Annotated in this window: 101 protein-coding genes (2 of these 101 cut by a window edge); 52 read left to right on the top strand and 49 right to left on the bottom strand. The window is 47.1% G+C overall.

Going from position 1 to position 115,343, the window contains the following annotated elements; translation table 11 throughout:
* Nucleotides 1-952: the end of an efflux RND transporter permease subunit gene (locus AC5YBX_RS16215; RefSeq protein ID WP_494520680.1), read on the top strand. 2,195 nt of this gene lie to the left of the window's left edge; 952 of the gene's 3,147 nt are visible here — the last part of the coding sequence; the start codon falls outside the window, past its left edge; its stop codon occupies nt 950-952.
* A gap of 82 nt (nt 953-1,034) precedes the next feature.
* Here AC5YBX_RS16215 and mtr read toward each other — a convergent pair whose 3' ends face one another.
* The 3 genes from mtr to AC5YBX_RS16200 all read right to left on the bottom strand — a co-directional run bounded on the left by mtr (nt 1,035) and on the right by AC5YBX_RS16200 (nt 6,364).
* Complete coding sequence (gene mtr / locus AC5YBX_RS16210; RefSeq protein WP_494520681.1) at nt 1,035-2,294, bottom strand: tryptophan permease; 1,260 nt, start codon at nt 2,292-2,294, stop codon at nt 1,035-1,037.
* Nucleotides 2,294-4,717, bottom strand: coding sequence for a glycerol-3-phosphate 1-O-acyltransferase PlsB (plsB, locus tag AC5YBX_RS16205; RefSeq protein ID WP_494524055.1), 2,424 nt, complete (start codon nt 4,715-4,717; stop codon nt 2,294-2,296). Before plsB ends, mtr begins: the two co-directional genes overlap by 1 nt.
* A gap of 273 nt (nt 4,718-4,990) precedes the next feature.
* A complete protein-coding gene (locus AC5YBX_RS16200; protein ID WP_494524054.1) occupies nt 4,991-6,364 on the bottom strand; it encodes a DUF4397 domain-containing protein in 1,374 nt (457 codons plus the stop codon).
* Nucleotides 6,365-6,658: 294 nt separating this feature from the next.
* Here AC5YBX_RS16200 and AC5YBX_RS16195 point away from each other — a divergent pair, with 294 nt between their 5' ends.
* Nucleotides 6,659-7,252, top strand: coding sequence for an FMN-dependent NADH-azoreductase (locus AC5YBX_RS16195; RefSeq protein WP_494520684.1), 594 nt, complete (start codon nt 6,659-6,661; stop codon nt 7,250-7,252).
* 121 nt (nt 7,253-7,373) lie between these two features.
* Here AC5YBX_RS16195 and AC5YBX_RS16190 read toward each other — a convergent pair whose 3' ends face one another.
* The 27 genes from AC5YBX_RS16190 to gmk all read right to left on the bottom strand — a co-directional run bounded on the left by AC5YBX_RS16190 (nt 7,374) and on the right by gmk (nt 34,965).
* The gene (locus tag AC5YBX_RS16190) at nt 7,374-8,615 is read right to left on the bottom strand and encodes a beta-ketoacyl-ACP synthase (RefSeq protein ID WP_494524053.1); all 1,242 of its coding nucleotides are present in this window, start codon (nt 8,613-8,615) and stop codon (nt 7,374-7,376) included.
* Nucleotides 8,615-9,340: a 3-ketoacyl-ACP reductase FabG2 gene (locus AC5YBX_RS16185; protein ID WP_110457615.1), complete on the bottom strand. Its 726-nt coding sequence runs from the start codon at nt 9,338-9,340 to the stop codon at nt 8,615-8,617. The genes AC5YBX_RS16190 and AC5YBX_RS16185 overlap by 1 nt, the downstream gene beginning before the upstream one ends.
* A complete protein-coding gene (locus AC5YBX_RS16180; RefSeq protein WP_475515112.1) occupies nt 9,337-9,852 on the bottom strand; it encodes a hotdog family protein in 516 nt (171 codons plus the stop codon). Before AC5YBX_RS16180 ends, AC5YBX_RS16185 begins: the two co-directional genes overlap by 4 nt.
* A 4-nt stretch (nt 9,853-9,856) precedes the next feature.
* On the bottom strand, nt 9,857-11,059 hold the full coding sequence (locus tag AC5YBX_RS16175) for a beta-ketoacyl-[acyl-carrier-protein] synthase family protein (RefSeq protein WP_494524052.1): 1,203 nt from the start codon (nt 11,057-11,059) through the stop codon (nt 9,857-9,859).
* 34 nt (nt 11,060-11,093) lie between these two features.
* Nucleotides 11,094-11,681 (bottom strand): DUF3261 domain-containing protein, encoded by a 588-nt coding sequence (locus tag AC5YBX_RS16170; protein WP_494524051.1) that lies wholly within the window; start codon nt 11,679-11,681, stop codon nt 11,094-11,096.
* Entirely contained in the window at nt 11,678-12,943 is a 1,266-nt protein-coding gene (locus tag AC5YBX_RS16165) for an NAD(P)/FAD-dependent oxidoreductase (protein WP_494524050.1), read from the bottom strand. The genes AC5YBX_RS16170 and AC5YBX_RS16165 overlap by 4 nt, the downstream gene beginning before the upstream one ends.
* A complete protein-coding gene (locus AC5YBX_RS16160) occupies nt 12,940-15,327 on the bottom strand; it encodes an MMPL family transporter (protein WP_494524049.1) in 2,388 nt (795 codons plus the stop codon). Before AC5YBX_RS16160 ends, AC5YBX_RS16165 begins: the two co-directional genes overlap by 4 nt.
* A complete protein-coding gene (locus AC5YBX_RS16155) occupies nt 15,324-16,061 on the bottom strand; it encodes an outer membrane lipoprotein carrier protein LolA (protein WP_494524048.1) in 738 nt (245 codons plus the stop codon). Before AC5YBX_RS16155 ends, AC5YBX_RS16160 begins: the two co-directional genes overlap by 4 nt.
* A 2-nt stretch (nt 16,062-16,063) precedes the next feature.
* Entirely contained in the window at nt 16,064-16,495 is a 432-nt protein-coding gene (locus tag AC5YBX_RS16150; RefSeq protein ID WP_494520691.1) for an acyl-CoA thioesterase, read from the bottom strand.
* Between the two features lie 12 nt (nt 16,496-16,507).
* Nucleotides 16,508-18,055 carry an HAL/PAL/TAL family ammonia-lyase gene (locus tag AC5YBX_RS16145; RefSeq protein WP_494524047.1) on the bottom strand — a complete coding sequence of 516 codons (1,548 nt, stop codon included), beginning with the start codon at nt 18,053-18,055 and terminating at the stop codon, nt 16,508-16,510.
* Nucleotides 18,056-19,780, bottom strand: coding sequence for a glycosyltransferase family 2 protein (locus tag AC5YBX_RS16140; RefSeq protein ID WP_494524046.1), 1,725 nt, complete (start codon nt 19,778-19,780; stop codon nt 18,056-18,058).
* Nucleotides 19,780-20,151 carry an ApeI family dehydratase gene (locus AC5YBX_RS16135; protein WP_494520694.1) on the bottom strand — a complete coding sequence of 124 codons (372 nt, stop codon included), beginning with the start codon at nt 20,149-20,151 and terminating at the stop codon, nt 19,780-19,782. Before AC5YBX_RS16135 ends, AC5YBX_RS16140 begins: the two co-directional genes overlap by 1 nt.
* Nucleotides 20,144-21,517, bottom strand: a complete 1,374-nt coding sequence (locus tag AC5YBX_RS16130) for an AMP-binding protein (protein ID WP_494524045.1) — start codon at nt 21,515-21,517, stop codon at nt 20,144-20,146. The genes AC5YBX_RS16135 and AC5YBX_RS16130 overlap by 8 nt, the downstream gene beginning before the upstream one ends.
* The gene (locus AC5YBX_RS16125) at nt 21,514-22,062 is read right to left on the bottom strand and encodes a COG4648 family protein (RefSeq protein WP_494520695.1); all 549 of its coding nucleotides are present in this window, start codon (nt 22,060-22,062) and stop codon (nt 21,514-21,516) included. Before AC5YBX_RS16125 ends, AC5YBX_RS16130 begins: the two co-directional genes overlap by 4 nt.
* Nucleotides 22,062-22,310: an acyl carrier protein gene (locus tag AC5YBX_RS16120; RefSeq protein WP_494520696.1), complete on the bottom strand. Its 249-nt coding sequence runs from the start codon at nt 22,308-22,310 to the stop codon at nt 22,062-22,064. Before AC5YBX_RS16120 ends, AC5YBX_RS16125 begins: the two co-directional genes overlap by 1 nt.
* 8 nt (nt 22,311-22,318) lie before the next feature.
* The gene (locus AC5YBX_RS16115) at nt 22,319-22,573 is read right to left on the bottom strand and encodes a phosphopantetheine-binding protein (protein ID WP_110457601.1); all 255 of its coding nucleotides are present in this window, start codon (nt 22,571-22,573) and stop codon (nt 22,319-22,321) included.
* Nucleotides 22,551-23,369 carry a lysophospholipid acyltransferase family protein gene (locus AC5YBX_RS16110; protein ID WP_494520697.1) on the bottom strand — a complete coding sequence of 273 codons (819 nt, stop codon included), beginning with the start codon at nt 23,367-23,369 and terminating at the stop codon, nt 22,551-22,553. Before AC5YBX_RS16110 ends, AC5YBX_RS16115 begins: the two co-directional genes overlap by 23 nt.
* Nucleotides 23,362-24,096 carry a beta-ketoacyl synthase chain length factor gene (locus tag AC5YBX_RS16105; RefSeq protein ID WP_494524044.1) on the bottom strand — a complete coding sequence of 245 codons (735 nt, stop codon included), beginning with the start codon at nt 24,094-24,096 and terminating at the stop codon, nt 23,362-23,364. The genes AC5YBX_RS16110 and AC5YBX_RS16105 overlap by 8 nt, the downstream gene beginning before the upstream one ends.
* A 234-nt stretch (nt 24,097-24,330) precedes the next feature.
* Nucleotides 24,331-25,203, bottom strand: coding sequence for a DUF3014 domain-containing protein (locus AC5YBX_RS16100; RefSeq protein WP_494520699.1), 873 nt, complete (start codon nt 25,201-25,203; stop codon nt 24,331-24,333).
* 149 nt (nt 25,204-25,352) lie between these two features.
* Nucleotides 25,353-27,428, bottom strand: coding sequence for an ATP-dependent DNA helicase RecG (gene recG / locus AC5YBX_RS16095; RefSeq protein ID WP_494520700.1), 2,076 nt, complete (start codon nt 27,426-27,428; stop codon nt 25,353-25,355).
* A gap of 268 nt (nt 27,429-27,696) precedes the next feature.
* On the bottom strand, nt 27,697-28,629 hold the full coding sequence (locus tag AC5YBX_RS16090; protein ID WP_494524043.1) for a calcium/sodium antiporter: 933 nt from the start codon (nt 28,627-28,629) through the stop codon (nt 27,697-27,699).
* Nucleotides 28,630-28,804: 175 nt separating this feature from the next.
* On the bottom strand, nt 28,805-30,460 hold the full coding sequence (locus AC5YBX_RS16085) for an AMP-binding protein (RefSeq protein ID WP_494524042.1): 1,656 nt from the start codon (nt 30,458-30,460) through the stop codon (nt 28,805-28,807).
* 189 nt (nt 30,461-30,649) lie between these two features.
* A complete protein-coding gene (gene trmH / locus AC5YBX_RS16080) occupies nt 30,650-31,348 on the bottom strand; it encodes a tRNA (guanosine(18)-2'-O)-methyltransferase TrmH (RefSeq protein WP_494524041.1) in 699 nt (232 codons plus the stop codon).
* A gap of 69 nt (nt 31,349-31,417) precedes the next feature.
* The gene (locus AC5YBX_RS16075; protein ID WP_494520704.1) at nt 31,418-31,801 is read right to left on the bottom strand and encodes a RidA family protein; all 384 of its coding nucleotides are present in this window, start codon (nt 31,799-31,801) and stop codon (nt 31,418-31,420) included.
* 80 nt (nt 31,802-31,881) lie between these two features.
* Nucleotides 31,882-33,987 carry a bifunctional GTP diphosphokinase/guanosine-3',5'-bis pyrophosphate 3'-pyrophosphohydrolase gene (gene spoT / locus AC5YBX_RS16070; protein WP_494520705.1) on the bottom strand — a complete coding sequence of 702 codons (2,106 nt, stop codon included), beginning with the start codon at nt 33,985-33,987 and terminating at the stop codon, nt 31,882-31,884.
* A 13-nt stretch (nt 33,988-34,000) separates the two neighbouring features.
* Nucleotides 34,001-34,282: a DNA-directed RNA polymerase subunit omega gene (gene rpoZ / locus AC5YBX_RS16065; RefSeq protein WP_012275521.1), complete on the bottom strand. Its 282-nt coding sequence runs from the start codon at nt 34,280-34,282 to the stop codon at nt 34,001-34,003.
* A gap of 59 nt (nt 34,283-34,341) precedes the next feature.
* A complete protein-coding gene (gene gmk, locus AC5YBX_RS16060; protein ID WP_475515091.1) occupies nt 34,342-34,965 on the bottom strand; it encodes a guanylate kinase in 624 nt (207 codons plus the stop codon).
* A gap of 207 nt (nt 34,966-35,172) precedes the next feature.
* Between gmk and AC5YBX_RS16055 the strand changes: the two genes are divergently transcribed.
* From AC5YBX_RS16055 to AC5YBX_RS16040, 4 genes are all read left to right on the top strand, one after another.
* Entirely contained in the window at nt 35,173-36,315 is a 1,143-nt protein-coding gene (locus tag AC5YBX_RS16055; protein ID WP_494520706.1) for a hypothetical protein, read from the top strand.
* A 184-nt stretch (nt 36,316-36,499) separates the two neighbouring features.
* Nucleotides 36,500-37,438 (top strand): NTP transferase domain-containing protein, encoded by a 939-nt coding sequence (locus AC5YBX_RS16050; protein ID WP_494524040.1) that lies wholly within the window; start codon nt 36,500-36,502, stop codon nt 37,436-37,438.
* Complete coding sequence (locus AC5YBX_RS16045; protein ID WP_494520707.1) at nt 37,431-38,495, top strand: phosphotransferase enzyme family protein; 1,065 nt, start codon at nt 37,431-37,433, stop codon at nt 38,493-38,495. The genes AC5YBX_RS16050 and AC5YBX_RS16045 overlap by 8 nt, the downstream gene beginning before the upstream one ends.
* Nucleotides 38,496-38,693: 198 nt before the next feature.
* Nucleotides 38,694-39,980, top strand: a complete 1,287-nt coding sequence (locus AC5YBX_RS16040) for an acetyl-CoA hydrolase/transferase family protein (protein ID WP_494520708.1) — start codon at nt 38,694-38,696, stop codon at nt 39,978-39,980.
* 274 nt (nt 39,981-40,254) lie between these two features.
* Here the strand turns inward: AC5YBX_RS16040 and AC5YBX_RS16035 are convergent, their stop codons facing one another.
* Both AC5YBX_RS16035 and AC5YBX_RS16030 read right to left on the bottom strand, forming a co-directional pair.
* Nucleotides 40,255-40,866 (bottom strand): paraquat-inducible protein A, encoded by a 612-nt coding sequence (locus AC5YBX_RS16035; RefSeq protein WP_475515086.1) that lies wholly within the window; start codon nt 40,864-40,866, stop codon nt 40,255-40,257.
* Between the two features lie 533 nt (nt 40,867-41,399).
* Nucleotides 41,400-42,296: a hypothetical protein gene (locus tag AC5YBX_RS16030; protein ID WP_494524039.1), complete on the bottom strand. Its 897-nt coding sequence runs from the start codon at nt 42,294-42,296 to the stop codon at nt 41,400-41,402.
* A gap of 189 nt (nt 42,297-42,485) precedes the next feature.
* Here AC5YBX_RS16030 and hsdR point away from each other — a divergent pair, with 189 nt between their 5' ends.
* The 20 genes from hsdR to AC5YBX_RS15930 all read left to right on the top strand — a co-directional run bounded on the left by hsdR (nt 42,486) and on the right by AC5YBX_RS15930 (nt 70,282).
* Complete coding sequence (gene hsdR, locus AC5YBX_RS16025) at nt 42,486-46,031, top strand: type I restriction-modification system endonuclease (protein WP_494524838.1); 3,546 nt, start codon at nt 42,486-42,488, stop codon at nt 46,029-46,031.
* 232 nt (nt 46,032-46,263) lie between these two features.
* Entirely contained in the window at nt 46,264-47,394 is a 1,131-nt protein-coding gene (gene fic / locus AC5YBX_RS16020) for a protein adenylyltransferase Fic (RefSeq protein WP_494524038.1), read from the top strand.
* A 77-nt stretch (nt 47,395-47,471) separates the two neighbouring features.
* On the top strand, nt 47,472-49,094 hold the full coding sequence (locus AC5YBX_RS16015; protein WP_494524037.1) for a class I SAM-dependent DNA methyltransferase: 1,623 nt from the start codon (nt 47,472-47,474) through the stop codon (nt 49,092-49,094).
* Nucleotides 49,091-50,458, top strand: a complete 1,368-nt coding sequence (locus AC5YBX_RS16010) for a restriction endonuclease subunit S (RefSeq protein ID WP_494524036.1) — start codon at nt 49,091-49,093, stop codon at nt 50,456-50,458. The genes AC5YBX_RS16015 and AC5YBX_RS16010 overlap by 4 nt, the downstream gene beginning before the upstream one ends.
* Nucleotides 50,455-50,859 (top strand): hypothetical protein, encoded by a 405-nt coding sequence (locus tag AC5YBX_RS16005; RefSeq protein ID WP_494524035.1) that lies wholly within the window; start codon nt 50,455-50,457, stop codon nt 50,857-50,859. Before AC5YBX_RS16010 ends, AC5YBX_RS16005 begins: the two co-directional genes overlap by 4 nt.
* A gap of 721 nt (nt 50,860-51,580) precedes the next feature.
* Nucleotides 51,581-52,507, top strand: coding sequence for an ATP-binding protein (locus AC5YBX_RS16000; RefSeq protein WP_119978570.1), 927 nt, complete (start codon nt 51,581-51,583; stop codon nt 52,505-52,507).
* Between the two features lie 26 nt (nt 52,508-52,533).
* Complete coding sequence (locus AC5YBX_RS15995) at nt 52,534-53,865, top strand: hypothetical protein (RefSeq protein ID WP_494524034.1); 1,332 nt, start codon at nt 52,534-52,536, stop codon at nt 53,863-53,865.
* Nucleotides 53,862-55,877, top strand: coding sequence for a hypothetical protein (locus AC5YBX_RS15990; RefSeq protein WP_494524033.1), 2,016 nt, complete (start codon nt 53,862-53,864; stop codon nt 55,875-55,877). Before AC5YBX_RS15995 ends, AC5YBX_RS15990 begins: the two co-directional genes overlap by 4 nt.
* Before the next feature lie 23 nt (nt 55,878-55,900).
* Nucleotides 55,901-56,536, top strand: coding sequence for an OmpA/MotB family protein (locus AC5YBX_RS15985; RefSeq protein ID WP_119978573.1), 636 nt, complete (start codon nt 55,901-55,903; stop codon nt 56,534-56,536).
* Between the two features lie 347 nt (nt 56,537-56,883).
* On the top strand, nt 56,884-58,596 hold the full coding sequence (gene zorA, locus AC5YBX_RS15980; RefSeq protein ID WP_162924189.1) for an anti-phage ZorAB system protein ZorA: 1,713 nt from the start codon (nt 56,884-56,886) through the stop codon (nt 58,594-58,596).
* An 8-nt stretch (nt 58,597-58,604) separates the two neighbouring features.
* Complete coding sequence (locus AC5YBX_RS15975) at nt 58,605-59,426, top strand: OmpA/MotB family protein (protein ID WP_119978575.1); 822 nt, start codon at nt 58,605-58,607, stop codon at nt 59,424-59,426.
* A gap of 3 nt (nt 59,427-59,429) precedes the next feature.
* Nucleotides 59,430-60,845, top strand: a complete 1,416-nt coding sequence (locus AC5YBX_RS15970) for an EH signature domain-containing protein (RefSeq protein WP_119978576.1) — start codon at nt 59,430-59,432, stop codon at nt 60,843-60,845.
* Between the two features lie 2 nt (nt 60,846-60,847).
* Nucleotides 60,848-63,694 carry a DEAD/DEAH box helicase gene (locus tag AC5YBX_RS15965; protein ID WP_494524032.1) on the top strand — a complete coding sequence of 949 codons (2,847 nt, stop codon included), beginning with the start codon at nt 60,848-60,850 and terminating at the stop codon, nt 63,692-63,694.
* Between the two features lie 144 nt (nt 63,695-63,838).
* The gene (locus AC5YBX_RS15960) at nt 63,839-66,841 is read left to right on the top strand and encodes a UvrD-helicase domain-containing protein (RefSeq protein WP_494524031.1); all 3,003 of its coding nucleotides are present in this window, start codon (nt 63,839-63,841) and stop codon (nt 66,839-66,841) included.
* A 161-nt stretch (nt 66,842-67,002) separates the two neighbouring features.
* Nucleotides 67,003-67,644 (top strand): hypothetical protein, encoded by a 642-nt coding sequence (locus tag AC5YBX_RS15955; protein WP_119978579.1) that lies wholly within the window; start codon nt 67,003-67,005, stop codon nt 67,642-67,644.
* Nucleotides 67,641-68,024: a hypothetical protein gene (locus tag AC5YBX_RS15950; protein WP_119978580.1), complete on the top strand. Its 384-nt coding sequence runs from the start codon at nt 67,641-67,643 to the stop codon at nt 68,022-68,024. Before AC5YBX_RS15955 ends, AC5YBX_RS15950 begins: the two co-directional genes overlap by 4 nt.
* The gene (locus tag AC5YBX_RS15945; protein ID WP_494524030.1) at nt 68,017-68,682 is read left to right on the top strand and encodes a hypothetical protein; all 666 of its coding nucleotides are present in this window, start codon (nt 68,017-68,019) and stop codon (nt 68,680-68,682) included. The genes AC5YBX_RS15950 and AC5YBX_RS15945 overlap by 8 nt, the downstream gene beginning before the upstream one ends.
* A gap of 76 nt (nt 68,683-68,758) precedes the next feature.
* Nucleotides 68,759-69,664: a viperin family antiviral radical SAM protein gene (locus AC5YBX_RS15940; protein ID WP_494524029.1), complete on the top strand. Its 906-nt coding sequence runs from the start codon at nt 68,759-68,761 to the stop codon at nt 69,662-69,664.
* A 329-nt stretch (nt 69,665-69,993) separates the two neighbouring features.
* On the top strand, nt 69,994-70,134 hold the full coding sequence (locus AC5YBX_RS15935) for an alpha-amylase (RefSeq protein WP_119978584.1): 141 nt from the start codon (nt 69,994-69,996) through the stop codon (nt 70,132-70,134).
* Nucleotides 70,135-70,144: 10 nt separating this feature from the next.
* Nucleotides 70,145-70,282: a hypothetical protein gene (locus tag AC5YBX_RS15930; protein WP_162924190.1), complete on the top strand. Its 138-nt coding sequence runs from the start codon at nt 70,145-70,147 to the stop codon at nt 70,280-70,282.
* Between the two features lie 120 nt (nt 70,283-70,402).
* Here the strand turns inward: AC5YBX_RS15930 and AC5YBX_RS15925 are convergent, their stop codons facing one another.
* The 7 genes from AC5YBX_RS15925 to AC5YBX_RS15895 form a co-directional block, all read right to left on the bottom strand.
* A complete protein-coding gene (locus AC5YBX_RS15925) occupies nt 70,403-71,044 on the bottom strand; it encodes an HGGxSTG domain-containing protein (RefSeq protein WP_494524028.1) in 642 nt (213 codons plus the stop codon).
* Between the two features lie 312 nt (nt 71,045-71,356).
* Nucleotides 71,357-72,238: a YagK/YfjJ domain-containing protein gene (locus tag AC5YBX_RS15920; RefSeq protein WP_494524027.1), complete on the bottom strand. Its 882-nt coding sequence runs from the start codon at nt 72,236-72,238 to the stop codon at nt 71,357-71,359.
* A 205-nt stretch (nt 72,239-72,443) separates the two neighbouring features.
* Complete coding sequence (locus AC5YBX_RS15915; protein WP_494524026.1) at nt 72,444-72,653, bottom strand: helix-turn-helix transcriptional regulator; 210 nt, start codon at nt 72,651-72,653, stop codon at nt 72,444-72,446.
* Nucleotides 72,654-72,665: 12 nt separating this feature from the next.
* Complete coding sequence (locus AC5YBX_RS15910) at nt 72,666-72,887, bottom strand: helix-turn-helix transcriptional regulator (protein WP_119978588.1); 222 nt, start codon at nt 72,885-72,887, stop codon at nt 72,666-72,668.
* 117 nt (nt 72,888-73,004) lie between these two features.
* A complete protein-coding gene (locus AC5YBX_RS15905; protein WP_494524025.1) occupies nt 73,005-73,838 on the bottom strand; it encodes a hypothetical protein in 834 nt (277 codons plus the stop codon).
* Nucleotides 73,839-73,859: 21 nt separating this feature from the next.
* Nucleotides 73,860-75,125, bottom strand: coding sequence for a tyrosine-type recombinase/integrase (locus AC5YBX_RS15900; RefSeq protein WP_475515073.1), 1,266 nt, complete (start codon nt 75,123-75,125; stop codon nt 73,860-73,862).
* Nucleotides 75,126-75,305: 180 nt separating this feature from the next.
* Nucleotides 75,306-76,169 carry a YicC/YloC family endoribonuclease gene (locus AC5YBX_RS15895; RefSeq protein ID WP_494524024.1) on the bottom strand — a complete coding sequence of 288 codons (864 nt, stop codon included), beginning with the start codon at nt 76,167-76,169 and terminating at the stop codon, nt 75,306-75,308.
* A 179-nt stretch (nt 76,170-76,348) separates the two neighbouring features.
* Between AC5YBX_RS15895 and rph the strand changes: the two genes are divergently transcribed.
* Nucleotides 76,349-77,062, top strand: a complete 714-nt coding sequence (gene rph / locus AC5YBX_RS15890) for a ribonuclease PH (protein ID WP_028763040.1) — start codon at nt 76,349-76,351, stop codon at nt 77,060-77,062.
* A gap of 92 nt (nt 77,063-77,154) precedes the next feature.
* Nucleotides 77,155-77,796 (top strand): orotate phosphoribosyltransferase, encoded by a 642-nt coding sequence (pyrE, locus tag AC5YBX_RS15885; RefSeq protein ID WP_119978592.1) that lies wholly within the window; start codon nt 77,155-77,157, stop codon nt 77,794-77,796.
* Between the two features lie 169 nt (nt 77,797-77,965).
* Here pyrE and AC5YBX_RS15880 read toward each other — a convergent pair whose 3' ends face one another.
* The 5 genes from AC5YBX_RS15880 to coaBC all read right to left on the bottom strand — a co-directional run bounded on the left by AC5YBX_RS15880 (nt 77,966) and on the right by coaBC (nt 82,316).
* Complete coding sequence (locus AC5YBX_RS15880) at nt 77,966-78,856, bottom strand: hypothetical protein (protein ID WP_494524023.1); 891 nt, start codon at nt 78,854-78,856, stop codon at nt 77,966-77,968.
* 166 nt (nt 78,857-79,022) lie between these two features.
* The gene (gene folE / locus AC5YBX_RS15875) at nt 79,023-79,667 is read right to left on the bottom strand and encodes a GTP cyclohydrolase I FolE (RefSeq protein ID WP_110457582.1); all 645 of its coding nucleotides are present in this window, start codon (nt 79,665-79,667) and stop codon (nt 79,023-79,025) included.
* A 314-nt stretch (nt 79,668-79,981) separates the two neighbouring features.
* Nucleotides 79,982-80,575 (bottom strand): nucleoid occlusion factor SlmA, encoded by a 594-nt coding sequence (slmA, locus tag AC5YBX_RS15870; RefSeq protein WP_110457581.1) that lies wholly within the window; start codon nt 80,573-80,575, stop codon nt 79,982-79,984.
* An 89-nt stretch (nt 80,576-80,664) separates the two neighbouring features.
* Nucleotides 80,665-81,123, bottom strand: coding sequence for a dUTP diphosphatase (gene dut, locus AC5YBX_RS15865; protein WP_494520721.1), 459 nt, complete (start codon nt 81,121-81,123; stop codon nt 80,665-80,667).
* Entirely contained in the window at nt 81,120-82,316 is a 1,197-nt protein-coding gene (coaBC, locus tag AC5YBX_RS15860) for a bifunctional phosphopantothenoylcysteine decarboxylase/phosphopantothenate--cysteine ligase CoaBC (RefSeq protein WP_494524022.1), read from the bottom strand. Before coaBC ends, dut begins: the two co-directional genes overlap by 4 nt.
* Nucleotides 82,317-82,483: 167 nt before the next feature.
* Between coaBC and radC the strand changes: the two genes are divergently transcribed.
* The 5 genes from radC to AC5YBX_RS15835 all read left to right on the top strand — a co-directional run bounded on the left by radC (nt 82,484) and on the right by AC5YBX_RS15835 (nt 86,151).
* Nucleotides 82,484-83,161 (top strand): RadC family protein, encoded by a 678-nt coding sequence (gene radC, locus AC5YBX_RS15855; RefSeq protein ID WP_110457578.1) that lies wholly within the window; start codon nt 82,484-82,486, stop codon nt 83,159-83,161.
* A gap of 123 nt (nt 83,162-83,284) precedes the next feature.
* Nucleotides 83,285-83,521: a 50S ribosomal protein L28 gene (gene rpmB / locus AC5YBX_RS15850; protein ID WP_110457577.1), complete on the top strand. Its 237-nt coding sequence runs from the start codon at nt 83,285-83,287 to the stop codon at nt 83,519-83,521.
* A gap of 6 nt (nt 83,522-83,527) precedes the next feature.
* A complete protein-coding gene (rpmG, locus tag AC5YBX_RS15845) occupies nt 83,528-83,701 on the top strand; it encodes a 50S ribosomal protein L33 (RefSeq protein ID WP_028773492.1) in 174 nt (57 codons plus the stop codon).
* Nucleotides 83,702-84,102: 401 nt separating this feature from the next.
* Nucleotides 84,103-85,422, top strand: coding sequence for an amino-acid N-acetyltransferase (gene argA, locus AC5YBX_RS15840; RefSeq protein ID WP_494524021.1), 1,320 nt, complete (start codon nt 84,103-84,105; stop codon nt 85,420-85,422).
* A 189-nt stretch (nt 85,423-85,611) separates the two neighbouring features.
* Entirely contained in the window at nt 85,612-86,151 is a 540-nt protein-coding gene (locus AC5YBX_RS15835) for a PH domain-containing protein (RefSeq protein ID WP_494524020.1), read from the top strand.
* Here AC5YBX_RS15835 and rarD read toward each other — a convergent pair.
* Nucleotides 86,122-87,015 (bottom strand): EamA family transporter RarD, encoded by an 894-nt coding sequence (rarD, locus tag AC5YBX_RS15830; RefSeq protein ID WP_494520724.1) that lies wholly within the window; start codon nt 87,013-87,015, stop codon nt 86,122-86,124. The genes AC5YBX_RS15835 and rarD overlap by 30 nt on opposite strands.
* A gap of 157 nt (nt 87,016-87,172) precedes the next feature.
* Nucleotides 87,173-87,637: a thioesterase family protein gene (locus tag AC5YBX_RS15825; RefSeq protein WP_494520725.1), complete on the bottom strand. Its 465-nt coding sequence runs from the start codon at nt 87,635-87,637 to the stop codon at nt 87,173-87,175.
* 213 nt (nt 87,638-87,850) lie between these two features.
* Here AC5YBX_RS15825 and recQ point away from each other — a divergent pair, with 213 nt between their 5' ends.
* On the top strand, nt 87,851-89,683 hold the full coding sequence (gene recQ / locus AC5YBX_RS15820; protein WP_494520726.1) for a DNA helicase RecQ: 1,833 nt from the start codon (nt 87,851-87,853) through the stop codon (nt 89,681-89,683).
* Between the two features lie 10 nt (nt 89,684-89,693).
* Here recQ and AC5YBX_RS15815 read toward each other — a convergent pair whose 3' ends face one another.
* A complete protein-coding gene (locus AC5YBX_RS15815) occupies nt 89,694-91,430 on the bottom strand; it encodes a tetratricopeptide repeat protein (protein WP_494524019.1) in 1,737 nt (578 codons plus the stop codon).
* Between the two features lie 513 nt (nt 91,431-91,943).
* On the opposite strand from AC5YBX_RS15815, the gene leuA reads away from it, so the two are divergent.
* The 5 genes from leuA to AC5YBX_RS15790 all read left to right on the top strand — a co-directional run bounded on the left by leuA (nt 91,944) and on the right by AC5YBX_RS15790 (nt 98,504).
* On the top strand, nt 91,944-93,515 hold the full coding sequence (gene leuA, locus AC5YBX_RS15810; RefSeq protein ID WP_475515062.1) for a 2-isopropylmalate synthase: 1,572 nt from the start codon (nt 91,944-91,946) through the stop codon (nt 93,513-93,515).
* A 61-nt stretch (nt 93,516-93,576) separates the two neighbouring features.
* Complete coding sequence (gene leuB / locus AC5YBX_RS15805) at nt 93,577-94,671, top strand: 3-isopropylmalate dehydrogenase (RefSeq protein WP_494524018.1); 1,095 nt, start codon at nt 93,577-93,579, stop codon at nt 94,669-94,671.
* A complete protein-coding gene (gene leuC, locus AC5YBX_RS15800) occupies nt 94,671-96,071 on the top strand; it encodes a 3-isopropylmalate dehydratase large subunit (protein WP_494524017.1) in 1,401 nt (466 codons plus the stop codon). The genes leuB and leuC overlap by 1 nt, the downstream gene beginning before the upstream one ends.
* A 9-nt stretch (nt 96,072-96,080) precedes the next feature.
* Nucleotides 96,081-96,686, top strand: a complete 606-nt coding sequence (gene leuD, locus AC5YBX_RS15795) for a 3-isopropylmalate dehydratase small subunit (protein WP_494524016.1) — start codon at nt 96,081-96,083, stop codon at nt 96,684-96,686.
* Nucleotides 96,687-97,190: 504 nt separating this feature from the next.
* Nucleotides 97,191-98,504 (top strand): outer membrane protein transport protein, encoded by a 1,314-nt coding sequence (locus AC5YBX_RS15790; RefSeq protein WP_494524015.1) that lies wholly within the window; start codon nt 97,191-97,193, stop codon nt 98,502-98,504.
* Between the two features lie 95 nt (nt 98,505-98,599).
* Here the strand turns inward: AC5YBX_RS15790 and AC5YBX_RS15785 are convergent, their stop codons facing one another.
* Nucleotides 98,600-99,721 carry an ISAs1 family transposase gene (locus tag AC5YBX_RS15785; RefSeq protein ID WP_494523788.1) on the bottom strand — a complete coding sequence of 374 codons (1,122 nt, stop codon included), beginning with the start codon at nt 99,719-99,721 and terminating at the stop codon, nt 98,600-98,602.
* A gap of 284 nt (nt 99,722-100,005) precedes the next feature.
* Between AC5YBX_RS15785 and AC5YBX_RS15780 the strand changes: the two genes are divergently transcribed.
* Both AC5YBX_RS15780 and glpK read left to right on the top strand, forming a co-directional pair.
* The gene (locus tag AC5YBX_RS15780; RefSeq protein ID WP_494524014.1) at nt 100,006-100,464 is read left to right on the top strand and encodes a nuclear transport factor 2 family protein; all 459 of its coding nucleotides are present in this window, start codon (nt 100,006-100,008) and stop codon (nt 100,462-100,464) included.
* Between the two features lie 30 nt (nt 100,465-100,494).
* Nucleotides 100,495-101,982 carry a glycerol kinase GlpK gene (gene glpK, locus AC5YBX_RS15775; RefSeq protein WP_494524013.1) on the top strand — a complete coding sequence of 496 codons (1,488 nt, stop codon included), beginning with the start codon at nt 100,495-100,497 and terminating at the stop codon, nt 101,980-101,982.
* Between the two features lie 34 nt (nt 101,983-102,016).
* Here glpK and AC5YBX_RS15770 read toward each other — a convergent pair whose 3' ends face one another.
* A complete protein-coding gene (locus AC5YBX_RS15770; RefSeq protein WP_494520734.1) occupies nt 102,017-102,304 on the bottom strand; it encodes a hypothetical protein in 288 nt (95 codons plus the stop codon).
* A gap of 580 nt (nt 102,305-102,884) precedes the next feature.
* Between AC5YBX_RS15770 and mraZ the strand changes: the two genes are divergently transcribed.
* The 11 genes in view from mraZ to murC are tightly spaced (at most 33 nt apart) and all read left to right on the top strand, a layout consistent with a single transcriptional unit that may run on beyond the window.
* On the top strand, nt 102,885-103,343 hold the full coding sequence (gene mraZ / locus AC5YBX_RS15765; RefSeq protein ID WP_494520735.1) for a division/cell wall cluster transcriptional repressor MraZ: 459 nt from the start codon (nt 102,885-102,887) through the stop codon (nt 103,341-103,343).
* A gap of 33 nt (nt 103,344-103,376) precedes the next feature.
* The gene (rsmH, locus tag AC5YBX_RS15760; protein WP_494520736.1) at nt 103,377-104,318 is read left to right on the top strand and encodes a 16S rRNA (cytosine(1402)-N(4))-methyltransferase RsmH; all 942 of its coding nucleotides are present in this window, start codon (nt 103,377-103,379) and stop codon (nt 104,316-104,318) included.
* Nucleotides 104,319-104,350: 32 nt separating this feature from the next.
* On the top strand, nt 104,351-104,665 hold the full coding sequence (gene ftsL, locus AC5YBX_RS15755) for a cell division protein FtsL (RefSeq protein WP_494520737.1): 315 nt from the start codon (nt 104,351-104,353) through the stop codon (nt 104,663-104,665).
* Entirely contained in the window at nt 104,662-106,398 is a 1,737-nt protein-coding gene (locus tag AC5YBX_RS15750; protein ID WP_494524012.1) for a peptidoglycan D,D-transpeptidase FtsI family protein, read from the top strand. The genes ftsL and AC5YBX_RS15750 overlap by 4 nt, the downstream gene beginning before the upstream one ends.
* Nucleotides 106,395-107,864 carry a UDP-N-acetylmuramoyl-L-alanyl-D-glutamate--2,6-diaminopimelate ligase gene (gene murE, locus AC5YBX_RS15745; RefSeq protein WP_494524837.1) on the top strand — a complete coding sequence of 490 codons (1,470 nt, stop codon included), beginning with the start codon at nt 106,395-106,397 and terminating at the stop codon, nt 107,862-107,864. The genes AC5YBX_RS15750 and murE overlap by 4 nt, the downstream gene beginning before the upstream one ends.
* The gene (locus AC5YBX_RS15740) at nt 107,861-109,258 is read left to right on the top strand and encodes a UDP-N-acetylmuramoyl-tripeptide--D-alanyl-D-alanine ligase (RefSeq protein WP_494524011.1); all 1,398 of its coding nucleotides are present in this window, start codon (nt 107,861-107,863) and stop codon (nt 109,256-109,258) included. Before murE ends, AC5YBX_RS15740 begins: the two co-directional genes overlap by 4 nt.
* On the top strand, nt 109,258-110,340 hold the full coding sequence (gene mraY / locus AC5YBX_RS15735) for a phospho-N-acetylmuramoyl-pentapeptide-transferase (protein ID WP_494520740.1): 1,083 nt from the start codon (nt 109,258-109,260) through the stop codon (nt 110,338-110,340). Before AC5YBX_RS15740 ends, mraY begins: the two co-directional genes overlap by 1 nt.
* A gap of 6 nt (nt 110,341-110,346) precedes the next feature.
* Nucleotides 110,347-111,678: a UDP-N-acetylmuramoyl-L-alanine--D-glutamate ligase gene (murD, locus tag AC5YBX_RS15730; protein ID WP_494524010.1), complete on the top strand. Its 1,332-nt coding sequence runs from the start codon at nt 110,347-110,349 to the stop codon at nt 111,676-111,678.
* Nucleotides 111,671-112,885, top strand: coding sequence for a cell division protein FtsW (gene ftsW, locus AC5YBX_RS15725; protein WP_475515048.1), 1,215 nt, complete (start codon nt 111,671-111,673; stop codon nt 112,883-112,885). Before murD ends, ftsW begins: the two co-directional genes overlap by 8 nt.
* Nucleotides 112,885-113,976, top strand: a complete 1,092-nt coding sequence (murG, locus tag AC5YBX_RS15720) for an undecaprenyldiphospho-muramoylpentapeptide beta-N-acetylglucosaminyltransferase (RefSeq protein ID WP_494520743.1) — start codon at nt 112,885-112,887, stop codon at nt 113,974-113,976. The genes ftsW and murG overlap by 1 nt, the downstream gene beginning before the upstream one ends.
* Nucleotides 113,969-115,343, top strand: partial view of a UDP-N-acetylmuramate--L-alanine ligase gene (murC, locus tag AC5YBX_RS15715; protein WP_494524009.1) — the 5' portion only. It continues 80 nt past the right edge of the window; only the first 1,375 of its 1,455 coding nucleotides appear in the window; it begins with the start codon at nt 113,969-113,971; its stop codon lies off the right edge, out of view. The genes murG and murC overlap by 8 nt, the downstream gene beginning before the upstream one ends.

Raw genomic sequence — 115,343 nt, 5'->3', positions numbered from 1 at the left:
GGCTTCCCGTTACGGCATGTCGCTGAGTGATATTCAAGATGTGGTGCGTTATGCCATCGGAGGGATGAAGATAGGTGAGTCGGTGCAGGGCGCCGAGCGTTACCCTATCAACCTGCGCTATCCTCGCGCGCTACGTGACAATATCGACAAGCTTAGAGAGCTTCCGGTGATCACTAAGTCAGGGCATTACCTGCCGCTACGCAACTTGGCCGACATCAGCATTAGCGATGGCGCGCCTATGTTAAAGAGTGAAAATGGTCGCCTGATCTCGTGGGTATTTGTCGATATTGCGGGCACCTCAATTGGTGAGTACATCACCCAAGCGCAAGCCGCGCTCGATGAACAGTTGGTGGTGCCGCCGCGTTACAGTTACAGCTTTGCCGGGCAGTATGAATATATGCAGCGGGTGGACGCTAAATTGAAAAAGGTGATCCCCATGGCGCTGGCAGTGATCTTTATTCTGCTGATGATGACTTTTGGCTCAACCATGCAGGCTTCTATCATCATGCTCAGCTTGCCCTTCGCCTTGGTGGGCAGCACTTGGTTGCTCTACCTGCTCGACTTTAATATGTCGGTAGCGGTGGCCGTTGGGATGATCGCGTTAGCGGGTGTGGCCGCCGAGTTTGGGGTGGTGATGTTGGTCTACCTTAATAATGCCATTAAGCATCGTAAAGAGACCGGCAGCTATGTGGTCATTGACGATCTTAAAGCGGCGCTTATCGAGGGGGCAGTGATGCGTATTCGACCTAAGGCGATGACGGTCGCGACTATCTTCTTTGGCCTGTTGCCTATCATGTGGGGCTCAGGAGCGGGTAATGATGTGATGCAAAAGATTGCTGCGCCTATGGTGGGCGGCATGATCACCGCACCGTTGCTGTCGCTGTTTGTGTTACCCGCGCTGTATTTACTGATTTACGGCCGCACGCTGAGCAAGGATGAGGCTAATACCTAGTTGCTTATCTTGTAAATGACAACAGTAAACAAAAAAGGCGCTCTATAGAGCGCCTTTTTTTATTGGGTAACAGTGAGGTGAATTACGAGCCGTATACGGGCAGTAAATCAGCCATGGCAAGCAGATGACAGGCCGCCGTCAGGACGCCATAACCAATGACGATAGCGATCACTGCAGTGCCGCCCGGCACTTTAAAGCTCTGACTATCAGGAAACATCTGCCGTGCACGATACGCCATTAAGGCTGGTACAATCGCCGCCCAAACGGTGGCGGCGATGGCCGCAAAGCCAATGGCAATTAAAAAGCCATTGGGAAACAGCAGTCCAAGTAGGGTTGGCGGTACAAAGGTGACGGTAGCGGTTTTTAAACGGCCAGTGCGAGTTTCTTCAAAGCCGAATAGATCCGCAAGGTAGTCAAACAGCCCTAAAGTCACCCCTAAAAACGACGAGGCTACCGCCAAGTTAGCAAACAGGGTTAGCATGGTATTAAGCCAACTGCTGGCCATCACATCCGATAGCGCCGCCACTAACACGCCCATATTGCCGCCTTGGGCGATAATATCGATAAACTCGATACGCGAGATATTGCCCATGGTGGCCATGAGCCAGCAAACATAGATGATAAACGCGATTAAGGTGCCCAAGGTGATGGCTTTCACTATGGTATTGGCATCTTTACCATAATACTTCACTAAGCTTGGCACATTGCCGTGGTAACCAAAGCTGACTAAACCAAACGGGATCGCCGCCAACATATAGGGTAAATAGCGGGTCTCACCATTGGGATGGAATAACTTAGTGGGTTCAATTTCGATCAGCAAGTTACCTATGGCCAAAAAGAAGGTGATTATCATCCCGCCCAGCATGATGGTGGTGATGCGATCGACCGCCTTAGTGCTGATAAACACCACGATGGCTAAGCCAACGGCGAAGATGAGTCCGGCTAAGCCTTGGGGTAATTCAATTCCTAATCCCGCTAGGCTATGGTTGACGATGGAGCCGCCGCCACTGATGTAAGCATAGGCCAGAATATACAACACAAAGGCGATGGACAGACCGTTTACGATACGCCAAAAGTTACCTAAGGTGTCGCGGGTCAAGGTGTCAAAACTGGCGCCGGGTTCAAAGTGTAAATTGGTTTCGAGCAGCAATAGCCCTGATACCAACATGCAAAACCACACGCCTAACATCATCAATAGCGAGTAACTAAACCACATACCCGCACCGACGACAGGCAGAGAGAACATTCCGGCACCGACGGCGGTACCTGCGATGATCATTGCGCCACCCAATAATGATTTGCCAGAGGCTTTATGCTTGGCGGCATTCATATGGTTGGCCATTACGCGTGGTGCTCCGCAGCGACACTGTCGACAATGGTTTGTTTCACTGAGGCACGCAGCAGATGGTTCGCCCGTGAGCGAATACGCTGCACATCGGCTTGCTTAGCATCACCGGCCAGATAACCTAACTCTTTTAGCTTAACGCTTAGGGTACCGTAGAGTTTCTTATCATAAAACTCAGGTGCAGTAATGCCATGCAATGCGCCAAGGCGCTGAGCTAACTGATGGCTGTCGCTCTCAAGTTCCGAGCGTTCAATGTTAGGTGCTGCGGCCAAGATATTGAAGATAATGGCGTAGCGCTGCATAGTTTCACTGATGGTGCCTGCCAAATGCAGTAGCTGATTAAGGTGCTCTAGATTGACGCTAAAGCTAGCGGCTTCAATGATAAGCCCTTGTTCAAGTAGCAGATCTAATAACTGAGACACATACTCAGGTATATCGTCTATCCCCATAAACAGTTCGGCTTGTAGCAGAGGATAAAAGTCTTCGACAGTATCGATAATCGTTTGACGAGTGCAGTTATCGTGCTGGGTTAGGCAACTGGCGATTAACGACGGAATAACCATTAAATGAATAATATTATTTCGATAATAGGTCATGGAGACCGCTTGGCTCTCATCGATAGAGATGATGTCACCCAGTGGGTCGCTGTCGAGCTTGAACTTTTTCAGCTCAAGACCCTGTTCTATCAATTTGGCGCCGTCGCCTTCAACGACCGAGGCAAACTCGGTGTAAGGCAGCTTTTTGAGCAACGTCAGATACAGATCTAGCTGTTTTTCCAGCTGTGAGCGTTCCAGTGCATGTTGCTCTGAGGCCAGTAACACTAAACTGGTTAAGGTCACCGAGCTGACAGCGGCGGCATCGTTAATGCGTGTCATCACCCGATTAGCCAAAGTGTTGACCACAGGGGTGAGCCAAGTGGGTTTTTGCTCTCGGTCTTGGGCCAGCTCTTCACGCCAGTTTGGCACTTGCTCGTTGAGGAAGTTGTGTAGCGTGATTGGCTGACCAAAGTTAACGTAACCTTGACCGAAATTGCCTAATTTACGGATGGCACCAAACACCTGCCATAGTGACTCTTTTTTCTTTTTCTTGCCGCTGAGCTCTTTATGGTAAGTGGCCACTTCCATCACATGATCATAACCCAAATACACAGGCACTAAGGTCACCGGGCGCTCGACTCCGCGCAGCACACTGTTAAGTGTCATGGCGATCATGCCAGTTTTGGGCGCCAGCAAGCGGCCTGTGCGTGAACGTCCACCTTCGGTGAAATACTCAACCGAATAGCCTTTGGCAAACAGCTGGTCTAAGTATTCACGAAATACTGCGGTGTATAACTTATTGCCGCGGAAGCTGCGGCGAATAAAGAAGGCGCCGCCACGGCGGAACATGGGGCCTGCTGGCCAGAAGTTAAGGTTAATCCCGGCGGCAATATGCGGTGGCACCATGCCTTGGTAATAGAGGATATAAGAGAGCAGCAGGTAGTCCATATGGCTACGGTGACAAGGGACATAGACAATTTCATGGCCATCATGGTGTAGCTGACGAACTTGCTCGGCGCCTTTGATATTGATGCCTTTATACAGTTTATTCCATAGCCAAGTGAGGAAGCGCTCGGCAATACGCACTAGGCTGTCGGAGTAATCCGCCGCGATCTCATCTAGGTATTCGAGTGCGGTTTCACGGGCTTTGGCTTCGGAGATTTTTTTGCTATGAGCTTCTTCTTGAATCGCTTTTTTCATCGACTCAGATTTGAGCAGCGAGTGGAATAAATTTTGGCGATTAGGCAAGACAGGCCCAGTCATGACCTTGCGTTGACGACGAAAATGCACCCGTGCCACTCGCGCCAGTTTTTGCGCTATACGTTTATCTGTACCGTGTTCATCGGCCATATATCGTAGCGACATCGCATTAGAAAACTGCACAAAGTTGTGTCTGCCTAAGAATAAAATCATCAGGCATTTACGCAGCCAAGTCGGGTTCTCCCGCTCTAAAACCGCCGCCTTCATGGTGTCATCTTCTTTGCCTGGAGTACGCCCCCAGTACAGGCTGACTGGCACAAGTTGAATGTCGAGCTCAGGATGTTGTTTGTGCGCACTTAACAGGCGAGTGAAGCTGTCGAGGTAATACTCGTTGCTCTCGCGCTCACCAAACAAGGGTTTGGCCCCTTCGAGGCAAACCACGCGCGACACTTTTTCGCCGCACACATCGAGTGCTTCATAGGGACTCGGTAAGCCGAGTTTAGCGGTTATCTCGCTCAATGCGGCGATATCGCTGATGGATTTCGTCTTCATTACGTAGACTAGAGGTCTATCTGAATCTAGATTAAGGTCATCAAAAGGATGCTGGGGGACCACTATGGTATGAACCAGCTTCTTTTGTATCCAACGTAATGATTTAAACCAGAAAGAGTCTTGTTTGGACATGATTATGTATGCATTCAGGTCATTTTTAATAATGCAGAGAATACCAGAAAATGGCAGTGACACCCTAATTTGTCTCATCTAGTCAGGCAAAAAGGGGTTGAGATAGAGACACTTTGATATTGATAAAAAACAGCGCCTATATTAGGCGCTGTGGTGATTAACCTCATCAATCATGATTGCGGCGGTGAAATACTAGGGTTAGCGCAACGCTTTGATTTAACCTGCTATACCCAAAGCGTGGCAATTTAAATGGCTGTCACTTAGGCGCTGTTACTAAAGCGCTGGCACAAAGTCATCCATCAAAATTACCCCAAGTGGAGCGACACCACCAACGGCATCTACCGCGGCTACGCCGTAGAGGTTACCCGCCGCAAGCGTAACATCGAGTGGCCCAATGGCCGCCGTTTTACTGCCAGTACCTGTTACTGTGACCACATAGTCGCCAGCAGGCACGGACAAACTGCCAGATGTGGCTTTAAATGGCACATTGCTTAGCGCTGGCGTGGCAGCGGTAATGTCACTGTCTGGAGTGAGGTAGATATCCACATTACCCGCCGAAAAGGAGGCGTGAATAATATTGAGTTTGGCCTCAGTTGCGACTCGGCGACGATCTTCCATCACCACTAATGGCGCAATATCACTACCGCTTAACGAGCCTACCGCCAGTACGCTATAGCTAGCCCCTTGTGTTAGCGTCACTGGCGCGGCATCAATCACCACCACGCTGTTGTCTGCATCGGCAGCCACGGTAACGGTATGGTCGCCCTCAGGCACATTAAGGTAGTTGGTCAATTCGCTGAAGCTAAGCATATCAACCGCAGGGGTGGCCGCGCCGTCGAGAAAGATATCGACCGCAGGGGCATCAGCTACTGCATGAATGGCTCGCACATCACTGCCCGTCATGGTGTCTTGTAGCACCACCTGTGCATCATCTAACGCGACCAGTAGTGCTACAGGTGAATCACCCGTGGCGGCATTAGGGATGGCGCTGATTAGGTAATCATTACCGGCTTGCAATGGGACTGTGCCCGAATCAAACACCGGCGTTTTTTGCCCAGAAGCGGTGATGCGGATCTGATAATCGCTAGCTAAGATCTCAAGTTGATCGCTGGCATCGAGGAAGTTGGCCGACAAGGTGGGCGCCTGAGTTGTGATATCGGCCCCCGGTGCGGTGACATAAATATCCACTAAACCGACATCTGATGCACCATGCAATACTTGCACGCGAGCGTAATCGGTGGCGATGTCACTGACCGCATTGGCGATAAGCTTGAGCTGCAGCGTGTCGTCAGCCACCTTACCTACGGCGACGGCGGTGTATTGCATCTCTGCCATGGCATCGAGCTCGGCGGTTAATACCTCAAGCACTGATCCATCGGCCAATTGGGCATCGACACCTATGGCATAGGTATTAACAGGCACCGTAATAAAACCACTAGAGACGGCATAATCGACGTCAGTGAGTAACGCGGCGCCGTTGGCATTGACGTTCACCTTGGGAGCATCGACGCCAGCATGGATCACGCGAACCTGTGTTTCAAGTACGGGCTCAGGTAACTTGATAATATCGTCATCATCGTCATTACATGCGCTTAGACCAAATATGACGCTTGTACTGAGTAGTATCGCAGGGTATATCCGTTTCATGCATCCATCCTCTATAACAGTTGATTAACATCAGCTATCTACGGCTGGGGATCATCACAAGATCACAACAAGATGCATAAAAAAATGCCGCATTGCGTTGTTTATTTATTAATCAAATAAAATCAATGCGATATTGTTTAGCTTTTGCTGATTTAATATGGCGTCGCTGATCTGGGACTGGCAAAGCTGTTAGATTATTCGATTTTATCGATTGTTGTGTCGCATTTTATGCGCTTTAGTTTCGATTAATTGAAATTTATAATGCTCCATCTTTAGTCCGTGTTGGAGTGATTTATGGCGAGTGTATTGGTGTTAAAGTCGAGTATTTTAGGTGAGTATTCTCAGTCAGCTAAGTTAGTTGATGAGTTGCTGCAACAGTTGCAGGCACAGAGCTCTCAGGTCACGGTGCGTGATTTAACCGAGCAAACATTACCTGTGCTTGACGGTGACATTGCACTCGCGCTAAGAGGTGCTGACAATCTGTCAGACAAGCAGCAGCACGCGGTTGCACTGTCTGATGAACTGATTGCCGAGCTTAAGGCACATGATACGCTGATCATCGCTGCGCCCATGTACAACTTTAGCATTCCGACACAGCTGAAAAACTGGATCGATCTGATCGCCCGCGCTGGGATCACCTTTACCTATACCGATACCGGGCCTCAAGGCTTGCTCCAAGGCAAACGGGCCATACTCGTCACCACCCGTGGTGGGGTGCATAAAGCCGGAGGGACTGACCATGTGGTACCTTACCTTAAGACGGTATTAGGCTTTATTGGTATTGAAAATGTCGATACCGTTTACGCCGAAGCGCTCAATATGGGTCCTGATGCTGCAGAGCAAGGAATACAGCAGGCGCAGCAAGAGATTAAGCAGCTGGTCGCTTAATTCGCTTAATTCGCTCAGATAAGCTCGCAGGCTGTGTGGCTGCCTTGCCCGTATATGAAAATGGCGTAACCTAGGTTACGCCATTTTCATTACGGCACTGTTCTTTACGGCATTACTGTCGTTAGCCTAGCCAGCGCTTAAAGATCAGTGAAGTATTGATCCCGCCGAAGGCAAAGTTATTACTCATTACATAATCTGTTTCTAGGTGGCGAACGCCATCTTTAATATAATCGAGTTTGCCGCAGGCCGGATCCACATGCTGCAAGTTTAGCGTCGGCGCAAACCACCCCGCATTCATCATCTCAATCGTTAACCAAGCCTCTAGCGAGCCGCACGCCCCGAGCGTGTGGCCAGTGTAGCTTTTGAGCGACGAGATAGGCATCTGCTGACCAAATACTGCTTCAGTTGCTTGGGTTTCGGCAATATCACCGCGATCGGTGGCCGTGCCGTGAGCGTTAACATAGCCTATGGCAGCGGGCGCGAGCTGAGCATCTTTTAATGCCAAGCGGATAGCCACTTCCATGGTGTCGGCATTGGGCTGAGTCACATGTAACCCATCGGCATTGGTGCCAAAGCCCACCAGTTCGGCGTAAATTTTCGCGCCGCGTGCCTTAGCGTGTTCAAGCTCTTCTAGCACTAAGGTACAGGCACCTTCACCGATAACCAGCCCGTCGCGATCGCTATCAAAAGGGCGCGGCGTCATGCTGGGCTGATCGTTTTGAGTGCTGGTGGCAAACAGGGTATCAAACACCACAGCTTCGGTTGGACAAAGCTCTTCGGCGCCGCCAGCTAACATCAGATCTTGCAGACCAAATTTGATCGCTTCATAAGCATAACCTATACCTTGGCTGCCCGACGTACAGGCACTGCTGGTGGTGTGCACTCGGCCTTTTAAACCAAAAAACACCCCCACATTGACCGCGGTAGTATGGGCCATCATGCGTATATAACTGGTGGCGGTGACGCCAGACATATCGCCAGTTTTCAGCATGTCACCAAAGGCGATGAGTGGATCGGTACTGCCCGTCGATGAGCCGTAGGCGATGCCCATGGCGCCAGAACTCACCACAGGATCGTCCAGTAGATTGGCATCGATCAAGGCTTTTTCGCTAGCCCATGTCGCCATGATAGCGACGCGTCCCATGGCGCGGATCTTTTTACGTGAATAGTGAGCAGGGTTATCGAAGTCGCTGACGGGGGCGGCGAGGCGCGTATTTAAACCGTCATATTTGTCCCACTCATCCATGCGCTGCACACAATTTTGTTGTGCCTGCAACCGTTTGGCAATGGTTGGCCAGTCGTGGCCCAATGCACTCACACCACCGACTCCGGTGATCACTACGCGTCTTGTCGAGCTTGTCATTAAATCATGCCACCATTAACTGAAATAACCTGACGGGTGATATAGGCGGCGTCTTCAGACATTAAGAAGTTCGCCAGCCCAGCGATTTCTGCCGGCGTGCCCATGCGGCGCATCGGCACCAGCTGTTTAACCATATCGCTTGGAATATCGGTCACCATGTCGGTTTCGATAAGACCCGGCGCGATACAGTTAACGGTAATTTTACGTTTCGCCAGCTCTAAACTAAGCGCCTTGGTTGCACCAATAATCCCCGCTTTAGAGGCGCTGTAATTGACCTGGCCGCGATTACCCGCAATGCCAGATACAGACGCCATGGTGATAATGCGCCCGCCTTGACGGGTTTGGATCATCGGCATGGTGCAGGGATGGATCACATTATAGAAGCCGTCGAGATTGGTGTGCACCACGCTGTCCCACTCTTGCTCGCTCATGGCGGGAAAGGCGGTGTCGCAATTAATGCCGGCATTTAACACCACGCCATAATAGGCGCCGTGCTGCGCGATATCGGCCTCAATGGCCGCCTTGACGCCAGCGCGATCGGCCACATCAAATTGCAGGCAACTGACCTGTGCGCCCAAGGCTTGCAACTGCGCTTGGGTGGCGTTAGCGGCATCTTGATTGCGGTGAAAATGTAGCGCAATATCAAAACCATTGGCCGCCAGTTTGAGGGCGATGGCTTTACCTATTCCGCGGCTAGAGCCGGTGACTAATACGCGTTTGTTCATGAGTTATCTTCCCTGTTGTCTTGGCTGCTTTGAGCGATATAGGCTTGTGTGTCTTGCGGCTGAAATACATTGACATTGGCCGTCGCCACAAGGGTATCTTGCTGCAGAATTTGGCAGTCAAACACCGCCAGTCCGCTCTCCTCTTGGTATAGGCGGCTGACCCTGATCTGGTAACGCTGCCCCAGTTGGTACGCCTTAATGTGCAGCTGGAGTTTACGGGTGCCCAGTAGAAATCCGACGCGGATAGGTTGCTGCTTGGCGGCGGCTTCAATTCCCGCAAGCGCGGCGATGCTTTGCGCCATATATTCTATTCCCACATAGTTGGGCACCGATTGGGTATTGTCATCAAAATAGGGACTGCCAGGTTGAATAAATACTTCGCTTAGCAAGGTGTCTGGCTGATGCTCAAGCAGCCGGTCGATCAAGATCATGGGCGCGCGATGGGGCAGATAATCGGCCACATCGAGCAACGCTAATGGGTAGTTTGGGTTGTGGGTGTTGCTCTGGTTCATTGGGTTACATCTCGGGGCGGCAAAAAATAACGCTGGCGTTACTGCCACCAAAAGCAAAAGAATTACTCATTACATAGTGTAGCGTGCGCGCATGGGCATTATCGCTGTGAGCGGGGACAAAGCGCAGTGGCGGATTGCTATCGTCCCACTGCTGATCGCCCAACTGCGGCGGTAAGCGTCCACTTGGGTTACTGGCTGATAAGAGTAAATAACAAAAGGCCGCCTCGATGGCACCCGCTGCGCCAAGGGCGTGGCCTGTTAAAGGTTTAGTGGAGCTGACCCAAGGTAAGTCATCGGCAAACACTTGGGTTAATGCTCGGCTTTCCATGGCATCATTTTTGATAGTCGCGGTGCCGTGCAGATTAATATAGTCGATCTGTTTGGCGCTAATATTGGCTTGGTTAAGCGCCATTTCGATAGCGGCGATGGCGCCAAGTCCCTCAGGGTGAGGCGCCGACATATGATGTGCGTCGCTCGACTCTCCCACACCGGCAAGCATCACATCGGCGCGGCCTCTGATCAGGGTAAACAGCGCCGCCCCTTCGCCAATATTGATGCCGTCGCGGTTGGCGCTAAAGGGTTGGCAGTGACCTTTAGAGATAGATTCTAACGAATAGAAGCCATTTAACGTCAATTTACACAGGCTATCGGCGCCGCCAACAATCACCATATCGCACAGGTTAGCGGCCAATAAGCGCTTGGCACTGGCAAACACCTTGGCGCTGGATGAACAAGCCGTCGATACCGTATAGCATGGCCCTTTAAGGTCAAAATAGTGTTGTAAAAAGTCGCAGCTATTGCCCAGTTCTTGTTTGGAATAGAGGTAATCATCGGGCAGTACTCCGTGCGCCGCGCGATAAGCCAGTGCCTTTTCGCCTTTGGCGATACCCGAGGTGCTAGTGCCTAAAATAATGCCAATGCGATCGGCGCCATACAGGGCTTTAGCTTGTGCCACTTGTGCCTCAATCTGCATGGCGGCCACCAAGAGTAATTGATTGTTACGACAGTCGAAGCGCTGATAAACCTCTGGGATGGCCGGCAAGGGCTCTGCGATGGTGCCGACTAATACCCGCTGCTGGGGGATCAGATCTTCCCGCCACTGCATCCCTTGGGTATCACCATCGAGCAGGCGTTGTAATACCTGCTCTTGAGTCTGGCCCAGTGGGGTACATAAGCCTAAATGGGTGATTGCTATCTCTGTCATCATGTTGGTTCTTATGGTTTGTGAGAGTGGCATTAGGTTACTCAACCGGCGTTATGTGCAGTGTTAGTTGCGCTGGGATAACCGCCAGCTCCACCTGAGCTTGCCATGGTTGTGGCTGACTATAGCGAATATCAATAATGTTGACCTCGTTATCGTTAGCATAAAGCCTGCGGCACAGCGGCGCATCACATTTAACTGTAGTCATTGTCGCGCCTTGTAAATGGCGATTAACCGTGTCGGTGGGCCAATAGATAAGTTGCAGTAACCCCAGCAGGTATTCGGCTTTAAACTGCTCGCCGAGTATGCGGCTTTGTTGGCTGTCGAGTCGCTGACCATCGAAGGTTAAGGTAAATAGCGCTTGCCCCAGTGGCGCGAGCCCGACCAAGGTCAGCTGCTGCGGGCTGAGTTCGAGTTGGCTCAATAATTGGTGCCGATTGCCTGTGATGCTTAAGTTAACCTGCTGGCTTTGGCTGCGGGGTGGCTCATTGAGCAGCGGCGCTAAACAGTAGCTGACCTCACTGGCTAGCGGCATACAGGTTTGCCGCTGCAGATGTTGGCTACATCCGCTAAGGGCAAACACGATAAATACGCTTAGCGTAAAACCTAGGCGCTTAACTGCGGTCATTGGCATAGCTCGACAATCATATTGAGTCGCCGCTCAGACTCTGTCACAAAGGGGTTGTTTTCATCCCAAGCGTAACCAGCCAAAATCGCGCTAATCATCTGTTTGATTTTGGGGTTGGGCGACTCATAAAAAATCACGTCCTGAAAACGGCCGTCATACCATGCCTGCACATAGGTGCGAAAGGTATCGACGCCGCGCATGAGTGGCGTGGCATACTCGGCTTGCCAGTCAACGCTTTCCCCCTCTAGCTGCCTGACAATGCAGCGCGTTGCCATTGACGCCGATTGCATGGCGATGGTGACCCCAGAGGAAAACACCGGGTCGAGAAACTCCCCCGCGTTGCCTAATAGAGCAAACTTGTCGGTTGCCAGCGTGCTGACGTTGGCCGAATAGCCCGCTAGGCGGCCACATTCTCTGACAATCTTGGCCTTGGCCAGTAGCTGTTTTAAGTACGGCTCTTGGTTCACCAAGCGCATCAATATGCTGCTAGCATCGGTCTCTAAGTCGCCCAATAGGTGAGGCTCTGCCACTACGCCCAGTGAGCAGCGGCCATTACTAAAGGGGATCAGCCAGTACCAGATATCTCGATTATCAGGATGCACGCTAATTAAGATTTTATTGCGATTGAATGGGCGATCGCTCAGCTCAACCTTATCGATATTGTCTTCGATATGGGTAAAAATGGCGGTGCGGCTAGGTAAGCTCGAGGGGCGCTCTAACTGTAATAGGCGCGCTAACACTCGGCCGTAGCCACTGGCATCGAGCAGGTACTCGGCGCTGATTTTATAGGTGTGTTGGGCGCTATCGACAATGGTGAGCGTCGGCGTCGCCGATAAGTCAACGGCAGTTACCGTGTCGCCATAGCGGATCTCAACCCCTTGCTTAGCGGCAGTGTCGGCCAATAATTTGTCGAAATGGCCGCGCTCGACTTGATAAGTGGTGCCGGGACCTGGGGTGAATTTGTTGGTAAAATCAAACATGGTCGAGCGGCCTTGCCAATTAAAGGCGGCGCCATTTTTAAATTGGTAACCCGCCTGATTAACCGCCGCTAGCATGTTGGCTTCTTCTAACACCTGCATACAACAAGGCAGTAAACTTTCACCAATAGAAAAGCGCGGAAAATGCTGCTTTTCAATCACCAAGACTCGCTTGCCTTGCTGATGCAGTAGGCTGGCTGCGACGCTTCCCGAAGGGCCTGCACCTATGATGACAACATCATAATGGCCTGTGAGTGGTGCGTTAGCATGGGTTGAGTCGGTCACTTGTCTATCCTTGTGAAAGTGTAAATGAGGGGCGCAAGCACGAAGGTGAATGCGATACCCAATAATAGGGTTAAGCCGAAATAGTGTATTGCTGGCGTGTGGCTAAATGCCAATAAGCCAAAGGCCATTAAGGTGGAGCAGGCCGACATAAACACCGCCATCATCACCCCTTCACCCTGTTGGGTTTCGGCGAAAAATAGGCTGTAGTCGACCCCGATCCCGAATACCAAAATCAGTGCCAAGGCATGAAATAAGGTCAGTGGTGACCCTAGCAGCCCAAGCGTTGCTAGGGTCAATAACGCCGCCAATGCAGGCACCGCGGTGATCCATAACGCCAGCTTGATGCCAAATCGCCGCGAGAAAATCAACGCGGCCAGCACCAGCGCCAGTGCCAACAAGGCTAAGGTGAGGCCGCGGTATTTGGCCATCACGCTGGAGATATCGGCAACTTTATCCACCAGCTCTACCTGAGTGAACGGTGCAATACTCGCTTGCAGCGCCACCAGATCGGTAATGCCGCCGAGCAATACGATGGCGCCATATTGCGGCGTAGGATCGGTACCGCTTGGGCTTAACCAGAGCGGGGCGAGCGATATGCCAGCGGGTGACGCCAAAAAGGCGTCGGGTTCAATCAGTAAACTGGCACTGTCTCGGTATTGTTGGCGCAGGCTTGGGGCTAAGCCTAGGTCGAGCCCTAGTCTGCCCAGAACTGTTTCAATATCTTGATAAATAAAGCCTTGTAGTTGATACGCCTGTTGCTGTTTTTGATGGCTAGGAATATAGCTGGCCAAATTAATCGCATTGCCAATCACGCCTTGCTGCTGCAGTTGCTTGAGCGGCTCATCAAGTTGCTCGAGTTGTTGTAATAACGGCTGCGCGCCTTGGGCCCTGACCAAGATAAATTGATTATCGGTGCCGCCACTGAGCAACTGACGCAGGCGCTGCTCCTGCTGCACGACCTCAAGCGGGCTCAGTTGTAGGTTACGAATATCATCATCTGTGGTCAGTTGCAGCAGCCCCCACAGACAGAGTAGCGACATCATTAGCGCCAGTGGCGCTGCCCCTTTGCTGCGCAGGCGGCGGTGCAGCAAGGCTAATCGCGTTAAGTAACTCTGAGCCAATGCCAAGGTGCTCGGCCTGGGTTTAAGTGGGCTATTGGCTAATTTGGGATAGGCCAGCAGTAATGTCAGGTAGGCGCCGATTAATCCAGCCGCGCAGAAGATGGCGACCTGTTGCATGCCCGGAAATGGCGTTAAACCAATGCCAAGGTACGCTAGCACTGTGGTCATTATGGCCAAAGATGCCGCTGGAAACACCGCATTGACTGCAGGCGTTGCCGCCTGTTGTTGGCTGAGGCGCTCACAATAAAAATGAAAGCTGTAGTCGATGGCGATCCCAATCAGGCTGGTGCCAAACACTAAGGTGAGTAGGTGTAGCTCGCCAAACACACTCAAGGTGGTCACGCAGGCAAACAGCAAGCTGGTGGCGATCGTTAGGCTGGCTATCACTAATGGGAAAATCGAGCGAAACGCCAACCACACGAGTGCAATTACCCCGATAAGTGAGGCGGCTCCTAAGGTTGAGATCTCCTGTTTGGCTTGGGTTGTTGCGGCGCTGGCATGCAACAGAGCCCCCGCTTTGAGCACCTCGATGTCGCCAGTCATGCTTAACTGGCTGAGGGAGGCATCTAAGGCGGTTATCTGTTGTTGCTGGGCGTTAGGATTAAAAACGCTGCCTACGCCTTTAGCCATCACTATGGCCCCGTAGCGAGTCTTCCCTGACGCCTCTTGTTGGGTACTAAGCAAGATCCCTTGCGCGCTTTGCAGTTGTTGGCTTGGCGCTAAGGCTTGTAGGTTAGCGGGATACAGCAGCAGTGGATCTTGGCTCAGCAGCGCACTATTGGCATAACCAAAGGCGTTGTAGAGTTGGGCGAGTGCTTGCTGCTCTAATTTGTCTAGCTGACCTTGGCTGAGCAAGTTACGCTGCAGCTCGGTGAGTAGCTTAAACCTATGGGCAAAGTAAAAGTGATTAAACGCGTTGGCGCTATCGCTATTAGCGCTGCTGATGTCGGTAAAACTGTTTGGATGTTGCGCCAGTGCCTGCATGAGCCGCTTTGCGGCGCTGATAGCTTGAATCTGAGTGTCAGCCACTAATCCGATATAGATACGGTCGCTGAGTTGCTGCTCAACCCGGTCGATGGCCGCTTGTGTGAGCGCATCTTGCTGTAATGTTGGCAGCATGGCCAAAATATCGCTTTGCAGCTTAGCGCCTTGTTGCAGCTGCACTGCGCCTAAGACGAACATCGTCCCCAGTAGCAGCAACCACATACACAGCTTACTGTTGGCCGATAGACGGTCGAGTTGACGTGCGAGAAGGGCGATCATCGGCGCGCGTCAGGCCGGTTGTCGGCATCATTGTCGGTGCCAAAATTGTCGGTGCCAAATAGCGCCCGTTGTTGGGGTGATAATGGTTGCTCACTTATCTGCTCAAACTCAATGAGGCTACGATCGCCATTGCTATTAAGTAAGGTGAGTGACTTTATTTGGGTTTGCCCCTGCATCACCATTTTGGGCAGCGCTTGCGCTAGCATGGGATCTTTGGGGATCAAACCGAGTTGCCAGCCACTGGCCTCTTGGATGAGATGCAGGCTAAATTGCTGGCTGAGCGGCGCTATGTCGCCACGCAGCAAGGCACTCATCAATAGGGGAATCGTGCGTGCTAAGGCTTGTGCTTGGGGATTGTCATCGGCTCGATTGACCTGACGCTGACCGTCACTGTCGATCTGCACCAAGGTGTTTTGGCTCAGCACTAAGGTGCTGGCAAACGGGCGCAGCTGCACCCAAGCCAAACCTAAGTCACTTTGAAATACAAATTCGCCATGGCTGACAAGCGGGCGTTGCAGCACGGTTAAGTAGCGATATTGAGTAAATTGCCCTTGAGCCGTGTCGCCACTGCTGAGCTGCTCGGCCAGTTGCTGCAGGGCGAGCTTATCCGCTGGCGTGGCAAACAGGCTGATAAAGGTGCTATCGGCAGCAGGACTCACCTGCTCGGCATAGCTTGGTGTGCTGAGGATTAAGCCCAGCAAGAGGGCGCAAAGGTAGCGGCTTGAGGTGGCCATGGCTAGTCTCCGCAGCTGTCGAGCAGATGTGCAATCTTGTCGCGAAAACACTCTGGGGTCACAAAGCACAGCTGCTGGTCACGCATGTCGACCGCCGCTTGAATGGTATAGCCTTTGGTCAAACGCTTGTTGCTGGCGAGGTCGCGGACTTCATAGGTGATTTTAATGCGGTTTTCCCACTCGACCAGTGACGCGGTGAGCTTCACCTTTTGATCGAAGGTGCTGGGCTGCACGTATTTGATCTGCAGATCCACAATGGGCCAACCATAGCCTGACTCTTGCATCTTGCGATAGCCATAATCAATTTTATCCAGCAGCTGACAGCGGATCACCTCAAAATAGCGCAGGTAGTTACCGTGCCAAGTGATCCCCATGGAGTCGACATCATGGAAGGGGATCAGCATGTCCATTTCGGTTGTCAATATGGCTTTCATCGGCATCATTCCTTAGTGGCACACTTCCCATAACCCTTGCTGTATTTTATCGACCGTTTGGCGTAATACCTGCTCTAGCGGTCGGTCTTCGCTTAAAAAGTCGAAGTCAGCGCTCACCTGTTGCAGGGTTTTCGCCACCGATGGGGTCAAGGATGCTTGGCATAACTCTTGTTGGCTTATCCGCAAATGAATGCCTTGAGTCATGGCGAGCAAGGCGGCGGCCGCGACTTGTTCGGTTAACTGTAATACCCGCATGCAGTCACGTGCGGCAATGGTGCCCATGCTGACTTTATCTTGGTTGTGACACTCGGTCGAGCGTGAAAAGACGCTGGCGGGCATGGTGTTTTTTAGCGCTTCGGCCGTCCAGGCTGACACGCCAATTTGCACCGCTTTAAAGCCATGGTTAATGGCGCGGCGATGGCCGGTGGCCCCCGACAGGTTAGCCGGTAAGCCATTGTTAAATTTGGGGTCCATCACCAAGGCCATCTGGCGATCGATAAGGTCAGCAAGGTTCGCCACTGTGTTTTTCATCGAGTCCATGGCGAAGGCGATATGGCCGCCATAGAAGTGGCCGCCATGGAGAATATGCTCACCTTCGGCGTCGACAATGGGGTTGTCGTTGGCACTGTTGAGTTCGGTCTCAATAAACTGGCGCATAAACGGCAGGGCATCTTGCAATACGCCAATAATGTGAGGCGCACAGCGGATAGAGTATCTATCTTGTAAGCGAGCAGAGTTGCGTGGATGTTCATGGTGATTCAAATCGGCGCGGATCCAAGTGGCAATTTGGTTTTGCCCTGGGTGTGGCTTGGCGGCAAACAGTATCTCATCGAAGTGGTTCGCGTTGCCCTTAAGCGTTAACGAGGCCATGGCGGTAATGCGGCTGGTCAGGCGGGCTAAATACTGGGCTCTGTCGTATGCAAGGCAAGCCAGCGCCGTCATTACCGCGGTGCCGTTCATCAGCGCGAGCCCTTCTTTGGGGCGTAAGGTGAGCGGCGTGATGGATAGCTGGGCGTACACCTGGGCTGTCGCTTGGCGCTTGCCTTGATAAAACACCTCGCGCTCGCCGACCAATACCGCCGCTAAATAGGAGAGCGGGGTAAGATCGCCACTGGCGCCGACCGAACCTTCTTGGGGGATAACGGGAATAATATTAAGATTGAGCAAGGTTTCGATGCGCTGCAACAGCTCATAACTCACCCCAGACTTACCCAGTGCCAACGAGTTGAGCCGGCACGCCATTACCGCGCGGGCCTGCATTTCACTGAAAGTGTCGCCGAGTCCGCAGCCATGAAAGCGTGACAAGTGCAGCGGCAGCTCATGGACCAAGTCCAGCCCCACGGCAACAGTGCAGGAGTCGCCATACCCTGTGGTGACACCATAAACCACGCCCTCTTCGGCCAGTAGGCTGTCGATAAAGCGGGCGCCTTTTTGAATCGACTCTTGGTAATCTGGGTGGCGGTTGAGTTTGGCCTGAGCGCCTTTGGCAATGGCCACCACCTCTTCTAGCGTCAATGAGCGTTGGCCGAACTCAATGAGGTTTACTGCGGGTTGCGTCATCTATTTATCTGTCCTGTTAGCGGTTGAGGGGCGAGTTACACTCGCCGCGCGCAGGTGCTCGTCATCCTTGCGCCAAAAATCGAAAAAGTTAAACCACTGCAGTGGCTCGCGCCGTGCGTAGTATTCAAGCCTTGCGCTGTAGCGGCCAATGGCTTGCTCTAGGCGTTGCATGCGTCCGGCGCGTGGCCCTTTAAGGGTGTCGCTAAAGTGTTCTAAATAGACGCGATAGCGGCCCTGCTCTCGCAAGCAAAACATTAAATATACGGGGCAGTCGAGTAACCCTGCCAAAATAAAGGGCCCCTGAGGAAATGGCGCAGGTTTACCCATAAAGGGGGCGTAAACGACTCGGCCTTCGCTGCGCGATGAGGTGCGATCGCCTGCGATAACCACTAACTCTCCTTGGGCGACTTTTTCGTGCAGCAGCATGGAGGTGGTGGGGCCCAGTTCGCTCACTTGGATAAGGTTTAGTGCGCTGTCCGGGTTGAGTTGTTTAAGTACCCGATTGAAGTTTTCGGCGTTCTCGGTTAACACCATCACATTGACTTTAATCTTGTGCTGGTGGCTGGATATCGCTCGGCACAGCTCTATGTTACCTAAGTGTGAGGCCAGCAATACCGCGCCTTTCCCCTGTTCAATTTGTTGGTTGAGCAGCTCGCGGTTCGCGAAGTCTACTTGGCTTATTTGCAGCCGATTGCACCAGGCATCGATACGGTCTAAGGCGGCATTACCAAAGCTGATGAAGTGTTTTAAGCTATGGCGCCACCCTATCTTGCCCTTGAGTTGGGGGTGTTGGGGTTCAACGCTTTTAACTTGCTGTAAAAATTGCAAAGAGGCGGCTCGTGCGCTGCTGCCAGTGAGAAAGAAATAGCCGATCACCGGATACATAATGGCGCGGCATAACCAGTGGCCGCCAATCTTATAGCTACTTGCGAGCAGCTTGATGCCCCAATAACTGCCGCGTTCGCTGATGCGCGACCAGTGTCTGGCTTGTTGTGGCTCGGGCTGGCGCTGCAGTCGCTTAGGTAGGCGTTTGAGCATGGTGAAACACAGTTTGGTATGCAGGGCTGAGATGCGTAGGTTATCCCGTACCGCTTGGAAGTGGCTGCTACCATCTTCTGGATAAATCACCTTGGTGGGCAGGTGCACGATACGTGTGCCTTGCCAATAGAGTTTGACTAAGATCTCGATGTCAAAGTCCATGCGCTCGCCTAGCGCCTCGGTTAAAAATAGTCGCTCTGTCGCCGTCAGCGGATAGACGCGAAAGCCACACATGGCATCTTTTATCTCAAAACTTAAGGTCTCGACCCAAACCCAAAAGTGGGTGATATAGCGGCCATAGAGACGGCCTTTAGGCACAGAGTCATCGTATTGCGGCTGGCCGGAAATCACCGCCTCTGGTTGGGCTTTGGCGTGCTCGATAAAGGCCGGAATATCGTCCAAATCATGCTGACCATCGGCATCGACTTGCAAGGCGTGGCTAAAACCATCGGCGTAAGCCGCCCTGAGTCCCGTGGTGACCGCGGCTCCCTTGCCCCGATTATAAGGGTGATGCAATAGGGTAACCCAATCATATTGCTCGGCTAATTGGCTTAAGAGGTAGCGGGTCTCATCGTTACTACCATCATTAACTAGATAGCAGGGCAGAGCCAGCGGCGCTAAGCGATCAAGGGTCTGCTTAATCGCCTGTTGATGGTTGTAATTAGGAATGACTAACGCTAATTGCATCAGGCGCTCTCCTCGAGTTTAGCGCCGCTCAGGGCGATACGACCCGAGCCAAAACGTTTGTCGCCATCGTAATAGGCAAAGGTGAGCTTATGTTTGCTGGCATTGAGGCTGATTTTGAGAAACACTTGGCTGCTAGGCAATATAAGTTGCTGAAATTTTAGTACTTCAAGGCTGTCGACTTGTGCTTCATAGCCAAATTCGTGCGCGCCGAGTTGCACCGCCCAATCTAACTGAGTCACCCCGGGTAACACGGCTTGCTGTGGAAAATGGCCGTCGAAATAGGGCAGGGTTGCCGTAATATCGAGGTGCCATTCGACGCCATCGGCGAGTGTGGTCTTACCGATAATGGGCGGTAAACTGGACTTAATCATGGCTAAATAACTCGATTAATCGTTGATTATCACGCTTGCCCTGCGGGGTCAGCTCAAGCACTTCAGGATAGCGCCAGCGCTTGGGCAGAGTGACCCGCTCAAACTGGGTTAACAGGTGGGCTTTGAGTTGGTTATTCACCGCCAACTTACCTTCATTATTAAGCATCTTTTTCCCCTGAGCCGATAGTACGATGGCCGCGCCAAGCTGCATGCGTGGCTGCTCCAATACCATTAACATGGCCTGAGACACCATGGGGTGGCGTTCTAGTAACTGCTCCATCTGCACCAAGCAGATACGCTTCTCTTCAATTTTGACGATACGGTCGAGTCGACCCAGCAGGTGAAACTCGCTGTCGCTGACAAGATTGACTTTATCGTCACATTTTAGCCAGTCGCCATTGTCCAGATAAGGTGATTTGAGCAGCAGCGCGCCATCGATTGCATCTTGCTTAATCTGGTGTGAGGCAAAAATGCGCCAAGGTTGATTGTCGGCGCTTTGACGGCGATAAGCGATGCCACCGGTTTCAGTGCTGCCGTACACCTCAATCGGCGGTTTGCCATAGCAGTGGGCTATTTCTGCTGCCGCTTGGAAATTGAGCGGCCCGCCAGAGCTAAAGACTAAGCTGGGCGAATGCAGCTGTGGCTGATGCTCGAGTGCTTCGGGAAGTCGCGACAGTTGCGCCGGGCTACTGATCAAACATAAGTTAGGAAATAAGCTAGTGTAATAGGTTAAGGTTTCTGGGTACTCCACCAGATCGCTCAGGAAAGGGCGACTGGCGGCGAGTGGCCAGAGAATTTTAAACAAGAGCCCGTAAATATGTTGGTGTGACACTGTCGATATCACGCTGCAATGGGGCAGGTGCGCCGCAAATGTTTGTTCCAGTACGCTGACTTCGGCATCGAGCTGGGCTAGGGTCTTGGTGATGGCTTTGGGTTGGCCGCTGCTGCCTGAGGTAAAGAGCACCAGTTCACCCACGACAGCGTTATCTGCAAGGGACGGCCAGTGAGATTCGGCGCCAGAGTGCTCTTTTTTGAGCGTCAACATCAACTTTCCTTCACACAGGCAACTGTCGGACAAGATGCCGTCAAACTCGTGGGTCAGTTCACTCAAGGTGCCTGCTTGGGTATTGCTAGGTAAGATCAATTGTTTACCCGCAAGCAACCCCGCGCACAACCCTATGGCGAAGAGATCGCTACTGTCGCTTGCCAGTAACCAGCGCTTGGCGGGTTGCTCACTTAAGCTAGCATACAGGGCGGCCACTTGGGCGGTAAATGCGCTACCCGTGACGATGTCGTGGTGATTGAAGCTGATAAGTTGCTGGCTCGAGGGGCCTTGAGACAGCCAAGTTTTTAATAGCTCTGTCATGACTTTGTTAACCACAGTGTTCGATATAGCCATTCCCCACCGAGTAGCAGCCCAATAAGCAGATACGCGATGAGACCGTTGTACAGGGTCCAGGTTGCTAAGCTGGTGTAGTGAGCGGTATAGCAGGCCACTACGCCGTTAACAATAAATAGCCCGCACCAGAGTTTGGTGACGTTGGCCAAATAGGGGATCGCCGCGTCAGGCAACTTAGGCTCTTTCAACCTCGCCAGACGCTCTATCATGCTGGGGCCGTGTTTAAGCGAATAAGCAAACAACCCCAACATAGTTAGATTGATCACCACAGGATAGTAGAGTAGCCAGTCGTTACGCTTGGCAATAAAGCTGCCAGCGGTCAAGCCTATACCAGCCAGTAGCGGCAGGGCCATCGCCTTGACGCGCTGTTGTTGAATGGCTAAGCGCGCCACCAGCAGCAGGCATAGGCTTAACGCAATCACGCCCGGTGGCAAGTAATGCAGCCCAAAATATACGGCTATGGGGTAGCCCAATAACAGTAGGGTGCTAATTACTTGTATTATCAGGCGCATTACTGCTTAACGAGTCCTTCGATGGCAGATACGACATCATCGACCGTGCGCACCGCTTTAAACTCATCGGGTTTAATCTTCTTGCCCGTAAGTTGTTGCAGTTTAATCACCAAATCGACCGCATCTATGCTGTCGAGATCGAGCTCGTCATATAATGAGGCCTCAGGGGTAATATCTTGTGCTTCAATTTCGAACTCTTCGACCAAAATGTTTGTCAGCATGTCGAGGATCTGTTGACGATTTTGCATGTAACCCCCTACGCGCGCTGTGATTCAATAAAGTCGGCTAAGCTGGCCACACTGAAAAAGTGTGCCTTGGTCGCTTCGGAGTTGGCTTCAATTTTTACATCGAACTGTTTCTTTATCGCTAAGCCCAGTTCTAGTGCATCTATCGAGTCTAAGCCTAAGCCCTCACCAAAAAGGGGAGCGTCGGTGTCGATATCGTCGATGCTGACGTCTTCAAGATCGAGGCAATCAATGATCAGTTGTTTAATTTCGTTTTGTAAGCTCATAATTATTATCAAATTGTTGTTTATAATAGTTTTCAAGATCTCGAGTCAGTTGACGCGCCATCTTGGCTTCGCCGCCTGGGCCAGCATCATACCCGATATGGGCAATGGTTTCGCCTACTTCCACATGCATGCCTATGGTTTGGCGAGGTATTTCATACCAAGGCTGCTGTTTGGTGAGGCCAACGGCATTGGTGCGCAATACAATTGGGATCAGGTCTGTTTTTGTCCGCAGGGCGATATTGGCCGCCCCGCGCGCAAATGGGTTGATGATGGCTCCTTGTTGAGTACGGGTGCCTTCGGGGAAGATGATTAGGCAAGTGCCCTGACGCAACATCGCTTGGCAATCTTTTAAGAGTAGATCAGCACCGCGATTAGGGATATAGCCGGCGCTAGAAAGCACGACCCGTATAAGCGGGTTACGCCACAAGCTTTGCTTAACGATACAGCCCACATTGGGCATCAGGCTAATAAGCACCACCACATCCACCAGTGTGGGATGGTTGGCGATAATCACTTTGCCCTTAGCGCCATTTAGGCGATGCAGATCTTGGCAGGTCACTTTGATTACCCCAGCCCAAGTGAGCAAGGTGACAAAGCCGCCAAACATCCTATGAACTGTGCGCTGCACGCGCGCGGCACGTTGCTGTGGATTGCTTGAGCATATCCTTAGCACAGGGATCACAGTCAAAGAGAGCAATAAACCACCGAGGCCGAAAGCCACATAACAACTGACGCCTGCTAACCAGCGCGGAATATAGGCCAGTGAGTGTAAACCTGTGCCTGTTGTGCTAGCCATGGGAGAGTTGCCAGATGAAGCGGTTTAAACGCCCATATAGGGGGTGTTTGCAGGCGATAGCATGGAGCAGCTGGCCATAACTTAAGGGTGGCGCATCGAGATACTGTTGGGCGCTGGGTTGGGTGTGTAATTGCAGTAACATGGCCGGTGGCGAGTCAGGCGTTGGCAGCGACAATTGCAGCGCGATAGCGATAGGCAGCTCAGGTTCATGGGTGAACTCTTTATACACATCAGAGACTGGCTCATCGCCAAACACCAGCAGCAGATCGCTATTATCTTCACAAAGCTGGCCATAAGCCTCAATAAGAGCTTGTTCCAGCGTAGTTTCGCTGGCGGCGATAGAGGTTGAGGGGGCGCGGTTATGGGTCAAAATACTAAAGATACCGCTAGCAGTATTATGTACCGATTGGCTAAAGCCCATGGGGGAAATGGGCTGTTCTTGCACAATATCTTCGAGGAGTTCGACGGTGCGGTTAAGCTCGCCATGACGCGAAGCGAAAATAGTGCGGCATTGATCAGGGGCATCACATTGAAATGCCGCATCGAGCAGCATTTTGGTCAGCTTGCTAAAGCGTCGACGCTGCATCGCAGGTATTTGAGACAGTTTGGGTGTACTCGCCAGATCATTTTCATCGCCGAGCGACTGAGGCCATTGTTGCCAATCGGCTATCTGTTGGTAGCGAGGTGACCAAGCACCTGACGACTGGATCCTATAGGTTAACTGCACTGCTTTGCCTCAATCTGCAGCATACGGCTGCGTTTTCCATAACAGGGGAATGGGCTTTACGCCGCATCAATTGTGCCATTGTACACCGATATGTAGAGAAAAAGCACGATTTGCGCTATGTCGATGTTGCCCTGTTATGGTGATGATTATGGTGCGTACAGCTAGATAACATGCTGTGCTAGTTACAGTAAAAAAACCGCCAAATGAGGCGGTTTTTTTAGGTGTTGGCTGTGACTACTCTTGCAGTTGTTTTTTCAGCTTACGCAACGCCATTTTGACTTTTTTGCTGTTTTCGGGGCCCATGCGGATCATCAATTTTTGTGCATTGGGTAACGATTCTAGCTGTGGATCGACAAACTTATAGTTAACGCTAACGCTATTGAGCTCAATCGCTTGTTCAATAATGGGTGCAGCAAGCATCACGTTGATGGCGTCGATCATGCGTTCGTTAAAGCTGCCATTACTGTAACCGAGCTCCTCAAACGCTTGGTTAAGTAGTGGCGTTAACTGTTCATAGGTGGTGACGAGTTGCTGCTCATCAAGATTGCTAATAAAGTCGGCGTAGAGATCGTATCTGTGGTAACTATCTGGGTTTAGGTATGTTTTATTACTCACATCTGAAACCGTAAACTGGCTCTTGGGCGCCTTAAGTGGACTGACTTTGCGGGCTAACTCCCCTTGGGCGATATTATCGACGAACACCACAAAGTGTCTGATGATATCTTTTTCAACTAAAATAGGGTCGATTTTCATGCCGTTAGCGACGTCGAGTGTTTTAGCGGTCACATAACTATCACTGTCAGCGAGCGTGGGGATGGGCTCAACTTGTGGCGTTGTGACTTCCGCTACAGGCGGCTCAACAACGGGCTCAGGCTCAGCTTCGGGCTCTGGCAGATTGGCATCGGTGGGTAACGGCTGCTCGGGGACGATTTCGGGCAAGGTCACAGCCGTTGGTTGCTCTGGCTCAGATTGGGTTTCTTTGCTGTCAAAGAAATAATAAGCGCCAGCGGCCACGATCAGCAAAATCACCACAACAGCAATCGTTAGCGCGCTGGCACCACCACGTTTTTCTTGCGGGGCAATTCTATCTTCTTGACTGACTTGCATGTGAGTTCCTTGAAAAATAGCTCGTGTGTAGGAGCGGCCAACACAGCCTCTCTTCATTCTGCAAAATTCAGTCGACTTGTCTAGTGAAGTTGACTGAAATAAAAAATATTTAACTTCAACAGAGGGTATAACCCAAGTTATAGCACTGATTAGGCTTGTACATATTGCTGCCTGTTCCCGAGCCAGCGCGTGATGATGGCATCGACATTATCGGGAGCCTGCTGCATCACGTGTTGCGCCAGTTTTTGGATATTGGGGATCAAGGCTTGATCGCGGATAAGATCGGCGATTTTCATGTCGACAAGACCAGTTTGTTTAGTGCCTAGGACCTCACCCGGCCCGCGTATTTCGAGATCTTTCTGCGCGATAACAAAACCATCATTACTGTCACGCAGTACGCCTAAGCGCTTAGTCGCAGTTGCCGACAGCGGCGCCTTATACATGAGGACACAGTGACTGGCAATGGCGCCACGGCCAACACGTCCCCTGAGCTGATGCAACTGTGCTAGACCTAAGCGTTCGGGATTTTCGATGATCATTAAGCTGGCATTGGGCACATCGACGCCCACTTCAATCACAGTCGTGGCAACCAATAATTGAATTATCCCTGCTTTGAAGTCGGCCATAATGGCTTGTTTTTCTGCGGGCTTCATCCGCCCATGTACCAGGCCTATCGCCAACTCTGGTAGTTGCTGCTTGAGTTCCTCTGCGGTGTCTTCGGCCGCTTGGCACTCTAACACTTCCGACTCTTCAATTAGGGTGCAGACCCAATAGGCTTGGCGATTATGTTGCAGCGCGGCTTGGCGCACTCGCTCAATCACTTCGGCTCGCCTGCTATCGGATACCGCCACCGTGGTCACAGGGGTTCTGCCGGGCGGTAGTTCGTCGATAATAGAGGTGTCTAAATCGGCGTAGGCGGTCATGGCTAATGTGCGCGGGATAGGCGTGGCTGTCATGATTAATTGATGTGGATGAAAGCCCTGACTGATCCCCTTTTCACGTAGCCCCAGTCGCTGGTGCACGCCGAACCTGTGCTGCTCATCAATAATGATCAGGGCTAGGTTATTAAATTCGACCTTGTCTTGAAAAATCGCGTGGGTACCGATAACGATATGGGCCTCACCGCTTTTTATCATGTCCAAAGATTGGCTGCGCGCCTTACCTTTGAGCTTGCCCGCTAACCAACCCACGGTTAATCCCAGTGGCTCAAACCAAGTGGCAAAGTTATTGGCATGTTGCTCTGCCAGTAGTTCGGTGGGCGCCATCATGGCGACTTGATAGCCGCTCTCAATCGCTTGTAGCGCTGCCAATGCGGCAACTAAGGTTTTTCCCGATCCCACATCGCCTTGCACTAAGCGCATCATTGGATGTTGCTGGCGTAAATCACTCTTGATCTCTGCCACCACACGTTGCTGGGCTCCAGTTGGACTAAAGGGTAGTGTGGTTAAAAACGGATTGATCAGTTGGCCGCTCCCCGCGAGCGATACGGCCGTATCGCGATGACTACGTTGTCTTAGCCGTAACATACTCAAATTGTGGGCCAGTAGTTCTTCTTGGATCAAGCGCTGCTGCGCCGGGTGTGTGCCTTGTTCGAGCGTAAAAGGATCGGTGCCTGTGGGTGGCCGATGCAGTAATTTGAGGGCCTCGATGAGCGACATTTGATTAGGTCGCAGTGCTGGCGGTAATAACTCGGCGAGTGCACCACTGTCGAGTAGTGACAAGGCTTGGTCGGTCAATTTTATCCAGCTGGCTTGCTTTAGCCCTTCGGTCGTGGGGTAGATAGGGGTAAGTGTTTCACTGAGCCCTGCATCGCTGGCGCCATGAATGAGCTTATATTCAGGGTGGATGATCTCTACCGAATGTTTAGCGCGGCGCACTTCGCCATAGGCGCGAATAGTGGCCCCATTTTCTAAACCGTTACGCTGGGCGACGGAAAAATTAAAGAAGCGTAAGGTCATCATGCCGCTGTCATCGCGTACGGTGCAGGTGAGCATACGTTTGCGGCCTTGAATAATTTGCGATGACTGAATTACGGCTTCGATGGTGCCATAGCTACCGGGGTAAAGCGCGGCAATCGGGTATATCTGGGTGCGGTCTTCGTAGCGCAGTGGCAGATGAAATAGGAGATCTTGGACTGTTTTTATGCCGAGCTTCTCTAGCCGCTGCGCCATTTTAATCGCAACGCCTTTTAGCTCTGTAACAGCCATAAGATCGAGTCTATCCACGCTTTATACCCATTTGATTCATTGAGTCATTTAAACCACTATTGGCTCAATCACTGTAAATATATACATATATTATCAGAGTTTACTCTGAACGCAATCTTAGTCAAATTGGCGTGCAGTGGGCTGGTGACAGTCCGAGGGAAAAGGAATGCGTGGTGAAGCGTGAGAGGGGTGAGGCAAATGCAAATAGACCTAGGACTCTTGCCTAGGTCTATTTGTTGAGCTATTGGGTTTGGTTGCCTTGTTTAAGGCAGCTCCTTTAGCCGCTTTATCCCATGGCGCTATTAATGAGATAACCCATGTAGGCAAGGTAAGCCACTAGCAGTAAAGCGCCTTCGCGGCGGCCAATACGCAAGCCTGTCCACGCCACGGGCAGTAAGATCAGCGCCAGCGCCAGCATCACGCTCATATCGATAACCTGTAAGCCACCTGAGGTGATAGGGTGTACAAGTGCGGTAACACCTAAAATACCCAATATATTAAAAAGGTTAGAGCCAACAACATTACCGATGGCGATATCGCTTTCGCCTTTACGGGCCGCAACCACCGATGTCACCAGTTCTGGCATGCTGGTGCCTATCGCGACTATGGTCAGGCCGATGATGAGTTCGCTAACCCCAAATTGCTGCGCCAGTGTCACCGCGCCATCGACAAACAGCATACCACCGCCAACCAGCATGCTGATGCCTATGGCGATGAGCAGAGTCGCTAATAGCGGATGCACTGATCTCGAACCTGGAATATCGTCGGCTCCTTCCCCTTTACTGCTGATATAGCTAAAGCCTAAATAGGCCACCAGCAGTGCAGTGAGCAGTGCACCATCGAGCAGGCTGACATCGCCATCGCTAATTAACCCCCAAAACAGTAGGCTGGCACCGATCATGATAGGGATATCCCGTTTGATCATTTGCGTCTGTACCTGTATTGGCCGAATAAGGGCAGTGATACCTAAGATCAAGCCAATATTGGCGATGTTAGAGCCGATAACATTACCAATGGCGATACCTGGGTTGCCAGCTAATGCAGATTTAAGGCTTACAGCCAGTTCAGGTGCACTAGTACCGAATGCAACAATAGTTAATCCTATGATTAAAGGTGCAATTCCTAACTTTAATGCCACCGAGCTAGCACCGCGTACCAAGGCTTCTGCCCCTGCGGTTAGGATAATAAAACCACCGATAATGGCTAATAAAGTCAACATGGTTACCTCCAATAAACGTTAGGCGGCAAGGATAGGCTTTAACACTCGGAAGGCAACTAAAATTTTGCACTGCCAAGATTAAATTTTATTTAAGATAAGCGGTTAAATTAATAGTAAAAAAGCACGTCTTAGACGTGCTTTTAGCTGTTACACCGATTAATTTCTGTCTAAGGGCTTAAAGCTCATCTTCCCAGCGGATTTTACCGCCGCGCAGCCCATCGACTTTGGCGCTAAATCGCTCCTCAAGTACATGACGTTTGATCTTGAGTGTCGGCGTGAGCACATCGTTGTCGATATCCCAAGGCTCACTGACGACCACTATGGCATCGACGGTTTCGTGAGACTCTAGATGCGGATTCACACTGTCGAGTGTGGCTTTGAGAGAAGTGCGGATCTCCTCTTTAGGCTGCATGGCAGCACCCTCAGACAGTTGCACTAAGGCGATAGGATGCGGTAAGCCCGAGCCTATGATGCAGATCAGCTCAACATGAGGATCTTGGGCCAACTTACGCTCAATGGGGACTGGAGCCACATATTTGCCTTTAGAGGTTTTGAAATTGTCCTTAACTCGCCCGGTGATGGTCACATAACCCTCGGCATCGATAGCGCATAAGTCTCCGGTGTGGAAATAGCCATCGGCATCGAAACTACTGGCACTGGTTTCGGGCTGTTTATAATAGCCACTCATTAGGCCTGGGCTTTTAACTAACAGCTCACCATTGTCGGCTTGTTTTATGCTGCAGCCTTCTACGGCGCGGCCGACAGAACCAATTTTACTCGCATTGAAAGGGTGGTTAATGATGGAGTAAGCGCTATTTTCAGTCATGCCCCACGCTTCGCAAATATCGAGGCCTATCTTGTGATACCAAGTGATCAGTGAAGGTGGAATTGGCGCCGAACCCGATCCCAGTAGATTACAGTGTTCAAGCCCTAATCCTTGGCGAATTTTTCGCTTAACGATACTGCTGATAATAGGGATTTTTAGTAAAAAATTCAGTTTGCTATAGCCAATTTTATCGATAATGTTTTTCTGAAATAGGCTCCAAAGTCTTGGCACGGAGAAAAATACCGTGGGTCTGGCACGCTTAACATCGTCGACAAAACTGTCGAGGCTTTCTACGAAGGCCACACAACTGCCAGAATAAAATGAGGAGCCTTCCATCGCCACTCGTTCGGTAATGTGTGCCAGTGGCAGGTACGACAGCAGTCGGTCTTCTACATCGGTTTTAAGATCGCGCACCACAGCTTTACAGGTCCATTCAAAACTGGCGAATGTTTGTATCGCCCCTTTAGGCTTACCGGTAGAGCCGGAGGTGTAGATGATGGTCATTATCTTATCTGGGGTGATAACCGGTGCGTCGATTAATGGCTGGCCCAATTTGAGTAGACTGTTCCATTGGTATTGCGCGGGCATGGTGTCATAGGGCATCGCCATGCGGAGGATATCACCACCGACGCCAGCTTCTTGATCGGCCCAGTAATCGAGTTTACCAATGAAAATAGCTTTGGCTTCGCTGTGTTCTAGCACATAGCGAATAGTATCGGCGTTTGCCGTTGGGTAAATGGGGACGCTGATATAGCCGCCATGCATTAATGCCAGATCGGTAATAAACCATTCGGCGCAGTTTTTCGATAAGACGGCAATCTTTTCACCTGGCTGCAGGCCGAGGTGACGCAGCGCTCCAGCAATTTGCTGCATTTTTTGCTGTACTTCTCGCCAGCTAAAGTCGACGTATTGGCCGTTGATGGGTTGTCTTAGGTAGGTGCTGTCGCCATAAAGATCGACCCAATGCTGCAACATGTCGACCGGAGATTTAAAGTGTGAGTCCATCTGCAATTCCATAGTTATCCGTAAGTGAAAGTAAGCGCATCGAGTTGTTCTGTTTATGTGTGCGCGCTTGTTGAGTATGGCGAAAAATGTGATCTATGACAATTGTTTTGCTTGAATAATAAACGAATTGTCATAGATTTAGGCGTAGGGATAACCTGAGGAGGGGGGTCACATTATGACTAGGCGACTTTATTGCTCTGCGTCGGGATCGGGGGCGCGCATCCGTTGCCACCAGGTGTCATCGGCCACAATTTTTCCCTGATCATCGATGCGTGGGTAGGGGATATTTTTGCGTCGACAAGCCTTGGCGTAAATAGGGTGCCCCTGTTCAAATAGCATGGTTTGGCAGTAAGCATCATCTAAGGTGCGCGTGCCATACATGCCAGCGTGTTCGCGTTGACGCTGAGCCTCGTACATGATTAATGCCGATGCGACCGACACATTGAGTGATTGCACCATGCCCACCATAGGAATAATGATGTGCTGGTCGGCAATCGCAAGGCCTGCGTCACTGACTCCATCGCGCTCGTTACCCATGATCACTACCGTAGGTTTAGTGTAATCAATCTCGCGAAAATCCACCGCGCTGGGGGAAAAGTTGGTCGCTAACACCTGCATGCCTTGTTGAGCAAATTGGGCCGCAGCTTCATCCATATGATAGTGCTTGATGGTGTTTACCCATTGCTGACTGCCCGAAGCAGTATTACCCGATACTCGCATCTCAATGTCAGGCCACACGGCATGGATTTGATGGATACCTACGGCATCAGCTGTGCGAATAACCGCAGCAATATTATTGGTTTTATGGACTTTATCGAGGCAAACAGTAAGGTCGGTTTGGCGATTGTCTAGCATCTGATTGATGCGGGCGAAGCGTTCTGGGCTCATGGCGATAGGGATTACTTGTAGATCAAAAGTATAAAGGGCGCCGCGGCGCCCTCAAGGGTAATGGCTAAATTAAAGCTCCATCACTCCGTCCATTTCAACTAGCGAATCTTTCGGTAGCTGTTTAACGCCAATGGCGGCGCGGGCAGGATAAGGTTGCTCAAAGTAGCGCCCCATTATCTCATTGACGGTTGCAAAGTTGCTCAGGTCGGTCATATAGATATTGAGTTTAACGATATCTTGTAGTGAACCACCAGCGGCTGCGCAAACGGCGGTTAAATTATCAAATACCTGAACTACTTGGGCTGCAAACTCATCACTGACCATCTGCATAGTTTCAGGATTTAACGGGATCTGGCCAGAAAGGTACACTGTGCTGCCCACTTTAACTGCTTGAGAATACGTACCGATAGCCTGTGGGGCTTTGTCGGTTGCGATAATAATCTTCTCTGCCATAAACTTTTTCCTACTTGTCGTTATTAATAGTTGTCGTTATGCCGACGGGGTTAATAAATGCAGGTTAAGCGCCGCGCAACTTAACGATTGCGCGAGGTACGCAATACTTCGGGTAGCACTCGAATACGACGCATCACATTGGCTAAATGGACTCGGTCGGTCACCGAGATCCGTAAGTTAATCAAAAAGACTCTGCCATCGCGCTCTTCGGTACTCAAGTTATGAATATTGGAGCCTTCGGCGGCCACGATAGAGGTGATTTTTGCCAGTGCGCCTTGATGGTTGACAATTTCGATACGCAAATTAGCTTGAAATTCAACCCCTTCGGCGTTATCCCAATGCACGGGGATATATTTATCGGGCTCACCTTGGTAGCCACGAATATTGGCGCAGCTTTCCATGTGCACCACCAACCCTTTACCTGGGCTAACATGAGCAATAACAGCGTCGCCAGGAATGGGGCGACAACAGTTAGCAAAGGAAACCAGCATCCCTTCGGCGCCGCGAATGGGCATCATATTGGCTTCTTTATGTTCTTGCACCTCTATTCTGTCACCTTTAAGGCGCTGTGCAATAACAATGCTCATGGCATTGCCTAGACCGATATCGGCGAGTAATGACTCTAGACTCTTATGTTTGGTTTCACGCACCACTTTGTCAATCTGTTCAGGGGCAATGTCTTTAAGTTTGACATCACCTAATGCATGATTGAGTAGACGTTTACCTAAAACCACCGCCTCATCTTCCTTGAGACTCTTGAGTAGTTGTCTTATCTTGGCGCGTGCCTTACCTGTGACGACAAAGTTAAGCCAGGCTGCGTTGGGTCTGGCACCTTTAGCGGTAATGATTTCGACGGTTTGCCCCGAAATCAATGGCTGACTCAAGGGATACGCTTGGCGATTGACGCGCGCGCCGACACAAGTGTTACCCACATCGGTATGCACTTCATAGGCAAAATCCACCGGCGTCGCCCCCACAGGAAGCTCCAAGATACGCCCTTCTGGGGTGAAGACATAAATCTCTTCAGGGAACAGTTCAGTCTTAAAGTTTTCTACAAATTCAAAGGAGGTGCTGGCGCTTTGTTGCAGCTCCAATAGGCTTTGCATCCACTTGCGTGCTCGCACTTGGGTGGTGGTGCCTTGCTGTTGCGTGCCGGCGCCTTTATAGAGCCAGTGAGCCGCGACCCCTTTGTCTGCCATCTGATCCATATCTTCGGTACGAATTTGTACTTCAACAGGGACCGCATGGGGGCCAAACAGCGAGGTGTGCAGCGATTGGTAGCCGTTCGCTTTAGGAATGGCAATATAATCTTTAAACCGCCCAGGACGTGGTTTGTATAAGCTATGCATCGCGCCCACCACTCGATAACAGGTATCTATGGTGTCGACTATGATGCGGAAGGCATAGATATCCATGACTTCTTGAAATTGGAGTTCTTTATTACGCATCTTGTTATAGATGGAATAAAGGTTTTTTTCTCGCCCCTTTACCGTGCCTTTGATGCCCGCATCTTCTAAGCGGGTTTTTATCGCCACTTCAATGCGCTGGATCAGCTCTTTACGGTTACCGCGAGCCGCCTTGACTACCTCTTTGAGTACGCGATAGCGCATCGGGTAGTAAGCCTGAAAACCTAAATCTTCGAGCTCGGTCTTAATGTTGTGGATACCTAAGCGGTTGGCGATCGGCGCGTAAATTTCTAAGGTTTCACGGGCGATACGACGGCGTTTGTCGGGACGCAGTGCACCTAAGGTACGCATATTGTGGGTGCGGTCGGCAAGTTTGATTAAGATGACGCGAATATCTTGGGTCATCGCCATCATCATCTTGCGAAAGTTTTCTGCTTGGGCTTCTTTTTTATCGCGAAACTTGAGTTTGTCTAGCTTAGAGACGCCCTCAACCAGCTCACCAATGGCGGGTCCAAAAAGTTCGGACAGCTCTTCTTTGGTGACGGGGGTATCTTCGATAGTGTCGTGCAGCAGAGCGGCCATTAGCGTCTCATGATCGAGACGCATATCGGCCAGGATGCGAGCAACCGCAACCGGATGGGTAATATAAGGTTCGCCACTGGTACGCATTTGCCCTTCATGAGCATCGCGCGCAACCTGATAGGCCTGCTTGAGTAATTCTACTTGCGTCGGTTCTAAATAAGCTGACGCAGACTCCTTGAGACCTTCAAACAGATACAAGTGGCAGCACTCCTTATATAGCGTTGCGGCCTTCAGCGATAGCAGCAACAGCAGCAATTTCTGCCGCTTCACGTTCGCGCACAGTTTGACGCTCATCGGCATCAAGTGTGTCAGCGGTGACTAAACCAAGTTCGATTTCGCGCAGGGCGATAACCGTTGGCTTGTCGTTCTCTTCTTCAACCATAGGGTCTTTACCCTGCACGGCGATTTGGCGAGCACGACGCGCTGCAACCAGGATCATATCAAAACGGTTGCCGATTTGGTTTACGGCGTCTTCTACAGTTACGCGAGCCATGTGTTGAAACTCCAGTGATTATGGGTGAAAAAATGACGCAAAATTATACATTATGACAGTTAGTCTGCCAACAGATCGTTAAGCATATCATTTAGAGTATGAATTTGACCAGCGCGAGTAAGGCGTTGGCTACGAATAATTGCTTTTAAATCGACCTGAGCTTGCTCAAAGTCGTCATTGACTATGATGAAGTCGTATTCACCATAGTGTGAAATCTCAGAAGTGGCTTGTGCCATGCGGCCAGCAATCACTTCGCTACTGTCTTGACCTCGGCCAGTAAGACGGCGCTCAAGTTCAGCTTTTGACGGCGGTAAGATGAATACCCCTATGGCCTCTGGCATCATCTGTTTCACCTGTTGCGCGCCTTGCCAGTCAATATCGAGAAACACGTCGATCCCTTGGGCGAGCATCACTTCAATCGCTTCGCGAGAGGTGCCGTAGTAGTTACCAAACACTTCAGCCCACTCAAAAAAAGCTTGTTTTTCAATAAGCGCTTTAAATTCATCAACCGAGACAAAGTGATAATGTTGGCCGTCGACTTCCCCCACACGTGGCTGGCGCGTAGTATGCGATACAGACACTTTCATATCGGCAGGATTATCCTGCAAAATAGCGCTAAGAAGAGAAGACTTACCGGCACCACTAGGCGCTGAAATAATAAACAGGTTTCCGCGAGCGGTCATGAGCGTGCTATCCAAAAGCTGATTGATTTAGGTAGCCAGACATTATACAGCCTAGCGGTAAAATTAGGCTAGTGATTTAGCCTATTAGTGTCACTGTTTGTCCGCCAAAGTGGGTAATTTATGGTAGTTTTTAAGTTCTAGCTCAGAGTCGATAGCGTAGACTCTTGGCTGAACCTGTGAACCGATAGCCAATGTAGTAGGATTTTTATGCAGTTTAATACCTTTTTTTGTCGTCAAGGCGTGGATAGCAGTGTGCGTTTTGCGCTGATCAATCTCGCCGCATTCTTTGCCGTATTGATTTTCTATGTGCTACTAAACGGCCATGTATCGCTATTGTTAGTTGGGCTGGCTGCGGCATTGTTTGCTAGCTTAAGTGCTAAGCGTCGGTTGCAAGGTCGGCCCATCATATGGGCTTTTTTGCCTGTGCCTGGGCTGATATTGTTGAGTGTTGGCCTGATTAATGAAGCTAATACCATAGTTATTGGTTGTGGTGTGTTACTGGAGTTGGCAGCCTGCGTGTTTGTGGTGCTGCAAGCGCCAGCTAAAAGCCAATTTACGGCAAGCTGTTACGGCTATCAGGGGCCATTATCACCGGCGAATCGCCGCGTAAGGCGTGTCGAGCCTGTGATTGCTGGCGATGCGCGCGACGCTGTTATGCCCCTTGAGCTTGATGATGACCCCAATGAGCGCCCCTATCGATATCAGGGGCATCAAGCTAATGACCAACAATCTTATGAGCATGCTATCGGCTCTAGTACTCACAGCGCGAGTACACATAATAGTGAAGCCCTCGCAAGTATCATAAAGGTGATAGGTCAAGGTGCTTTGCGTGCCATTAAGGTGATTAAAGCCCGGCCCCGAGCCAGTTTGCTTGGCGCTGGCAGCTTGATGTTAGTGAGCGCATTAGTGTTAATGTGGTCGGATGAACCTAGCTCTACCCAGAGTGTGCAGCAGAACAGCGCCGAAGCATCAGGTAGCATAAACCAAACGGCCTCTTATCAAGAGGCAATAATGCCCGACGGTTTTAGCATACTACTCGATGAAGATGTGCTGATGATCAGTTGGTTGGGTGAGCGCGGCGAGCCAGGATTATTGTGGTCATTAGCCACTGGTAAAGGGGATAGTAGCTGCCAAGAGTTAACCTTTAATAATGGTGCTCAATATCGCCCGATGGAGGTGAGTTTATTGCCTGACTCATCGACGTTAGCCCGATTTTCGCCGCTCGATACCCGAGCCATTCTTAACGATGTCGCCATGCGCGGCAGCCTTAAGTTGTGTGGGTATCAGTTTAGTCTCAAAGGCAGTCAGGCGGCATTGGCGAAACAAGCGGCGTTTCGTCCCTATCTTTAGGCTAATGTTCAACACTATGAACGGGTGATTAATCGGCGAGATCTATTACAGCTAGCTTTATACAATAGGGGGGAATGGCGGCTATTGGCGCTGGTGTTCATCGTCATAACTGATTAAACTCGTCGGTTACATTTTTAATGGTCGGTGGCCAGCGCGCCGCCCCTAGTCCAGTTGGTTGTAGACAATGGTTGCGACGCACTCTTCTAGTACACCCGATAATGAGTTCAATAATGTCACGCTGGTGATCATGGCAGCTGGTTTAGGTAGTCGTTTCGGCGGCGATAAACAACTGGCAAACCTAGGGCCGCATGGCGAAACCATGCTTGAGCTCTCGCTGGCGAGTGCGATAAAGGCAGGATGTTCGGCGGCGGTGATTATCACCCGCGCCGAGCTTATCGAACCGCTGCAGCAGCGGTTAACCGCCTTGCCAGACGGTTTTGCACTGCATTTTTGTGTGCAACAAACCGATGACTTACCAGCCGAGTGTTTGCCTTTGCAAGGTGAAGCTAAGCGGCGGAGCAAGCCCTGGGGGACTGCCCACGCACTTTGGTGCGCCAGGCATTGGGTTAATGGCCCTATGATAGTGATTAACGCCGATGATTATTATGGTGATAATGCCTTTAAATTGCTGGTCGATGGCTTTAAACACGCTAGCGAACGGTGGCAAATGGTGGCTTATTGCCTCAATGAAACCTTGTCACAACATGGTGGCGTTAATCGGGGGATTTGCCAAACACAAGGGGACTATTTAAGCAGTGTTCAGGAGTGGCTCGATATTGCATGGCAAGGTGATAAACTGCTGGGACACAATGGTCAGCACCAAGCTGAGCTCGATCCACAAAGCCTAGTGTCGATGACATGCTGGGGGTTTTCGGTCGATATTTTTAGGGTGTTAGAGCAGGCCTTGATTCACTTCATCAAAGATAGTGGTCATCTTGCTGGCAGTGAATGTTACTTGCCCGCTGTGGTGCAGACTTGCCTACCGTCACAGCATCAGCAAGACCATAATATCAGCGTCAAACCGGTTTACGTTAATATTAGCGCCGACACCTGGATGGGCGTGACATATCCGCAAGATGCCCTCTGGGTCAAACAAAAATTAATGGAGTTATTGGGTGATTGAGCTTATTCGGCAGCAGGTGCTGCCCCACTTTGGCATAACCGATTGCGCTAAAGTGTCGCCCCTTGGCAATGGTCATATCAATGACACATTTTTAGTGCGCTCAGCGCAGGGCGAGTTAGTCTTACAGCGGATTAACACTCAAGTCTTCAAGAGGCCAGAAGCCTTGGTGAACAACGCAAAAAAGATAGCCAGCCACTTGCAAGTGAAAGCGGCGTGCGGTGATTATCATTTAAGTGTGGTGGCACCTGTATTGACCATGGATAACGCCTTATATGTTGATTTAGCCGACAATGGTTTTTGGCGCGCGATTAATTACTTACCCCACAGTCATAGCATCGAAGTGGTATCTAATGAGCAAGAGGCTGAGTCAGCCGCTAAAGCCTTTGGCCATTTTTCACGCGCCTTGAGTGATCTAGATGCGACCGACTTGGAAGATGTGATCCCGCAATTTCATCATCTTCCCGGACGAATAGCGCTGCTTAACCAGGCCGCCACCCAAGACATGGTGGGTCGATTAGTACACTGCCAACACTGGGTTGATTTTGCACTGGCGCAGACTCATCTACTTGATGAATTGGCTCTGTTGGCTGAGACATTACCGCTGCGAACCTGCCATAACGACACAAAAATCAATAACATGCTTTACGATAAGCGCGACATGAGCAGTTTAGCCATCATAGACTTAGATACCTGCATGAAAGGGCATTTAATGTATGATTTTGGCGATATGGTGCGCACCTTTACCTCGCCCGAGGAGGAGGATTCCACCAACCTTGATAAGGTTGAGGTTCGCGAGTCGATATTTGCCGCTATCTGCCGTGGCTACTTAGCTGAGCTAGGTGATGTGTTAACTGTGGATGAAAAGCGTAGCCTATGGCTGGGCGCGCGAGTGATCTGCCTAATGATTGGGGTCCGCTTTTTGACCGACTATCTCAATGGCGATAGCTACTTCCATGTGCAGCATGACACCCATAATCTCGATCGAGCGGCCAATCAGTTTACCTTGTATCAAAGCCTATTGAACCAACAAGCGACGTTGAAAAAGTATTTTCAATAGCCTGTGCACAATAGCGATTAATCAAGTAAAAGAGCGCAAAATAATGCGCTCTTTTGGTTTATGCCCGTTGAGGCTCCCGGCAATATTTGGCCAGGTTGCTCAAGATCAACTAAGGTGCAACTCATCCTCGCAATCACTATTAAAGTGTTGCATAAGCCCTTACACTGCTTACAGATTAATAACATTGGATAACCATTGATGGCCCCCATTATCTGTAACTCTGCCCTAGAAGCTGTGTCTTTAATCGAAAGCGGTGAAACCCTGTGGACACACTCTATGGGGGCGACGCCTAAGGTGCTACTCGATGCGCTAGCGCAGCATGCGTTAACGATTCAAGACTTAACCCTATTACAGCTGCATACCGAATGTGCCGAGTCGCTTAGCTCACCCAATCTGAAAGGGCATTTGCGACACCGCTGTTTTTTTGGTGGCCTGCCAACGCGTCAATTGTTACAGCGTGGCGATGCCGACTATGTACCTATTTTCCTCTCGGAAGTCCCCAAACTGTTTCGCTCGGGCGAGCAACCCATCGACACCGCTATCATTCAAGTGTCGCCACCAGATAAACACGGTATCTGCTCTTTAGGTATCTCGGTAGAAGCCACCTTGGCCGCTTGCCAAGTAGCTAAAAAAATCATCGCTCACATCAACCCTATGATGCCGCGCACTCACGGTGATGGATTTATTCATTATCAAAAATTTGCCGCTGTGTATGAGCAGAGTATGCCTTTACCACAACACCCACTCGCTGCCAGCGATGTCACCAGTTTGGCGATAGGTCAAAATGTGGCAAAACTAGTGCGTGATGGTGATTGCTTACAAATGGGTATAGGCGCGATCCCCGACGCCGTGCTTGCCTGCTTAACCGAACATCAAGACTTAGGTGTGCACACTGAGCTATTTTCCGATGGCGTGCTTAATCTGGTCGAACTTGGGGTGATCAACAATAGCCGCAAAAAAGTGCATCCTGGTAAATTGGTCACGGGTTTTGCCCTCGGTAGCCAGCGACTCTATGACTATGTTGACGACAACCCATCGGTGATCTTTATGGATATTGAGCAGGTCAATGACACCTCGATTATCCGTAAAAATCCCAATGTGATGGCAATAAACTCGGCGCTGCAAGTGGATATTTCGGGACAAATTTGCGCCGACTCATTAGGCACGCGTATCTATTCTGGCGTAGGTGGGCAGATGGACTTTATTCGCGGTGCGGGCCTATCAGAAGGCGGCCGCTCGGTGATCGCACTGCCAAGCACTGCAGCGCATGGAAGTGTGTCACGTATCAGCACCGTACTCTCACCTGGTGCAGGCGTGGTCACCACCAGGGCTCATGTACATTACATCGTCACCGAATATGGCATCGCCAATTTGCGAGGTAAATCACTGCGAGAGCGAGCCCGCGCCTTAATCGACATCGCTCACCCAGATTTTAGAGAACAGCTTTGCCAAGAAACCTTCGATATGTGGGGACTCACGGTTTAGTTCCATCTTGTAATAAACATATAGCCTCTGCGAAGGGGCTTATTACCTCTTGAGCCGCACTACTTTGACTCGTTCTCTGGGAGCATTCTTTGCCAACCAGGCCGAAGCGTCAGCCCTAATAGACAAGCCAGGATACCGATAAGGTTATCCTGGTGTTTACTGTTATGTCATTGGTTATGTTGAGGTCTTTTGGCTGGTCGCGCATCAGCCCCTTTTCCTCAAACCTGTCACTCCTGTTTCGATGAGCTGGGACAGAAAGAAGCAAAGGGCAGCATTAGTATGACGTATATTTAGGTCTACTCATCAATAAGTTAGAAGCGATAGCAAATAGGCAATAGCCGGTGAAAAACCAGAAGCCGATTTCTAGTTGGGCGTGCATCACTATCAATTCGCCCATCTGATCTTTGGCGTTACCGGCGAGATAACTGACAATGATGGCGACCACAAATACATCGGCCATGCTCCATTTACCTATGGCGTCGATAACGCGTGTAAGTATTATCGCCGTGCTGCCCTGAGTGAAAAGCAGAACGGCTTGCGCCAGTAGTTTGAGGGTAGGAATAATTACCGAGAAGGTGACAATCAAGAGCCCGACCAACAGGTTACCACTTTGTATCAGGTCTTGTACCGTCCCCAGTATACTACGGTGCTTGCTATAAATTTCCACCTGGCCCTCCAGCTGGTTAAAACCGAGGAATGCTGATACCGAGCCGAGCAAACCGCGTGTTTCACTGTCTTGAGTCATTAACTCTATGGTGGTCTGGGCAAATTGGGATTTATCAGCGTGGCCATCTAGGCTTAACATTGGCAGGCTGAGACCGGGTATAAGTAGGGCTAGGGCGATGAGAATCACTAATAACTGTAGCCATTTACTCCGTTTTGACATGATTGCTCCATTTTTCTATGTTGCCTGTGGGTTGGCACCTGAGGATCGATTATACCCTATTTGGAGTGAACGCTAGCTGAATGTCGCCGCTCACGCTGGAGATATTTTTTATCATGCCAAGCGTCACCTTTAAAGTCTGGTTGCAGCCACAGGGTGATGCATTTTCATCATCTGGCTGAGACTCTTGTCGATATTGTCTATCTTAATTTTAGAGAGCAGCTCCGCCAAAAGACCTTCTATCATGTGAGGACGTACATTTTGGCTTTACAGCATCTCAAAACGAAAAAAGCCTCATATTGAGGCTTTTTGCTAAGAGCGAGGTATTTATTCTACGTTTTGGATCTGAATGTTGAACTTGAAATTTAAATCTTTAAAATTCAGTATCTTGTGTTTTTATTGGTGTGGTTAACTCTATTTTAGTCACCAATTTAGTCACCACATCTACTTTGTTAAGCAGCTTTGCCGAAGTCAGCTTCTACTACTCATTTTTTGTCTTGAAAGAGCAAGTGTTGCGGTTTGGACTAAGTGATAAATTAATACAAGATACCATATTGGCTGGATGCGCAGGAATGGCAGGTATCGTCATCGAACATATTGCCAATATTAGTCATTTCCTTGCAGTATATGCATTTTATTCTGTAGGAGTCACTTTCATGAATAGCTTTAGCGGCTGACTTTACTTGACGAGGTGTGGAGTTTAGGCTCATTTTTTGTTGTGTCACCCACTCAAGATGGGAGCTATATGGACCATGCCATCCAACGATAGCCGTTGAAATGGTGATTCCATCCTCCAGTATGTCTATGCGCATATCCTGGTTATATGCCTGATTAGTTACTTTTGCAGATGATACGTCGAAATGTTGCTTAGCCATATTGTTGCAAGCGTTATCGTCACAAGTGACCGGCTGGCCTTTGGATTTAAAATCGGCGTCAATTAATTGATTACATGTGCTACAGATAAAAAAGGCATTTGATTGGTCAATTGCTCTAGCTAATGCTTTCAGGCTGTGTATTAGGCGGTGCGGATTTACATTAATTTTTTGATGGATAAGCTTATCAAAGTTGCCACTGTTGCTGTTAACGTGGGCGATAACAGTAAAATCTTTATCAATATTAACAGTGTAAAGTGGTCTCACTTGCTTGTGTATTTTCCTTATTGATTGATATTGATTGAGCTCTTCAGTTGTTAAAAACCGCTTTTCATCAGTATTTAAATCAATAAGTGGTGTATTGGCGCATAGGTCAATCGGGTCAAGGGTCTTAAAAGGAGAATCAAACCTTGTGGCAGGTGAACCATATATGAAATGCGTTAATACGCCGTAAGGTGTGATTAAATCAATAAAACGATTAATCCACTCCGCATTCCCAGTAAAGTGAATGGCATCTTGCTCTAAAAGTGATTCAATCGTTGGAATGGAGTCGAGATCCATGTCGTGTTCCCTATGACAAACTAAAGCTGTTGATTAAGAAAGTATTGTAGCTAAATTGCCTCAACGCTGTAACTAGGAGTTTGCGATTCGTCCGCTTAATGAGCGGGCTACAAATTCTGAACTTAAATCGTGATTATCAATTTTTAAAAAGCTATGATTAGATTAGAAAAATACCGCTGCGAGGGAATGATGGCATTGAATACACTGGGTCAAAATTTAGAAAACAAATCTACAAACTTTAGTTTTCTGTCATCATACGATCCCATCTTTTTAGATTTAGCCTATAGCGCAGAGCGTGCCTTTACCTCAGACCCCAACACCACCTTAATTAAGCTGCGTCAGTTAGGTGAAGCAATGGCGCAAGATATCGCCGCTAGGTGTGGTATCGAGTTTGACGATAAAACGACGCAAGCGGATCTGCTTTATAAAATTCACCGAGAGTTAAACCTAGAACCTGTCGTTCGTCAGCTATTTCATTCTTTAAGAATTGAAGGCAATAAAGCGACTCATCAGTTTAGAACCCAGCATAAAGAAGCATTAGAAGGGCTAAAGCTGGCTCGAAGCTTAGCTATTTGGTTTCATCATGCCTTTGGCGAACTCAAGTCTCCCTTTAAAGCAGGCCCATTTGTCTCTCCTGAAGATCCAAGTAAGCAGCTACAAGATTTACAAACACAGATCGAGCAGCTGCGCAGCGAACTTAATGATAACCACCAGCAGCTAGCAGATAGCCAGCAGTTAACTGAGTTAATCGCGCGGGAAAAAGAAGAATATGTGGTGCTTGCTGAACAAATGGATGCTGAGGCCCGAGCTTTATCTCAGCAAGCGGCTGAACATGAGCAAGCACTCGCCGAGCAAAAGCAGCAATTCGAATCACGTATCAAAGCACTACAAACTGAATTAGCACAACTTGCTGAAGCTGATAGCCAAGCTGCGACAAAAAATAAGAAGCAAATTAGCAAGCAAGCGAACAAAGCAGGCAGTCATATTGAGCTCAGTGAAGAGCTAACGCGGGTACTTATCGATCAACAGTTAAGAGATGCAGGATGGATTGCTGACTCTGAAAGATTAGATTTTCGCAAAGGCACTCGGCCTAAAAATGGCAAAAATATCGCCATTGCAGAATGGCCTACCCAGCATAAGGGCCTACAAGGCCGAGCTGATTATCTACTATTCTGTGGCTTAACCCCTGTGGCAGTCGTCGAGGCTAAAAAAGAGAACACCAACGTCGCGGGTAAGATAACTCAAGCGGAACGTTACTCTAAAGGATACAAACTTACTTCCCCTCAACAAGGCGCATGGGAATTAGAAGGTCGCACGGTAGCATGGGCTGATGAGGAAGATGGTCATTACCATATCCCCTTTATTTATTCATCTAATGGCCGAGAGTTTAATAAGCAACTGGCAGAGTTATCAGGCACTTGGTTTCGAGATGTCCGTAAACCCAGCAATGCAAAGAAGGCGCTACAGCAGTTTCATTCGCCTGATGGCTTACTCGATAAATTAAAACGTAGTCGTGAAGATGCAGAGAAGTTACTGCAGCAAGAGGGCTTTGATTACCTTGGCCTACGCGATTACCAACAAAAAGCCATTGCTGCTGTTGAGTCAGAATTAGCGCAAGATAAAACCCAATGTCTGCTGGCTATGGCAACGGGCACAGGTAAAACCCGTACCATTATCGGTTTAATGTACCGATTTTTAAAAGCCGAACGTTTTAGACGTATTTTATTTCTCGTTGATAGAACCGCATTGGGCGAGCAGGCTTGTGATTCATTTGATGAAGCGAAGCTTGAACAAAATAAAGTGCTGTCGTCGATCTACAATATTGCCGAATTAGGCGATATGGCCAGTGAAGCCGAAACCCGTATTCAAGTCGCTACCGTGCAAGCCATGGTAAAGCGCATTTTTATGTCTGACACACCGCCGCCACTTGATGAATTTGACTGTATTATTGTTGACGAAGCCCACCGTGGTTATGCGCTTGACCAGCAAATGACAGAAGGTGAATTGGCAACACGAGACGCTAGCCAATACCTGTCTAGTTACCGTCGTGTGCTCGATTATTTCGATGCAGTGCGTATTGGCTTAACCGCAACTCCGGCTAAGCATACCAGCGAGATCTTTGGTAAGCCCGTATACACCTATAGCTACCGTGAAGCGGTGGCAGATGATTGGCTAATCGACCATGAACCACCCATTCGATATGAAACCTTATTAAACAAAAATGGCATCAAGTTCGAAAAAGGGGAAACCATCAGTGCTATTAATACGCAAACAGGTGAAATCGAGACTGCCGATTTAGAAGATGAGTTAAAGTTCGAAGTTGAATCATTTAATAAGCGGGTGATAACCGAGTCATTTAATGAGGTTATTTGCCAAGAGTTAACTAAAGAATTAGATCCATTAGGCGATGAAAAAACCTTAATTTTCTGCGCCACAGACGTTCATGCTGACATGGTGAAGCGTCTGTTAGATACAGCATTCATTGGTATATATGGTGATGACTACAATCAAGCTGCAGTGGCTAAAATAACAGGTCAAAGTGACAAAGTAAGCCAGCTTATTCGCCAGTATAAAAATGAGCGATATCCTAATATCGCCATTACCGTTGACCTATTATCAACGGGTATCGATGTCCCTAAGATTTGTCATTTGGTGTTTTTGCGCCGTGTTAAATCGCGCATCCTGTATGAACAAATGATGGGCCGTGCGACCCGTCGTTGTGATGACATTGGTAAAACTGCATTTAAGATTTATGACCCTGTAGATATTTATAGTGCGCTCGAAGCCGTCAACACCATGAAGCCGATCGTCAAAGACCCTAGCATCACCCTTGAACAGCTGGTGGAAGAATTAAGCGATGATAACCAGTTAACACAAGCATTAGATGCTCCAGGTGAACAGGCTGGCACTAGCCACGCCGATGATGTACTTAATCAGCTTGGCCAAAAAGTCATGCGAGTCATGCGTACAGCAGTTAAAAAGGCGGAGAATAAGCCAGAGTTAAAAGCCAAACTCGATCAACTTGAGGGTCTATGGGGCGTTGCGCCTGATAAGCTCCACCAGCATTTACATCAAATTGGCCCTAAAGCGGCTGCGCAGTTTTTTAAGCAGCATCAAGGCCTGCTTAATCAGTTAGCCGAAGTTCGTTATCTTGTTGGTAGCGATAAGATGCCGATTATCTATGAAGGCCGCGATGAATTCATAAGTCGTCAGCAAAACTATGGCGTACATGAAAAACCGGCTGACTATCTTGAAAGCTTTAACCATTTTATTAAGCAGAATATTAACCAATCGGCAGCCTTGTCCGTGGTGGTTAATCGCCCTAAAGACCTAACCCGAGAACAACTTAAAGAAGTTAAACTTTTACTTGATGCAGCAGGTTATAGTGAGGCCCATCTGCAAAGCGCATGGCGTAAAAATACCAACCAAGATATTGCAGCCAGTATTATCGGTTATATTCGTCAGGCAGCGCTTGATGAAGCCCTCATCCCCTTTGAGCAACGAGTCACCAAAGCGATGCAACGTATATACAGCGAGCATGAGTGGAACCCTAACCAACGTAAGTGGCTTCAGCGCTTAGCAAAACAATTAGTGCATGAAGCTGTGATTGATAAGGCATTTGTCAACCAACGTTTTGCCGATCAAGGTGGTGCTAAACGCTTTAACAATGTACTTGATGATCAGCTCGATACCATTATCGACGAGCTGAACAAATACCTTTGGCAGGTCGGTTAGCGCTTAATTTTCAGGGCATATTTTTAGGGGGTAGCCACTGAGATATGTATAGATATTCGTATTTTCTATACATGTTACCAGTAATGTTGATGCAATCGACATAACAACTCAAAACACGTAACACATGTCGATAAAGTAAGCTTTTATAAACATGTTTGCTTTACATGTCGATTGAATCGACATAAGCTCACTGCACTATTTGTTTATGTCGAAAAAAGAAGGTTTTTTAAACATGGAATGGCAAGCTGACCAAGCATATAACCATTTGCCGCCCTTACCCCTAGATAGCAAGCTAGGGGAAATGGCTGAAACCTTACCCATTCTTAAAGCTTGTATTCCTGCCCGTGCCGCGCTTGCTGAATTAAAGCAAGCGGGTGAGCTATTGCCTAACCAAGGCTTGCTGATCAACTTATTACCATTACTGGAAGCCCAAGGCAGTAGCGAGATTGAAAACATTGTCACCACTACCGACAAGCTATTTCAGTACGCCCAAGAAGACAGCCAAGCCGACCCGATGACCAAAGAGGCGCTTCGCTATCGCACCGCCCTTTACCAAGGCTTTACCGAGCTCACTAGCAGGCCATTGTGTGTCACCACCGCATTAGAGATTTGCAGTACCATTAAATCGGTGCAAATGGATGTGCGTAAAGTGCCAGGTACTAGCTTAACCAATCAGGCCACAGGTCAAGTTATCTATACCCCACCAGCTGGCGAAGGTGTCATTCGTGACTTGCTAAGCAACTGGGAAGCCTTTCTACATAATTCAGATGATGTAGATCCACTGATTAAGATGGCCATTGCCCACTATCAGTTTGAAGCGATTCACCCTTTTATCGATGGTAATGGCCGTACAGGGCGTGTGCTGAATATTCTTTACCTGATTGACCAACAACTGCTGAGCGCACCTATCTTGTATTTAAGCCGTTATATCGTCGCTAACAAGCAAGATTACTATCGCTTGCTACTTAACGTGACCACCAAGCAAGAATGGCAACCTTGGATTATCTTCATGCTTAATGCTGTCGAGCAAACGGCTAAATGGACCACCCATAAAATCGCCGCTGCCCGTGAACTAATCGAACACACCACTGAATATGTGCGTCAGCAGTTACCTAAAATTTATAGCCATGAGCTAGTACAAGTGATTTTTGAGCAGCCTTATTGTCGCATTCAAAACTTAGTCGAAAATGGCTTAGCTAAACGTCAAACCGCCTCAGTTTACTTAAAACAGCTGTGTGATATTGGCGTATTGCAAGAAGTACAATCAGGTAAAGAAAAGCTATTCGTTCACCCTAAATTTGTTACCTTAATGACCCAAGACAGCAATCAATTCAGTCGCTATGTCGGTGTGAGCAATCAATAGCCCTGAATCGATAAACAATCCAAATATAAAGCTAATGCAGCAACCATTAGCCGAATTTAATTAATTGAGAACATCAAATGAGCACTTCAAATAATAGCGATATCGTCCAAAAACTGTGGAATCTGTGTGACGTATTGCGTGACGACGGCATTAACTATTCTGACTACGTCACCGAGCTCGTCTTATTGCTGTTTATTAAAATGGTGCACGAGAACACCGAGGCAGGCTTACTCAATAAACATACCCTGCCAACAGGTTGCCGCTGGACAGATTTAAGTGACAAAGACGGCCTAAACCTGCTTGATGACTATAAGCGTATGCTACTGACCCTATCGACAGGTAAAGACAGCGAGGGTAACACCCTACACGCTGACCCATTAATTTTAGCCATTTATGCCGATGCCCAAACCCGCTTGCGTGAGCCACGTCATTTAAAGCAATTAATTAAGTCATTAGACTCAATTGACTGGTTTAGCGCCCAAAAAGATGGCCTAGGCGATTTGTACGAAGGTTTGTTAGAAAAGAACGCCAACGAGACCAAATCAGGCGCAGGCCAATACTTTACCCCGCGTGCATTAATTGACTCAATGGTGCGGGTGATTAACCCGCAAGCAGGTGAAGTCATTCAAGATCCCGCCGCAGGTACCGCAGGCTTTTTAATTGCCGCCGATACTTACATTAAAGCGCAAACCGATGACCACTTTGACCTCGATGCCAAGCAAGTGGCATTTCAAAAGAACAACGCCTTTGTCGGTGTTGAGCTAGTACCATCAACCCGCCGCTTAGCCCTGATGAACTGCCTACTGCATGGCATGGAAGGCGACGATGAAGGCGTAGTGCATCTAGGTAATTCCTTAGGCCAAGTGGGTGCAGCATTACCTAAAGCCGATATTATCTTAGCTAACCCACCGTTTGGTACCAGTAAAGGTGGTGATGCCTCTATTACTCGTGACGATTTAACCTATCCCACCAGCAACAAGCAGCTAGCCTTCTTGCAGCACATCTACCGTAACTTAAAGGCGGGTGGCCGCGCCGCTGTGGTATTGCCAGATAACGTGTTATTTGAAGCGGGCGTCGGTACTGATGTGCGTCGCGACTTAATGCACAAGTGTAACCTGCACACTATCTTGCGTTTGCCGACAGGCATCTTCTACGCCGCAGGCGTGAAGACTAACGTGCTGTTCTTCACTAAAGGTTCTGAGGGCGACAAGCTACAAGAAGAAAACTGCACCACTAATACCTGGGTGTACGACCTACGTACCAACATGCCTAACTTTGGTAAACGCACCCCGTTTGGTCAGCAACACTTAAGCCCATTTGAAGAATGCTATTTTGGCAAGAATAAGAAGGCGACCGCCATGGATGGCGGAAGTGTCGAAAATGCAGGAGCAATTTTCGACCGAATGGAAGGCGACTATAGCTTCAATGCCGAAGAGGTGGAAGTTGAAACCGCTGAAGTTAATAAGGGCATAGACCCACGCTTAGCACACAGCCGATGGCGCGTATTTAGCCGTGATTACATTCGTGACACCAAAGGCGACTCACTGGATATCTCATGGCTTAAAGACGCCAACAGCGTCGATGCTGCTGATTTAGGCACACCAGAAGAGCTAGCAGGCGAAGCCATGACAGAGCTTAAAGGCGCATTGGCGGATCTTGAGGCTTTGGTGGCGTCATTAGCTGGTGGGGTGAAAGGATGAGCCAAGTGATTCCTGAAGGTTGGCTAGAGCAACCTATTGGCAATATAGCAAATGTGGTTGCTGGTGGGACCCCTAAAGCTGGGAACCCAAATAACTTTGCAATGCCAGGTAGCGGGATTGCTTGGCTTACACCTGCAGATCTAAGCAAATACAACAGTAAATCTATTTCTCATGGTGCTAGGGATTTAAGTCAAGAAGGTTACGATTCAAGTTCAGCGAAATTAATGCCTAAAGGAGCGTTGCTATTTAGTAGCCGTGCTCCAATAGGCTATGTTGTTATTGCTGAAAATCCAATCTGTACCAATCAAGGTTTTAAGAACTTTGTATTTACCGAGCAAGTCGATTCTACTTATGCGTTCTATTACCTAAAAAGTATACGTGATTTAGCTGAGAGCCTAGGTTCTGGCACAACATTTAAAGAGCTTTCTGGTGCTACAGCTAAGACGATACCATTTAGTTTAGCCCCGCTAGCCGAACAAAAAGTCATAGCCGACAAGCTTGATGAACTGCTGGCACAGGTGGAAAGCACCAAAGCCCGCCTCGATGCCATCCCCGCCATCTTAAAATCATTCCGCCAATCCGTCCTCGCCGCCGCCGTCAGTGGCAAGCTAATACCTTCAGAGGGCTCTAGGGTGGCAACCGTTGGTAAAGTTGCACAAGATATCCGGTATGGTACGTCTAAAAAGTGTGATTATAACGGTGGGGCAACACCAGTTATACGAATTCCAAATATAGGAAACCGTAAGTTAGATATTTCTGATTTAAAGTCGGCTAATTTTACTGATAATGAATTAGATAAATTAGCACTACAAGAAGGTGATTTACTTGTTATCCGATCAAATGGGAGCGTTGAACTTGTTGCTAAGCCAGCTTTAGTAGAAAAACAGTATGCAGGTTTTCTTTTTGCAGGTTACCTAATCCGTATTCGTTGTGACAAAGAACTGGTGCTACCGAGTTTTCTTTTGAATGTTCTATGCTCTCGAGTTGTAAGAGATGTTGTAGAAATTGGTGCTCGTTCAACAAGTGGGGTGAACAATATTAACTCAAAAGAGCTAGCCTCTTTAGAGTTTGTGCTACCTAAGTTAAGCGAACAAACCGAGATCGTCCGCCGTGTCGAAGAGCTGTTCGCCTTCGCCGATAAAGTCGAAGCGCAGGTCAATGCAGCGCAAACACGAGTTAACAACCTCACCCAATCGATACTCGCTAAAGCCTTCAGAGGCGAACTCACCGCCGACTGGCGTGCCGCTAACCCTGAACTCATTAGCGGCGAAAACAGCGCACAGGCCTTGCTTGAGCGTATAAAAGCTGAAAGAGAAAAGCTCAAGCCAGCTAAGAAAACGCGAGCTAAAAAGGCTAAGGTATGATGAGTGCTATCTATTGTTTGAATTTAGCTGGTGGTGCAGAACAAACCGAAATTGCAAACTACTTCCCTGTAGTTTGCCCTTCGGGCCAACCTACGGTCGTCCAAAATCGTTCCCGACGATTTTGTGTCCGCCGTGTCGAAGAGCTGTTCGCTTTCGCCGATAAAGTCGAAGCGCAGGTCAATGCAGCGCAAACACGAGTTAACAACCTCACCCAGTCGATACTCGCTAAAGCCTTCAGAGGTGAACTCACCGCCGACTGGCGCGCCGCTAACCCTGAACTCATTAGCGGCGAAAACAGCGCACAGGCCTTGCTTGAGCGCATTAAAGCCGAACGGGAAGCGCTTGCATTAGCAGCCAAAGCCGCTAAGAAAAAGCCCAGAGCGAAAAAGGCAAAAGCATAATGGGTGTAATTTATAGTGTGAGTTTAGCTGGTGGCGCAGAACAAACCACTCTTTCACATAATCAGGCTCGTATCATCCGGCCGCCAAGGAAGGCGGGAGTAGAGAATAGGCAAGGAGCATTCGTGTTGAAGAACTATTCGCCTTCGCAGGTTAAAGTTGAAGCGCAGGTCAATATTGCACAAATAGTGGTTAACAAGCTCACCCACAAAATGTCAGGAGCATTTTGCTCCGCTTTAGCGCCTGTATAGGGAGAAAATCGATATTCGCTAAAGCTTTCAGAAGTGAACTTACCTTGCGAGGTGTGATTTATTACATTGTTTCATATAAATCAATAGATTAATATTGCCTGTGATTTTGGTATTAGTAAAAGTGTTGAATACCGTTACTAATGCTGACAGACAGTTGGCCAGTAAGCATCGTGTGTTTAAGCAGTAGATACTAGCGCTTTAATTATGTATTGGATAAAAAGCGTGAGCAGTACTAACCATTCACAAGTCAAACTAAAACGTTTGGTCAGCACAAAAATAATAAGGAACGTTATGAATATATTAGGGATAGCCTTTTCTGGTGATTTGTACTCTCCAATCACTTACAAACGTCAATCTGTTTTACATTCGAATCCTGTATAAGTCATTACCAATCAGATGTTTATTATTCATCGGGAATAGTTGGAAAGACTATATCATCGGTCATCCGAAGAGCATTAGGGAACAATTAGTTAATGGACGAGCAACCAAGAAAAAGTGGCGATACCTCATCTAGTTACGAATTACGTACTCCACGGATTCGTTTAGAGGAGGATGTCGTTCTTGCACCAGAGACGCGCAGAATGTTTGAAGAGGCTATTGGTGCTATGCGTCATCATAAAACAATCTATACAGATTGGGGTTTTGAAGCGGTTGACCCTATGGGCCGTAATATGATCCTCAATTTATATGGTCCACCGGGAACAGGTAAAACTCTTGCTGCCGAAGCCCTCGCAGGAACTTTAGAGCGCCAGTATTTTCACATCGGTATATCTGAACTTGAAAGTAAATATGTTGGAGAGACGGCCAAAAATATAGCTGCAACATTTAAAACGGCAGCGTTGGAAGGTGCGGTCATTTTTTTTGATGAAGCAGATACATTACTTGGGGCTCGACTCTCTTCGGTTACTCAAGGCATCGATAATGAAATTAATGCTATGCGGTCAACATTATTAATGGAATTAGAGCGCTTTGATGGCATCGTAATTTTTGCAACCAATTTTGCTAAAAATTACGATAGCGCTTTTGTCAGCAGGATTCGCTATCACATTGAGTTTAAACTCCCTGATATAGAAGGACGTAAACAATTGTGGCAGCGAATGCTGGTTCCTGGCGTCCCGTTAGACGAAGAGCGCGATATGATAATTGAACGTTGTGCTGTTGCATCTGATGGTTTATCAGGTCGTGAAATAAGAACTGTTTTACGTACAGCTTTTCCTCGTGCATTAGTCGAATGTGATAAAGACCCAAGGGTTAAGTGGCATCACTTTGAAACAGCAATAGAAGATGTTTGTTCTGCAAATAGGAATGTGGGTAAAAGTAGAAAAGATGTAATAACAAAAGCAGCCAATAATGTGACTAATACCGAGGTTAGTCGGCGGTTACTCGGAATTATGGAATAAGCGTTTAATTTTAAAGGGGAAATAAAATGGGTTGGTTCAGTAATGCTTGTAGTTCAGTGGGTAACTTTGTTAGCTCTGCAGTTAGCACAGTAAAAAGTGCAGCTAGTTCTGCATATGAAACAGTTAAAAGTGTTGCAAGCAAAGCAATCGGTTGGATGGCAGAGAAAGCAGACGTTTTTGTGGGTAGCGTAAAAAAAGCCTGGAAGGCCGTTAAACCTTATGTTGAACAAATACGTGGAGTACTACGTTCAGCCGCACAATCAGTGTCGCATCATTGGTTAAAAACGGCATTACTGTCGTTAGAAAAAGGCTTGGGGGCATTAACCGCATTTGAAAAATCCCCAATTGCAAAGAAAATAGATGCTGCAATTAAATGGTCAATTAAACTTGCTCAACGATGGCACAAGGCCCAAACGGTTGATGCAGATAAAAATGAACGGAGCGAATCAACTAACCAACAAAATGATGTACTCAACGCTGAAGAATTGAAAGAAGCTAAAACACATCAACAAGAGTTTCGTTTTGCAGAGGACGAGGTGATACCCGAGGAACAAAGACACAACCTTGAATTAGCTTCTGCAATCAATGACTTTGAAATTGCAAAAGCGGAATTATCGTTAGCAATCGATGCCGAACCCACAGATTTCGAACATTATTTACGCCTACGTGCAACACAAAAATTGCTGACTATTGCGGATAAAAAGCTTCGTACATCAATGACTGTTGATGATCTGAACTCTGATGATTTATTTTTAATTAGAATAGCTTCAGATCTCATCAAGGCTAATCCAGAGTTAAATAAAAATGCTGCAGAGCGCTTAGACCGTGTATTGACAAGGCAGCATGGTAAAAAACTTGCTCCTTTTGTTTTTGAAGAGCTCATTGTGTCTTGGGCGAAAAATGCAGAGGTTCTTGAGGAAGAGTGGAATATTGCTAACAGAGCTTATGCGAAAGACAAAATGCTATTACAGCGTTTGACTCTGGCATGTAAAATTCAAGATGAACTTTCTAGTGAAGAGGCAAGTGAGTTAGCGCTACTAGAGATAAATGTACCTAAAAATAAGTTATCACTTGATAAATTATCTGAAGAACAATTAGATATTGAACGTTATGTTGGAGCTGCAGAGGGGTTCCTACAATTACTCGAGAAAACAGAAGAGCAGATTGAATTAGAAGATCGTAGTTATTTACTTGAGGACGGTCATAAAATAGGTGTATTGCTGATAGATTGTGCCGAGCATAGTAAGTCATTCAATGAGTTAACTCCTGATGAGCAATCGCTTTTAAACGACTATGCCAATATATTCAAACAAGAATCAAAAGTGCGCATGGATACTATTCTTAAGGTTGCTGTATGAATTTAGATGCAATATTAGACTTTTTAATACCGGATATTAGTGACCCACTGCAAGCGTTTTTTTTGTCCATCATTCTTTTTATGATGCTTTGTACCATTGTGAGTGCCCACCTAATCGCTAAACCTAAATCTTGGGAGAAAAAGTGGCATAGAGGTACACCGAATGATACGACTGATGATTTAGATATTGAGCATGGTAGCGTGACGGATCTGTGGCATGCCGTTGCTACAGCTCCTGAAAAACTGGTCGAACTCATGCCAGGGTTACTATTAATCATTGGTTTACTCGGTACATTTCTAGGACTGGGCATGGCACTTAATCATGCTTCTAATATTCTTAGTCAGCCTAATGCGCTAGATGCGAGTAGTGCTGCAGATAGTATGCAGCATCTGCTTGGACTTCTTAATGGTCTCGGCACTAAATTTAAAACATCAACATGGGGAATAAGTGGTTTTATTCTGCTTAAAATTTGGAGTGAATTTGCTCGTTTCGATGAGAAACGTCTTACTTGGGTCATTGATAAAGTTAAAAATGAGATAGAGCATCGCAAGAGTATTCAACTTGCCATGGAAGATGAAAAGCAAGCCGCATTGTTTTCTCAAATAAGTAGTGTCTCTGTAAATATGGCTAGCGCTTTTTCCAACAAGTTAGATCAATTGCTTGAGCAAAATAAACAAAATAACAGTCAAAATAGCCAACTATTGAGTGATAATTTTGATTCATTAGAGCAATGTATTAACCAAGCTCATTTATCAACACAGAATGAATCAAAGAATAATAGCTTACAGTTGCAAGAGGTATTGAAAAATACTAATGACCAGACGCGCACATGCATAGAAACTGGTATTTTAACTCTAGTGAACAAATCGACTGAAGTGCAAAAGCATACAAGCGAAACACTTAGAGCTGGCCTTAACGATATAAAAAATAGACTGACTCAGGTTCATCAACAAACTCAAAAATCTATAAATAATAGTATCAATGGTCTACAAGAAACAATTGAGTCTGTACGCATTGAAACGCAAGCGACTAAAGAAGCAATGCAGTCTTTTACTGATAATAGCCAATCAGTTATTGAAAACATGGCTGGTGCCGCTCAAAGGATGGCTCAAGGAGCAGATAAAGTAGGACTTGCTGCAAGTGACTTAGTGAATGCTATTGATTCATTCAATAGTCAATTTACTGAAGTGCTCGATAATGTCCGTAGTGATCTGTCTTCTGCTATTAAGGATATGAGCAGTGAAGCGTCGTTAACTCTTGAGCGCGGTAGTACACAATTGGGCAAAGCTACACTTGAAATATCAACTGCACTTGGTGTGTTATCAACAGATGTAAAAGAAACAATGGGAGATGTGAAAACATCGATTGATGAAGCGCTTCATATCCAGAAAAAAGCCGCTGTTGAATTTACGCTATCAAGTAACGTGCTTAATGAAAGCATTGCAATGTCGACAGAGATTGTAAGTAAACTTGGTAAGCCTATTGAAGCAGGGTTAAGTGCTATTTCAACCTCTGGGCAACAAATGCGGAGTATAGGCGAGTCACTTAAAAGAAATGAAACTGCTTTAGAGCAGGTCATCGGCAACTTGGCTAATTTACCGGCAGCATTAGAACCATTGCAGTTACTGAGTAGTCATCAAAGTCATTTACTCTCTAGTCTGAAACCTTTGGATACATTATTGGTGCAACAACATGAGTTTATTAATGAGGTTAAATTATTAAGGCAAGATGCTGCAGAGCATAGTGCGAGTGTAAAAGCTAACCAGTTAATCTTAAGTGATACGCTGGATATGTCTGTTCAACGGGCAGATCAGATCGTTAGTTATGTTTCCGAGTTATCATCCTTATTAGCATATTTGAAAGAATACCCAGATTCACAGCAACAGCTTCTGTCCATATTGAGCCCAATTTCTGAAATACCGATAAATCAACAGTTATTACTAGGTGCGCTGGAAGATCTAAAGCTTGATCTTTTTACGAAAGATCCTGGAATTAATTCAGAAGTTGCATGATTAACCTAACATGATGAGCTGACATGAAAGAAAAACCAAGTGAATGGATTGCCATTTCTGATCTGATGGCAGGGGTTATGGCGGTAGTCATGCTACTGCTGGTCGTTGCAGTGTTACAAAAGAGTGTGAGTGATCTTCGTTATCAAGAAGAATTAGCTAAGGCACTTGAACAAAAAGACGATCCAGTACTTAAGGTGACCAAGCTATTAGGTGAAATGTTGAAAAACACAGATACTTCAAATTTAATTGCTTTGGATAAATATACCAACAGACTGACACTACGAGATGGTGTGTTTGAAAGAGGGAGTGCATGTTTAAACCCTGAAGCAGCTGCTGCAGTACATGCTATCCAAAGTGAATTAGTGAGATTCTTAATCGATAATCCTAAGGCTATGATTTTAGTTGAAGGTTATACGGATAATATCCCTGTAAGTAGACCTGTGACGGACTATAAACGGTTCTGTACTGTGTATGATGATAATTTTACGCTATCAGCAGCTAGAGCAAGAGAGGCCAGACGTGAACTTATTGGAACATTAGATGTTGATACTTCAAAGCGAATTATCGTCGCTGGGTATGGAGAGTCTAAACCCCTCTCAGGAATGGAACCTTCAGATCCAAGAAATCGTCGAGTAGAAGTTCAACTGCTTATTCAATAAGTAAGTGATGGCTTAAGCCTTTTAATAATAAAGATTATTTTAAATAAAGTGCTGTATTTTTATCTGTACTGTTTTAATGAACTTTGATGTATTAACTGTTTCAAGGCTAAGGGCTGTATGACCTGAAATTAGACAAGCAATGATGGACTATCACCAGTACAGAACGAAATTTGTCCATAATAGTTGGTGAAGTTCTACCAAACAATGTAATGAGGTTACCAACTCTATGTTTGAGTTGGTAACCACTGGGATCATTTGCTAAAGCATCGAGTCATGTTGGTGACTAATAACCATAAATAATGTAATAGTACTATCCAGCTCCACGGAAGGATTAAACGAGTGAAAAAATGAATAATACTCTAAATATGTTTGCCTTACTGTTTACATCAGGAATTGGTATTTCCATTCAAATATTGATCATCATTGCCCTTGCTGCAACTAATTGGCATCAGTTTAGGCAAAAATGTCGTGTCCTGACAAAGCAGCTGCAACCTGCTATTGATCATTTAAGCCGTATAGAAAATGCTGACGCAATGCCTGCCGAGTTTTATGAGCTTGAAGAGACTATTACAGAGTCTCCAGTGATGAGAAATCCTTGGCGTGAATTCAATGAAGTCTTACTTTTACCTGGAGAACACCACCTTACAGAAAGAGATGTCATAGTTAATACTCGTAGACCGCAGCAATTTTTTTCAGACCAGACAATTATTCGCCCACATCTCGATGTCCGTTACTTCAATTCAGTACCAAATAAATTAACAGGTTTAGGTATTTTAGGTACCTTTTTAGGACTGGTCGCGGGTATTTACTTAGCCTCGTCAGGCATTGGTTCCAACGATATAGATGAAGCCAAGGAAGCACTCTCGCATCTATTAGATGGCGCTTCGCTAGCCTTTTTAACTTCAATTGCTGGTTTGATCACCTCAATGATTTTCTCTTGGCGTGAGAAAAAAAATAGCCATAAGCTGAAGGGCTTGTTAAACCAGTGGAATGATTTATTGGAAGAGCGGTTAGAGTTTGTAAGTAGTGAGCGTATAAATACTGAGATATTAAAAGAGTCTCGTAGCCAGACTCAAGCTCTAAACAGTTTTTCGACTGATTTAGCCGTTAGTTTGGGGCAAGTACTTAACGAGCAAGTATCGCAACCTTTAAACGAAACGCTTGGTAATATTCAATTAGCATTAGAACAACTCAATCAAAACCAATCTAAAGCTGCCGATGAGACCATTGAACGTCTGATTTCTGAATTTAGCCAAAGTATTTCTGGTGCAGCAGGTAAAGAGATGGAAGCGTTTGCGACTACCATGCAGTCGTTATCTGGTGATCTACGTGAGCAAATGAAGGCGATGAATGAGAACCATGAAAATATGCAGCGGAGTACCAAAGATACGATTGGAGATTTAAGCAAAGCATTCACTGAAGGTTCCAATCAGATGCGAGAGGAAATTAGCTCTGGAGTAGCAAGCATGGTAAATGGCGTCACGCAATCAGTAGGTGAAATGACAACCATGTTAAAAGAAGCCACACAAGAGTCTGCAGCTAATATGAGGAAAATAGCAACAGAGTTCGATTCTTCTATAGCCAAACTTCGTGATAGTACAAACGATATCGCTGACATTACATCAAATAATAAGGCCTTGGCCGAAGAAATTCGCCTTGTTGTTGTATCTCTTTCTGATGTCCACCAGCGTATTGCCTCTGTCGTACAGCCGATAGCTGATCTTGCTGAGGATTTAAATGGTAGTAGTGAGTCACTGAATACCGGGATAAATACTCTTTCAGATTCAGCTAAAGCTAATCAACAAGCAGTTACCCAAATAAAAGAGATGCAAGATGAATTACGAAGCTACTGGGAAAGTTATCATAATCGATTTGTGGACGTTGATGAGTCATTAGGGAAAACTCTTGAAAGCCTTAATCAGGGTTATGCAACCTTCGCAGAGTCGACAACAAGTTACTTAACGGGGTTAGATAGTAATGCTGCACAAATAGTGGAGAAGTTATCTGGTGCAGTAAGAGAACTTGCAGATGTTGTCGAAGAATGGCCTGCTACGGCATAGGGTGACTTATGAGTATTGATAATGAACTAGAGCTTGATGAAGGCTCAGGTTACCTTGTATCTGTGAGTGACTTAATGTCCGGATTGGTATTCATATTTATCATCACGTTGGTGGCATTTATTCTTAATTTCCAAGATGCAGCACAAAGAACTGCTCGTGTTCAGGAAAAGATGGAAACTGAAATTGAACGGCTTAATACTGTTAAAAAGCGCATGGAAAGTAATGATTATATCCGTGCTAAATTGCTTCAAGAATTGCAACGAAGATTAGAAGAAGAACATGGCATTATCGTTAATGTAGACGAGGCTCATGGTGTACTTCGGTTAACGGAAAATGCTATCACTTTTGCATCAGGATCCGCACAGTTAAACGACGATAATTTGATAAAATTAAAAGCCATCCGTAATGTTTTAGAAGATGTTTTACCTTGTTTTGCAATAAATCTAGCGGCATCACTTTCTTCCTGTGAAGGTGAAAAAAAAGATCACGCTTATTTAGAGGCTATCTTCATTGAGGGACACACTGATAATACTCGTTATAGAGGTGATGATACGGGCAAACTCAACTGGCAGCTATCCGTTAATAGAGCAATTAAAACTTATATGGAATTAGTTAGTGCTTCCGAACTATTGAAGTCAATGGATAATGATAACAATGAAGCTATTTTTAGTGTGTCTGGTTATGGTGAAGAGCGTCCTATATCGGGGCATCGTCATCATGTGCCTACTGATGATCAAGCAAACCGCCGCATAGATTTAAGGTTCATAATGACACCGCCAGAGTTTACTGATGCAGAGAAGGAGCTATTAATTAAAGGTTTTAAGGGATAAATTATGTCGCTTAAGGCCAAGCTTAACCAACTCCCGATTGTTTTTAATCTCAAACGCCTAGAGCTAGAACATAGTCGACTCCATATAGCCACACAAAGAGCCTTAATTACCCTTGGGGAATTTGATGCTGTAGAGCCATCTGAATTTGAACTACAAAGTGAATATCGGAAGGCTATAGCCGCTATCACTGAACCTTCACTGTGGCCAAAACTAAGTAAGCGTAGCTTACGCACATTTGCGTGGATGTTGTTCTCTTCTCCAGTTAAAGGTAGCGAAAGCTTGATGGATATTGGTGGGTTCTGGCAGCCTTATTCGCAAGAGCTAGCAAGGAGGCAATACAAACGTGGTTGGTTGACTATTTACTATGTCTTAATGCTAACTTATCCATATCAAAACAAAGGATTTGAAGCCGTACGTCAATCGTTAACCTACGCATTACGCTATGCAGTCGATCATAAATCAATGACAATATGGGCACGATGCGAGGATTTTGACCTACTCGAGCAAAATGGGCACAGAGTTTTACTTAATTACCTAGATGATGGCGAATCACTTGATGAACTGTATGAGCGAGCAGGGCTGACAGGGGCTCTTGCGACAGGGAGACTAGCTCAGCTTACTTACTTAGAGTTTTTAAACAAAACCCAGCCATTATTAGCCTCACGTGAGTGGCAAAAGCAAACTATCGGTCAAATACTCCGAGAATCTATTACTCAGCAAAGGACGCTGAAATATCCTTCTTATCGTTCGCATTTAATAGAAGCGTTATTACTTCCTTTTCAAAACCAAAAACCACTTAAAGAAGTTAAGGAAACCATCAAAGGTTTTGTGCTTAGCTTTTTCAAGGACCCGAGAGTTAACAATGCATTGTGGGTTAACGTGAATATTGAAGCAAAGAAGATATTTTTGTCTTGGATGGTGGAAAGTACATTAGAAGACTTTTTTTCTTTACTTGACTATGTTTCTCATGGAGATGATACCGCCGATAGGCACTGGCGATACAGAAAGGCATTCTGGAAGGCGTATCTAGATATAGAGGCAATCGATGAGGCTTGGTTAGTATTGGGACCGCATGCTAAATCAATGTCGAACCACTTTTTAAAAGGTGAAACTAGCTATGGTTATTTTGTTCGAGGTTCTGGTGTTAATCATAGGCATTCAGCTTTGATATTAAGAATTGGTAATTTAATCATTACAGAGTGGAGTCACTCGGGAAAATATAGATATTGGCTAGATACGAGTCAGTTCGCGCCTCGATTCTACCTAACTGAATACAACAGAAAGATGTTAGTAAACTTACCGTATCATGAAGACAGTCATTATAACTCAGAAAATGGTACATGGCAGAGACAGTTAAGTGACTCCATTGCAAATCACACAAATATAAAGATTAAATATAACAATTACATGCGGGTATAATTATGGGTATGGCAAATTTAAGTTGGCAACTTATTGAGGGTAAATTACGTTTCCATCTAGAGTCTGATGGTACCGTGATACCAACCAAAAAGTGGGGGAATTTTGTTTGCCATACATCTCATGGTTTAGGCTCAGTTGCTCCTCTACTTAGTTGGCTTGAACAAGATAGTGCCGAGGATAAAAATAGCTATATAGATGTTGCTGAGGAAGTAGTTGCTCAATGTGACGCCACCGAAGTATTGCAGCTTGGGTTACCTGCAGTTGTTCCGTTTAAGATAAAAATATCGGGTAGTGGTCCAATACATATACCTACGTTTAAATTGACTTCAATATGGTTAGATACGCGCTCTCGACCTATGATGGGCTTGAAACGAGATGGCATAATGTTGCATCAGGGGGCTAAGCGTTACCTGATAAATGAACCTTTATTTTCTTTAATCAAGCATATAGAAGATTTCCAACAGAGTAATTTTGAAGATATTGACAATAAGATGTTGGCTTGGGGATTACTGCAGCAGTTTTTACCTTCAGATGCTGTCGTGGATGGTCAACTCAGCACCATAACAGTATCTTCTGCTAATAGGTTTACTTTAGATATTGACTCAAAAGGTCAAGTGCACCCTGTACTGGTTACGCCTGTCACTGATTTTGATGGTGATATTACCGATTACAGCCCACTACTTCCTAGACAATATGAAAAAAATTTTTCTAAGCAGTTTTCTGGTAAGAAAAATTGTGTTCCTCATTATGCTCTAGGGCAAGGACAATATGTCATATTGTCCCCAAGTATGGTCGAGGCGATGAACGTAGTAAGAGATGTTCAGAAGGGAACTATACAAGATAAACTTGCTTTTATTGCCAATCCAGCAGGAAAAATAACTCAAGCACTCGAGCTACAATATAGTGAAGAGGAGGTTGAGCAGTTCTTTGTCGAAACTCCAGAGTTTTTAAGCCTTCGAATACAACAATTGGGAGTTTGGGAGCCAAAGCTCTGTGCTTATAGGCTGGAAAATTCGACTAGCTGGGTACCTGATGATGAAATTTTGACTCTTATTCTTGGTGAGCAGGTGGTTGAAATTACTCCTGAGGACGCTGTTGGCTTAAGCGAACAAATAGAAGACGCAATCGCGAAAGGTAATTCTACCGTTCAGCACGGTAATCAAGAGCTCCCTGCAACCCCTGAAACTTTAGCTGCAGTTCAAAGAGTGGCTCAAGCAGTCTCCGGTGATTTGGATAAAGATAATAGCCTTGAAGGAGAAGGTAGAACCAACGATACATTGGTTCCTATAACTACGGATAATATTGAAGAACTTGAGTATCAGATTTGCAAAACGCCAAGAGCAAGTTTAAATGGTGAGTTTCCCGAACTACTTCAAACAGTATCTTTATATCCACATCAAAAAGTGGGTCTGTCATGGCTACAAGAGCATTGGAAGCAAGGTAGTAATGGGGTTCTTCTAGCAGATGACATGGGGTTAGGTAAAACATTGCAAAGTCTAGCTTTTATGGCTTGGATAAAAGAAGCAATGAATGAAAATGTTTACCCCAATAAGCCTATGTTAATAGTTGCTCCTTCAGGCTTGTTAAAGAATTGGAAAGATGAAGAGGCTGTGCATTTAAACAAGCCTGGTCTAGGCCGTGTTTTCGAGGCATATGGCCCCGGAATGAAGTCACTTAGTGGCATGTCTGCATTAGACCGTAAACGTGCTTTTGAAGATGCGGACTGGGTATTGACTACCTATGAAACGTTAAGAGATAAGATATTATATTTCCTGCCTATCCAATGGGCATGCGTCACTTTTGATGAAGTTCAGAAAATTAAAAATCCTGTATCGAGAATGACTGAAATGGCTAAATCGTTGTCATGCGACTTTTCAGTAGCCGTCACTGGCACACCAGTAGAAAATGAGTTGAAAGATCTGTGGAGTATTATTGATGCAGTAGAGCCTGGTTATTTAGGGGCGCTATCAGAGTTCCATGATAATTATGTTAAGACAGATGATCCGATTGCTGCTGCAGAAGCTTTAAAATCTAGATTAGTTGATGAAGTATCTCCTTCTATTTTGATGCGGCGCATGAAAGAGGAGCATTTACAAGGGCTGCCTAAGAAGTTTACTAAGCACTACAAAAGAGAGATGACACCTCAGCAGGCACAAGATTACTCGGTTGTCGTCAGTAATGCGCAAGTTAATACCGAAAAAGGGCGAGTGCTAGAAGTGATTCAACAACTCCGTAAAGTGAGTTTGTTTGCTGTTGAAGTTGGAGCAGAGGGATTAACTAACTGCCATATTGAAAGCTCCGCTAGGCTCAAAGAAACTATAGATATTTTAGATACTATTCATGCAGCAGGAGAGCGAGTTCTCATATTCATTGAATCATTGAAACTTCAGGCTTTATTGGTACCTTATCTTCAGCAGCGCTACCAAATGCAGCATCCACCTGCTCGAATAAATGGCTCTATAAATGGAGCAAAACGAAAACAGTTAGTTGATGTTTTCCAGCTTACCCCGGAAGGCGAGTTTAATGTCATGTTGTTATCACCTAAAGCGGGGGGGGTAGGGCTTACATTGACTCAAGCTAACCATGTAATTCATTTATCTCGCTGGTGGAACCCAGCTGTTGAGGATCAGTGCTCTGATCGTATCTATAGAATCGGACAACAAAAAACGGTACATATTCACTACCCGATGGCAGTACATCCAAAATATGGCGAAGCATCTTTTGATATAAGGTTGAATGAGCTGCTAGAGCGAAAGAGAGAGCTAAGTCGAAACCTGCTTTTACCAGCAGCAATTACAGCTGCAGAGATTGAGCGATTGCTAGGTGATGCAGTAGGAGATAAAACATAATGGCAAGTAGACCCGTATTTTAAACAATGATCAATTGATATTTAAAAAGTTAAATAGATAGTCCAAAGTAACTGGTAGCTGCTATATAATTCAGCCTTAAAGAGACTGAATTATTAAAGTTATCGATTAACAGGGTAATCCTCATTGTCATCAAAGCAGTCTGATAAAAATATTAAACACAGTTGGTTTGGCTATCTTTATTTGGGCAAGCTAAAGGCGGTAGAGCTGACCGAGAAAGGCATTAGGTTCCACCGTGAACAAGGCCTGTTTTTAGCCAAGTATCGCTCAGTTACAGTGCCACCAGCTGAAATGATGTTTACATGGCAGCAACTGGATACCCCACCCACTTTTAACTTTAGTCCCCTAGGTTATCTGCTTGGCTTTACGGTATCTGGTAAAGCTTATCAGCTTCCCTATTTAACCTATTTAGCTGACTACCGCTTTGGTAATGAAGTGACGCAGCGTTGGGCTAATGCAAATGGACAGCGAATCTGTGAGCTGGTGGCTCGAGTTGAGCGCACCATTACTACGGAGTACCTGCGCCAATCACGCTTAGAGATGATACAGGCCAGAGTTAAGCGTGAGTATAAACGCTGGTTTCCCTGGTGCGAGAATGCACCACTGGTCAAGGATATAAAAACAGCGCTAACCAAGTTAAAGCAGATGCATAGCTGGAGCCAAGGCGATATAGAAAGGCTACGTGAAAACTATGTTCAAGCACAGCTGATCAAGTTTGCCGATTTCTTTGAGCATGTTGAGTCTAATCCTCTGACCGATAAGCAGCGACGAGCCTGCGTGATTGATGATAACAATAACTTGTTATTAGCGGGTGCAGGTACAGGAAAGACCAGCGTTATGGTGGGTCGCGCTGGCTACTTGATCAAAAGTGGTCAGGCACAAGTTGATGATATTTTGCTGCTCGCCTATGGCAGAAAAGCTGCTGATGAGATGGACGAACGCATTAAAGAGAAGCTTGGTTCCGACGATATCAAAGCTAGCACCTTCCATAGCTTAGGTTTAAGGATTATTGCTAAGGTTGAAGGCAAGGCACCTAGCTTGTCTCCTTGGGCTGAGGATGAAAAAGCTAAAGATAAATGGGTACAAGATACCCTTGAAACCTTCATTAAGGATGAGGCCTATCGTAAACAGCTGTTTGAGTACTTCAGCCAATACTATTATGTTGAAAAAAGCCCTTTTGATTTTGAATCAGAGGGTGAGTATTTCCAGTACTTAACTGATAACGATATTCGCACCTTAAAAGGGGAGCGAGTAAAGAGTTTCGGCGAGCTATACATCGCTAATTGGCTATTCAGTAATGGTATTGAATACCAGTATGAAGCTAAGTATGAGCATGATGTAAGTAGTGTTGATTTCCGCCAGTATCAACCCGACTTCTACCTACCTGACTACGGTGTGTATATTGAGTATTACGGCATTGATGAAGATGATCGTACAGCCCCTTATATCGATAACCAGCAATATCTGGAGTCGATGGAGTGGAAGCGCCAATTGCATAGAGAGCACGAAACAGTTTGCCTTGAGCTTTTCTACCACCAGCATAAAAAAGGTCTGCTTACAAAGCAGCTAGAAGACCAGATTAAAACGCTAGAGATCAAAGAGTCTCCGCTACCCGATGAGGCCATATTAGCGACACTGAATGAACTGGGTCGCGTTACTGAGTTAGCCAAGTTATTTAGTAAGCTTATTGGCTTGTATAAATCAGCTTGTCTCGATAGTCACGGACTAGAAATGGTGTTTAGCCATGCCGCAGATGCGAAGCAGACCCGTAAGGCATTTGAGTTATTGGAGCCCATATTAAGTCGTTACCAACAGCAATTGTCAGCCTCTGGCGATATCGATTTTGAAGACATGATAGGCAAAGCGTTAGGCTATATCCAACAAGGGCAATTTCTTAGTCCATGGCGCTATATCATGGTGGATGAATTTCAAGATATCTCAGAGCCTAGGGCTCGGCTAGTCAAAGCGTTAAGGGACTCTTGCTTACCTGGGAGCAAACCCAAAGCATCATTGTTTTGCGTGGGTGATGATTGGCAGGCAATTTATCGTTTTAGCGGGGCTGATGTTAGTTTAACCACTCAGTTTACTGAATATTTCGGTCCGACAGCTAAAACGTATTTAGACGAAACATTCCGATTTAACAATAGCATTGGTGACGTCGCCACACAGTTTGTGACCAAGAACCCTGTACAGCTTAAAAAAGACATTCGCTCCAATTCAGAGGTTGATTACCCTGCGGTGTCATTGATACGACGAGGCGCACAAGAGCCTGCCAATCAAGATGAACCAAGCCCCAATGCACTTGAACAGGCTTTGAATGCGATTAACAAGCGTGTTGAAAAGGTTGAGGATGAACTTAGCACTAAGTCAAAAGCCCAGCCTGTAGTGTATCTGCTGGCGCGCTTCTGGTTTCAACTACCCGATAAAGTTGAACTAAAGCAGTTAAACAGGCAATACCCAAAGCTGACTATCGAATGCCAGTCTTTTCATGCATCAAAAGGTAAAGAGGCTGATTACGTGGTGATCATGGGGATGCAAAAGGGAAAACATGGTTTCCCGTCGATGAAAGTCACTCCCCCAATACTTGATGCGTTTTTACCTAAGACTGAGGCATTTGAATTTGCAGAAGAGCGTCGCTTATTTTACGTGGCATTAACTCGGGCAAAACATCGAGCATACGTGCTTGCTGATATGACTGACGTGAGTCCATTTGTGATCGAATTGCTTAAAGAAAACTATGCCATCGAGCAAGATGAATTCAACACATCTTTGGTGCAACAAATTTTTGAAGACATAAGCTGTGTGCGCTGTACTACAGGTACGCTGAAGCCCAGAGTTGGCAACTTCAAATCGTTCTTTTCATGCTCCCATTTCCCTTTGTGTGATCATAAAGAGGAGGGGTGTGAGCTTTGCGGTGGCCCAATGACACGTAAACGCTTTACCGGCTTAAAGGTCTGCTTGAATGATGGTTGCGGTCATATAGCACCACTTTGCAGCGCTTGTGGTAGTGATATGAAACTAAAAAAAGGCCCTTATAGTGAATTCTGGGGGTGCTGTAATTATCGAGGCAAAAACAAGCCTAGCTGTAGTAATACTGTCGATAAAGCTAAGCTGTCTTTACCAAACTGAAGCAAATGCTTACCCGCTGGCAATCATTTGAATATACTTTTTTAAAGTTAGTGATCAACTTGGGCGTGATCCACTTGATTCGTAGAGTGTAAAACGCAATGATATTGGCCGTTTGGAAATGGCACTCCTTGCCATCATCTCCGTATTATCAAGGATGAACAATGAAATCGATTTTTAATACTCTAGATATTCTTCTGGGGCATCTTGCTGCAGGGATTATGACCTTCTTGCTTTATCTTAGCCTAGGTTCTATCACCGTATTTTGTTTGGTTGCCATTCCTTTCGAATTTTTAGAGGAAAGTAATAGCATCAGCGAGTTGGATGCTATGGAGTTAGGTCTGTTCATCTTGTTGGCTGGCGTAATTTGGCGTTTTTATCGTCGAAGCTCTCAATTGCAGTGGAGCTGGTGGCAGAAGCTGCGGCGCTTTGTATATGCCGTTTCAAGTATGGTTCTGCTTATTTCGTTCATAGAACTCGTTGCTGTATGGGGGGAAGTTATGGATAAAGGACGATTAGAAATTGAGTTTTTTAATAGTTATGAGGAAGTTGGAAATTATGTCTCAAGCCTGCTTATCATTTTAGCCATTTATGCCTCAGCACCTTTACCAAAGCTATGGTCCAAGAAAAGTGCAGCAGAGAAAGCTGATGAGCAATCAGTTAGACCATCTGAAAATGTATCTGAATCAATATCTTCCCCATTTGTGCCAGAGGCGCAGGGGCAACCTGAAGTTATAACACCTTCTTCTGTTTCTATTGAAGTTAAAACGATTCCAACTACAGCTCCAGTCGAGGGAAAGTTATGAAGGTGATGTTTACTAGCTTGATTTGTATCTGCTTAATCGTCAGTGCTTCGTTGCAGGCAAAAGAAGCTCCATTTAATGGTAATGATGCTGAGTTTTTGCAAAACGCATGTCGCGATGTTGTAGAGATTTTTGATCGTAAAGGTCAGCCTGGTTCGTATGCAGCCTTACATACCTCTATGGCTGAAGCTATGCGAGCTGGTTACTGTATTGGTGTATTGCAGCAGTATAGTCAGCAATCACACCGTTGTTATTCCTCTAAGTACCAAAGAAGTAACTGGTTTGATATGGCTAAAGCTATCGCAAGCTTCTCTATTGGGCAGGAAGAGTTCCATCGAATTCAGGTAAGTACTTTGTTAGAGAAGGCATATTGCAATGGCTAGCGGAATAACCGTACCTGAGGCGATACGTCAGCTATTTGATATCGATGTCGCAAGCCAAAGTCAGTTGCTTAAAACCAAGGCAGATTCGCTTGTCCGAAATAAGCTAATCAAAGTTGAAACCGAACAAAAAGTACAGCGGAAGGCTAAGTACTTAGCGCCTGGCCAAATGACAGTGTTATTTAATGCGCTGCTGCTCAATGCCGTGTTTCATGATCCTAAGGATGTGAAGCGTATCTTTGAGGATAATGCTTATCGGCAAGAGTGCGCTAAAGCGGTAAAGGTTATGTTTGGAGAAAGTAACTCTCTGATGGGAATAGCCATAAGTAATGGATTGGCCTCTAAGTTTGCAGGTGCTTTGGCTGGCAGTTTCGATTTATATAAGGACAAGTTACCCAATCCTTTTACCATGTTGCCCCAGCTAGCTTTGGGAAAAAACTTAAACTTACTGCATGCCTTATTAGCGCAATCAGCAGCTATGGCGCCCGCCGATAATATGCTGTTAGCATATTTACAAGGTGATTTTGATAAGGCTGCTCAGATGGCATCTATGATGTGTTCTGACAATGAAGCGGTAAATCAATTGAAGCGGCATGTAGAAAAAGAGGTAAGAGAGGCCGTCGAATTTGATGATTTGCTAGATAAATTCAAAAATATGTAATTTTTTAATTTAAAGGCTTGTTAGTGCATTGCACTAGGTGATTCTGCGTTTGTCCTCAACAAACGGAGCTAGCTAAATGACAAGTATAAGTGAAATGGTCATCAATTTTCATATGACCGAAACCTGTAATTACCGCTGCGGATATTGTTATGCCACTTGGGAAAGCAATGATTCGCAAGCGGAGTTACATCACTCATCTGGAGATATTCAATCTCTGCTTATAAAGCTTGCCGATTACTTTTTTTCTGAAAATCCAATACGCAAAGCGTTGGGGTATACATCGGTCAGAATTAATTTTGCTGGTGGAGAACCTGTGATGCTTGGTGGGCGCTTTATTAGTGCTTTACTGTTGGCTAAGTCACTCGGATTTCGCACCTCAATTATTACCAATGGCCATCTTCTATCAGCCAAAATGATGGATCGTATTGGTCCGCATTTGGATATGCTGGGCTTGAGTTTTGATACTGCAGATTTTTTATTAGCTCAGAGTATTGGGCGAGTAGATCGTAAAAGTGCCTGGCTATCACCGTCTCGAGTCATTGAGATTGTGGCTGTGTATAGAACCCTAAACCGTAATGGCAAGGTTAAAATCAATACGGTCGTCAACGCTTTTAACTGGCGTGAAGATATGTCTCATGCCATAGAGCAAATACAGCCAGATAAATGGAAGCTTCTACGGGTGCTGCCAGTTTACTCCCATCAACTAACTATTTCATCGGCCCAGTATTGTGCCTACATTGAAAGGCATAAGGGTTTTTCAGAGATAGTCTCTCTAGAAGATAACCAGGATATGTGGCAGTCCTATCTGATGCTGAATCCTGAAGGTCGTTTCTATCAAAATTCGGATGCGTGCCAAGGAGTGGTGCAAAGCCCTGCGGTATTGGATGTGGGCGTTGAGAGCGCTATTGCACATGTTGACTTCAATGCTGAGTCTTTTGTAAGACGCTATCAATCCAATGGGTCAGCGACCACTACGGCTTAATAAATCCCAATAAAGGAGTTCGCTTTCCCCTTTGAGATTGTGTGGTGACGGGCCCTTTTGGAGTTGCTCTATGAAGAAATACAGTAATGATAAAAATATTAATGTTTTGGTGCATCAACTGCTACAGAGTGGAGTGTGGCACATACGGCGAGGGCGTCATCCCGTGTTGACTGCCCCTAGTGGTAAAAGGCTTACCGTTCCCAGTACGCCAAGTGATCGCAGGGCCTTTTTGAACTTTAAACTCGATGTTCGCCGATTGCAGGGGCTTTGATTTTAGATGTTGAAGCCCCTGGGTAATCGATAACACATTAATTTTTAGGAGAAAAAATATGTCTAATAATAATCACAAGGCTAACCAAAGCAATTCGAATAAGGGCACATCAGGTACTAATCCTGCTTACCAGAAATCGCAGGATAATCGCAGTAATCAGTTGAACCCTAACAACCCTAACTACAATGGCAAAAAATAAGGAGATTTGTATGCCAGATACATCTGAAATGTCGCAAGATGAGTTAGATACTTGGTCAGATATTAACAATCCCAACAATGACGCAGATATGGATGATTGGGCTGATGCCCATAACCCCAATAATGATGCTTACTTGGGCGATGATTAACCAGTAAGTATTTAATTAATCTTAAGTTAAGTTTCTTAAAAAGGTGTGGCATTGCTACACCTTTTTTATCCTGGTACTACCGAAATCGAATCTTAGTACTTTAGTTTAAATAACTTTGTCTCATCCTTTTAGCCCCTTAAAATATTCCTTAAGTGCTTTTTGCTCTGGGCTTGGGTATACCCTAGGGGAATAAAAACATCCTTTTTTACGTGTTGTATTATCCTGTATTTGCATTATTTTTTCTTTCTCTGCCTGTGAACCAAACTCTCTGTTGTAAAAAGGTGTAGGGTAAATTGGGGTGTATACATGAAATTGTAAATGTTGGCTTGCTGTGTCTTTGTAGTAATGATCAAGTGCTGATTGAATAAGAAGTAGAGCATCTGAGCCTTCATATTTGACAATGTAGAACTTGCACATTTCTAACTCAACTCGGTACTGGCTGACAATGTCAATAACCTTATTATCAAGTTGATTTGATTTCAGGCTACTTAACTCAATTAAACTTAAGTAAGCAGTGAGTGCCATTTTAAGGTCTGTATTCTTGATTTTCATATAAAATCGATTATCAAAGAACCAAACAAAGTGATTGAGCAGTGCATTAACTCGCACGGCTAGTTTTCCCTCTTTGGTTTTTGCACCTGTCGAGCGTCCTCCATGTAATTTGCATCGCCCATTAACCTTGTTGCCAAAGCGTTGACATGGTTTTCCACTTCTAGTTTTAGCCCCGCATTTAGGCAGGTTTGCTAAGTTAAATTTAGCCATAATCGCTCCTTATTTTTTGGATCACTTCATTAGTTGTTGTTCGATATTTTTCGGTTCATGGGCTTTGTTTTGCATTTCTGCCAATCGACTTAAAGTTAAAGCATGCAAGAGATCCACTTCTCCCCCTGAAGCACAAGGTTGAGGTTGTTTTAGTTTGTTTTTGATTTATTAAATGAAGCCCGGTAAGTGGATCACTATTGAGACTATTCGTATATAAATTTTCCGGTTTAAGGAGTGCTGCACTGGCGAAAAACAACCATTGATATAGATCCATTACGTGTTAGTGATCCACTACCATTGAGAGGCGTTAAATCAACCTGAGAGTAAATTTTTTGTTTCCTTATATTGATAAATTCTTGGATGATTTTTTGTTAAGTGATTTAAGCTGGTTGCCCTTGAGCTTATACATTCTTCGAGTTGTAAGGCGTGGGACTGGATGTTGAACCAACTATATTTTGCAGATTTATGTGTTTTGGTGCAGTGAGAACCTTTAGAAGCCTGAGCTGCTTGAAATGACTGCTGATGTTGTTTCTTAGCGAAGGTAATCTTGGGATCAACCAGCATGAAGTCATTCGTGGGATCAAAGGTTTTGGCTGCTTGTAGCTTATTGCTTATAAAGCCTTTAGCTTTACCGTTCAGCTCTTTAGTGTGTTCCTTAGCTAAATAGCTTGAACGGTAAATAGCATGTTTTAGAGAGGCTTTGTTGCCTCTAAATACAATGCAGTATGGATTATCGACTTTTGCCACAGTACCGCCAGAGTGCTTTTCCCACATTGCTTTAATGAGTGATTGCAAGCGTTCTGAGTGCTTAATCTTATGTGCACTGAGCATGAGGGCAAGATGGTAGTGTTCGCGATCAGAAGTGTTTTGCTCTCTGGCGCAATGATAAATAACTTTGCTTTTGTATTGGTTGGTTAAGGTTGTTGTTAGTTGTTTTAAGAATCGCTTGATGGCTTGGTTATCTGCTGAGTAGTGCTTTGGATGTAGATCGATTCTAACAACGAATACTCGGCTGTAATGGCTAAGCATAATTTCGTAATCAGAGATAATGGTGTTGATTACGCTGTTTTTAAAGCATTTCTGTTGAGGCTTGAAAATACTGTAAGCATGGTTCTTGTAGGCAAACAAGATGGAGTTGTGCTTGGCTATAAAGAATGGCTTACGGTGTTTAGTTTTACATTTATTCTTAGGCATTGTCATTTTCTAGTTGTTTGACATCTGTTTAGTTTGCAGGGGATATATTATTTAATATCCGCCGTAATACATTGTCGGTTTGAGGCTGAATTATGCTGTACGTAAGGGGTTGACGGCTTTTTAGCTTGTTATGCAGTGTGTTATTCATGATTCAAAGTGTGTCATCGCCCTTGATAAAAAAGCAGGCCTAAACCTGCTTTATTGGTTACTTGTTAGAGAGCCACTGATCAATATCCTTAAACCGCCAAAATGAGCGACCGCTCTGAATTAGTACTGGTGGAGGAAACTGTCTAGACTTGATCCACCGACCTAAGGTTGAACGACTTATCCCCAAAAGTCTTTGCAGCTCTGGTTTTTTCACTAGTCGATTCTCGTCTAAGTACTGTGCTAGGTAGTCTTTTGTAATGTGGGTCATTTTAACTAACCCTTAATTGATAGATTGACGAGAGGCGACCCATTCATTGAGCTCAGATAGTAACCAACCTACAGAGGTACTTTGCGGATAGAGTTGTCTACGTTTCGGAAATAACCCTTTACGTTCAAGTGACCATGCAGTGGTTCTTGAAATAGCAGTGATGGTTTTACGTTCTGCCTCACGAACTATGCGGTCCGGTGCGGTGGTTTTTGATGTATTAGCTGATGTGGTCATGGGTCACTCCCGTTTAAGTTTGTTCGGGAGTGATTTTGGCTTGTTACTCAGTAAAGCAAAGTCGCTCTACTGAGCAGAGGTATCTAAAAAATTAGTTAATTATATGTTTTTAATCATTTAAATATTTAAATGCTTTTTGATTCTCTGGGGTTTAAATGCTGTTTTTAACTCAACGATGATTCTTTCCAAACTCGGTTTTGGGGTAGGGATAGCGTTTTTTGGTTGTTTCATTGGTTTAAGCCATTTCATGATTGAGTTGTATTCAGGGGTGCGATTAGTGAACTGCAACAAGGCTGGAATGGCCTTGTTATTACCTTGGATTGAAAAATCAGCCAATCTTTTTTGAATGGCCTCCGCCAGCATTTTTTTGGGTGCGGCACATAAATTTTCATCTTGGTAAATATGGCGAGCCATTTCATTGACTAAGGTTTTAACGTTTTCTGATTTTTGCGCTTTCGACTTGCCACCGCTTTGTGGTTTAGTCACGCTAGTATTATAACCAGAGTTGGTATATCTATCAGTGAGAGCGAAAGAGTCATTGCTACCTGTGGAATAACCAACCATGGTAGCTGTCTCTATCAGCTGATCCACGATTTTATAGATTGGTTCATTTTTAGGTGTGTTTGGTAGTAGGCCTAATAACTGTTTGGCTTGATACATGAAGATATCTGAATTTTCAATCACAAGGCAGAGCTGGGAAGGCTTCTCCTTAGTACTGAACTCGGCATATAAATCGTTATTTTTAGCTTTTATAGATCTAGCTCGCTCATTAATTAGCTTGATTTTCTCAAGACCAGGAGCTTCCTTTTGGCTGGCTTCTTCAAAGCAGCCGTTACTAATATCATTCTTCGTAATTCCCAAAAGTTGAAGTTGTTCAGGCACCATTTCAGGCAAGATCATTTTACTGATGTCATTGATTCGGAATTTTTTATCTGTTTCTGGAAGACTCATTTAGCAACCTTTAATAAAAATTTATGCGTTTTTCATTGGAAGAAAAGGTATTACATTTTCTTGATTGTCGATTATTGGACTGAGTAGGTGGGCTAATTTATTTAATGCCTCTTTACGCTCCTGTAGATAGTCATGTTGATTGTAAACTCCTTCAATGCCTCTTAGTTTGTGATTGAGGCAGCGCTCAGCAATATGAGGGAGTACTTTTAATTCAGCTAACAAACTGCGACAGGTTCGACGTAAGTCATGCACGGTGAAATGCTCGATGCCAGCTTGTCCTAGTAAGTTGTCATAGGGTTGTTTGTGACTATCAACCTTTTTTCCGAAGAGCTTTGCCAAGGCATGGTTAAGTGTATCGCTGGAGATATGACCATGACGTTTACTTGTGCGGCGTGATGGAAACACAAACTCGGAACCACCAGCTCGTGCATGAAGTTCTTGAAACCAGTCGATAGTTGGAGCTGGTAGAGGGATAGTTATCGCTACACCAGTTTTACTTCGCTCTTTTGGCATATGCCAAAGCTGCTTTTCAAAATCAAACTCACTCCATTTGGCAGCAATCAGTTCTCCTTTACGTACCCCTAGAGCAAGCAATAGAGCGACTGCTAGATAGTTGTCTCTGGTAAAGATTTGACTGTTATCTCTTAATACTTTGAAAAGGCTAACAAGCTCAGGCAATTTTAGAGCTCTATCTCTGCTCTTTTCGACTCCACCAGCATCGATGGGTTTAAATGGTGTAGCAGGATTACCAGCTATGAGGTCTAACTTACAGGCATGATTGAAGAGCTGTTTACAGCACAGTAGGGTCTTGTTGGAAACCGTTGGGCGGTTACTGGTAGCGACTTTATGAATGATAGCTCTGATATCTCGTGCATTTACATCAGCAATCCGCAATTGACCGATAGTCGGCTTAATATCTTTCGTGTACATGCGCATTGGAATTTCGGGATGTTTCAAGCGAGCACTAATGGTTTGGTACCAATCGTCAAATAGATCATTAACGGTAACAATCGTTTCCTCTTGTTGACGCTCTCGTTCAGCCAGGACATCGACACCTTGTTTGACTAGTAACTTGACCTTTGCAGCTTCCGCTCTAGCCTCAACTAGTGGCATGGCCGGATAAATGCCACCTTCTAACATCATAGAGCGTCGCTTACCGTTAATGCTGTATCGGACCTCCCAATATGCGACGCCCTCAGTTTGTACTCTGATATACAATCCATCCCCAATAGCTTTACGCCCCAGCTCTTTGCTTTTTAAAAAAGATTTTATCTGCTTATCATTCATTGGCTTAAGTCCAAATTGGTGACTAACTTATTTTAAAGTGGTGACTAATCAATTTAGTCACCACTTTAGTCCCACTTTTTATCAAACAATAGCAAACAATGACGAACCTGTAAAAACAAAAAAATCCGTAATAACCTGTGTTATAACGGATTTTCTTACTTGCTGGTACAGTCTAAAACATCATTCCACGTTTTGGATCTGCTCGCGCATCTGCTCGATGAGTACTTTTAGCTCGACGGCTGCGGCGGTGACCTCGCTACTGATAGATTTAGAGGCGAGGGTGTTAGATTCACGGTTGAATTCTTGCATCATGAAGTCGAGTCTGCGACCCTGAGCGCCGCCTTTTTTAAGGATGCGACGCGTTTCGGCCACGTGGGCGTCGAGTCGGTCCATCTCTTCGGCGACGTCCATTTTCTGGGCGAGGAGTACCATTTCTTGTTCTATACGAGCGGGATCGAGCTCGCCCTGAATTTCGCTTAAACGATTGGTGATTTTATCGCGCTGCCATTGCATAACGCTTGGCATGTGTTCACGCACGATAGCGACTTGTTCGACAATTTGATCAAGGCGAGTTTGTAGCATGGTGTTGATGGCATCACCTTCACGACCGCGTGCTTCGATAAACTGCGCAACGGCATCATCGAATGCAACTAATAACTCTTTACTGATAGCGTCCATATCTTGCTCGCTACCCGACATCACTCCTGGCCAACGTAGTACGTCGACGACGTTGATTTCGCCTTGACCGGCCTCTTGCTTTACCCAGTTAGCGGCTTGAATAATTTGCGCTGCTAAGGCTTGGTTGAGTTGTAGGTTGCTGTCTTTATTTTCACCTAGGTCATAGCGTAGATTAACTTCGATTTTACCGCGATTTAAACGTTTGCGCAGACGGTCTCTTAGCACAGGCTCTAGGCTGCGAAGTTGCTCTGGTAGGCGTAGGTAGGTTTCTAGATAACGCTGATTAACCGAGCGGATCTCCCAAGAGGCGGTGCCCCATTGTGCTTTGTGCTCGATGCGAGCGTAGGCTGTCATGCTTTGGATCATGGTTATTCCAATAGTTTAAATCGATAAAGTTAGCCTCGATTATAGTCCGATGACCTCATGGGTTAAAGTAAACTCTGTCTGTTTCGGCTTTCGGTAGTGAATATCATGGCATCCGTCGTCTCAAGCCCCTATAATATGCAGCCAATTTAGCTTTTCATATTTCAAAACAGGAATTTCCTATGCGCCCAAGTGACAGAACGCCCGCTCAATCTCGTCCAGTAACTATTACTCGACAGTTTACCGCTCACGCAGAAGGTTCTGTTTTGGTTGAATTTGGTGAAACCAAAGTACTTTGTACAGCTAGCTTCACCGAAGGCGTGCCGCGCTTTCTAAAAGGCCAAGGCCAAGGTTGGGTAACGGCTGAATACGGTATGTTGCCACGTTCTACTCATAGCCGTATGGATCGTGAAGCGGCCCGTGGTAAGCAATCTGGTCGTACGCAGGAGATCCAGCGTCTTATTGGTCGTGCACTACGTGCTGCGGTTGATATGAAAGCACTTGGCGAGAATACCATAGTTATCGATTGTGACGTGATTCAGGCCGATGGTGGCACGCGTACCGCTGCTATCACTGGTGCATGTGTGGCATTGGTTGACGCGCTGAACTGGGCTCGTGGTAAAGGGATCATTAAGAGCAATCCGCTTAAGTTCCTTATCGCAGCGGTTAGCGTGGGCATCTATAAAGGTGAGCCAATTTGTGACCTTGAATATATCGAAGATAGCGCCGCTGAAACCGACATGAACGTGGTAATGACCGAAACGGGCAAGATCATTGAGATCCAAGGCACCGCAGAAGGCGAGCCGTTTAGCCACGAAGAGTTGCTCAGTCTACTTGAACTGGCCAAGCACGGTATTCGTGAAATCGTCGATGTGCAGAAAGCCGCATTGAGCTAAATCATTCGTTTGTTATTAGGGCCCCGAAGGGGTCCTTTTTTTGAGTAAAATTTTACACATTATACGTTACCCTACATTTTTAAGGAGAGATTGTGAAAGCCTATCAACGTGAGTTTATTGAGTTTGCCCTTGAGCGTCAGGTATTACGATTTGGCGAATTTACGTTAAAGTCAGGCCGCACTAGCCCTTACTTTTTTAATGCGGGCCTTTTTAACACAGGCCGTGATTTAGCGCGTCTTGGACGTTTTTATGCATCGGCGCTGATGGATGCTGGCATCGAATATGATCTGCTGTTTGGCCCTGCATACAAAGGCATCCCGATTGCCACGACAACTGCGGTAGCACTTTGTGATCATCATGATGTCGATATGCCGTATTGCTTTAACCGCAAAGAGAAAAAAGATCACGGCGAAGGTGGGTCGTTAGTGGGCAGTGAGCTGACGGGCAAGGTGATGTTGGTCGATGATGTGATCACAGCAGGTACAGCGATCCGTGAGTCAATGGATATTATTCAGGCTCATGATGCTAGCTTAGCGGGCGTCTTGATTGCGCTCGATCGCCAAGAAAAAGGCAAGGGTGAGTTGTCGGCGATCCAAGAAGTGGAACGTGACTATGGTTGCGCGGTGATCGCGATTATTAAGCTCGCTGACTTAGTTGATTATTTAAGTGAAAAGCCAGGTATGGAAACCGAGTTGGCCGCGGTGAGTGCTTATCGCGCCCAGTACGGGATTTAAGCGATAACGTAAAGAGTTAGTGCGCTCGAGAGCTCAGGTTAAAGCTGTATGTTAGCTCTCGGTTAAAAAAAGCAAAATCTTAATGTAAGATTTTGCTTTTTGTTTTTACCCTCTAGTAAAAGGTTGCTGCATTTTGCTTTTCATCATTACCGCATTCTATGGATTAATCTTAATTGCAAACGGTGCTTACAGTGCAACGGATATTATCATCACAGACCATTTCGGTGGACTTACAAGTTTGACTACCTGAAAAACTAATGGGGACACCGAGGGACGCCCCAAGCTGGATCAATGATGGCAGATATATCTTGGTAGCTGATTGCATTAAGTTTTTAAACTGATGTGTACTTTGCGGAATAGGCGTCCTATCAGCAAAAACTGCAACGCCATCGTAAGTGATTTTAACCTCGAAATTAGTCCCTATTTTGACCAAAGAAATATTTACCCTGGATAATGTACCATCATGAAATTTAACATAAAAAGTAGTGCTACTTGGCAGGATATGACTAAATGAGCCGATTGAAAGGTTTAAGTTTCTGGCTTGAATTTCGAGAAGAGATAAGGTTCTGTTAATCGTTGTTTGGCTATTTAAATATTGATTGATGTAGTCAGCAATAGTTACAGTCACTGCGGGGTTCATTACTATATCTGCAGCGCTTGGGATAATAAAGTCATCTGGTAACTCTTCTGCAGAGTTATAAAGGTTTTCCCCGTTGGATCCTAGCTGGATTATTGCATTTTCATAGGCTCTTTCTAACTCTATAGTTGCGGCCGTTTTAGGTTGTAGCTCAGATACATTGAATATTCTCGGAATATTAGTATCTGGATGTTCTTCTCCTTCACGTTGAATAATTTTGAATTCATTAACCGTTCGGTTGATATAATTAAAAACAAATACCCTGTCATTATTATTAAGCATAGGAATTTGCGTTGCGGCTAACCCTTGTTGGGCGATACCACAATCATTACAGGTGGTATAGGTTATCTTTGCGTAAGCATTAGACATAGTAATAAAGCTAGTTAGTATTATGAAAACAAGTAACGTGAGAGTGTGTTTCATATTTATATCTTCCGTGACTAGGGTATAAATCCTTAATTATAGATAACCCGCATTGCATGATATTTGAGCAGTAATTTTTGAAAAGTAAGATAGTCAATTAGTGAAGTCAAGATTTTATTGCTTAAATGTTGCGGCCGAGGCCGCAGCATGAGTAGTTTGATAAGCTTTATTGATGTAGAAATTCGGCGCGGGTGGCTGGGTTAGATTTAAAAATACCGCCCAGTGCCGTAGTGGTGGTCGAGCTGGTGGAGTCCATTACACCACGTGACTTAACGCAGTAGTGCACCGCGTCCATCTTTACTGCCACATCTTGGGTCTCAAGTAGCGTTTGCAGTGCTACGAGTACCTGTTGGGTTAGGCGTTCTTGCACTTGGGGGCGCTGAGCAAAGAAGCGTACGATACGGTTGATTTTCGATAAGCCAATAATGTTTTTGCGTGGCAGGTAGGCCACGGTCGCGACGCCGTCTATGGTCACTAAGTGATGCTCGCAGGTGCTGGTGAGGCTGATATCCTTCACCTTAACCATCTCATCAAACCCCATCTTATTTTCGATAACAGTGATCTTGGGGAAGTTAGCATAGTCGAGACCAGAGAAAATCTCGTCAACATACATCTTGGCAATGCGTTTTGGGGTGTCGACTAAGCTGTCGTCACGTAAATCCAGAGACATTAAGGTTAAGATCTCACGCATATGGTGTTCTATCTTTTCTTTGCGCTCATTGGCGCTGAGTCCACAAGGTACCATAGGGGTCTCTAACCCCCGCGCTAATAATGCGGTTTGCACCTGTTGTGCTGCTTCACTTAATGCCATTGGATCCTCCACCATATTGATAGTGGTTAGTTCAATTGCGGTAAATTATCAATAATATGAATGTTTTGCCGCTTCAAAGTAATGATTATAGATCGCCTATCTAGTTAAAGGCTAATAGGCGGGCAAGGAGAATACCCTGAATGACGGCCAATTTATACCCAGAAAACGTAAGGGAATAGCAAAAAAGCCGATGTTGATAATCGGCTTTTTAATTCGGAGCTGAAGGATGAAGCGGATTGAACCATCAAATGCTTAGGTGATAGACATGCTACAGCGGCATAGGATGTTGCTAACCGCCATCAGCTTTGTCTCGGTTAACTTTGTAGTAATTGCAGCTGAATAAAGTTCCACTGTTCGACAAAATGTGTGGTGGGTTTTTGCTTAAAGTCGCTGCGAACAAACTGGGCGATACGGCCTTCAGCAACGGCTAATAACAAGTTAGCCAAAATGGCTTCGTCTAACTGAAAGCCTTTGCCTTCGCGCAGGGTCTTTTCGCGTAAAATCTGTTTTAAGTGGGTTTCGACTTTTGAAAATATTTGGCTGGTGCGGCTGCGTAGACGCTCATTTTCTCCAAGCAGTGCATCGCCATTGAGTACGCGTGAGATGCCAGGGTTACGCTCGGCGAAGACCAGTAGCAGCTGCAGTAATAGCTGGCAGCGCTTCATGGTGTCTTTTTCATCGTCCATGATCAGGTTGATGCGCGACAATAAGGACTCTTCAATAAAGTCGATAAGCCCTTCAAACATTCTGGCTTTACTGGGAAAGTGACGATACAGCGCCGCTTCTGACACGCCCACTTCTGCGGCGAGTTTAGCCGTGGTGATACGTTGGCCCGGGCTGGTTTCTAACATGGTGGCGAGGCATTGCAGAATGTGTTCACGACGATTGATTTTAGGGCTTGCAGCCATTTAAGTTTCCTTTACTCAATTACTACAGGAGCCGATGGTATTAAGTGAATCCCCATGGCTCTCTAATTATGCTTGTTTGGCGTGACAGATTATTGGGTGCCTGAGTGGCCGAAACCACCTTCACCTCTATCTGAACTATCAAACTCATCAACCAGCTTAAACTCAGCTTGCACCACAGGCACAAACACCAGTTGTGCCAGTCGGTCGCCAATTTCTAGGCTGAAAGGTTCATTGCTGCGATTCCAGCAGGAGACCATTAATGGCCCCTGATAATCTGAGTCGATAAGGCCGACTAAGTTGCCCAACACTATGCCGTGTTTATGGCCTAAACCTGAGCGCGGTAATATCACCGCTGCGAGACTTGGGTCAGCAACGTGCACTGCAATGCCTGTTGGGATTAACTGGGTTTCACCTGGTGCAATCACTAAGGTGGTGTCAAGCATGGCACGAAGATCCATGCCAGCACTGCCAGGGGTGGCATAAGCGGGCAGTGGAAACTGTGAACCTATACGTGAATCTAAAATTTTTAGTTCAATTGGTGTCTTCATGCTGTTTTCATCTGCTGTGCAATTAAGGTGAGTAACTGTCTGGCTAAGCTCAGCTTATCGGTTGCGGGTAACTCATACTGACCATGAGACCAGAAGACGGTTAGCGCATTGATATCACTATTAAAACCCTGTGAGGGATCAGATACATCGTTAGCGGCAATCATATCCAAATTTTTACGCTTAAGCTTGTCTTTTGCATAATGCGCCACATCTTGGGTTTCTGCGGCAAAACCGACAGTAAACGGCCGCTGTGGGTGGGCGGCAACGCTGGCTAAGATATCAGGATTACGCACTAGCGCAAGTGCCATCTCGTGTGCTGATTTTTTGATTTTATCGGTGGCAATATCGGCAACTCGGTAGTCACAAACGGCGGCGCAGCCGATAAATATATCGCTATGATGCACTTGTTGCATAACGGCGTCGAGCATCTCTTGGGTCGACTCTACGTTGATGCGATTGATGTTTAGTGGGGTTTCAATATTGACTGGCCCTGCCACTATGGTGACTGTAGCACCCATCTCGATGGCGGCTTTAGCAAGGGCAAAGCCCATCTTGCCTGAGCTATGATTGGAAATATATCGCACCGGATCGATGGCTTCGCGCGTGGGTCCTGCCGTGAGTAATAGCGATAGACCTTGTAAGATTTTAGGGGCAAAAAACTGTTCGACTCGCTCGGCAATCACCAGCGGTTCTTCCATGCGTCCTGGGCCCACTTCACCACAGGCTTGATTGCCCGAAGCGGGTCCCCAGATGGTGATATCTCTGCCACGTAGCGAGTCTAAGTTGGCTTGGGTTGCAGCATTGCGATACATCTGTTGATTCATCGCGGGGCACAATACCACGGGAGCCTCGGTGGCTAAGCAAGTGGTGGTGATCAGCTCATCAGCCATGCCGGCATTGATACGAGCAATAAGATTGGCGGTTGCAGGAGCAATCAGCACCATATCGGCCCAGCGGGCTAGTTCAATATGGCCCATAGCCGCTTCGGCTGCGGGGTCAAGCAGATCGCTTGCAACAGGGTGACCAGATAAGGCCTGTAGTGTCAGCGGAGTTATAAATTCTTGAGCACTCTGGCTCATCACCACTCTTACATCGGCGCCACGCTCTTTGAGTCGGCGCACTAAATCAGCCGATTTATAGGCAGCAATACCACCACCAATGCCCAGTAATATCTTTTTATTTGTCAGACTCATATTGATCACTAATCGCGTTAATTTGCCTTGCTTCGCATCCGGCTAACCATACCACAATCAGAGTAAAGTAGAGCAAACAAGTTTGTAAAAACTGAGCCATACTCAATAACTCAAATAAAAATGTGGCAAACATAATTGCCAGCCTAGCGCTGCAACATGGAGGTTGTATGACCATCAAGGATTGGCCCAGCGGTGAGGGCCCAAGAGAAAAGTTATTGCATCAAGGCGCGGCGCAACTGTCAGATGCTGAGTTATTAGCCGTGTTGCTTAGAAATGGCTTGCCGGGCCAAAGTGCGGTGTCGTTAGCTCGCACCATGATAGGTCATTTTGGTGGATTACGAGCCTTGATGTCGGCGAAGCAGAGTGAAATGTGCGTGATTAACGGTATTGGACCGGTAAAATACGCCCAATTGCAGGCTGCAATCGAAATAAGTAAGCGAATTTCGAAAGAAAATCTACAAAGAGGCAAGATTTTAACAGATCCTGATTTAACTCGAGACTATTTAATGAGACAATTAGGGGATCGTGCCTATGAAGTGTTTGCCATCTTATTACTCGATAGCCAACATAGAGTGATTCAGTTCGTTGAATTGTTCCGTGGTACCATAGATTCAGCCTCGGTTTATCCACGTGAAGTGGTCAGCCTAGTGCTTGAGAAAAAAGCCGCGGCCGTCATTGTTTGCCACAATCATCCTTCGGGGGTTGCGGAACCAAGTCATGCCGATCGGCGAATTACTGAGCGATTGAAATACGCGCTAGCAACTATCGATGTTTCGCTGTTAGACCATATGGTTATAGGCGATCATGAGATAGTGTCGTTCGCAGAGAGGGGATGGATAGATTGAATATCCCTTGATCTTTGATTTTAGATGCTGTATAAAATGCGCCCTCTTTGTGTGCCTCGGGCGACGGCCATATTCGAGGTACATTAATGCTCGAGCGTTAAATTGTTTTTGGAGAAGATTGACATGTCAAGAGTATGCCAAGTTACTGGCAAGAAGCCGATGGTTGGTAACAACCGTTCGCACGCTAAGAACGCGACTCGTCGTCGTTTTTTACCTAACCTACAGAACCACCGTTTCTGGTTAGAAGACGAAAAGCGTTTCGTTCAACTACGTGTATCTACTAAAGGTATGCGTATTATCGATAAGAAAGGTATCGAAGTTGTTGTTAAAGAACTTCGTGCCCGCGGCGAGAAGGTGTAATAAACCATGGCTAAAGCTAAAGGTAACCGTGAGAAGATCAAGCTAGTTTCTAGCGCTAAAACTGGTCATTTCTACACGACTGAGAAAAACAAACGTAACATGCCAGAAAAAATGGAAATCAAGAAATTTGATCCAGTTATTCGTCAGCACGTTATGTATAAAGAAGCGAAAATCAAGTAATTCTTGATAACGTTTTTTGAAAGCCCCTACTTGTAGGGGCTTTTTTTTGCCCTTTTTACACGGGTACCTCATCCAACAGGTAGGACTCGCCACTGTGGTTGATTAGTCTGTTGCGCGCTCTCTGCATACGCAATTCCTCTCCCAGCAGTACTCATCTTCTATGTCATGCCATCGCGTTTATTTAAGCTTCACCTCGCCTTACTGATAGATTAACTCCAGTGCTTATTTTGTTACTGCTTAATTGAGCTGTGCACTCGTGGGTTTGCTAGATGACAGCAGACTGAACTAATTGTACTAAATGAAAACAAATGCTTTTAAAGTGAATTTAAATGCAATATTATCGGGTTGTTATTCTCATGTGGTCAAAGCTGCTCCCATTTCTTGTTATTTAGAGGTCATACGTGCGCACTACTGAACTAGTCGATGGATTTCGTCATTCTGCATCTTATGTCAATGCACATAGGGGCAAAACATTTGTGGTGATGTTGGGTGGAGAAGCATTAGCGCAAAACCAATTTCGCTCCATCATCAATGATATCGCTTTGCTACATAGCCTTGGGATCAACATAGTGTTGGTGCATGGTGCACGGCCGCAAATCGATGCCGCCTTAAAGCAACAGCAGTTGATGCCCGAATACTATAACGGCGTGCGTATTACCGATGAAGACTCGTTTAAAGTGATTAAACAGGTGGTCGGTGGCCTGCAGCTCGATATTACCGCACGGCTGTCGATGAGTTTAAGTAATACCCCGATGCAAGGGGCACAGATTAACGTGGTCAGCGGTAATTTTGTTATTGCTCAACCGCTGGGCGTCGATAACGGTGTCGATTACTGCCTAAGTGGCAAAGTGAGAAGGATTGATGTTCAGGGCCTGCGGCGTCAATTAGACAACCATGGCATCGTCCTATTAGGCCCTGTGGCAGCATCGGTGACGGGTGAGAGCTTTAACCTCACCGCAGAAGAGGTTGCCACCCAAATTGCCGTGAAGCTCAAAGCCGATAAGATGATTGGTTTTAGCGCCGAAAAAGGCATTTTAGATAGTGATGGCGAAGTGCTGGCGGAGCTGATGCCAACCGATGCACAGCGCATTTTGTCTGAGCAGAGTGAAACCGATGAGTGGTGTGTGGCCACTCGGGCCTTTTTGCAGGCGAGTATCGATGCCTGTCGTAACGGAGTGGCGCGTTGCCACTTTGTTAGTTATCTCGATGATGGTGCACTGTTGCAGGAGTTGTTTTCACGCGATGGCATCGGCACGCAAATCGTGACAGAGAGTGCAGAGCGTTTACGTCGTGCCACTATCTCCGATATTGGTGGCGTACTGGACTTAATTCGTCCACTGGAGCAAAGCGGTATTTTAGTGCGTCGCTCCCGTGAACAGCTTGAGATGGAGATAGAGCAGTTTATGCTGATTGAGCGTGACGGCTTAGTGATTGGCTGCGCGGCGCTGTATCCGTTTGAGGAAGATAATGCCGGTGAATTTGCGTGTTTGGTGGTGCATCCTGACTATCGTGATGCCGATAGAGGTAGCATACTGCTGAAGAACATTATTGGGCAAGCCAAGGTGCGAGGTTATTCTCGCTTGTTTGCACTGACAACGCGCAGTATCCACTGGTTTCTTGAGCATGGCTTTGAAATCGTTGACGTTGATGCATTACCTGATATGAAAAAGCAGTTGTATAACTACCAACGTAAATCAAAAATTCTCGCGTTAGATCTCTAGTAAAAGCTCACTTAGAAGACCACGTTAAGGCGTGGTCTTTTTGCTTGTGTTGGGCGTTATGCACTTTTGGACATAATATGTTGTGCAGTGCATAGTGAGGCTATTCAATTTGAGGATGAGCCACCACTCAATCTTATATCGTGGGGCTCAACAGAGACCTCAATGACATTAAAAATAGGGTGCTTGAACATGGATACTCAAGTCTTTCAGCTAACGGCTTTCGATGCTGCAACGAGTGCGACATTTGTCTCTTTACTGGTCGGCATCGGCTTTATTTTAATTCTTCTAAAGATCAAACCATTACCCAAAGGCGCTAAATTTGCTGCGCTGGGTATGGTGATTACTGTATTGGGTCTATTATCTTGGGTGTTCTTTAAGGCCCATGATGCCAATATTCGTGTCACCCCCACATCAATGACGGTCGACATTCCTTTGTATCGCACTGAATTGCCTTTGGAGAGTCTTTTAATTTCGCAGGCACGCATTGTTAGCTTGGATGACGCTGATGCGCCACAGTTGAGTTATAGAAGTAATGGCGTGGGTTTGCCCGGCTATCGATTGGGCTGGTTTAAGTTAAAAGATACCATCGCCAATAGCGATAAAGCCCTATTGTCCGTTACCGGTAGTCATCATGTGCTGGTGTTGCCAACGACGGAGGGCTATCTGCTGATATTGAGTGTTGAGCGGGCAGAGCCGTTACTAGCCCTGTTGCTTGCGTCGACGCTTTAACGCCATATCAAGCGTAAATATCACCAATGCACTCCAGATGAAGGCGAAGGTGATGCCTTTTTCTAAATCGAACGGTTCATTAAATAGACTAACGGCCAAAACGAACATAATACTGGGGCCAATGTATTGGAAGAAACCTAATATTGACAACGGAATACGTGTTGCTGCTCCGGCAAAACACAGCAGTGGCACCGAGGTGATCACACCAGCTGCAATAAGCAATAAGTTCATATTGATGTCGTTGGTCAATATATTTGCAGTGGCCGAATCTAAAGTTGAAAATAGATAGATCACCGCGACAGGAAGCAATAGCGCGGTTTCAACCAATAACCCTGTTTTTGCATCGACATTGACCTTTTTACGCAGTAAACCATAAAAGCCAAATGAGGATGCCAGTGCCAATGACACCAGTGGGATCGAGCCAAAAGAGATCAGCTGGATCAGTACTCCTGTACAGGCGAGGCTCACCGCAAACCATTGCAGTTTACGTAACCGCTCACCAAGAAATATCATTCCAAGCAATACATTAAACAAGGGGTTGATAAAGTAGCCTAGGCTGGCATCGAGCATGTGATCATTATTCACCGCCCAAATAAACAGTAACCAGTTGCCGGCAATTAATATCGAGGTGATGGCCAATACGCCCAGCTGTTTGGGGCGTCGAAATAGGGCTCTAAGCTTAGAAAAACCGCCGATAAATTGCATGAGGATGATCATAAAGACAAAAGACCAAATCACGCGGTGGGTCAGTATTTCTGTCGCAGAAACATTGTGTAATTGTTTGAAATATAAAGGGGCGAAGCCCCAAAGGCAGTATGCGCAAAGCGCCAACACCACCCCTTTACGATATTCAGTATCGGCCATAACGTAGGATTCTAGTCGTAACAAGGAGACGCATTGTAGGGCGCTAGCGGTTTGGACTCAAGCAGGTTATTTGCAGGCCTGAGCTAGTCGTAAGTCACGTATTATGGTCATCCTCACATCAGTTGCGTGGCGCCAATACGCCACGGTTTTATTAGGATCAACCCATCATGTAAGTGCCAGTACCAAAAGCGATGTGAGAGCCCTGCTCGTTATGCAGTTCCATGCGGCACACGGAAACACGATTGCCCGCACGAATCACCGTGCCTGTGCCGGTAAATATCTCCCCTCTGCCTGGGCGTAAGTAATCGACACGTAGATCGATAGTGCCAAGGGTGGTTAGACGTTGTTGCAAGGCATCTAGGCTCCAATCATCCCGGCTGGCTACAAGCCCAGAAAATGCCGTCAGCCCACCCACCACGTCGAGCACGGTGGCGGTTACGCCGCCATGTAAAATTTGTTGATGGATATTGCCAATTAATTGAGGCTTCATTTTTACTACTACTTCGACACCGTGGATATCGTAATGCTGAATATGCAGGTCGAGCAGATTATGAAACGGTACTTGTTGGTCAAATATCTCGGCGACGCTGGCTAAAACCTGTGCTTGAATTGCGGTTGTCATTAAGCGATTACTCCGTTAATCATCGGCTTGGTGTAGGGTAAATAACCTATATCTAAACAATACTCTGAAGCAAGCTTTTGCTTAAAACATCACCACCATGGCTAAGCTGGCGTGAGTGATGGCAATAAAAAATGGCGCAATTGTCAGCGTAACCGAGACAAGTGCGATGAGCTTGATTAGAATAGGCGGCCCGATTGATGACTATGATGCCCAATGGATTCTGCAGTAACCCAAGTTGAACCCCATAACACAGATCCGCTCGCCAGTAGTTTGCAGGCGGTATTTGGTTATCGCACCTTTAGGCTGGGTCAGAGAGAGGTTATCGATCAAGTCTTTCTCGGTCATGATGCGTTGGTGATTATGCCAACGGGTGGCGGTAAAAGTCTGTGTTATCAACTGCCAGCGTTGCTCTTTCCCGGGTTAACTGTGGTGGTGTCTCCCTTGATCTCTTTGATGAAAGATCAGGTTGATAGCCTCAAGCAGATGGGCGTGGCTGCGGCTTATTTAAACTCATCGCAATCCCGTGAAACATCGCAACAGATTTTCCAGCAGATGCACCGCGGCGAACTTAAGTTGCTCTATGTGTCGCCAGAGCGGCTGTTAATGGACAGTTTTGTTGATCGTATGCAAGCCTTGCATATTTCGCTATTTGCCATCGATGAGGCGCATTGTATTTCTCAATGGGGGCATGACTTTAGGCCGGAATACGCGGCATTAGGTCGTCTTAGGCAACTGTTTGCCCATGTGCCTATTATGGCATTGACCGCCACGGCGGATCAGGCGACCCGCCAAGATATTTGTCAGCGCCTTGGGATTAGTCCCTATGTGTTATTAACCAGTTTCGACCGGCCTAATATTCGTTATACCGTTGCCGAAAAGCTCAATGCCGCCAATCAGCTTCGGCAATTTATCCAGACGCAAAACGGTAATAGCGGTATTATCTATTGCGGCAGTCGTCGCCGCGTCGATGAAGTCGCAGAGCGGTTGCGTCTGCAAGGTTATAAAGCCGATGGTTATCATGCGGGTAAAACCCAAGAAGAGCGTGGCGATATTCAAGAGCGTTTCTTAAAAGATCAGTTAGATATTGTGGTGGCAACCGTGGCCTTTGGTATGGGGATCAACAAGTCTAATGTGCGTTTTGTGGTGCATTACGACATCCCTAAGAGTGTCGAGGCCTATTACCAAGAAACCGGCCGCGCCGGACGTGACGGCCTCGATGCCGAAGCATTAATGCTGTTTGATCCAGCCGATATTGGCCGGGTAAGGCATCTAATTGAACAGGCTGAACCTGGGCCACAACAACAGGTCGAATTTCATAAGCTTAATACCATGGCCGCGTTTGCCGAGGCGCAAACGTGTCGACGTCAGGTGTTACTGCATTATTTTGATGAGAGTGCGTCTGAACCCTGTGGTAACTGTGACATCTGTTTAGATCCCCCTAAACGCTACGATGGGGTTGAAGATGCACAAAAAGTATTGTCGTGCATTTTTAGACTGCAACAGAAATTTGGTATTAACCATTTGATCGAAGTGCTACGGGGCTCAAAGTCGGCTGGCGTGGTCGATAGAGGGCACGATAAACTCTCAACCTGGGGTATAGGTAAAGATAAGAGCCATGAATTTTGGCTTAGTATTATCAGGCAGATCATTCATTTAGGTTTTGCGAGCCAAGATATCACCCGTGGCTCATCGATTAAGCTCAACCCTCAAGCGCGGGCGGTGCTCAAAGGCGAATTGCCTTTGTTATTAGCCGAACCACGCATCACCTTAACCACAGATGTCAAACGTCGCGGCAACAGTCGGGCGCCGTTAAATTACGACCGAAAATTGTTTGCTCGCCTAAAGTTACTGCGTCGCAGTTTGGCCGAAGAGCTCGATGTGCCACCCTACCTGGTGTTTAACGATGCGACATTAGCCGAGATGGCGGCGATGTTACCCACAAGCCCAGGTGAGATGTTAGCGGTCAATGGCATAGGTGAAACTAAGCTCAAGCGTTTTGGCGATGAGTTTCTCGATGAGATCAGCGATTACCTAGCCGAAGGTTAGTAACCCGGAGTTAGCGCCCTAATTGATCGTTGTATCGACTGAGCTGATCGATGCCTGCACGCTTGGTCAGTGATAACAAGGTGTCGTAATATTGCATCTCTGCCATACCTATCCTAACTTTGTCACCGCCCGGCAATGACGCAATGACGGTGTTTAACTGTTTGACTATCTCTTTCGCCCCGGAAAGTGAGGTAAAGGGCAGCATGATAAGCAGTTGGTCGCTGGCTTTATCGAGCATAATATCTTGTTGGCGCAATTTCTGCCGTATCTCATCTAATAGCGTGGCCATATCGCGAGGCGCAAGATGGCTTGGATTAATCAATAAAATCGTTATTGGATACCCAATTTGTTTAGCGCTGGCAATTAATGCCTGCATCTTTTCATGGGCGGTTAATGGCACCTCTTGCATCTGGGGGGCGTTTTGTTGTTTGCGCAAGCGTGATATTAACATCAGTAATGGCAGCAATAGTGCCGACACGATAATGACAATCAGGCCATAGTTATCATCGATACGCGTGTCGAGTTCGATAGGTTTGGGCTTGTGGCCTTGGGCCAGTTTTTGATAGTGCCCAAGCTGGGCCTTCATTTGTAATAGGCGGGTATTTTTTAAGAACTCATAGCTGTTTTTAATGTTATCGACGCGCTGTAGTTGGTAGTTATAAGCTTGGCGATAGTCGCGCATCCCTGCGAAGTATTCACTTAATAATTGATAGCAGTACACCAATTCATCATATTGATTAGTGCGTTGGCCTATTGCGATGGCTTGTTGCATCAAGTCTAACCCTTGTTGCTCGTCGCCTTTGGTTAAGTAAATTTGCGCCAATAAACGACTAGCGCGCAAGCTATCGTTGATTTTTTTGTGTTTATCGAAGGTGTTAAGGGCGATGTTGAGTAGCTGAATGGCATTCTTGTCATTGTTTCTTAAAAACTCCACCTTGGCGAGCTCAGTATAGCTTTCGGCAAGTTCGGTAGCGGTGGCGAGTTCAGGCATTAAGATTTTTGCTTCTAAAATCATATCATCCCTAAACTTTACCTCTTGATTTTCATGCGCGATTCTAGCAATTGTTAGTAATGTGTTAAGCCTAACTTTACCTATGGTTTGCGGGTAAGTTAACGCCTGTTTTGCCATTGTAAAAGCCAGATTCAGCTGTCCCTTTTTTCTAAATAATTTGGCCCTTGCCAATTGCAGGTAAGCCTGTGGTGGGGTGATCCACTGGATGGGTTGGCGTAAGGCTGCTGGATAGATATCTTGTGCCAAACGAAAGTCTTCTAATGCACTGCTGTCACTTTCAATGTGGGTATCGATTTGTCCACGCAGCAATAGACCATTGACTAAGGATTGAGGCTGTTCAAATTCTCGAGATTGATAGATAGCCGTATCGAGTAAGGTGAGGGCTTGGCGTAGATCGCCGTAATCAATATAAGCTTCTGCCATGCAGTTTAAAAAATAGGGGCTGGCTTGTGGTATATCCAGTGATTTTGCTTGGGCATCGCCCATGCGTGCTAAGTTGATGGCGGCTTCATTGTCGCCTAACTGCACTAAGGCATGGCATTTAAGCAGTGACAATCTCAACGACTGCGGGGCACTTTTATCATTGAAGTGCTGTTCTATAGGCGTAATGTTCGATAGCGCCTCGCTGGGATATTGATAGACGGTGGCCGCGAGTTGATCTAGCTCTGTCATAGTGTCTGCCCAAACGGGCTGCAGCCATAGGCTGAGACTGAACACCATGAGACGAAAATACATTGTTTAACTCCGGAACTAAACCACTGAAAATACTTGAGTGAACGCATTATACTGAGTTTTTATATGCGATTGCATAAAAATTAACAGCTTGAATGATAAAGTGTCTGCTTGCTGGCTTTTTTCCTTTCGGGTGATTTGCTGCTGCGTTATTGAGCGAATTAAGACCTGGATTGATTATAACTGTACAATGAATCGGCATTGTTGTAGTAATGTTTGCGAAAATGTGAAAAGAATGGGGTTGACTATTTAGGCTGTACACGTTAAAAAGTTAAGCGTTACCTTGATAATGTCGAATAAATACTTATTTTTTTTGAATAGATAAAAGATGATGACTAACCGTGCCCTACTCAACCTCATTATTCTCCTTCTCGCAGAACCTGCGCGGAGAATGTAGTGTTGCACGCTTAATAACAACAGCATTCATAAACCCCGCGCTCAACACCGCGGGGTTTTTTTGTATATGGATTGGATAAAAACGCAACATAGAACCTAGTCGTTCCACGGAGAAACGAGATGTCTAACCGAGTGATAATATTTGATACAACCTTACGTGACGGTGAGCAAGCGCTGGCGGCCAGTTTAACGGTGAAGGAAAAATTACAGATAGCACTATCACTGGAACGACTCGGTGTAGATGTGATGGAGGTGGGCTTTCCTGTCTCTTCTCCAGGAGATTTTGACTCGGTGCAAACCATTGCCCGCACGATTAAAAATAGTCGAGTCTGCGCCTTAGCCCGTGCGCTAGAGAAAGACATTGATGCCGCTGCTCAGTCGTTATCGGTCGCGGAGCAATTTCGTATTCACACCTTTATCTCTACCTCGACCATCCATGTAGAAAGTAAGTTAAAACGCTCTTTCGACCAAGTGCTTGAGATGGCGGTGGCGGCAGTCAAATACGCCCGTCGTTTTACCGATGATGTCGAGTTTTCCTGCGAAGATGCAGGGCGTACGCCAATCGATAATCTTTGCCGAATGGTGGAAGAAGCCATTAAGGCGGGCGCTAAGACCATCAATATTCCTGATACTGTGGGTTATACCATCCCCAGCGAGTTTGGCGGCATCATCGAAACCCTGTTCAACCGTGTCCCCAATATCGATCAAGCGGTGATCTCTGTACATTGCCACGATGACTTAGGGCTATCTGTGGCTAACTCAATTACCGCAGTGCAGCATGGTGCTAGGCAGATTGAATGTACCGTCAATGGTATCGGCGAGCGTGCCGGCAACTGCTCGCTAGAGGAGATCGCCATGATCTTAGCCACTCGAAAAGCGGCATTAGGGTTAGAAACGGGCATTAATGCCAAAGAGATCCACCGCACCTCTAACCTCGTCAGTCAGCTTTGTAATATGCCAGTGCAAGCCAATAAGGCGATTGTGGGGGCGAATGCGTTTACTCACTCTTCGGGTATCCATCAAGATGGCATGCTTAAGGCGCAAAATACCTATGAGATCATGACACCCGAGAGCATAGGGCTAAATCGTAATAATTTAAATATGACCTCGCGTTCAGGCCGTCATGTGATTAAGCATCGCATGCAAGAGATGGGTTATGCCGAGCACGATTATGATATGGATACCCTCTATGAGGCTTTCTTAAAGCTGGCGGACAAAAAAGGCCAAGTGTTCGATTATGATCTTGAAGCCTTGGTCTTTATAGAGGCGCAGGCCGATGATGAAAATCAATATAAATTGCAACAGTTAGTGGTGCATTCTGACTCCACCCAAGGACAGGCCACCGCGACGGTGACGTTAGAGGTGGGCGAGCAAGTGGTCACCGAAGCCGCTACGGGCAATGGTCCGGTCGATGCTGCGTACAACGCCATTACCCGCGCCAGTGACTGCCAAATCAATATCTCTAGCTATAAATTAAGCGCCAAAGGCGAAGGCCAAGATGCCCTAGGCCAAGTCGACATTACCGCTAAGTACCATGAGCAGAATTTCCATGGGGTGGGGCTGGCAACCGATGTGGTTGAGGCCTCTGTACAAGCCCTTATCCATGTGATGAACCTAACATGGCGTGCCGATAAGGTCGCTGAGAATAAAACTAAAATTCAACAAGGCCGGGCGGTATTGGGTGGTGTGTAACGCCAACATGAGCGGACCTTTTTGACCATAATTGAGTAAATAAGCAGGGAGTGGGTGATTAATGAGTTATCAAATAGCAGTGCTCGCCGGAGATGGTATTGGGCCAGAAGTTATGGCCGAAGCACGCAAGGTACTGAGCGCCGTTGAAGAGCGGTTTAACTTAGATATCGAATACAGCGAATACGATGTGGGCGGCGCGGCCATCGACAATCACGGTTGTCCATTACCTAAGGCGACACTCAAGGGGTGTGAAACTGCCGATGCCATATTATTTGGCTCTGTGGGAGGGCCAAAATGGGAACACTTGCCTCCTAATGAGCAACCCGAGCGCGGCGCGTTACTGCCACTTAGAGGCCACTTTGAGCTATTTTGTAATATCCGCCCAGCCAAATTACACCTAAGTTTAGAGCACATGTCGCCGCTGCGCAGCGACATATCAGCACAAGGTTTTGATGTGTTATGTGTACGAGAGCTCACTGGTGGTATTTACTTTGGTAAACCTAAAGGGCGCCAAGGTGAAGGCGAAAACGAAGAAGCCTTCGACACTATGCGTTACAGCCGCAAAGAGATCCGCCGCATTGCCAAAATCGCCTTCCAAGCCGCCCAAGGGCGCCGCAAAAAAGTGACCTCGGTCGATAAGGCCAATGTGTTAGCCTGCTCGGTGTTATGGCGTGAAGTGGTTGAAGAGGTGGCTGCCGATTTTCCCGATGTTGAGCTTGAACATATCTATATCGATAACGCCACCATGCAGCTGCTACGTCGTCCGTTCGATTTTGACGTGATGCTGTGTTCCAACCTATTTGGCGACATTATCTCCGATGAAATCGCCATGTTAACTGGCTCAATGGGCTTGCTATCATCGGTCAGCCTTAATAGTGATGGCTTTGGTTTGTATGAACCCGCTGGTGGCAGTGCACCGGATATTGCAGGCCAAGGCATTGCCAATCCCGTAGCTCAAATCCTTTCTGCCGCCTTATTATTGCGCCACAGTCTTAAGTTAGAACAGGCCGCAGAGGCTATCGAGGTCGCTGTGGCTAAGGCGCTTAGCGACGGTTATTTAACCGCAGAATTATTGCCCGCTAGCAAGCGCGGTAATGCCAAATCAACCCGTGAAATGGGCGACTACATCGCTCAAGCAGTCAGAGAGGCAAACTAATGGCGAAGACACTCTATGAAAAAGTATGGGACAGCCATATTGTTGCCGCACCCCAAGGCGAAGCGCCACTGATCTATGTTGATCGACATTTGGTGCACGAGGTGACATCACCTCAAGCGTTTAGTGGCTTAAAGGTGGCGGGTCGTAAATTGCGCGCCCCTGAAAAAACCTTTGCCACCATGGATCACAATACCTCCACCAAGAGTGCCAGCTTAGATGCCCTAAGCCCAATGGCTCGCATCCAAGTAGAAACCTTGGCGCAAAACTGCGAAGAGTTTGGTATTCGTCTTTATGACATTCACCATAAAAACCAAGGCATAGTGCATGTGATGGGCCCAGAGCTGGGGATCACCTTGCCCGGCACTGTCATTGTGTGTGGTGATTCCCATACCGCGACCCATGGCGCTTTTGGCGCACTGGCATTTGGTATTGGTACCTCTGAGGTTGAGCATGTGATGGCGACGCAGACTTTGCGCCAGCTTAAAGCCAAAACCATGAAGATTGAGGTGCGTGGTCACGTTGCCGATGGCATTACCGCTAAAGATATCGTGCTGGCCATTATCGGTAAAATCGGCATGGATGGCGGTACGGGTTATGTGGTTGAGTTCTGTGGTGAGGCGATTGAAGCCCTGTCGATGGAAAGCCGTATGACTGTGTGTAACATGGCGATTGAAATGGGCGCCAAGGCGGGGATGGTGGCGCCCGATGCGACGACTATCGATTATGTCAAAGGGCGTGAATTTGCGCCAAAAGGGGCCGATTGGGAGAGTGCCGTTGCCGCATGGCGTGAATTACGCAGCGATGATGATGCTGTTTTTGATGCTCATGTGGTGTTACAGGCTGCGGACATCGCACCGCAACTGACTTGGGGCACCAATCCTGGTCAAGTGGTGGCTATCGATCAGCCGGTACCTAATCCGCTGGATGAAACCAATCCTACCTCCCGCAGCAGTATCGAAAAAGCCCTTGAGTATGTAGCGCTTACAGCGGGGACCCGCATGACTGACGTCTCCATTAATAAAGTGTTTATCGGCTCGTGCACCAATTCGCGTATCGAAGATCTGCGCTCAGCGGCACATCAGGCCAAAGGGCGCAAGGTGGCTGCGGGCGTTACCGCCATAGTGGTGCCAGGCTCAGGCCTAGTGAAAGAACAGGCCGAGGCCGAAGGGTTAGATAAAATCTTTATTGATGCAGGTTTCGAGTGGCGCTTGCCCGGTTGCTCTATGTGTTTGGCGATGAATGACGACAGGTTAGCAGCGGGCGATCGCTGCGCCTCCACCAGTAACCGTAATTTTGAAGGACGCCAAGGGCGCGGCAGTCGCACCCATTTGGTGAGTCCAGCCATGGCTGCCGCTGCTGCGGTTGCTGGTCATTTCGTCGATATTCGCAAAGCCTATTAGGAGAGCATTATGCAAGCATTTACCACTCATACTGGCCTAGCGACCATGATTGATAGCGCTAATATCGATACCGATCAAATCATCCCTAAGCAGTTTCTATCTAAGGTGACTCGTGACGGTTTTGGAGTGCATCTGTTTCATGACTGGCGTTATCTTGATGACGCTGGGGATACACCTAACCCTGCATTTGGCTTAAACCAAGCGCGCTATGCCGGCGCATCAGTGTTGCTCGCCAAAGAGAACTTTGGTTGTGGCTCAAGCCGCGAGCATGCGCCATGGGCCTTAGCCGATTTTGGTTTTAAAGTGATTATCGCCCCAAGCTTTGCCGATATCTTTTATGGCAACTCAATCAACAATGGCCTGTTGCCTGTCTGTTTGACTGAGGCGCAAGTACAACAGTTGATGGATGAGGTCAGCGCACAGCAAGGTGCCCAGGTGACGGTTGATCTGCAGCGCCAACACGTTATTGCGCCTTCAGGTGCCGAGTTTGCCTTTACGATTGCCGAATCGGCGAGACACAACCTACTTAATGGATTGGATGCCATCGGCATTAGCTTAACCTACAGCGAGGCTATTGCTGCTTATGAGGCGCAGAGTCCCGCTTGGCGAGCTTAATGTTACCTTAAATTTTTAGCGTACAGCTGTACTGTACCTGTTCAAAATTGGGCCAGTTCAACAATGTGTTGTGCTGGCTTTGCTATATTGGCCGCGTGTAAATGTAAGTAACTATCTTTACTTACAATGACTTAATGTGTTTGTGTTGTGTTTTTTTATGTGAGCCGAGCAAGAGTAGTGATTTATGCTGCCGTTTTTAATGAGTAATAGTGAACACTTGTGTTATTAATTTTTCGCATATATTTATATGATAAATAAGGTTTTTTGTTTTTTGTTATATGCTTTCAGGCTTGGTTAAGTGAACATGGATCACATTTTTAGCCAGTTTCGTGCAAGTTTTATGAGCGACTTACTGTGTATTTCACTGCTCTGAAGCGAGGTTGTTAGCATAATTAACTAAAATGATTTCTTTGCTTGTAAAGATATTCTGCGTAAGTAGACTGCGGCTCACTAAAAGACTGGAGTGATAACTCTAAGTCAGATGATAACAATAAGAGAGCCACGATGAATAAGCGTATTTTATCTTTAGCGGTACTTGCAGCCATGACGGCGCCTTTAACTCAAGTTCAAGCAGCAGGCTTTCAGCTTGCAGAATATTCAGCCACAGGTTTAGGCCGCGCCTATGCCGGTGAAGCGGCGATGGCGGATAACGCTGCCGTGCAAAACCGCAATCCAGCCATGCTAACTTATTTAGCGGGCACTCAAATGACCGCGGGTGCGATTTTGGTTATGCCAAATATCGATATCAATGGCGAAGTTACTTATACCGATGGTATTAATGCCACTTCTGCACAAGATATTGCTGATGACGCGGTAGTGCCTAACTTTTACCTGTCGCATCAGTTGAATGACCAGTGGTTTGTAGGCCTAGGTATCGGTAGTAACTTCGGTATGGCGACCGAGTTAGATGACAGTTTCCGCGGCACCCAGTTTGGTAACGAAGCGTCAGTGACTACAATCGAAATTAACCCAAATGTGGCTTACCGTATTAATGACCAGTTCAGTGTTGGTGCTGGTGTACGTTTAGTCTTAGGCGAAGGTAGCATCGGTGCTAAGAGCTCTGCTGAGGTGACGTTACCCCCAGAAATGGGTAGCATTATTGTACCTAAAGGCACGAGTCTTAAGTATATGGAAGGCGATGATGTCGCCTGGGGTTGGCAGTTAGGTGCCGCTTGGCAGTTAAACGATGCGCATCGTATCGGTGTTAACTACCGCTCAGCGGTTGATCAAACCCTTGAAGGTGAAGCCAATGGTTTTGCCTTCAACCCACTCGATCCAAACAAGCAGCTAGCTGGCTCTATGGAGTTGTCGTTGCCGGCAACGGCTGAGATCGCCTCTTTTCACCAGCTAAGTAATGATATTGCGGTGCACGCGAGCATCAATTGGACTGATTGGAGTTCATTTGAAAAGCTAGAAGCCGTGATCCCAGCGCTACCTGAGCCAACACAACTGGTGAAGCAAGAAAACTGGCAAGACAGCTATCGCTTTGCCTTAGGCGCGACCTATGACCTGTCGGCGTTATCGACACTGCGTGCTGGTGTCGCTTATGACAAATCGGCAGTGTCGGATGACAACCGTACCCTTACGATCCCTGAAATGGACCGTGTTTGGGTGAGCGCCGGTTACAGTTATAAGATGAGCAAGCAGTTGGATCTAGATGTCGGCGTTACCTATATCTTTGCCGACGAGTCTGCAGTCAAGGAGCCGCGCCCAGGTATCGCGTCTGATCTAACATCTGCTCCTTTTGGCGGCACATTTAGCGGTACCACCAGCGGTAACATTATGTTATTCGGTGTTCAGGCAAGCTATCGTTTTTAAGGGCTAACAGAATTTAAAAAGGGTTGAAGCGTTATGCTTCGACCCTTTTTTTATGCAAGTTATTGGGGCAATGGTCAGGGTGAGAGCATGAATGCTTAAATATCACCCAACGTCTTTAAGCCTGCTGTTAGTACCTGCTCCAGATAATCAGTGCTGCCGTGTGCACGCTTCTGTTTGCGTGGGATACTGATTTTTCGAGTTGTTTCCGCTCGGAGCATATTCAACGCTATCTTCCTTGCTCCGGACAATACCTCCGCCGCATTGCCTCTATATATTTGACATTGGTCTTCCTTCATCGACGCGTCCAATACCCAATGCAGGCTATTTTCAACCGCCCAGTGGCTGCGTACTGCATTGGCAAAACGAGCCTTACTCAGTTTGGCCGAACTGATGTAATAACGGTACTCAAGGGATTCATTGCCGCTTTTCGTTCGACGATAGCTTAACGCAACACCAATACTTTTAAGCCCTTTCCATTCAGGGAAAGCGTCGGCTAAGCTGCCTGCGTCCATAACACAATAGGCTCTGGCTTCGTTACGTCCGTGCTGCTTCTCTAAGCAAAGCACTTCTTCGTCAATCTCGCTGCCAAGCGCCTTACGAACGGCATTATGCAGTGTTTTTTGATTACCTTTTACGGCAAGTAAATAATCTCCACCCCGCTCAATAATTTGTTCGGCGATATCTGTCTGACATCCCATGGCATCTATTGATATCAGACAACCTTTTATATCCAACAGCGCCAGTAATGCGGGAATGGCGGTAATTTCATTCGACTTACTTTCGGTTTTAACTTGCCCAAGCACGACGTTATTTTCTGTTGCGAAGGCATTTACCATGTGGATGGCTGACAGTCTGTTCTCGCGATTATATGAACTACATAGCCGTTTACCATCTATCGCAATAAGCTGACCGTCGGATAACTCAGCAACAGACTTCATCCAGTCGATAAAGCAATACTGAAACTGCTCGCTATCTATTCTCGATATGACTCGAGCAATAGTGTCATGAACAGGTAACCCATTCTTAAAAAGTCCTTTTTTGGCAAACCAGTTAAAGTGGAGATCGCCAAAATCTTCGATATCTTCCCAACCTTGTGCCCCAGCTATTGAGGCACAAACCACGAGGAATAAAATATCAGTAAATAGATGCTCGACTTTGGCTGACTGACGAGGATCTTCTAAGGAACTGAAGAACTGTTGAAATGCACCGGAGTTCATAGGGCTCTCCACAAAAGAGAGTATAAGATCACAGCCAATATGGCCCGTCCAGCTATTTGAGCGAATATCACCCTAATAGCTCAAATTATGTTCGCGATCTCGCCCTGGGGCAATGGTGCTTTTGGTATGAGGTGGTGAGTAACTTTTATTCGCAAAATGGATCTTAGGCGATTATATTCTTCTCAATATCAAACTATTATTCACTATCCTTGATTGTTGCCGTATTACTGCGTCGGCCGTTATGGTGTTATTGGTTTGACTTTAATTCATATAAGAGGTGCAAAATGAAACCCTTACTCCTAGCCGCAAGCATAGCGCTACTGCCGATGTCGGCTATTGCCAACCCCCAGTCAACAGAAGTAGTTAAAGGCTTTATTGACGCCTATAACCAACACAGTGTCGAGCAGATGATGCAGTATGTGACCGATGATGTACGCTGGATGCACATTACGGGCAGCCAAGTCGATATTGAAACGGCTAATAAGAGTCAGTTTGGTGCGGCGATGACAGATTACTTCGAAACCTTAACCCATCCCAAGGCCACTATTTTACAGATGATCGATTCATCGCATTATGTCAGCACGGTCGAGCGAGTCAGTTGGACTCACGAAGGCGAAGAGCTGAGTCAATGCAGTATTGGTAATTTTAGAGTGCAAGAGGGCAAAATTGCCGAGTTTTGGTATTTGCCGGCTCATGCCTGTGATGATGTGCCAGATGTTAACTCTGCCGATGAAGCGCGTTAATCTATTAAGTCAGAGTATGGAGTTGTTATAGTGGATAAGCGTTATGTCATTGCGCTGGATCAGGGCACGACCAGTTCACGGGCGATGATTTTTGATCATGATGCCAATATTGTTGCCGTTTCGCAGCGAGAATTTGCACAGATATACCCCAAGGCGGGATGGGTTGAACATGATCCGATGGAGATCTGGTCATCACAAAGTTCGACCTTAATTGAAGCCTTAGCCCGCGCTGGCATTCATGGCGATGAGGTCGCTGCAATTGGGATCACTAATCAGCGTGAAACCACCGTTGTGTGGGATAAAACCACGGGTAAGCCCATTTACAATGCGATTGTGTGGCAATGCCGTCGCAGTCAGCCTCTGTGTGAGGAACTTAAGCAGCGTGGCCTAACCGAATATATTCAGCAGACCACTGGCTTATTGCTCGATCCCTATTTTTCAGCCACTAAGATCCGCTGGATTTTAGACAATGTTGTAGGAGCGAGGGAGAAGGCCCAAGCAGGCGATTTGCTGTTTGGTACTATCGATACTTGGTTAGTCTGGAAACTGACGGAGGGCAAGGTCCATGTGACCGATCCCACTAATGCTTCGCGTACCATGTTGTTTGATATTCACAAGCAACAGTGGGATCCACTGTTGCTTGATGAGCTCGATATCCCCGCATCCATGTTACCTGAAGTTAAACCCTCATGTGCCATCTATGGTAATACTCGTATTGCCGGTGAGGGCGGTGAGATCCCTGTTGCAGGCATGGCGGGCGATCAGCAGTCGGCGCTTTTTGGTCAGTTATGTATAGATGAAGGTATGGCTAAAAATACCTATGGCACAGGTTGTTTCTTACTGATGAATACTGGCCTGCAGGCAGTGCAATCTCGTCATGGGCTATTGACCACTATTGCCATTGGTGCCCAATGTGAAGTGAATTACGCTTTAGAAGGCTCGGTATTTATGGGCGGGGCGACAATCCAATGGCTGCGTGATGAATTAGGGCTTATTCGTGATGCCCAAGATACCGAATATTTCGCCTCAAAAGTGAGTGACACTAATGGCGTATATCTGGTGCCTGCGTTTGTGGGATTAGGCGCCCCTTATTGGGATGCCAATGCCCGTGGCGCTCTGGTGGGCCTGTCTCGTGGGGCTAACCGTAATCATATTATCCGTGCCGCGATTGAGGCTATCGCCTACCAAAGTAAGGATCTACTCGATGCCATGCTTAAAGATAGTGGCGTGCAATTAAAGCAGATAAAAGTCGATGGCGGCGCGGTGGCAAATGATTTCTTGATGCAGTTTCAAGCTGATATTACCAATGTTGAAGTGCAGCGTCCGGCAGTGACTGAAACGACCGCCATGGGCGCGGCATTTCTGGCGGGGCTTGCTGTAGGGTTTTGGCAATCTACAGCAGAGTTAAAGCATAAGGCGGGAGTAGATAGGTGTTTTCGTCCGTCAATCAGTTGTGATACGCGCCAAGCGTTATATCTGGGGTGGAAGCAGGCGGTTGCACAAGTGACTGAACACTAGTTATTGTGGCTTGTCTGGTTACGCTAAGCTAAACCTATACTTCGATATCAATACGGGGTAAAGGGGATGACAGGGCCTCATCTTGAGCGCGCTGTTCTTGGGCTTTACGATGTGCACGGCCGCGCCTATCGCCGCGCGGGTTAGCGCGTCGCTCTTTTTGTTTCCGTCGCTCTAAATGCGGCGGCAATTGAGCTTGAGGCGCCTCATGGCTGTCGGCATGAATAGCCTCAATATGTTCAGTTTGCTCAACGATCCGCTTACGTTTGGAGACTTGAATCACAGGTCTTGCCAGCATGGCGTATACACTGTCTAAACTAATCATGTTGTTTCCCCCGGCCTAAGTATTCACTTTATCTTCCTTGTCCTAACCTATATCGGCTAAGTGTGGTTAATTTTTAGTCTATTTTGTTTTTATTATTTTTACCAATCTTGTTTGCTCAAGCCGTAAGGATACGAGAAGCTGCCAACTAACGAATGCAGTGCCAGTACAATCGTGTGGCTAGCTATATAAGTCGAAATAACGGCTAACGCGGGTATTGAGCCCTAAAGCTTGTGCTACTCGCCTAGTAGCGAGTTGTTGACTCTCGGACATGCTCCCGAGCGCTATAAACCAATACCTGATCGATCAATATAAGGGTGGCCGATCCACTTTATGGCTTATTCAGGTAGTTTTGATGATATTTTGTACTGTAACAATGGGATAGCAATCCCTCTATACTACTTTTAGGTAGTGAATTATCCCTGTTATTAAATATTTACAAACATGCCGCTAAGCCGCTTGAATACTGGCTTTATAAATAGTTTCATTCCTTGACAATACTTGCATAGTATCTCTAAACTTAGCATCTGTGGGAAATTGTGGATATTTGTGGATCTATTAATTTTAACAAGGATGAATTGACGTGTTTCGTGGTGCGAGCGCTATAAACCTTGATACTAAAGGACGGATCGCCATTCCAAAGCGATACCGGGAGACGTTGCACGCCGAATTTAATCGTCAGTTGGTCATTACTGTCGATTTTGACGACCCCTGTTTACTGCTATATCCGCTAGAAGCTTGGCAGAAGATCGAAGCCAAGTTATTGCGGTTATCAGACACCCAAAAGTCAGAGCGTTCGTTGAAACGAATGTTACTCGGCTATGCCCACGAATGTGAATTAGACACCAATGGGCGCCTGCTATTGCCCCCTCCTCTGCGTCAGTACGCCAACTTAGACAAGCGTGCGATGTTGGTGGGCCAATTGAATAAATTTGAGCTGTGGGATGAAGCGCAATGGCAGCAACAGATCCAACTTAGCCATGAAATGATTCAAAGCGAAGCGTTTGCGGATAGCGAACGTTTGGCTGACTTCTCTTTGTAATAAAGAGATTAACCTAATAGATAGAAGAGAGCGATGACTCAAGAATTTGCGCACTTATCAGTACTGTTAAACGAAACAGTAGCAGGCCTCAACATTAAGCCTGATGGCATCTATATTGATGGCACCTTTGGACGTGGTGGGCACTCTAGAGAAGTGCTCAAGCAGTTAGGCTCCACTGGTCGCCTCATCGCTATCGATCGCGATCCGCAGGCGATTGCCGCAGCGGAGCAGTTTGCTGATGATAAACGTTTTACTATCGTGCATGGTGGGTTTGGTCAGTTAGCGCAATATGTTAACGAGCTTAACCTCAAAGGTAAGATAGACGGCATCTTATTTGATTTTGGTGTTTCGTCTCCGCAACTTGATGATGCCGAACGTGGCTTTAGCTTTCTGCGCGATGGTCCGCTCGATATGCGCATGGATAACTCACAAGGCGAAACCGCAGCACAATGGCTAGCTCGCGCCGAAATTGAAGATATGGCTTGGGTATTTAAAACCTATGGCGAGGAGAAAAACGCCCGTCATATTGCCCGCTGCATCGCGGCCGATCGTGATAAAACCCCCTTTTTACGCACCAAAGAGTTAGCGGATTTGATCGCGCGTATCAGTAAGAGTAAAGAGCGTAACAAACACCCTGCAACTCGAGTGTTTCAAGCGATTCGTATCTACATTAACAGCGAATTAGAACAGATAGATCAAGCGCTTGAAGGCGCTTTAAGTGTGCTTGCACCACAAGGGCGCTTATCGGTCATCAGTTTTCATTCGTTAGAAGATCGTATGGTAAAGCGTTTTATTCGCCGCCACAGTCAGGGAGAGTCTGTGCCTCACGGTTTACCTATTACCGAGGCTGAAATCAATAAAACTAAATTACTCAAGCCGATAGGTAAGGCGATTAAGCCGTCAGCAGAAGAGATTGAGCGCAACGCCAGAGCCCGAAGTTCGGTATTACGCATCGCTGAGCGGCTCGATTATTAACTTCGCGTTGCGTTTTGAGATAAGGGGCGCTAGTGAGTAAAACACAGCTCAACTTGACCCGCATCGTGTTGTTGGATTTATGGCATCACAAGTGGGTGCTGTTGCTCGCGGTGGCCGTGTTAGCTAATGCCGTGTTGGTGGTGTACACCAGCCATGCCAGTCGCAAATACACCAGTCAGTGGGAAGAGTTATTGCAAGAGCGTGACCGCCTCGATATTGAGTGGCGTAATTTGCTGTTAGAAGAGCAGTCGCAATCTGAGCACAGCCGTGTGACTCGTATAGCGACCAAAGAATTAGAGATGATTAGGCCCTTGCCTAACGAAGAAGTGGTGATAAGAATACCGTGAAAAAGCAGGCTAAACGTAAGCAAAAACCACAACTTATCCACTGGCGTCTATACGTCGTCGTGGCGTTTGTGTGTCTGTTGTTTACCAGCTTAGTGGGACGCGCGGCGTATATTCAGATTATTGAGCCCGAAAGACTGCGTCACGAGAGTGATATGCGCACGTTACGTACCACGAGCCGCGAAGTACATCGAGGCTTGATCACCGACCGCAACGGCGAAATGCTTGCCGTAAGTGTGCCGGTTAAGGCGGTTTATGCCGATCCTAAAGTGGTGCATGATAAAGACGGTTTTGCCGATATGCGTCGCTGGCAAGCGTTGGCCGACGTATTGCACGAACCTAAAAGCGAGATTCTGGCGCGGGTGCAATCAAACCCTAAGCGACGCTTTACCTACCTTAAGCGCCAAGTCACGCCCGCCGTTGCCGATTACATTAAGCAGCTTAAGTTACCCGGCGTGTACCTAAAAGCCGAGTCACGGCGCTACTATCCAACCAGTGAAATTTCGGCGCAGCTGGTGGGGCTGACCAATATTGATGATATCGGTATTGAAGGCATTGAAAATACCTATAACGACTGGCTGACGGGCACGCCGACTAAGCAACAGGTACGTAAGTCTCGCGATGGTCATGTGGTTGAACGGTTAGACATGGTGCAAGCGGGTGAAAACTCTAATGATTTAGTGCTCAGTATCGATCAGCGCATTCAGCAGTTAGCCTACCGCGAGATTAAGCGTACCACGGAAATTAACCAAGCCACGTCCGCATCGATTGTGGTGCTCGATGTGCATACCGGTGAAGTGCTAGCGATGGCGAATACACCCTCTTACAACCCTAACTCTCGCGAAAATTTGCAGAGTTACCGCATGCGTAATCGTGCCCTTACTGATGCCTATGAACCGGGCTCAACCATTAAGCCGTTTGTGGTCGCGGCGGCATTGGAAGCGGGCACCATTGAAGCCAATCAGATTTTTAAGACTCATCCGGGGCGCATTCGCATCGGCGGCAAAATTGTGCGTGATGGACGTAACTACGGTGACATGAGCCTTGCCGATGTATTGGTGCATTCAAGCAACGTGGGCATGACCCAAATTGCGCTCTCTATGCCGGTGCAAGAGCTATTAGGTTATTACCAAGCGATGGGGCTGGGCAGCTATTCAGGCATTAACCTTCCGGGTGAAAGCGCCGGGCTCATTCATGATCGCCGCCGCTGGTCTGATTTTGAACGTGCGACCCTCTCTTTTGGTTATGCCTTAACAGTAACGCCGCTGCAGATAGCCAGAATGTACGCCATGCTCGGCAGTGGTGGCATCTTGTATCCTTCATCCATTCTTAAATTAAATCAGCCACCTGAAGGGCAGCGCGTGGTATCGACCGAGGTGGCCGAAAACGTAATGCAGATGCTGATCGGGGTGACCGAGCCCGGTGGCACCGCCAAGAAAGCCCATATTGATGGTTACCCGGTTGCGGGTAAAACGGGCACAGCACGTAAGGCGGTAGCTGGTGGCTATGGTGACGACTACGTGGCGTTATTCGCTGGTGTGGCTCCGGTACATAATCCTAAGTTGGCGATTGTCGTCGTGGTCAACGAACCCAAAGGCGATCGTTATTATGGCGGTGATATTGCAGCTCCAGTGTTTGCCAAAGTGATGTCAGGGGCGTTACAGATGTTGAATGTTGAGCCTATTAGTGCTCCAGAAAAAGTGAGATTAGCCGGTAATGTTAGGAGAGGTGAATAATGTTACTGCGTGATGTACTGGCGCCCTGGTTTCATTATGCGGGCCCAGAAGCGATGACACATTTAAGTTTAGATAGCCGCGATATTTCGCCTGGCTGTGTCTTCATTGCCGTGCCTGGCCACCAGGTCGATGGTCGGCAATATATTGCAACCGCCTTTGCAAATGGTGCGAATGCCGCCATTGTGCATACCGACTCGCCAGAGTTGCATGGGCAAGTGAGCCATGAAGGTGGCTTACAGATTTTTTTCTTTCAACTATCACGTCAGTTGTCAGCCTTATCGGCGCAAGTTTATCACTTGGGCGTCGAGCGTTGTAAAATCATCGGCGTGACTGGCACTAACGGCAAAACGTCGGTTACCCAATTAATTGCCCAGTTGTGTGAGAGCATGGCATGTCGCAGTGCGGTTATGGGTACCCTAGGTAATGGGATTTGGGGGCAGTTAGTCGATAGCGGTAATACCACTGCCGATCCTATTACTGTGATGCGTCAGCTGCATGAGTTTAATCGCCAAGGCGCACAGGTGTGTGCCATGGAAGTATCGAGTCATGGGCTGGTACAAGGGCGTGTCGATGCGGTGCCCTTTGATGTGGCGGTATTTACTAATTTAAGCCGTGATCACCTCGATTATCACGGTACGATGGACGCCTATGGCGCTGCAAAGCAGCGGTTATTTCGTTTTGCCTCCTTGTCTCATGGGCTACTTAATATCGACGATCCTGTTGGTGAGCAGTGGCTCGATGATAGCCATGGCCAACCCCTTGTCGGTTACAGCGTTAACGCTCATCCTCGTGCTGCCATTTACACCACAGAGGTAAAGCAACATGCTAATGGCGTCAGTGCCACATTAGTTTGGCCAGAGGGACAAGCCCAAGTGGATAGCCCATTATTGGGCATATTTAACCTGGCCAATTTGGTCGCCGCATTAGGAGCTTTGTATCTGTGTGGTTACTCCATGGCAGAGCTGCTTAAGCATGTGGCAAGGTTACAACCTGTCGCTGGGCGCATGGAGCGTTTTACGACCCAAAATGGCGTGACGTTAGTGGTGGATTATGCCCACACGCCAGATGCACTCGCCCAAGCATTAACGGCGCTTAGAGGCCATTGTCAAGGGCAGCTGTGGTGTCTGTTTGGCTGTGGTGGCGATAGGGATAAAGGCAAACGCCCATTGATGGCACAAGCTGGCGAGGCGCATGCCGATCGTCTAATGGTCACCAGTGATAATGCCCGTAGCGAAACCCCCGAAGCTATTATTGCCGATATTATCGCCGGACTTACTCAACCTGAGATGGCGCTGACAAATGTTGACCGCCAGCAAGCGATTGAGCAAGTGGTGGCCAATGCAGCCCCGGGCGATCTAATTTTACTGGCAGGTAAAGGCCATGAGGCTTATCAAGAGATAGCTGGGCGCCGTATCGATTATGATGAACGCGCCTTAGCGGCCGCGATTGCTGGGAGAGCCGTATGATCCCCTTAACCTTAACGCAGTTAGCCACTCAACTCGGTGGCAGATTAGTCGGTGATGACTTAACGGTAAGCAAAGTGGCTAGCGATAGCCGCGCCGTCGATGCGCAGACCTTATTTGTCGCCCTAAAAGGGGAGCGTTTCGACGGCCATGACTTTGCCGCCACAGCGGTTGATAACGGAGCCGCGGCTTTGTTAGTCGAGCGTGTGTTGCCATTACCCGTACCGCAGTTGGTCGTAGGCAATAGTCAGCTGGCGATGGGCCAAATAGGTGCCTTTGTAAAACAACAAGTTGCGCCTAAGTCGCTGGCGCTGACCGGCTCTAATGGCAAGACCAGTGTTAAAGAGATGGTCGCGACGATTTTGTCTCAGCGGCATCAGGTACTTTACACCGCGGGTAACTTCAATAATGAGATTGGCGTGCCCTTAACCCTGCTGCGTTTAGAGCCGCAACATGAATTTGGCGTGTTCGAATTAGGCGCTAATCATATCGGCGAGATTAATTACACTTCATCTTTAGTGCAACCGGATGTGGCTCTGGTTAATAATGTCGCCTCGGCGCACCTAGAGGGTTTTGGTTCACTGGACGGTGTGGCTAAGGCCAAGTCTGAAATTTTCAACCATCTGGCAAAAGCAGGCGTTGCGGTGATCAATGCCGATGACGCTTTTGCCGATGTGATGCATGCTGCGGTCGCAGGCATTGCACAGCTGACCTTTTCGATACAAGAGAGCACTGAAGCTGAGCCAGAGCTTGCTAAGCGGGCCGATGTCGTCGCTTGCGACTTACGGGCCGATGTAGTGGGACGCTATTGCTTTAACCTGCACTATCAGCAGCAGTGCTATCCGGTGAGTTTGCCGTTGTCGGGGCGCCATCAGGTGAGTAATGCCTTAGCAGCCACCGCATGTTGTTTAGCCTTAGGGCTGTCGCTGCACGAGATTGTCGATGGCTTACACAAATTGATGCCGGTAAAAGGCCGTATGTTGCCCACACAGCTGGGACGAATTTTGTTAGTCGATGACAGTTACAACGCCAATCCTGCCTCGGTAGGGGCGGCAATTGACTGGCTTCAAGAAATTAACGGAAATCGCTGTTTAGTGCTGGGCGATTTAGGCGAATTAGGTGACAATGCGTCCCTTTTACATTGGCAGCTCGGTGAAAAGGCCAAGTTGCAAGGGATCGATGCCTTGTTCTCACTCGGAGAGCTTAGCCGAAACAGCAGTGACGCATTTTCGGGGCAACACTTTACCCATTTAGATGAGTTAGTAGTCGATTTAATTAATTATTTTAACCAGTTAGATGGAGATTTGACTGTGTTAGTCAAAGGCTCTCGCAGTGCCAAAATGGAGCGCGTGGTCGAAGCCCTAATTGCCGCCTTCGAGCGCAAGGAGTTGTGTTAATGCTGGTTTATCTGGCTGAGTATTTAACCCAGTATTATTCAGGGTTTAACGTTTTTTCTTATGTGACATTTAGGGCGATCCTTGGTCTGTTAACTGCCATGCTATTTAGCCTGTGGTGGGGGCCTAAGATGATTGAACGTTTGCAGTTATTGCAAATTGGCCAAGTGGTGCGTAACGATGGCCCTGAATCACACTTTAGTAAGCGCGGAACCCCTACCATGGGGGGATTGCTGATCTTAGCCGGCGTGTTTATTAGTGTGCTGCTGTGGGGAGATTTGGGCAGCCGTTATGTGTGGGTGATGTTGTTTGTACTGGCGGCTTTTGGTCTGATTGGTTTTATTGATGACTACCGTAAGGTGGTGCGTAAAGATACCAAGGGCTTGATTGCTCGCTGGAAGTATATCTTGCAATCATTAGCAGCACTGGCCATCGCTTTTTACTTGTACGCTTCGGCGCAAACTGTGGGCGAAACCCAGTTGGTGGTCCCGTTCTTTAAAGATGTGATGCCGCAGTTGGGTGGGCTCTTTATCGTCTTGGCTTACTTCACCATTGTTGGGTCAAGTAACGCGGTTAACTTGACCGACGGTCTCGATGGCTTGGCGATTATGCCAACGGTGATGGTGGCGGCGGCGTTTGCTCTGATTGCCTATCTTTCAGGGCACGTGCAGTTTGCTAGCTATTTACACATTCCCTATCTGCCAGGTTCAGGTGAGTTGGTGATTGTCTGCACCGCAATTGTGGGCGCAGGCTTGGGTTTCTTGTGGTTTAACACTTACCCAGCACAAGTCTTTATGGGCGATGTGGGCTCTTTGTCATTAGGCGCGGCGCTCGGAACCATAGCCGTGCTAGTACGCCAAGAGATTTTACTGGTGATCATGGGCGGCGTATTTGTAATGGAAACCGTGTCGGTCATCTTGCAGGTGGGATCATACAAGCTGCGCGGCCAACGCATTTTTAGAATGGCACCCATCCATCACCACTACGAATTAAAAGGCTGGCCAGAACCACGGGTGATTGTTCGTTTCTGGATTATTTCACTGTTTTTAGTGTTGCTAGGCTTAGCAACCTTAAAGTTAAGGTAAACACTCATGACGAGTAGTTATACGCACATAGTATTAGGACTGGGAGCCACAGGGCTGTCGGTGGTGCGTTATTTAACGAAACAAGGGATCACGCCACTGGTGATGGACAGCCGCGAGCATCCGCCTGGCCGTGAAGCTCTGAGCTGTGATTTCCCGCAGGTCGAGTTGCTTACCGGTGGATTTGATTGTCGCTATTTAGTGCAAGCGAGCCAAATTGTGATTAGTCCAGGCATCCCGCTCGATACCCCGGAAATTAGGGTTGCTAGCGATATGGGGATTGATGTGGTCGGTGATGTGGAGCTGTTTGCTCGTGCGATAGCCGATCGCCCAGCCTGCGTGATTGGTATCACTGGCTCAAACGGCAAGTCAACCGTCACGACATTGGTGGGAGAGATGGCCGCGAGTGCCGGGCTTGATTATGCCCTGGGCGGCAATATTGGCGTGCCAGTATTAGATCTGCTTGACCAGCAAGCAGACTTGTATGTACTGGAACTGTCTAGTTTCCAATTAGAGACCACGCACAGCCTTAAATGTATTAGCGCAACGTGTCTCAATATCAGTGAAGATCATATGGATCGCTACGCCGATTTAGAGGCGTATCGTCAGGCCAAGTTAAGTCTATATGCTCAGGCTAAGTTGGTGATTGTCAATCGCGATGACGCGCAAACCATGCCTGGCGAGCCGATGAACCTGCAAAGCTTTGGCCTATCGGCCCCTGAAGGCGATGAATGGGGCATTGAGCACGGCATGCTGGTGCATGGCACCACAGAATATGTGGCGGTAAGCGAGCTTGCCCTTGTCGGCAGCCACAACCACGCTAACTTGTTAGCCGCGATGGCGCTAGCCGATAGCGCCGATATCCCTAAGGCCGCTATGGTGCAAGTGGCCCAGCAGTTTACCGGGTTAGCTCACCGTTGTGAGTTAGTCGCGAAACGCCATGGCGTGATGTATGTGAATGATTCTAAGGCGACCAATGTGGGCGCTACCCTGGCGGCATTACAAGGGTTGGCTAGCCATACCGGTGAGATTTTACTCATCGCAGGTGGTGACGGTAAAGGCGCAGACTTTTCGCCGCTTAAAGATGCACTGCAGGGCGTCAGCCAGCTAATCACCTTAGGCAAAGATGGCGATAATATTGCGGCATTGTTTGACGGCGCAATAAAGGTCGACTCTATGGCCGCAGCGGTTGAGCAAGCGGCTCGCTTAGCGAACGATGGCGACATAGTGCTGCTATCACCGGCGTGCGCTAGCCTCGACATGTATCGTAACTTTATGGAACGTGGCGACGATTTTCGTGCGCAAGTCATTGCGCTCGATACCGAGGCTGGGCATGCGTAGCCATGAGCGCCAACTCAACCTATTTGGAAGCGGCCTTCATTGGTCGCTACCTAATCTGTTTAGTCAGCGTGATGCGCCGGGCATGCAGCTATACGATCGCTCGTTACTGTTTGCCATTATCGGTTTAATTTGTTTCGGTTTTATTATGGTGATGTCGGCTTCTATGCCAGAGGCACAGACATTAACCGGTAATCCATTTCATTTTGTGTGGCGTCATGTCGCCTATATCTGCGGGTGTGTGATTATCGCCGCCGCGGTATTGCGAGTTGAGATGTACCGTTGGCAACAGTTTAGTCCGATATTATTGCTGTTGGTTGGCATTATGTTGGTCTTGGTGCCCCTTATCGGTACCACGGTTAATGGTGCCACACGCTGGTTAGCCGTTGGGCCGGTGCGCATTCAGGTGGCTGAGCTCGCTAAGTTTGCCTTTGCGATCTACATGGCTGGGTATTTGGTCAGGCGACATCAAGAGGTGCGTGAGAACGCTAAAGGCTTCTATAAACCGATCGCAGTATTTGCGCTTTATGCCTTCTTGATCTTACTGCAACCGGACTTAGGTACTGTGGTGGTGCTGTTTGTGGGCACGGTCGGGTTATTGTTTTTAGCCGGGGCGAGATTGCTCGACTTCTTTGCGTTGATCTTAACCGGTGCGGTGGCATTTGTTGTCTTGGTGATGTTAGAGCCTTATCGGATGGCACGAGTCACTTCGTTTAGGGATCCCTGGCAGGACCCTTTTGGTAGCGGCTACCAATTGACGCAATCGTTAATGGCTTATGGTCGTGGCGACTGGTTTGGTCAAGGATTGGGTAACAGTATTCAAAAGTTGGAATACCTCCCCGAGGCTCATACCGACTTTATTTTTGCGGTGATTGGGGAAGAGTTGGGTTTTGTTGGCATCATTTTTGTGTTGTCGGCTTTATTATTTGTGGCGCTTCGGGCGATTAAGCTGGGCAATTTATGCTTACTCAGAGATAGGGCTTTTGAAGGCTATTTAGCCTATTCAATTGGCATCTGGTTTTGCTTTCAAACCGTGGTCAATGTGGGGGCTAGCATTGGCATGTTGCCGACAAAAGGGTTAACTCTGCCTTTTATTAGCTATGGCGGCAGTAGCCTTTGGGTGATGACCGCGGCCGCGATGATATTAATTAGAATTGACCATGAACGGCGATTAAGCCTGATACAGGCAGTACAAGGCAAGGTGAAATAATGGTCTTACAAAAACGTATTTTGATCATGGCTGGCGGCACGGGAGGGCATGTATTCCCGGCGTTAGCGGTGGCCAAGCATTTAGCCAAACGAGGCTGGCAGGTGCGTTGGTTGGGCACCGCAGAGCGGATGGAGGCGCGCCTTGTGCCTCAGCATGGCTTTGATATCGACTTTATCGATATCAAAGGGGTGCGTGGTAATGGTGTGCTGCGTAAGTTGGCGGCGCCGTTTAAAATTGTGCGCTCAATTATGCAAGCCCGTGAGGTGATTAACGAATTTAAGCCTGATGTGGTATTAGGCATGGGCGGTTTTGCCAGTGGTCCTGGTGGCATAGCCGCAAGGCTTAGCGGTATTCCGCTGGTGTTGCATGAGCAAAATGCAATTCCCGGCATGACCAATAAACTGTTGTCGCGTATCGCCAGCCGTGTGCTGTGTGCTTTCGATAACACCTTTGAGAGTGGCGCCGAAGTGGTGGGTAACCCCATACGCCGCGAGCTGATTAACTTAGGCCAGCGCCGCGCAGTCAGCACCGATGACGCCTTGCGTGTGTTAGTGGTGGGCGGCAGTTTGGGCGCTAAGGTCTTTAACGACTTAATGCCGGCAGTGGTGGCTGAGGTGAGTCAGCATCATTCGATCACTGTGTGGCATCAGGTGGGCAAAGGCAACCTGGCGAGTGTTGAAAACGACTATTTACAACGTGGCCAGTCAGGCATAGTCAAAGTGGCTGAATTTATTGATGATATGGAAGCTGCGTATCGCTGGGCCGATGTGGTGTTGTGCCGCGCTGGCGCGCTGACGGTGTCAGAAGTGGCGGCGGTTGGCTTACCGAGTATGTTGGTGCCTTATCCCCATGCGGTAGATGATCATCAAACCAAAAATGCCCAAGTATTAGTTGAGGCAGGCGGCGCCTTTTTATTGCCGCAAGCCGTATTAGATAGTGACAAATTGATCAGTAAACTGCAGATGCTGGCGAGTGATCGCAACGCCCTGAGAGAGATGGGCGAATTGGCGAGAAGTGTCGCAGTGTTAGATGCAACAGAGCGAGTGGCGGCCGTGTGCACCGCGCTGGCAAATAAGGATTCAGATGAGTAAAACCGAAGAAAAATACGCCCCTTTAAGAAGCATTATCCCTGAGATGCGCCGGGTTAAACAGATCTATTTTGTTGGCATCGGTGGTGCGGGTATGGGGGGTATTGCCGAAGTGTTGCTCAATGAGGGCTACCGTCTAAGTGGATCGGATATCGCCGATAATGCTGTGACCACTCGTTTACGTCGTTTAGGCGCCACTGTATATATCGGCCATAAGGCTGCACAAGTGCAAGGCGCCGATGTGGTAGTGGTGTCCACCGCGATTGATGCCACTAATCCTGAAATTTTGGCGGCTAAAGATCTGCGCATTCCCATTGTTCGCCGGGCAGAAATGCTGGCCGAATTGATGCGCTATCGTCACGGCATTGCCGTTGCCGGTACTCATGGTAAAACCACCACCACCAGTTTAATTGCCAGTATTTATGGTCAGGCTGAGCGCGATCCTACTTTCGTCATTGGCGGTTTGCTTAATAGCGCCGGCACCAATGCACGTTTAGGTAAGAGCCGTTATTTGATAGCCGAAGCGGACGAGAGTGATGCGAGCTTCCTGCACCTGCAACCTATGGTGAGTGTGATCACCAATATTGAAGCCGATCACATGGACACCTATGGCGGTGATTTTGAGAAGCTCAAAGCCACCTTTATCGACTTTTTGCACAATCTGCCTTTTTACGGGGTGGCGGTGGCCTGTATTGACGACCCAGTGGTAAGAGAGTTGTTGCCTCGCATCAGTCGCAAGGTGGTGACTTACGGCTTTAGCGAAGATGCCGATGTGCAGGCGCTCAATTTTGTACAGCAAGGTTATCGTTGTAGCTTTACCGTGCGCCGTGAGGCGATGGCCGATCTGGACTTAAGCGTTAACTTACCTGGGCAACACAATGTGCTTAATGCCTTGGCGGCTATTGCCGTGGCAACCGAAGATGAAATTGAAGATGATGCCATTGTTAAAGCCTTGGCTGAATTTCAGGGTATTGGCCGTCGTTTTCAGCAGTTGGGTGAATTTAACACTCAAGCGGGTAGCGTGATGTTAGTCGATGACTATGGGCATCACCCCAGTGAAGTCGCGGCAACCATTAGGGCGGCTCGCTCTGGCTGGCCGGATAAGCGTCTGGTGATGCTGTATCAGCCCCATCGTTACAGCCGTACTCGCGATTTGTATGATGATTTTGTCGATGTGCTGGCTCAGGTCGACTGCTTGTTGTTACTCGATGTATATAGCGCTGGTGAAGCACCAGTGCCGGGCGCCGATAGTCGTGCCTTGTGTCGCTCAATTCGTCAACGTGGGCAACTTGACCCTATTTTTGTCGCCGATCCACAGCAATTAGAAACGATTTTACCTGGGGTGTTACAAGAGGGTGACCTATTACTGA

The organism is Shewanella sp. 492 (assembly GCF_059338445.1).
Note: the sequence above shows the minus strand (reverse complement) of the source record. Positions and strands in the feature narration are given on the sequence as shown.

Excerpts from the sequence above, each read along its gene's own strand:
- AC5YBX_RS15950 (WP_119978580.1), top strand. The coding sequence starts at position 67,641 with ATGAAGGTGATGTTTACTAGCTTGATTTGTATCTGCTTAATCGTCAGT.
- AC5YBX_RS15985 (WP_119978573.1), top strand. The coding sequence starts at position 55,901 with ATGAAAGAAAAACCAAGTGAATGGATTGCCATTTCTGATCTGATGGCA.
- leuB (WP_494524018.1), top strand. The coding sequence starts at position 93,577 with ATGAGTTATCAAATAGCAGTGCTCGCCGGAGATGGTATTGGGCCAGAA.
- rpoZ (WP_012275521.1), bottom strand. The coding sequence starts at position 34,282 with ATGGCTCGCGTAACTGTAGAAGACGCCGTAAACCAAATCGGCAACCGT.
- AC5YBX_RS15930 (WP_162924190.1), top strand. The coding sequence starts at position 70,145 with ATGCCAGATACATCTGAAATGTCGCAAGATGAGTTAGATACTTGGTCA.
- folE (WP_110457582.1), bottom strand. The coding sequence starts at position 79,667 with ATGGCATTAAGTGAAGCAGCACAACAGGTGCAAACCGCATTATTAGCG.
- AC5YBX_RS16175 (WP_494524052.1), bottom strand. The coding sequence starts at position 11,059 with ATGATGACAGAGATAGCAATCACCCATTTAGGCTTATGTACCCCACTG.
- AC5YBX_RS16010 (WP_494524036.1), top strand. The coding sequence starts at position 49,091 with ATGAGCCAAGTGATTCCTGAAGGTTGGCTAGAGCAACCTATTGGCAAT.
- AC5YBX_RS15915 (WP_494524026.1), bottom strand. The coding sequence starts at position 72,653 with ATGACCCACATTACAAAAGACTACCTAGCACAGTACTTAGACGAGAAT.
- AC5YBX_RS16125 (WP_494520695.1), bottom strand. The coding sequence starts at position 22,062 with ATGCGCCTGATAATACAAGTAATTAGCACCCTACTGTTATTGGGCTAC.
- AC5YBX_RS16195 (WP_494520684.1), top strand. The coding sequence starts at position 6,659 with ATGGCGAGTGTATTGGTGTTAAAGTCGAGTATTTTAGGTGAGTATTCT.
- AC5YBX_RS16190 (WP_494524053.1), bottom strand. The coding sequence starts at position 8,615 with ATGACAAGCTCGACAAGACGCGTAGTGATCACCGGAGTCGGTGGTGTG.
- mraY (WP_494520740.1), top strand. The coding sequence starts at position 109,258 with ATGCTGGTTTATCTGGCTGAGTATTTAACCCAGTATTATTCAGGGTTT.
- dut (WP_494520721.1), bottom strand. The coding sequence starts at position 81,123 with ATGAAGACACCAATTGAACTAAAAATTTTAGATTCACGTATAGGTTCA.
- AC5YBX_RS15995 (WP_494524034.1), top strand. The coding sequence starts at position 52,534 with ATGGGTTGGTTCAGTAATGCTTGTAGTTCAGTGGGTAACTTTGTTAGC.
- AC5YBX_RS16145 (WP_494524047.1), bottom strand. The coding sequence starts at position 18,055 with ATGACGCAACCCGCAGTAAACCTCATTGAGTTCGGCCAACGCTCATTG.
- murG (WP_494520743.1), top strand. The coding sequence starts at position 112,885 with ATGGTCTTACAAAAACGTATTTTGATCATGGCTGGCGGCACGGGAGGG.
- AC5YBX_RS16185 (WP_110457615.1), bottom strand. The coding sequence starts at position 9,340 with ATGAACAAACGCGTATTAGTCACCGGCTCTAGCCGCGGAATAGGTAAA.
- mtr (WP_494520681.1), bottom strand. The coding sequence starts at position 2,294 with ATGGCCAACCATATGAATGCCGCCAAGCATAAAGCCTCTGGCAAATCA.
- hsdR (WP_494524838.1), top strand. The coding sequence starts at position 42,486 with ATGGCATTGAATACACTGGGTCAAAATTTAGAAAACAAATCTACAAAC.
- leuC (WP_494524017.1), top strand. The coding sequence starts at position 94,671 with ATGGCGAAGACACTCTATGAAAAAGTATGGGACAGCCATATTGTTGCC.
- zorA (WP_162924189.1), top strand. The coding sequence starts at position 56,884 with ATGAATAATACTCTAAATATGTTTGCCTTACTGTTTACATCAGGAATT.
- AC5YBX_RS15910 (WP_119978588.1), bottom strand. The coding sequence starts at position 72,887 with ATGACCACATCAGCTAATACATCAAAAACCACCGCACCGGACCGCATA.
- AC5YBX_RS16140 (WP_494524046.1), bottom strand. The coding sequence starts at position 19,780 with ATGCAATTAGCGTTAGTCATTCCTAATTACAACCATCAACAGGCGATT.
- AC5YBX_RS15785 (WP_494523788.1), bottom strand. The coding sequence starts at position 99,721 with ATGAACTCCGGTGCATTTCAACAGTTCTTCAGTTCCTTAGAAGATCCT.
- plsB (WP_494524055.1), bottom strand. The coding sequence starts at position 4,717 with ATGTCCAAACAAGACTCTTTCTGGTTTAAATCATTACGTTGGATACAA.
- AC5YBX_RS15925 (WP_494524028.1), bottom strand. The coding sequence starts at position 71,044 with ATGGCTAAATTTAACTTAGCAAACCTGCCTAAATGCGGGGCTAAAACT.
- AC5YBX_RS15835 (WP_494524020.1), top strand. The coding sequence starts at position 85,612 with ATGGATACTCAAGTCTTTCAGCTAACGGCTTTCGATGCTGCAACGAGT.
- rpmB (WP_110457577.1), top strand. The coding sequence starts at position 83,285 with ATGTCAAGAGTATGCCAAGTTACTGGCAAGAAGCCGATGGTTGGTAAC.
- AC5YBX_RS16135 (WP_494520694.1), bottom strand. The coding sequence starts at position 20,151 with ATGATTAAGTCCAGTTTACCGCCCATTATCGGTAAGACCACACTCGCC.
- rpmG (WP_028773492.1), top strand. The coding sequence starts at position 83,528 with ATGGCTAAAGCTAAAGGTAACCGTGAGAAGATCAAGCTAGTTTCTAGC.
- gmk (WP_475515091.1), bottom strand. The coding sequence starts at position 34,965 with ATGACCGCTCGCGGAAACCTGTTTATTATTTCAGCGCCTAGTGGTGCC.
- AC5YBX_RS15880 (WP_494524023.1), bottom strand. The coding sequence starts at position 78,856 with ATGAAACACACTCTCACGTTACTTGTTTTCATAATACTAACTAGCTTT.
- AC5YBX_RS15955 (WP_119978579.1), top strand. The coding sequence starts at position 67,003 with ATGAAATCGATTTTTAATACTCTAGATATTCTTCTGGGGCATCTTGCT.
- radC (WP_110457578.1), top strand. The coding sequence starts at position 82,484 with ATGACCATCAAGGATTGGCCCAGCGGTGAGGGCCCAAGAGAAAAGTTA.
- AC5YBX_RS15935 (WP_119978584.1), top strand. The coding sequence starts at position 69,994 with ATGTCTAATAATAATCACAAGGCTAACCAAAGCAATTCGAATAAGGGC.
- trmH (WP_494524041.1), bottom strand. The coding sequence starts at position 31,348 with ATGAGCCCAGAACGCTTCGCCCGCATCAATCAGATGCTAGACAATCGC.
- AC5YBX_RS16030 (WP_494524039.1), bottom strand. The coding sequence starts at position 42,296 with ATGGATCTCGACTCCATTCCAACGATTGAATCACTTTTAGAGCAAGAT.
- AC5YBX_RS16120 (WP_494520696.1), bottom strand. The coding sequence starts at position 22,310 with ATGCAAAATCGTCAACAGATCCTCGACATGCTGACAAACATTTTGGTC.
- AC5YBX_RS15945 (WP_494524030.1), top strand. The coding sequence starts at position 68,017 with ATGGCTAGCGGAATAACCGTACCTGAGGCGATACGTCAGCTATTTGAT.
- murD (WP_494524010.1), top strand. The coding sequence starts at position 110,347 with ATGACGAGTAGTTATACGCACATAGTATTAGGACTGGGAGCCACAGGG.
- AC5YBX_RS15770 (WP_494520734.1), bottom strand. The coding sequence starts at position 102,304 with ATGATTAGTTTAGACAGTGTATACGCCATGCTGGCAAGACCTGTGATT.
- rsmH (WP_494520736.1), top strand. The coding sequence starts at position 103,377 with ATGACTCAAGAATTTGCGCACTTATCAGTACTGTTAAACGAAACAGTA.
- leuD (WP_494524016.1), top strand. The coding sequence starts at position 96,081 with ATGCAAGCATTTACCACTCATACTGGCCTAGCGACCATGATTGATAGC.
- AC5YBX_RS16170 (WP_494524051.1), bottom strand. The coding sequence starts at position 11,681 with ATGACCGCAGTTAAGCGCCTAGGTTTTACGCTAAGCGTATTTATCGTG.
- AC5YBX_RS15990 (WP_494524033.1), top strand. The coding sequence starts at position 53,862 with ATGAATTTAGATGCAATATTAGACTTTTTAATACCGGATATTAGTGAC.
- AC5YBX_RS16090 (WP_494524043.1), bottom strand. The coding sequence starts at position 28,629 with ATGTTGACTTTATTAGCCATTATCGGTGGTTTTATTATCCTAACCGCA.
- AC5YBX_RS16075 (WP_494520704.1), bottom strand. The coding sequence starts at position 31,801 with ATGGCAGAGAAGATTATTATCGCAACCGACAAAGCCCCACAGGCTATC.
- AC5YBX_RS15815 (WP_494524019.1), bottom strand. The coding sequence starts at position 91,430 with ATGTATTTTCGTCTCATGGTGTTCAGTCTCAGCCTATGGCTGCAGCCC.
- AC5YBX_RS15905 (WP_494524025.1), bottom strand. The coding sequence starts at position 73,838 with ATGAGTCTTCCAGAAACAGATAAAAAATTCCGAATCAATGACATCAGT.
- AC5YBX_RS15975 (WP_119978575.1), top strand. The coding sequence starts at position 58,605 with ATGAGTATTGATAATGAACTAGAGCTTGATGAAGGCTCAGGTTACCTT.
- AC5YBX_RS15920 (WP_494524027.1), bottom strand. The coding sequence starts at position 72,238 with ATGCCTAAGAATAAATGTAAAACTAAACACCGTAAGCCATTCTTTATA.
- rarD (WP_494520724.1), bottom strand. The coding sequence starts at position 87,015 with ATGGCCGATACTGAATATCGTAAAGGGGTGGTGTTGGCGCTTTGCGCA.
- AC5YBX_RS16150 (WP_494520691.1), bottom strand. The coding sequence starts at position 16,495 with ATGAAAGCCATATTGACAACCGAAATGGACATGCTGATCCCCTTCCAT.
- AC5YBX_RS16005 (WP_494524035.1), top strand. The coding sequence starts at position 50,455 with ATGATGAGTGCTATCTATTGTTTGAATTTAGCTGGTGGTGCAGAACAA.
- AC5YBX_RS16180 (WP_475515112.1), bottom strand. The coding sequence starts at position 9,852 with ATGAACCAGAGCAACACCCACAACCCAAACTACCCATTAGCGTTGCTC.
- AC5YBX_RS15790 (WP_494524015.1), top strand. The coding sequence starts at position 97,191 with ATGAATAAGCGTATTTTATCTTTAGCGGTACTTGCAGCCATGACGGCG.
- recQ (WP_494520726.1), top strand. The coding sequence starts at position 87,851 with ATGGATTCTGCAGTAACCCAAGTTGAACCCCATAACACAGATCCGCTC.
- ftsW (WP_475515048.1), top strand. The coding sequence starts at position 111,671 with ATGCGTAGCCATGAGCGCCAACTCAACCTATTTGGAAGCGGCCTTCAT.
- coaBC (WP_494524022.1), bottom strand. The coding sequence starts at position 82,316 with ATGAGTCTGACAAATAAAAAGATATTACTGGGCATTGGTGGTGGTATT.
- leuA (WP_475515062.1), top strand. The coding sequence starts at position 91,944 with ATGTCTAACCGAGTGATAATATTTGATACAACCTTACGTGACGGTGAG.
- AC5YBX_RS16130 (WP_494524045.1), bottom strand. The coding sequence starts at position 21,517 with ATGACAGAGCTATTAAAAACTTGGCTGTCTCAAGGCCCCTCGAGCCAG.
- AC5YBX_RS16000 (WP_119978570.1), top strand. The coding sequence starts at position 51,581 with ATGGACGAGCAACCAAGAAAAAGTGGCGATACCTCATCTAGTTACGAA.
- AC5YBX_RS16040 (WP_494520708.1), top strand. The coding sequence starts at position 38,694 with ATGGCCCCCATTATCTGTAACTCTGCCCTAGAAGCTGTGTCTTTAATC.
- AC5YBX_RS15895 (WP_494524024.1), bottom strand. The coding sequence starts at position 76,169 with ATGATCCAAAGCATGACAGCCTACGCTCGCATCGAGCACAAAGCACAA.
- AC5YBX_RS16155 (WP_494524048.1), bottom strand. The coding sequence starts at position 16,061 with ATGGCCACCTCAAGCCGCTACCTTTGCGCCCTCTTGCTGGGCTTAATC.
- AC5YBX_RS15900 (WP_475515073.1), bottom strand. The coding sequence starts at position 75,125 with ATGAATGATAAGCAGATAAAATCTTTTTTAAAAAGCAAAGAGCTGGGG.
- AC5YBX_RS15780 (WP_494524014.1), top strand. The coding sequence starts at position 100,006 with ATGAAACCCTTACTCCTAGCCGCAAGCATAGCGCTACTGCCGATGTCG.
- AC5YBX_RS15970 (WP_119978576.1), top strand. The coding sequence starts at position 59,430 with ATGTCGCTTAAGGCCAAGCTTAACCAACTCCCGATTGTTTTTAATCTC.
- AC5YBX_RS16200 (WP_494524054.1), bottom strand. The coding sequence starts at position 6,364 with ATGAAACGGATATACCCTGCGATACTACTCAGTACAAGCGTCATATTT.
- AC5YBX_RS16055 (WP_494520706.1), top strand. The coding sequence starts at position 35,173 with ATGCAGTTTAATACCTTTTTTTGTCGTCAAGGCGTGGATAGCAGTGTG.
- AC5YBX_RS16110 (WP_494520697.1), bottom strand. The coding sequence starts at position 23,369 with ATGGCTAGCACAACAGGCACAGGTTTACACTCACTGGCCTATATTCCG.
- AC5YBX_RS15965 (WP_494524032.1), top strand. The coding sequence starts at position 60,848 with ATGGGTATGGCAAATTTAAGTTGGCAACTTATTGAGGGTAAATTACGT.
- AC5YBX_RS15940 (WP_494524029.1), top strand. The coding sequence starts at position 68,759 with ATGACAAGTATAAGTGAAATGGTCATCAATTTTCATATGACCGAAACC.
- AC5YBX_RS16050 (WP_494524040.1), top strand. The coding sequence starts at position 36,500 with ATGGTTGCGACGCACTCTTCTAGTACACCCGATAATGAGTTCAATAAT.
- slmA (WP_110457581.1), bottom strand. The coding sequence starts at position 80,575 with ATGGCTGCAAGCCCTAAAATCAATCGTCGTGAACACATTCTGCAATGC.
- AC5YBX_RS16085 (WP_494524042.1), bottom strand. The coding sequence starts at position 30,460 with ATGGACTCACACTTTAAATCTCCGGTCGACATGTTGCAGCATTGGGTC.
- rph (WP_028763040.1), top strand. The coding sequence starts at position 76,349 with ATGCGCCCAAGTGACAGAACGCCCGCTCAATCTCGTCCAGTAACTATT.
- AC5YBX_RS16015 (WP_494524037.1), top strand. The coding sequence starts at position 47,472 with ATGAGCACTTCAAATAATAGCGATATCGTCCAAAAACTGTGGAATCTG.
- AC5YBX_RS16100 (WP_494520699.1), bottom strand. The coding sequence starts at position 25,203 with ATGCAAGTCAGTCAAGAAGATAGAATTGCCCCGCAAGAAAAACGTGGT.
- AC5YBX_RS16160 (WP_494524049.1), bottom strand. The coding sequence starts at position 15,327 with ATGATCGCCCTTCTCGCACGTCAACTCGACCGTCTATCGGCCAACAGT.
- AC5YBX_RS16035 (WP_475515086.1), bottom strand. The coding sequence starts at position 40,866 with ATGTCAAAACGGAGTAAATGGCTACAGTTATTAGTGATTCTCATCGCC.
- AC5YBX_RS15825 (WP_494520725.1), bottom strand. The coding sequence starts at position 87,637 with ATGACAACCGCAATTCAAGCACAGGTTTTAGCCAGCGTCGCCGAGATA.
- AC5YBX_RS15740 (WP_494524011.1), top strand. The coding sequence starts at position 107,861 with ATGATCCCCTTAACCTTAACGCAGTTAGCCACTCAACTCGGTGGCAGA.
- AC5YBX_RS16115 (WP_110457601.1), bottom strand. The coding sequence starts at position 22,573 with ATGAGCTTACAAAACGAAATTAAACAACTGATCATTGATTGCCTCGAT.
- fic (WP_494524038.1), top strand. The coding sequence starts at position 46,264 with ATGGAATGGCAAGCTGACCAAGCATATAACCATTTGCCGCCCTTACCC.